Source organism: Micromonospora sp. NPDC051141 (assembly GCF_044455765.1).
Taxonomy (GTDB): Bacteria; Actinomycetota; Actinomycetes; order Mycobacteriales; family Micromonosporaceae; genus Micromonospora.
Map to the genome: position 1 here is coordinate 57,672 of NZ_JBITFD010000003.1, position 115,067 is coordinate 172,738.

Annotated in this window: 100 protein-coding genes and 3 pseudogenes (2 of these 103 cut by a window edge); 64 read left to right on the plus strand and 39 right to left on the minus strand. The window is 74.6% G+C overall.

Annotated elements, in window-relative coordinates; genetic code table 11:
* The 4 genes from ACIA6B_RS05615 to ACIA6B_RS05630 all read right to left on the minus strand — a co-directional run.
* Positions 1-65: the start of an NTP transferase domain-containing protein gene (locus tag ACIA6B_RS05615; protein ID WP_396771323.1), read on the minus strand. Its footprint begins 799 nt before the window's first position; 65 of the gene's 864 nt are visible here — the first part of the coding sequence; it begins with the start codon at positions 63-65; its stop codon lies beyond the left edge, outside the window.
* A complete protein-coding gene (locus tag ACIA6B_RS05620) occupies positions 62-601 on the minus strand; it encodes an NUDIX hydrolase (protein ID WP_107159938.1) in 540 nt (179 codons plus the stop codon). The genes ACIA6B_RS05615 and ACIA6B_RS05620 overlap by 4 nt, the downstream gene beginning before the upstream one ends.
* A 49-nt stretch (positions 602-650) precedes the next feature.
* The gene (locus tag ACIA6B_RS05625) at positions 651-2,438 is read right to left on the minus strand and encodes a RelA/SpoT family protein (RefSeq protein ID WP_396771325.1); all 1,788 of its coding nucleotides are present in this window, start codon (positions 2,436-2,438) and stop codon (positions 651-653) included.
* 126 nt (positions 2,439-2,564) lie between these two features.
* On the minus strand, positions 2,565-4,322 hold the full coding sequence (locus ACIA6B_RS05630; protein WP_396771327.1) for a DEDD exonuclease domain-containing protein: 1,758 nt from the start codon (positions 4,320-4,322) through the stop codon (positions 2,565-2,567).
* Positions 4,323-4,448: 126 nt separating this feature from the next.
* Here ACIA6B_RS05630 and ACIA6B_RS05635 point away from each other — a divergent pair, with 126 nt between their 5' ends.
* The 4 genes and pseudogenes from ACIA6B_RS05635 to ACIA6B_RS05650 all read left to right on the plus strand — a co-directional run bounded on the left by ACIA6B_RS05635 (position 4,449) and on the right by ACIA6B_RS05650 (position 8,760).
* On the plus strand, positions 4,449-5,846 hold the full coding sequence (locus ACIA6B_RS05635; protein ID WP_396771329.1) for an NYN domain-containing protein: 1,398 nt from the start codon (positions 4,449-4,451) through the stop codon (positions 5,844-5,846).
* A 161-nt stretch (positions 5,847-6,007) separates the two neighbouring features.
* A pseudogene (locus tag ACIA6B_RS05640) lies at positions 6,008-6,237 on the plus strand (hypothetical protein).
* A gap of 142 nt (positions 6,238-6,379) precedes the next feature.
* A complete protein-coding gene (locus ACIA6B_RS05645; RefSeq protein WP_396771330.1) occupies positions 6,380-7,639 on the plus strand; it encodes a M48 family metallopeptidase in 1,260 nt (419 codons plus the stop codon).
* The gene (locus ACIA6B_RS05650; protein WP_396771332.1) at positions 7,636-8,760 is read left to right on the plus strand and encodes a glycosyltransferase family 4 protein; all 1,125 of its coding nucleotides are present in this window, start codon (positions 7,636-7,638) and stop codon (positions 8,758-8,760) included. The genes ACIA6B_RS05645 and ACIA6B_RS05650 overlap by 4 nt, the downstream gene beginning before the upstream one ends.
* 175 nt (positions 8,761-8,935) lie before the next feature.
* Here the strand turns inward: ACIA6B_RS05650 and ACIA6B_RS05655 are convergent, their stop codons facing one another.
* Positions 8,936-11,059, minus strand: a complete 2,124-nt coding sequence (locus ACIA6B_RS05655) for an MMPL family transporter (RefSeq protein WP_396771334.1) — start codon at positions 11,057-11,059, stop codon at positions 8,936-8,938.
* Positions 11,060-11,201: 142 nt separating this feature from the next.
* Between ACIA6B_RS05655 and ACIA6B_RS05660 the strand changes: the two genes are divergently transcribed.
* Both ACIA6B_RS05660 and ACIA6B_RS05665 read left to right on the plus strand, forming a co-directional pair.
* Positions 11,202-12,515, plus strand: a complete 1,314-nt coding sequence (locus ACIA6B_RS05660) for a histidine kinase (protein WP_396771336.1) — start codon at positions 11,202-11,204, stop codon at positions 12,513-12,515.
* Entirely contained in the window at positions 12,467-13,135 is a 669-nt protein-coding gene (locus ACIA6B_RS05665) for a response regulator (protein WP_396771338.1), read from the plus strand. Before ACIA6B_RS05660 ends, ACIA6B_RS05665 begins: the two co-directional genes overlap by 49 nt.
* A gap of 53 nt (positions 13,136-13,188) precedes the next feature.
* Here ACIA6B_RS05665 and ACIA6B_RS05670 read toward each other — a convergent pair whose 3' ends face one another.
* The 5 genes from ACIA6B_RS05670 to ACIA6B_RS05690 form a co-directional block, all read right to left on the minus strand.
* Complete coding sequence (locus ACIA6B_RS05670) at positions 13,189-14,862, minus strand: putative bifunctional diguanylate cyclase/phosphodiesterase (protein ID WP_396772077.1); 1,674 nt, start codon at positions 14,860-14,862, stop codon at positions 13,189-13,191.
* Positions 14,863-14,959: 97 nt separating this feature from the next.
* Complete coding sequence (locus ACIA6B_RS05675; RefSeq protein WP_396771340.1) at positions 14,960-15,772, minus strand: SAM-dependent methyltransferase; 813 nt, start codon at positions 15,770-15,772, stop codon at positions 14,960-14,962.
* Between the two features lie 197 nt (positions 15,773-15,969).
* Positions 15,970-16,638, minus strand: a complete 669-nt coding sequence (locus ACIA6B_RS05680) for a response regulator transcription factor (protein WP_007072219.1) — start codon at positions 16,636-16,638, stop codon at positions 15,970-15,972.
* Between the two features lie 7 nt (positions 16,639-16,645).
* Positions 16,646-18,340 (minus strand): GAF domain-containing sensor histidine kinase, encoded by a 1,695-nt coding sequence (locus ACIA6B_RS05685; protein WP_396771342.1) that lies wholly within the window; start codon positions 18,338-18,340, stop codon positions 16,646-16,648.
* Positions 18,341-18,354: 14 nt separating this feature from the next.
* Positions 18,355-20,154, minus strand: coding sequence for an AMP-dependent synthetase/ligase (locus ACIA6B_RS05690; protein WP_396771344.1), 1,800 nt, complete (start codon positions 20,152-20,154; stop codon positions 18,355-18,357).
* A gap of 98 nt (positions 20,155-20,252) precedes the next feature.
* Between ACIA6B_RS05690 and ACIA6B_RS05695 the strand changes: the two genes are divergently transcribed.
* From ACIA6B_RS05695 to ACIA6B_RS05720, 6 genes are all read left to right on the plus strand, one after another.
* On the plus strand, positions 20,253-20,708 hold the full coding sequence (locus tag ACIA6B_RS05695; protein WP_107159917.1) for an SRPBCC family protein: 456 nt from the start codon (positions 20,253-20,255) through the stop codon (positions 20,706-20,708).
* Between the two features lie 41 nt (positions 20,709-20,749).
* Positions 20,750-21,457: a hypothetical protein gene (locus ACIA6B_RS05700; protein WP_396771347.1), complete on the plus strand. Its 708-nt coding sequence runs from the start codon at positions 20,750-20,752 to the stop codon at positions 21,455-21,457.
* A gap of 73 nt (positions 21,458-21,530) precedes the next feature.
* The gene (locus tag ACIA6B_RS05705; RefSeq protein ID WP_396771349.1) at positions 21,531-22,478 is read left to right on the plus strand and encodes an ROK family glucokinase; all 948 of its coding nucleotides are present in this window, start codon (positions 21,531-21,533) and stop codon (positions 22,476-22,478) included.
* Between the two features lies 1 nt (position 22,479).
* Positions 22,480-23,175 carry an endonuclease/exonuclease/phosphatase family protein gene (locus ACIA6B_RS05710; protein ID WP_396771351.1) on the plus strand — a complete coding sequence of 232 codons (696 nt, stop codon included), beginning with the start codon at positions 22,480-22,482 and terminating at the stop codon, positions 23,173-23,175.
* Between the two features lie 531 nt (positions 23,176-23,706).
* The gene (locus tag ACIA6B_RS05715; protein ID WP_396771353.1) at positions 23,707-25,113 is read left to right on the plus strand and encodes a flavin-containing monooxygenase; all 1,407 of its coding nucleotides are present in this window, start codon (positions 23,707-23,709) and stop codon (positions 25,111-25,113) included.
* On the plus strand, positions 25,110-25,934 hold the full coding sequence (locus ACIA6B_RS05720) for an alpha/beta hydrolase (protein ID WP_396771355.1): 825 nt from the start codon (positions 25,110-25,112) through the stop codon (positions 25,932-25,934). The genes ACIA6B_RS05715 and ACIA6B_RS05720 overlap by 4 nt, the downstream gene beginning before the upstream one ends.
* Before the next feature lie 15 nt (positions 25,935-25,949).
* Here the strand turns inward: ACIA6B_RS05720 and ACIA6B_RS05725 are convergent, their stop codons facing one another.
* Positions 25,950-27,368 (minus strand): trehalose-6-phosphate synthase, encoded by a 1,419-nt coding sequence (locus ACIA6B_RS05725; protein ID WP_396771357.1) that lies wholly within the window; start codon positions 27,366-27,368, stop codon positions 25,950-25,952.
* Between the two features lie 171 nt (positions 27,369-27,539).
* The gene (locus ACIA6B_RS05730) at positions 27,540-28,373 is read right to left on the minus strand and encodes a DUF308 domain-containing protein (RefSeq protein WP_357302973.1); all 834 of its coding nucleotides are present in this window, start codon (positions 28,371-28,373) and stop codon (positions 27,540-27,542) included.
* 151 nt (positions 28,374-28,524) lie between these two features.
* On the opposite strand from ACIA6B_RS05730, the gene ACIA6B_RS05735 reads away from it, so the two are divergent.
* Positions 28,525-29,217 (plus strand): lysophospholipid acyltransferase family protein, encoded by a 693-nt coding sequence (locus ACIA6B_RS05735; RefSeq protein ID WP_396771359.1) that lies wholly within the window; start codon positions 28,525-28,527, stop codon positions 29,215-29,217.
* A gap of 24 nt (positions 29,218-29,241) precedes the next feature.
* Here ACIA6B_RS05735 and ACIA6B_RS05740 read toward each other — a convergent pair whose 3' ends face one another.
* Positions 29,242-32,709 carry an ATP-binding protein gene (locus tag ACIA6B_RS05740; RefSeq protein ID WP_396772078.1) on the minus strand — a complete coding sequence of 1,156 codons (3,468 nt, stop codon included), beginning with the start codon at positions 32,707-32,709 and terminating at the stop codon, positions 29,242-29,244.
* Positions 32,710-32,920: 211 nt separating this feature from the next.
* Here ACIA6B_RS05740 and ACIA6B_RS05745 point away from each other — a divergent pair, with 211 nt between their 5' ends.
* Positions 32,921-33,094 (plus strand): hypothetical protein, encoded by a 174-nt coding sequence (locus ACIA6B_RS05745; RefSeq protein ID WP_281936683.1) that lies wholly within the window; start codon positions 32,921-32,923, stop codon positions 33,092-33,094.
* A gap of 102 nt (positions 33,095-33,196) precedes the next feature.
* Here the strand turns inward: ACIA6B_RS05745 and ACIA6B_RS05750 are convergent, their stop codons facing one another.
* Positions 33,197-33,889: a Crp/Fnr family transcriptional regulator gene (locus tag ACIA6B_RS05750; protein ID WP_091059444.1), complete on the minus strand. Its 693-nt coding sequence runs from the start codon at positions 33,887-33,889 to the stop codon at positions 33,197-33,199.
* A 248-nt stretch (positions 33,890-34,137) separates the two neighbouring features.
* Here ACIA6B_RS05750 and ACIA6B_RS05755 point away from each other — a divergent pair, with 248 nt between their 5' ends.
* The 7 genes from ACIA6B_RS05755 (at position 34,138) to ACIA6B_RS05785 (ending at position 39,475) form a co-directional block, all read left to right on the plus strand.
* Positions 34,138-34,635, plus strand: a complete 498-nt coding sequence (locus ACIA6B_RS05755) for a polyadenylate-specific 3'-exoribonuclease AS (RefSeq protein WP_396756190.1) — start codon at positions 34,138-34,140, stop codon at positions 34,633-34,635.
* Between the two features lie 259 nt (positions 34,636-34,894).
* Positions 34,895-35,398 carry a pyridoxamine 5'-phosphate oxidase family protein gene (locus ACIA6B_RS05760; RefSeq protein WP_396771362.1) on the plus strand — a complete coding sequence of 168 codons (504 nt, stop codon included), beginning with the start codon at positions 34,895-34,897 and terminating at the stop codon, positions 35,396-35,398.
* A gap of 179 nt (positions 35,399-35,577) precedes the next feature.
* Positions 35,578-36,606, plus strand: coding sequence for a 6-phosphofructokinase (locus ACIA6B_RS05765; RefSeq protein WP_107159890.1), 1,029 nt, complete (start codon positions 35,578-35,580; stop codon positions 36,604-36,606).
* An 85-nt stretch (positions 36,607-36,691) separates the two neighbouring features.
* A complete protein-coding gene (proC, locus tag ACIA6B_RS05770; RefSeq protein ID WP_396771364.1) occupies positions 36,692-37,504 on the plus strand; it encodes a pyrroline-5-carboxylate reductase in 813 nt (270 codons plus the stop codon).
* Positions 37,505-37,946: 442 nt separating this feature from the next.
* Positions 37,947-38,420, plus strand: coding sequence for a helix-turn-helix domain-containing protein (locus ACIA6B_RS05775; RefSeq protein ID WP_396771366.1), 474 nt, complete (start codon positions 37,947-37,949; stop codon positions 38,418-38,420).
* 9 nt (positions 38,421-38,429) lie between these two features.
* Positions 38,430-39,038 (plus strand): PIN domain-containing protein, encoded by a 609-nt coding sequence (locus tag ACIA6B_RS05780; protein ID WP_396771368.1) that lies wholly within the window; start codon positions 38,430-38,432, stop codon positions 39,036-39,038.
* Between the two features lie 86 nt (positions 39,039-39,124).
* The gene (locus tag ACIA6B_RS05785) at positions 39,125-39,475 is read left to right on the plus strand and encodes a DUF2203 domain-containing protein (protein WP_396771370.1); all 351 of its coding nucleotides are present in this window, start codon (positions 39,125-39,127) and stop codon (positions 39,473-39,475) included.
* A gap of 142 nt (positions 39,476-39,617) precedes the next feature.
* Here the strand turns inward: ACIA6B_RS05785 and ACIA6B_RS05790 are convergent, their stop codons facing one another.
* The gene (locus ACIA6B_RS05790) at positions 39,618-40,301 is read right to left on the minus strand and encodes an NADPH-dependent F420 reductase (RefSeq protein WP_396771372.1); all 684 of its coding nucleotides are present in this window, start codon (positions 40,299-40,301) and stop codon (positions 39,618-39,620) included.
* A gap of 214 nt (positions 40,302-40,515) precedes the next feature.
* Here ACIA6B_RS05790 and ACIA6B_RS05795 point away from each other — a divergent pair, with 214 nt between their 5' ends.
* A complete protein-coding gene (locus ACIA6B_RS05795) occupies positions 40,516-41,322 on the plus strand; it encodes an SGNH/GDSL hydrolase family protein (protein WP_396771374.1) in 807 nt (268 codons plus the stop codon).
* A 25-nt stretch (positions 41,323-41,347) separates the two neighbouring features.
* Here ACIA6B_RS05795 and ACIA6B_RS05800 read toward each other — a convergent pair whose 3' ends face one another.
* Entirely contained in the window at positions 41,348-41,836 is a 489-nt protein-coding gene (locus ACIA6B_RS05800; protein ID WP_396771376.1) for a glutathione peroxidase, read from the minus strand.
* A gap of 144 nt (positions 41,837-41,980) precedes the next feature.
* Between ACIA6B_RS05800 and ACIA6B_RS05805 the strand changes: the two genes are divergently transcribed.
* Positions 41,981-43,621: a glycosyl hydrolase family 18 protein gene (locus tag ACIA6B_RS05805; RefSeq protein ID WP_396771377.1), complete on the plus strand. Its 1,641-nt coding sequence runs from the start codon at positions 41,981-41,983 to the stop codon at positions 43,619-43,621.
* Positions 43,622-43,687: 66 nt separating this feature from the next.
* On the opposite strand, the gene ACIA6B_RS05810 is transcribed toward ACIA6B_RS05805, so the two are convergent.
* A complete protein-coding gene (locus tag ACIA6B_RS05810) occupies positions 43,688-44,665 on the minus strand; it encodes a helix-turn-helix domain-containing protein (RefSeq protein WP_396771379.1) in 978 nt (325 codons plus the stop codon).
* Between the two features lie 216 nt (positions 44,666-44,881).
* Between ACIA6B_RS05810 and ACIA6B_RS05815 the strand changes: the two genes are divergently transcribed.
* From ACIA6B_RS05815 to ACIA6B_RS05825, 3 genes are all read left to right on the plus strand, one after another.
* A complete protein-coding gene (locus ACIA6B_RS05815) occupies positions 44,882-45,376 on the plus strand; it encodes a hypothetical protein (RefSeq protein ID WP_396771381.1) in 495 nt (164 codons plus the stop codon).
* A gap of 91 nt (positions 45,377-45,467) precedes the next feature.
* Positions 45,468-46,874 carry a class II 3-deoxy-7-phosphoheptulonate synthase gene (locus ACIA6B_RS05820; protein ID WP_281936657.1) on the plus strand — a complete coding sequence of 469 codons (1,407 nt, stop codon included), beginning with the start codon at positions 45,468-45,470 and terminating at the stop codon, positions 46,872-46,874.
* Between the two features lie 59 nt (positions 46,875-46,933).
* Positions 46,934-47,953: a threonine aldolase family protein gene (locus ACIA6B_RS05825; RefSeq protein ID WP_396771383.1), complete on the plus strand. Its 1,020-nt coding sequence runs from the start codon at positions 46,934-46,936 to the stop codon at positions 47,951-47,953.
* 217 nt (positions 47,954-48,170) lie between these two features.
* On the opposite strand, the gene ACIA6B_RS05830 is transcribed toward ACIA6B_RS05825, so the two are convergent.
* A complete protein-coding gene (locus ACIA6B_RS05830) occupies positions 48,171-49,049 on the minus strand; it encodes a deoxyribonuclease IV (protein WP_396771385.1) in 879 nt (292 codons plus the stop codon).
* Positions 49,046-51,031, minus strand: a complete 1,986-nt coding sequence (gene pknB / locus ACIA6B_RS05835) for a Stk1 family PASTA domain-containing Ser/Thr kinase (protein WP_396771388.1) — start codon at positions 51,029-51,031, stop codon at positions 49,046-49,048. Before pknB ends, ACIA6B_RS05830 begins: the two co-directional genes overlap by 4 nt.
* A 143-nt stretch (positions 51,032-51,174) precedes the next feature.
* Between pknB and ACIA6B_RS05840 the strand changes: the two genes are divergently transcribed.
* Positions 51,175-51,555: an Rv2175c family DNA-binding protein gene (locus tag ACIA6B_RS05840; RefSeq protein WP_107159866.1), complete on the plus strand. Its 381-nt coding sequence runs from the start codon at positions 51,175-51,177 to the stop codon at positions 51,553-51,555.
* 175 nt (positions 51,556-51,730) lie between these two features.
* Here the strand turns inward: ACIA6B_RS05840 and ACIA6B_RS05845 are convergent, their stop codons facing one another.
* Positions 51,731-52,813, minus strand: a complete 1,083-nt coding sequence (locus ACIA6B_RS05845; protein ID WP_396771390.1) for a polyprenyl synthetase family protein — start codon at positions 52,811-52,813, stop codon at positions 51,731-51,733.
* A 9-nt stretch (positions 52,814-52,822) separates the two neighbouring features.
* Positions 52,823-53,662 (minus strand): helix-turn-helix domain-containing protein, encoded by an 840-nt coding sequence (locus ACIA6B_RS05850; protein WP_396771392.1) that lies wholly within the window; start codon positions 53,660-53,662, stop codon positions 52,823-52,825.
* A 222-nt stretch (positions 53,663-53,884) separates the two neighbouring features.
* On the opposite strand from ACIA6B_RS05850, the gene metF reads away from it, so the two are divergent.
* The gene (metF, locus tag ACIA6B_RS05855; protein WP_396771394.1) at positions 53,885-54,802 is read left to right on the plus strand and encodes a methylenetetrahydrofolate reductase [NAD(P)H]; all 918 of its coding nucleotides are present in this window, start codon (positions 53,885-53,887) and stop codon (positions 54,800-54,802) included.
* Between the two features lie 49 nt (positions 54,803-54,851).
* Positions 54,852-55,541 carry a CDP-alcohol phosphatidyltransferase family protein gene (locus tag ACIA6B_RS05860; RefSeq protein ID WP_396771396.1) on the plus strand — a complete coding sequence of 230 codons (690 nt, stop codon included), beginning with the start codon at positions 54,852-54,854 and terminating at the stop codon, positions 55,539-55,541.
* Between the two features lie 63 nt (positions 55,542-55,604).
* On the opposite strand, the gene ACIA6B_RS05865 is transcribed toward ACIA6B_RS05860, so the two are convergent.
* Genes ACIA6B_RS05865 through ACIA6B_RS05910 form a run of 10 tightly spaced genes read right to left on the minus strand, consistent with a single transcriptional unit; the run spans position 55,605 to position 64,519 of the window.
* Positions 55,605-57,092 (minus strand): phytoene desaturase family protein, encoded by a 1,488-nt coding sequence (locus tag ACIA6B_RS05865; RefSeq protein ID WP_396771398.1) that lies wholly within the window; start codon positions 57,090-57,092, stop codon positions 55,605-55,607.
* Between the two features lie 12 nt (positions 57,093-57,104).
* Complete coding sequence (locus ACIA6B_RS05870; protein ID WP_396771400.1) at positions 57,105-58,232, minus strand: glycosyltransferase; 1,128 nt, start codon at positions 58,230-58,232, stop codon at positions 57,105-57,107.
* On the minus strand, positions 58,229-59,035 hold the full coding sequence (locus ACIA6B_RS05875; RefSeq protein ID WP_396771402.1) for a carotenoid biosynthesis protein: 807 nt from the start codon (positions 59,033-59,035) through the stop codon (positions 58,229-58,231). The genes ACIA6B_RS05870 and ACIA6B_RS05875 overlap by 4 nt, the downstream gene beginning before the upstream one ends.
* Positions 59,032-59,592 carry an N-acetyltransferase gene (locus ACIA6B_RS05880; protein WP_281936637.1) on the minus strand — a complete coding sequence of 187 codons (561 nt, stop codon included), beginning with the start codon at positions 59,590-59,592 and terminating at the stop codon, positions 59,032-59,034. The genes ACIA6B_RS05875 and ACIA6B_RS05880 overlap by 4 nt, the downstream gene beginning before the upstream one ends.
* A complete protein-coding gene (locus tag ACIA6B_RS05885) occupies positions 59,589-60,320 on the minus strand; it encodes a monooxygenase (protein WP_396771404.1) in 732 nt (243 codons plus the stop codon). Before ACIA6B_RS05885 ends, ACIA6B_RS05880 begins: the two co-directional genes overlap by 4 nt.
* Positions 60,317-60,811, minus strand: coding sequence for a YbaK/EbsC family protein (locus ACIA6B_RS05890; protein WP_396771406.1), 495 nt, complete (start codon positions 60,809-60,811; stop codon positions 60,317-60,319). The genes ACIA6B_RS05885 and ACIA6B_RS05890 overlap by 4 nt, the downstream gene beginning before the upstream one ends.
* A gap of 49 nt (positions 60,812-60,860) precedes the next feature.
* On the minus strand, positions 60,861-61,790 hold the full coding sequence (locus tag ACIA6B_RS05895) for a TetR/AcrR family transcriptional regulator (RefSeq protein WP_396771408.1): 930 nt from the start codon (positions 61,788-61,790) through the stop codon (positions 60,861-60,863).
* 4 nt (positions 61,791-61,794) lie between these two features.
* Entirely contained in the window at positions 61,795-62,610 is an 816-nt protein-coding gene (locus ACIA6B_RS05900) for an FAD:protein FMN transferase (protein WP_396771410.1), read from the minus strand.
* Positions 62,607-63,101 carry an FMN-binding protein gene (locus ACIA6B_RS05905; RefSeq protein WP_396771411.1) on the minus strand — a complete coding sequence of 165 codons (495 nt, stop codon included), beginning with the start codon at positions 63,099-63,101 and terminating at the stop codon, positions 62,607-62,609. Before ACIA6B_RS05905 ends, ACIA6B_RS05900 begins: the two co-directional genes overlap by 4 nt.
* Positions 63,102-63,121: 20 nt before the next feature.
* A complete protein-coding gene (locus tag ACIA6B_RS05910) occupies positions 63,122-64,519 on the minus strand; it encodes a ferric reductase-like transmembrane domain-containing protein (RefSeq protein WP_396771413.1) in 1,398 nt (465 codons plus the stop codon).
* A 565-nt stretch (positions 64,520-65,084) separates the two neighbouring features.
* On the opposite strand from ACIA6B_RS05910, the pseudogene ACIA6B_RS05915 reads away from it, so the two are divergent.
* The 9 genes and pseudogenes from ACIA6B_RS05915 to ACIA6B_RS05955 all read left to right on the plus strand — a co-directional run.
* A pseudogene (locus tag ACIA6B_RS05915) lies at positions 65,085-65,495 on the plus strand (SAV_6107 family HEPN domain-containing protein); the annotation flags it as partial.
* Positions 65,496-65,792: 297 nt separating this feature from the next.
* Positions 65,793-66,530 carry a hypothetical protein gene (locus tag ACIA6B_RS05920; RefSeq protein ID WP_396771415.1) on the plus strand — a complete coding sequence of 246 codons (738 nt, stop codon included), beginning with the start codon at positions 65,793-65,795 and terminating at the stop codon, positions 66,528-66,530.
* Positions 66,527-68,284 carry a DNA polymerase Y family protein gene (locus ACIA6B_RS05925; RefSeq protein ID WP_396771417.1) on the plus strand — a complete coding sequence of 586 codons (1,758 nt, stop codon included), beginning with the start codon at positions 66,527-66,529 and terminating at the stop codon, positions 68,282-68,284. The genes ACIA6B_RS05920 and ACIA6B_RS05925 overlap by 4 nt, the downstream gene beginning before the upstream one ends.
* Positions 68,285-68,602: 318 nt before the next feature.
* Positions 68,603-71,998 carry an error-prone DNA polymerase gene (locus ACIA6B_RS05930; protein WP_396771419.1) on the plus strand — a complete coding sequence of 1,132 codons (3,396 nt, stop codon included), beginning with the start codon at positions 68,603-68,605 and terminating at the stop codon, positions 71,996-71,998.
* Positions 71,999-72,096: 98 nt separating this feature from the next.
* Positions 72,097-72,276, plus strand: coding sequence for a hypothetical protein (locus ACIA6B_RS05935; protein ID WP_107162619.1), 180 nt, complete (start codon positions 72,097-72,099; stop codon positions 72,274-72,276).
* Between the two features lie 17 nt (positions 72,277-72,293).
* Positions 72,294-73,025, plus strand: coding sequence for a methyltransferase domain-containing protein (locus ACIA6B_RS05940; protein WP_396771421.1), 732 nt, complete (start codon positions 72,294-72,296; stop codon positions 73,023-73,025).
* Positions 73,022-74,185, plus strand: a complete 1,164-nt coding sequence (locus tag ACIA6B_RS05945; RefSeq protein ID WP_396771423.1) for an alkaline phosphatase family protein — start codon at positions 73,022-73,024, stop codon at positions 74,183-74,185. Before ACIA6B_RS05940 ends, ACIA6B_RS05945 begins: the two co-directional genes overlap by 4 nt.
* 72 nt (positions 74,186-74,257) lie before the next feature.
* Positions 74,258-75,520: a DNA polymerase IV gene (locus ACIA6B_RS05950; protein WP_396771425.1), complete on the plus strand. Its 1,263-nt coding sequence runs from the start codon at positions 74,258-74,260 to the stop codon at positions 75,518-75,520.
* Between the two features lie 115 nt (positions 75,521-75,635).
* Positions 75,636-76,034 carry a DUF3040 domain-containing protein gene (locus ACIA6B_RS05955; RefSeq protein WP_107162615.1) on the plus strand — a complete coding sequence of 133 codons (399 nt, stop codon included), beginning with the start codon at positions 75,636-75,638 and terminating at the stop codon, positions 76,032-76,034.
* A gap of 188 nt (positions 76,035-76,222) precedes the next feature.
* Here ACIA6B_RS05955 and ACIA6B_RS05960 read toward each other — a convergent pair whose 3' ends face one another.
* Genes ACIA6B_RS05960 through ACIA6B_RS05970 form a run of 3 tightly spaced genes read right to left on the minus strand, consistent with a single transcriptional unit; the run spans position 76,223 to position 81,063 of the window.
* Positions 76,223-78,688, minus strand: a complete 2,466-nt coding sequence (locus ACIA6B_RS05960; protein WP_396771430.1) for a DUF3488 and DUF4129 domain-containing transglutaminase family protein — start codon at positions 78,686-78,688, stop codon at positions 76,223-76,225.
* A 16-nt stretch (positions 78,689-78,704) separates the two neighbouring features.
* Positions 78,705-80,003: a DUF58 domain-containing protein gene (locus ACIA6B_RS05965; protein ID WP_396771432.1), complete on the minus strand. Its 1,299-nt coding sequence runs from the start codon at positions 80,001-80,003 to the stop codon at positions 78,705-78,707.
* Between the two features lies 1 nt (position 80,004).
* Complete coding sequence (locus ACIA6B_RS05970; protein WP_396771434.1) at positions 80,005-81,063, minus strand: AAA family ATPase; 1,059 nt, start codon at positions 81,061-81,063, stop codon at positions 80,005-80,007.
* Between the two features lie 349 nt (positions 81,064-81,412).
* Between ACIA6B_RS05970 and leuS the strand changes: the two genes are divergently transcribed.
* Positions 81,413-84,253: a leucine--tRNA ligase gene (gene leuS, locus ACIA6B_RS05975; protein WP_396771436.1), complete on the plus strand. Its 2,841-nt coding sequence runs from the start codon at positions 81,413-81,415 to the stop codon at positions 84,251-84,253.
* Between the two features lie 205 nt (positions 84,254-84,458).
* Here the strand turns inward: leuS and ACIA6B_RS05980 are convergent, their stop codons facing one another.
* Genes ACIA6B_RS05980 through ACIA6B_RS05995 form a run of 4 tightly spaced genes read right to left on the minus strand, consistent with a single transcriptional unit; the run spans position 84,459 to position 87,894 of the window.
* A complete protein-coding gene (locus tag ACIA6B_RS05980; RefSeq protein WP_396771438.1) occupies positions 84,459-85,220 on the minus strand; it encodes a phosphotransferase in 762 nt (253 codons plus the stop codon).
* Position 85,221: 1 nt separating this feature from the next.
* The gene (locus ACIA6B_RS05985; RefSeq protein ID WP_396771440.1) at positions 85,222-85,938 is read right to left on the minus strand and encodes a TVP38/TMEM64 family protein; all 717 of its coding nucleotides are present in this window, start codon (positions 85,936-85,938) and stop codon (positions 85,222-85,224) included.
* Entirely contained in the window at positions 85,935-86,657 is a 723-nt protein-coding gene (locus tag ACIA6B_RS05990; RefSeq protein WP_396771442.1) for a type 1 glutamine amidotransferase, read from the minus strand. Before ACIA6B_RS05990 ends, ACIA6B_RS05985 begins: the two co-directional genes overlap by 4 nt.
* Positions 86,647-87,894 (minus strand): MurT ligase domain-containing protein, encoded by a 1,248-nt coding sequence (locus ACIA6B_RS05995; RefSeq protein ID WP_107162628.1) that lies wholly within the window; start codon positions 87,892-87,894, stop codon positions 86,647-86,649. Before ACIA6B_RS05995 ends, ACIA6B_RS05990 begins: the two co-directional genes overlap by 11 nt.
* Before the next feature lie 356 nt (positions 87,895-88,250).
* Here ACIA6B_RS05995 and mraZ point away from each other — a divergent pair, with 356 nt between their 5' ends.
* The 25 genes and pseudogenes from mraZ to ACIA6B_RS06120 all read left to right on the plus strand — a co-directional run bounded on the left by mraZ (position 88,251) and on the right by ACIA6B_RS06120 (position 114,778).
* Entirely contained in the window at positions 88,251-88,682 is a 432-nt protein-coding gene (gene mraZ / locus ACIA6B_RS06000) for a division/cell wall cluster transcriptional repressor MraZ (RefSeq protein WP_091060154.1), read from the plus strand.
* Positions 88,683-88,886: 204 nt separating this feature from the next.
* Positions 88,887-89,945 carry a 16S rRNA (cytosine(1402)-N(4))-methyltransferase RsmH gene (gene rsmH, locus ACIA6B_RS06005; RefSeq protein WP_396771444.1) on the plus strand — a complete coding sequence of 353 codons (1,059 nt, stop codon included), beginning with the start codon at positions 88,887-88,889 and terminating at the stop codon, positions 89,943-89,945.
* The gene (locus tag ACIA6B_RS06010; RefSeq protein WP_396771446.1) at positions 89,942-90,526 is read left to right on the plus strand and encodes a hypothetical protein; all 585 of its coding nucleotides are present in this window, start codon (positions 89,942-89,944) and stop codon (positions 90,524-90,526) included. Before rsmH ends, ACIA6B_RS06010 begins: the two co-directional genes overlap by 4 nt.
* Positions 90,527-90,529: 3 nt before the next feature.
* Positions 90,530-92,752 (plus strand): peptidoglycan D,D-transpeptidase FtsI family protein, encoded by a 2,223-nt coding sequence (locus ACIA6B_RS06015; RefSeq protein WP_396771448.1) that lies wholly within the window; start codon positions 90,530-90,532, stop codon positions 92,750-92,752.
* A gap of 52 nt (positions 92,753-92,804) precedes the next feature.
* Positions 92,805-94,367, plus strand: a complete 1,563-nt coding sequence (locus ACIA6B_RS06020; RefSeq protein WP_396771450.1) for a UDP-N-acetylmuramoyl-L-alanyl-D-glutamate--2,6-diaminopimelate ligase — start codon at positions 92,805-92,807, stop codon at positions 94,365-94,367.
* Entirely contained in the window at positions 94,364-95,773 is a 1,410-nt protein-coding gene (gene murF, locus ACIA6B_RS06025; RefSeq protein WP_396771452.1) for a UDP-N-acetylmuramoyl-tripeptide--D-alanyl-D-alanine ligase, read from the plus strand. Before ACIA6B_RS06020 ends, murF begins: the two co-directional genes overlap by 4 nt.
* Positions 95,770-96,897, plus strand: a complete 1,128-nt coding sequence (mraY, locus tag ACIA6B_RS06030) for a phospho-N-acetylmuramoyl-pentapeptide-transferase (protein ID WP_107157607.1) — start codon at positions 95,770-95,772, stop codon at positions 96,895-96,897. The genes murF and mraY overlap by 4 nt, the downstream gene beginning before the upstream one ends.
* 234 nt (positions 96,898-97,131) lie before the next feature.
* A complete protein-coding gene (locus tag ACIA6B_RS06035) occupies positions 97,132-98,547 on the plus strand; it encodes an FtsW/RodA/SpoVE family cell cycle protein (protein WP_396772079.1) in 1,416 nt (471 codons plus the stop codon).
* A complete protein-coding gene (gene murG / locus ACIA6B_RS06040; RefSeq protein ID WP_281936589.1) occupies positions 98,547-99,653 on the plus strand; it encodes an undecaprenyldiphospho-muramoylpentapeptide beta-N-acetylglucosaminyltransferase in 1,107 nt (368 codons plus the stop codon). The genes ACIA6B_RS06035 and murG overlap by 1 nt, the downstream gene beginning before the upstream one ends.
* 85 nt (positions 99,654-99,738) lie before the next feature.
* Positions 99,739-101,220, plus strand: a complete 1,482-nt coding sequence (gene murC, locus ACIA6B_RS06045) for a UDP-N-acetylmuramate--L-alanine ligase (RefSeq protein WP_396771455.1) — start codon at positions 99,739-99,741, stop codon at positions 101,218-101,220.
* A complete protein-coding gene (locus tag ACIA6B_RS06050) occupies positions 101,217-102,035 on the plus strand; it encodes a cell division protein FtsQ/DivIB (RefSeq protein WP_396771457.1) in 819 nt (272 codons plus the stop codon). Before murC ends, ACIA6B_RS06050 begins: the two co-directional genes overlap by 4 nt.
* Before the next feature lie 217 nt (positions 102,036-102,252).
* A complete protein-coding gene (ftsZ, locus tag ACIA6B_RS06055) occupies positions 102,253-103,368 on the plus strand; it encodes a cell division protein FtsZ (protein WP_107157603.1) in 1,116 nt (371 codons plus the stop codon).
* Positions 103,369-103,377: 9 nt separating this feature from the next.
* Positions 103,378-104,124 carry a YggS family pyridoxal phosphate-dependent enzyme gene (locus ACIA6B_RS06060; protein WP_396771459.1) on the plus strand — a complete coding sequence of 249 codons (747 nt, stop codon included), beginning with the start codon at positions 103,378-103,380 and terminating at the stop codon, positions 104,122-104,124.
* Positions 104,125-104,319: 195 nt separating this feature from the next.
* Entirely contained in the window at positions 104,320-105,030 is a 711-nt protein-coding gene (locus ACIA6B_RS06065) for a cell division protein SepF (RefSeq protein ID WP_396771462.1), read from the plus strand.
* Between the two features lie 28 nt (positions 105,031-105,058).
* Complete coding sequence (locus ACIA6B_RS06070; RefSeq protein ID WP_091059628.1) at positions 105,059-105,364, plus strand: YggT family protein; 306 nt, start codon at positions 105,059-105,061, stop codon at positions 105,362-105,364.
* A gap of 41 nt (positions 105,365-105,405) precedes the next feature.
* Positions 105,406-106,212: a DivIVA domain-containing protein gene (locus ACIA6B_RS06075; protein WP_107157600.1), complete on the plus strand. Its 807-nt coding sequence runs from the start codon at positions 105,406-105,408 to the stop codon at positions 106,210-106,212.
* 73 nt (positions 106,213-106,285) lie between these two features.
* Positions 106,286-106,678, plus strand: a pseudogene (locus tag ACIA6B_RS06080) (hypothetical protein); the annotation flags it as partial.
* A gap of 473 nt (positions 106,679-107,151) precedes the next feature.
* A complete protein-coding gene (locus ACIA6B_RS06085) occupies positions 107,152-107,460 on the plus strand; it encodes a DUF167 domain-containing protein (protein ID WP_281936580.1) in 309 nt (102 codons plus the stop codon).
* 22 nt (positions 107,461-107,482) lie between these two features.
* Positions 107,483-108,988, plus strand: a complete 1,506-nt coding sequence (locus tag ACIA6B_RS06090; protein ID WP_396771464.1) for a potassium/proton antiporter — start codon at positions 107,483-107,485, stop codon at positions 108,986-108,988.
* Positions 108,989-109,208: 220 nt separating this feature from the next.
* Positions 109,209-109,628 (plus strand): TraR/DksA C4-type zinc finger protein, encoded by a 420-nt coding sequence (locus ACIA6B_RS06095; protein WP_107157596.1) that lies wholly within the window; start codon positions 109,209-109,211, stop codon positions 109,626-109,628.
* A gap of 70 nt (positions 109,629-109,698) precedes the next feature.
* On the plus strand, positions 109,699-110,307 hold the full coding sequence (lspA, locus tag ACIA6B_RS06100) for a signal peptidase II (RefSeq protein WP_396771467.1): 609 nt from the start codon (positions 109,699-109,701) through the stop codon (positions 110,305-110,307).
* Positions 110,304-111,248 carry an RluA family pseudouridine synthase gene (locus tag ACIA6B_RS06105; protein WP_396771468.1) on the plus strand — a complete coding sequence of 315 codons (945 nt, stop codon included), beginning with the start codon at positions 110,304-110,306 and terminating at the stop codon, positions 111,246-111,248. The genes lspA and ACIA6B_RS06105 overlap by 4 nt, the downstream gene beginning before the upstream one ends.
* A gap of 2 nt (positions 111,249-111,250) precedes the next feature.
* A complete protein-coding gene (locus ACIA6B_RS06110) occupies positions 111,251-112,108 on the plus strand; it encodes a hypothetical protein (protein WP_396771470.1) in 858 nt (285 codons plus the stop codon).
* 141 nt (positions 112,109-112,249) lie between these two features.
* Positions 112,250-113,836, plus strand: coding sequence for a MinD/ParA family protein (locus ACIA6B_RS06115; RefSeq protein WP_396771472.1), 1,587 nt, complete (start codon positions 112,250-112,252; stop codon positions 113,834-113,836).
* 48 nt (positions 113,837-113,884) lie between these two features.
* Entirely contained in the window at positions 113,885-114,778 is an 894-nt protein-coding gene (locus ACIA6B_RS06120; RefSeq protein ID WP_396771474.1) for a DUF2567 domain-containing protein, read from the plus strand.
* Here ACIA6B_RS06120 and ACIA6B_RS06125 read toward each other — a convergent pair.
* A protein-coding gene (locus tag ACIA6B_RS06125; protein ID WP_396771476.1) for an LON peptidase substrate-binding domain-containing protein crosses the window boundary here: on the minus strand, positions 114,744-115,067 show its end. Its footprint extends 381 nt past the window's final position; the window shows 324 of its 705 coding nt (coding positions 382-705); its start codon lies off the right edge, out of view — the gene reads right to left on this strand; its stop codon occupies positions 114,744-114,746. The genes ACIA6B_RS06120 and ACIA6B_RS06125 overlap by 35 nt on opposite strands.

Genomic DNA, 115,067 nt, shown 5'->3' on the forward strand with positions numbered 1-115,067 from the left:
GTGCCGGCGCCGGCCGCCAGCACCACCGCGCACACCTCGACCCCGGCACGCGATTCGGGGCTCATGCGGCCGGGGGCACGGGCGGCGGGACCTCGCCGGCGCGTGGGCCGATGCCGTAGTGGGCCAGCAGGTTGGCGGTGGCACGGCTGAGCCGGGGCAGATCGTCGAGCGGGTGCCAGGCGGCCTCCAACACCTCGGCCCCGTCCACCTTCAGCGTGGTGCTCGACGCCGGCACCGTCACCTCGAAGACCACGTCCACCCAGCCCTTGGCGTGCACCACCGCGTTCGGCACCGCGGGCCGGAGCCGGTCGGGCGAGAGCCGGACGCCGGACTCCTCGTGCAGCTCCCGGGCGGCGCCGACCACCGGGGGCTCACCGCGTTGCAGCAGGCCGGCGGGAAGGCTCCAACTGTGGCCGGGGGGTTGGCGCAGCAGCAGGATCCGTCCCGCGCCGGTGGCCTCCGCGTCCCGGACCAGCGTGACCGCACCGACGATGTACTTCGGCACGGCCAGCCGGACCAGCCGCCGCCGCAGCGGGACCGGCAACCGGTAGAAGAGGCGGTAGCCGAAGGCCCGTCCGGTGGCACGCGCGCGGGGGATCATGCGTTCAGGCTAGTGGCCGCCGGGTCGGCCGGGGCGAAGGCCCTTCACCTTACTGCCGGTGGTCGACCAGGTCGATGAGCTGCTGGACCACCGTGTCCGGCTCGACCGAGCGGTCGAAGACCGCGACCAGCAGCGTCTCCAGGTCGGGATAGCCCAGTTCCTCGGAGAGCCGCAGCAGGGGCAGGTCGCTGGCCAGGCCCCGGTTGTGCTTGCGCAGCGCCAGGCCGATCGAGGCGCGGCCGAGCCGGACCTTGTCGGCGATCGAGATGCCCGGCTCGGTGTGCTCGGCGAACCACCTGTTGATCTGCATCTGGGCGTGCGGGGACTTGACGAAGCCCAGCCACTCCCGGCGCGGACCGCGGGGCGCGACGTCGGCCTCGAAGCCGCTCTCCGCGTCGCTCTCGGTGAAGATCTCCACCACGTCGCCCTCCTCCAGCTCGGAGGAGAGCGGGGCCAGCCGGCCGTTGATCCGGGCGGCGAGGCAGTGGTCACCGCGTTCGGTGCCCAGCTCGTACGCGAGGTCGACCGGGGTGGCCCCGGCCGGCAGCACCAACTGCCGACCGTCGGCGACCACCTGGATCTGCGCCTCCGACAGGTCACAGCGCAGTGACGCCATGAACTGGGTCGGATCGACCGTGTCCTGCTCCCAGTCGAGCACCCGGCGCAGCCAGGCCAGCTCGTCCGCCCGGTCGGCGGCCCGGCCCGCGGCGCGCGGGAAGCGGTAGTGGGCGGCCACGCCGTACTCCGCGGAGCGGTGCATCTCGGTGGTGCGGATCAGCACCTCGACCGTGCGGTCCTGCGGGCCGCAGACGCTGGTGTGCAGCGACCGGTAGAGGTTGTTCTTCGGTGAGGCGATGAAGTCCTTGAAGCGGCCCGGAACCGGTCGCCAGAGCCCGTGCACGGCGCCCAGCGCGGCGTAGCAGTCGGTCGCCGGGCCGTCCACCACGATGGCGATGCGGGGCAGGTCGTACGGGGCGGCGTGGCCGCCGGCGACGGTGTCCTTCCAGATCGAGTAGAGGTGTCGCGGGCGGGGGGAGACGTCGGCGTCCACCCGGCTGCGGCGCAGCGCCGCCCGGGTGCGGGCCACCACGTCGGCGAGGTAGGCGTCCCAGCCGGGCCGGTCGTGCACGAACCGGGCGATCCGCGCGTGCTCCTCGGGCCGCAGGTGCAACAGCACCACGTCGTCCAGTTCGCGTTTGAGCGTCTGGATGCCCAGCCGGTCGCAGAGCGGGACCAGCACGTCGAGGGTCTTGCGGGCGATCCGCTCCCGCGAGGCGGCGGAGCGGACGCCGAGCGTCCGCATGTTGTGCAGCCGGTCGGCCAGCTTGATGACAAGCACCCGGACGTCCTTGCCGGCCGCCACGATCATCTTGCGGACGGTCTCCGCCTCGGCGGCCTTGCCGTAGAACGCCTTGTCGAACTTGGTCACGCCGTCGACCAGGTGGGCCACCTCGCCGCCGAAGTCCTCCTGGAGCGCCTGGAGCGTGTAGCGGGTGTCCTCCACCGTGTCGTGCAGCAGCGCGGCGACCAGCGTGGTGGTGTCCATGCCGAGGTCGGCGCAGATCTGCGCCACCGCGAACGGGTGGGTGATGTAGGGCTCGCCGCTCTTGCGGAACTGGCCGCGGTGCATGTTCTCGGCGATCGTGTACGCCCGGCGCAGCACCGAGACGTCGGCGCTGGCGTGGATGCCACGATGGGCGCGGACCAGCGCGGTGACCGGATCGCCGTCGGCGGTGGGCCAGGTGAGCAGCGAACGCAGCCGGCGGGTGAGCGGTAGCTCGCCCTGGTTCGGAAGGGCGCCGCCCAGGGCGGCGCCGTGTCCGGCGTCGACGTCCACCTGGGACACCTCCTCACCCGGCCCGCGGTCACCGGGGCCGGTGACCGGGAGCAGACCCGCGAATCGGGCAGTGCTGCACTTCTTCAACAGCCTAAGGGAGTCGGCGTCGTCCGATCGGACACTTGGTCATGAGCGTTCGGTCGAGAGTTGGTGGGATCCGCCGTTCTCGGCCTTCGCCAGCAGGTCGCGGAAGCGTCCCGCGCCGGCCACCGGCGAGGCCCATCCGGCGGTGCTCTCGACCAGTCGCGTCTCCGGCCGTTCCAACCAGGACAGGATCCGCTCGGTCTCCTCGGCGGTGGCCGCCGGCACCGGACCGTGCCCGGGCAGCACCGTCTCGGCGGTGGCCCGGATCGCCGCGATCGTCGGTCGTGGGTGGACACCGGGTGGCGACACGCCGGCCCCGGCGAGCCGCCCGTGCCGGACCAGCGCCAGCTCCCAGCCGCCCCGGGCCGCGGGCCGGGCGGCGGCCAGCTCGGCGATGCCGGTCAACGCCGCCAGGCGCTGCATCCGGACCGCCGCGCGCAGCACCGCGACCAGTCGGCCCCGCGCCACCGCCGCCTCCTCGTAGCGCTGGGCGGCGGAGAGCACCTCGATCCGGGCGAGCAGGGCGTCGACCACCACGGCGGGATCGTCGCGGGTGGCGGTGCGGAACGGGGTGGCGGCGGCGTGTTCGTACTCCTCCGGGCTGATCCGGTGCTCGCAGGGCGCCGGGCAGCGACCCAGCTCGGCCAGCGCGCAGGCCGGCATGGTGGTGCGCCGGGAGAGCCGGTGCGTGCACTGACGCAGCGGCACCGCGTCGTGGAAGCCGGCGGCGGCCAGCTCCGCGGCCTGTTTGGACCGGAACGGGCCGAGGTAGGCGGTGTCGGTGGGGCCGAGGTCGCGGACCACGGACATCCGGGGGTACGCCTCGTCGGTGAGCTTCAGCCAGACCTGGCGCTCCGGGTATTTCGACCGGCGATTGTACGGCGGGGCGTGCGCGGCGATCAGCCGCAGCTCGCGGACCTCGGCCTCCAGCGAGTGGGCGCACTCGACCGCCTCCACCCGCTCGGCGGCGGCCAGCATCTCGGAGATCCGGGCCCGTTTCTCGCCGGCGGTGAAGTAGCTGCGCACCCGGGTGGCGATGTCGACGGACGTGCCGACGTAGAGCGGCCGGTCGTCGGCGGCCCGGAAGATGTAGACGCCGGGCACCTTCGGCAGCCCTTCGGCGAGGTGCCGCTTGCGGCGCTGGGTCGGGGTGACCGCTCGGGCGAACTCGATCGCCTCGCCGATCGTGTCGACCCGGTGCCCGCCCAGGCGGCCGATCAGCCCGTGCAGCACGTCGACGGTGGCCTTGGCGTCGTCGAGCGCCCGGTGGGTGGGCTGGGTGGCGGTGCGGAAGTAGCCGGCCAGCGTGCCCAGCTTGCGGTTGGGCACCTCGTCGCGGGTGAGCACCCGCCGGGCCAGCGCGGCGGTGTCCAGCACCCGCGGGTTGGGCCAGCGGTAGCCGTGCTTCGCGCAGGCGGCCTTGAGGAAGCCCACGTCGTAGGGGGCGTTGTGGGCGACCAGCACGGCGTCGGTGAGGAACTCCAGGAAGCTCGGCAGCACCTGCTCGATCGGCGGGGCGGGCACCAGCATCGCCTGGGTGATCCCGGTCAGCACGGTGATGAACGGCGGGATCGGCACGCCCGGGTTGACGAGCGTGGCGAGCACGCCCAGCTCCTCGCCGCCGCGGACCTTCACCGCGCCGATCTCGGTGATCCCGCCGCCGTCCGGCGCGCCGCCGGTGGTCTCCAGGTCGACCACCACGAAGGTGGTCGCGTAGAGCGGCAGCGCGGGGTCGACGCCGCTGCCCGCCGCGCGGTCCAGACCGGCCAGCGACTCCTGGACGTACTCCGTTCCCGTCACCAGCGGGACGGTAACGGCACGGTCCGACACTCGCGTCACTCCGGCCCCGGTGATACCACGGGGGTACGATGAGAGATCGGCTCACTCACCGGGCGGTGGGCCCGTTCGGGGTGGGAGACTTGCCACATGCCCCTCACCGAGCCGCACGACGACCGCTCCTCCGCGGAGGAGCCGGTGGTCGGCGCGCCCGAGCCCGGTGAGGACCCGTCGCCGCCCGAGCCCGAGCCCACGCTCCCCGAGCCGGTCCGCCAGCGGATCGTCACGCTGACCGCCGCGGTCCTGCCCGGCCTGCCGGCCGACGAGGTGCCGGTGCCGCTGCGCCGGGTCGCCAAGTTCGCCCCCAACCGCCGCGCCCGGCTCGGCGCTCCGGTGATCGCCGCCCAGCTCACCGCCGACCCGCTGTTCCGGCAGCGGGTCACCGCCCGGGTCCTGGCCGACGCCGGTGACCTCGGCGCGGCGGTGGTCGAGGGCACCGCGCCGGCCGCGGCCGACCCGGTCGAGGTGGCCGCGCTGGCCTACCTGGCCCGGCCCCGGGGCTGGCGGGAGCTGATCGAGGCCAGTGGGGAGGCGGTGCGCGCCGAGGCGGACAGCGCGGTCGTGGCCGAGCTGGTCCGGGAGGCCGAGCAGCGGGCCACCCGCGCCGAGCACGACCGGGCGGTGGCCCGGGTCGAGGCCGAGAAGCTCCGCGACGAGCTGGCCCGGGTCCGCGAGGAGCTGGGCCAGCTCCGCGAGGAGGCCCGGCAGTTGGCCCGTACCCTGCGGGAGACCCAGGCCCGGGAGCGCCGGGCCACCGAGCTGCTGGCCACCGAACGGGGCCGGGCGGCCCGCGCGGCGGCCGACGCGGACGCCGAGCTGCGCCGCGCCCGGGCCCGGCTGGCCGAGGCGGAGGCCGCCGCCGGGGTGGCCCGGGCCAGCGCCAAGGAGGCCCGCTCCGTCGACGACGCCCGGCTGTGGCTGCTGCTGGAGACGATCGGCCAGGCCGCGGTCGGGTTACGCCGGGAGCTGGCCCTCGACCCGGTGGACACGCTGCCGGCGGACTTCGTCGCCGACGCGTTCGCCGACCAGCCGGGCGCCGCCCAGGCCGGACCGGCGACCCGGGCCCGCGACACCGACGACCCGGCCCGGCTCGACCAGCTCCTCGCGCTGCCCCGGGCGCACCTGGTGGTGGACGGCTACAACGTCACCAAGCGCGGCTTCGGGGAGATGTCGCTGGAGCAGCAGCGCAAGCGACTGATCTCCGGGTTGGGCGGGATCGCGGCGCAGACCGGGGACGAGGTCACGGTGGTCTTCGACGGCGCCGAGCGGATCCACGGGCTGCCGCCGGCGCCGCGCGGCGTGCGGGTGCTCTTCTCCCGCAAGGGCGAGACCGCGGACGAGCTGATCCGGCGGCTGGTCCGCGCCGAGCCGGCCGGCCGGCCGGTGGTGGTCGTCTCGTCGGACCGCGAGGTCGCCGACGGGGTACGCCGGCACGGCGCGTACCCGCTGGGCGCCGACTCGCTGCTGCGCCGGCTCGCCCGCTCCTGACCCGCTCGCGCCGCTTCGGCGGACTGGTGACTGGATGATCGTTTTCGGGGTGGGTGCTGCCTCGTTGTCCGGTTCTGTCGTACCCGGCGCATAGCCTTGCGGTGACCGACGGTGGTGGTCCCTTCCCCGACCGCCACCGGCGACCGTGTCAGGAGGCGTTCATGCTCATCGACTGCGACGGCTGCGGCATCCGCGGCGCCGGCTGCGCCGGGTGCCTGGTGACCGCGCTGCTCGACCCCGAATCCCCGGCGGCCGACCTGGCCCGGCCGAGCACCGGGCGATCGAGGTGTTCGCCCGGGCCGGCTTCGACGTGGAGGTGCTGCCACCGGCGGCCACCCCCGCCTCCGCACCCGCACCCCGCCGCGCCACCCGCCGCCGCCGGGTGGCCTGACCCCGCCGGCCGTCGTCCACAGCCCACCCGGGCGGCGGCGTCCGGGCACCGGGCCGTCCCGCCGCACCCGGGCCATAGGATGGGCGGTCACGGCGGGAGGGAGCGGCATGACGCGGACGGGTGGCGACGGCGGGGTGGGGTGGTGAGCCCGCGCGCCTGGGCGCTGCTGACCCTGGCCGGGCTGGCGGTGGCGCTCGTCGTCACCGTGGCGCTGCTCGTGCCGTGGAGCCGGCCGCCGGCGCCCCGCGCCGACCAGCTCGCCGCGTTGCGGGCGCTCCCCGTCGATCAGGTGGCCCGAGGCCGGGCGTTCGGCGGCGCGTTGCGCCCGGCCGGCTGGTCGGCGCTCGTGGTCGGTCTGGTGGTGGCGCTGCTGCTCGGGCTCACCCCGCTGGGCGGGCGTCTGGTCGAGCTGGGCGGCCGGCCCTTCGGCGGGCACTGGGTGGCCCAGGCCGTGCTCGGCGGGTTGGGCGTCATGTTCCTCGCCGACCTGCTCACCCTGCCGTTCGCGGCCTGGCGGCGCACCGTGCTGGTCCGCTACGGGCTGAGCACCCAGGGCTGGGGCGGCTGGACGGTCGACCTGCTCAAGTCGTACGCGGTCAGCGCGGTCATCGGCGCGCTCGTCCTGCTCGCCTTCTACTCGGTGGTCCGGCTCGCTCCCCGCTGGTGGTGGGCGTACGGCGCGGCCGGCGCCGCCGCCCTGGTGGTGATCCTGTCGTTCGTGCTGCCGGTGCTCGTCGAACCGGTGTTCAACAGGTTCACCCCGATGGAGCCGGGCCCGCTGCGCACCGGGCTGACCACCATGGCCGCCCGGGACGGGGTGCCGGTCCGCGACGTGCTCGTCGCCGACGCGTCCCGGCGGACCCGGGCGGTGAACGCCTACGTCTCCGGGCTCGGGCCGACCCGGCGGGTGGTGGTCTACGACACGCTGCTGCGCGAGGCGGAACCGGCGGAGGTGACAAGCGTGGTCGCCCACGAGCTGGGGCACGCCAAGGACCGCGACGTCTGGACCGGCACGCTGATCGGCGCGCTCGGCGCCGCCGCCGCGGTGGTGGCGCTGTACCTGGTCGGCTCCTGGACCCCGCTGCTGCGGCTGGCCGGCGTCGACTCCATCGCCCAGCCGCGGGCGTTCCCGCTGCTCGTCGCGCTGGTCACGGTGGTCGGGCTGGTGGCCACCCCGGTGCAGGCGCTGGTCTCCCGACGGGTGGAGGCCCGGGCCGACGCGCACGCGCTGGCGCTCACCGGCGACCCGGCGACGTTCGAGGCGATGCAGCGCCGGCTGGCCGGGGTGAACCTGGCCGACCCCGACCCGCCGCGCTGGGAGTACCTGTGGTCGGCGTCCCACCCGTCCACCGTGGAGCGGATGGCCGCCGCCCGCGCCTACGCCAGGGAGCACGGCCGATGAGCCGCACCTTGCTGATCACCAACGACTTCCCGCCCCGCCCCGGCGGCATCCAGTCCTTCGTGCACAACCTCGCGGTGCGCCAGCCGCCCGGCTCGGTGGTGGTCTACGCGTCGAGCTGGCGGGGCGCGGAGAAGTTCGACGCCGACCAGCCGTTCGAGGTCGTCCGGGAACGGACCAAGGTGCTGCTGCCCACGCCGCTGATCGCCCGGCGGGCGGCCCGGCTGGCCCGGGCGTACGACTGCGACACGGTGTGGTTCGGCGCGGCGGCGCCGCTGGGGTTGCTCGCGTCGGGGCTGCGCCGCCGGGCCGGGATCCGCCGGGCGGTGGCGCTGACGCACGGGCACGAGGTCGGCTGGGCCGCGTTGCCCGGCGCCCGGTCCGCGCTGCGACGCATCGGCCGGGGCGTGGACGTGACCACCTACCTCGGCGAGTACACCCGGGTGCGGCTGGCCCGGGCGTTGGACGGGCTGACCGAGCTGCGCCGCCTCGCGCCCGGCGTCGACGTGGAGACCTACCATCCCGGCGTCGACGGCGAGCCGGTCCGGGCGCGGCTCGGCCTCGCCGACCGGCCGGTGGTGGTGTGCGTGTCGCGACTGGTGCCGCGCAAGGGGCAGGACGCGCTGATCCGGGCGTTGCCGGAGATCCGCCGCCGGGTGCCGGACGCCGCGCTGCTGGTGGTCGGCGGCGGGCCCTACCGGGCCACCCTGGAGAAGCTGGCCCGGCAGGCCGGGGTGGAGCGGGACGTGGTCTTCACCGGCTCGGTGCCCAGCGCCGAACTGCCCGCGCACTACGCCGCCGGCGACGTGTACGCGATGCCCTGCCGCACCCGCAACCGCGGCCTGGACGTGGAGGGCCTGGGCATCGTCTACCTGGAGGCGAGCGCGACCGGGCTGCCGGTGGTGGCGGGCGACTCCGGCGGCGCGCCGGACGCGGTCCGCGAGGGGGAGACCGGGTACGTGGTCCGGGGCCGGGACGTCGCCCAGCTCGCCGACCGGGTGGCGACCCTGCTCGCCGACCGCGACCTCGCCCGCCAGTTCGGCGCGGCCGGCCGGGCCTGGGTCGAGCGGGAGTGGCGCTGGGAGACCCAGGCCGAGCGGATGGCCACGCTGCTCGCCGGCTGACCGGCGCCCGAGCGGTTCACCGGCCACCGTCGTCCCGTCCCCGCCTCACCCGTGCGCCGCTTACCGCCCGGACACGTGGAGCGCGCCGCCCGCCCGCCCCCGAACCGCGCCCCCGCCCCGAGGGCGAGGTCGTGGCACTCCGGGCGGACGGCGCGGGCTCGTCGGCGGCGACGTGTCAGGCGGGGGCCGCCTCCCTCCTCGACGCGGTGGGCGGGGCTTCCTCCGGACGCTCGGCCGGGCGACGCGACAGCCGTCCCGGCCACCAGACACGCACGCCCAGGTCCAGGGTCAGCGCCGGGATCAGCAGGCTGCGAACCAGGAGCGTGTCGAGCAGGATCCCGACCGCCACGATCACCCCCATCTGCACCGACGGCACCAGCGGCAGCACCAGCAGGGCGCCGAAGGTGGCCGCCAGCACCACCCCGGCGCTGGTGATCACGCCGCCGGTGACGGTGAGCGCCCGCAGCGTCCCGGGCCGGTGCCCGATCGACGCGGTCTCCTCCCGGGCCCGGGTCATCAGGAAGATCGTGTAGTCCACGCCGAGGGCGACCAGGAACAGGAACGCCTGCAACGGCACGCCGACGAACAGCCGCGGGTAGCCCAACGCGTCGAGCAGCAGCCCGGCGGCGCCCATCGCCGCCGCGTACGACAGCACCACGCTCGCCATCAGCAGCAGCGGCGCGACGAGCGCGCGCAGCAGGAGCATCAGGATCACCAGGACCACGGCGAGCACCAGCGGGATGACCACCCGGTTGTCCCGGTCCACCGTGCGTCGCTCGTCGAGCAGCGTCGCGGTGCGCCCGCCGACGAGCGCCTGCGACCCGGGCACCGCGTGCACGGCGGTGCGCAGCCGGCCCACCGTGTCCCGGGCCGCGGCGCTGTCCGGGGCGGCGGCGAGCACCGCGGTGACGCGTACCCAACGACCGTCGGCGGACCGCTGCGGCCCGCCCACCTCCGCGACGCCCGGCACCGCGCGGGCCGCGCCGGTGACCAGGTCGGCGGCGCCGGCGGCGGCCAGCACCTCGACCGGCGCGACCGACCCGCCCGGATAGTGGGCGGCGACCAGCCGCTGACCGGCGACCGAGCCGACCTCGGTGGTGAACGACTCGTCGTCGGGCAGGCCCAGGGTGAGATTGCCGATCCCGAGGGTCAACGCGACCAGGGCGACGGCGGTGCCCACCCAGACCGGGCGCGGCCGGCGACCGACCAGGCCGGCGATCCGCTGCCACACCCCGTGGTCGGCGTCCAGGTCGCGCTCGTTCGCGCCGGGCGTGTGGCGCGGCACGAACGGCCAGAACAGCCACCGCCCGCACACCACGAGCACCGCCGGCAGCAGCGTGGTCATCGCCAGCAACGCGGCCACGATGCCGACCGCGCCGACCGGCCCCAGGCCGCGGGTGGCGGGCAGGTCCGCCGCGACGAGGCAGAGCAGCCCGAGCGCGACCGTCGCCGCGGAGGCGCAGACCGCGCCGTACGACCGGCGCAGCGCCACCGCCATCGCGGCGTGCCGGTCGGCGTGCCGGCGCAGTTCCTCGCGGTAGCGGGCGATGAGCAGCAGGGCGTAGTCCACCCCGACGCCGAAGACCAGCACGGTGAGGATGGTCTGGCTCTGGAAGTCCACCGCCAGGCCGGCGTGCCGGGCCAGCAGGTAGACGGTGGCGCCGGCCAGCTGGTTGGCGACGCCGACCGCGAGCAGCGGCACCAGCCACAGCACCGGGCTGCGGTAGGTGACGAGCAGGAGCAGGGCGACGGTGACGGCGGTGGCCAGCAGCAACGCGCCGTCCATCCCGTCGAACGCGTCCCAGACGTCGCTCTCGGCGACCGCGTCGCCGGTCAGCGCGGTCCGCAGGCCGGGCGTCGCGTCGGCGAGCCGGTCCTTCATGGCGCGTACCGCGTCGGCGCGTCGCTCCTCGTCGGGGGTGACCGGGAGCGAGAACAGCAGCGCCCGGCCGTCCGCGCTCGGCGTCGGCGCGGAGACCGCGCCGCCGTCGGCGTACCCGGCGAAGGCCGCCCGGTCGGCGTCGACCCGGGCCCGGTCGGCGGCGGTGAGGCCGGTGTCGCGGACGTACACGGCGACGGCCGACTGCCGGCGGGACTCGGGGAAGGCGGCCTCGGCCCGCTGCGCGGCGCGGCTGCTCTCGACGCCGGGCGGCAACGCGCCGAGCGTCGAGTTGTCCTGCGTCTCGCCCAGCTTCAACGCGAGCGGCCCGGCGACCGCGAGCAGCGCCAGCCAGAGGACGAGGACGGCGTACTTGCCGCGGCGGCCGGCGGGCAGCCGGGCCGTTCGGTGCGGGGACATCAGGGTTCCTCTCACTCGTCGCCCGGCGCGGACCGCGGGCCCTGACTCGATCCTTCGGGCCGCCGGCCCGCCGGTCAGGGGTGCCGCCCCGACTCCACGGGTGGTGCCAGCACCACCGGCGGACCGGCGGTGATACCGGAGAATGGAATTCGTGGACGCATCGGTACGGCTACTGCTCCGGACCCGGCTGCGGCCCGCCGCGGTGACCGCCGCCCAGGGGCTGCTGACCGCGCTGCTGTCGTTGACCACGCACGTGGCGCTGTTCGTGCTGTCGCTGGTCGCGCTGCTGCTGATCCCGGCGTTCGGCGTCGGCTTCGCCCTCTTCCCGGTGGTCACCGGCGCGGTCCGGATCTGCGCCGGGCTGCACCGCCGGCTGGCCCGGTGGAGCGGCGTCGAGATGCCCACGCCCTACCTGCCCGCGCCGGCCGGTGCCCAGTTCGGCACCTGGCGGCGGTTCCGGTGGATGGTGGGCGACCCGGCGACCTGGCGGGATCTGGCCTGGCTGCTGCCCGGCGCGGTCACCGGCGCGGTGTGCCTGGCCGCGTTCGTCCTCCCGCTGTACGGGCTGGAGGGGTTGATCGGCGTGCCGCTGGTGCTGCGTGCCGCCGGCGCCTGGTACGGCTACGGCCCGTTCTGGCCGCTCGACAACCTCGTCGAGGCGGTGCTCTGCGTCCCGTTGGGCGCGCTGCTGCTGGCCGCCGGGGTGGCCGCTGGGCGCTGGCTGGTCTGGCTGCACGTGACGTTCGCCGGGTTCTTCCTGACCCCGACCCGCGGCGCCGCGCTGGCGCTGCGGGTGCGTCAGCTCACCGTCACCCGGGCCGAGGCGGTGGACGCGCAGGCCGCCGAGCTGCGCCGGATCGAACGGGACCTGCACGACGGGGCGCAGGCTCGGCTGGTCGCGCTGAGCATGAGCATCGGGCTGGCCGAGCAACTGGTCCGTGACGACCCGGAGGCGGCCCGCCGGCTGCTCGCCGAGGCCCGGGAGACCAGCGGCCAGGCCCTGGCCGAGCTGCGCGGGCTGGTGCGCGGCATCCACCCGCCGGTGCTCGCCGAGCGCGGCCTGCCCGGCGCGGTACGGGCGCTGGCGCTGGCCGTGCCGCTGCCGGTGGAGGTCACCGTCGACCTGCCCGGCCGGGCCGCCGCCCCGGTCGAGTCGGCCGTCTACTTCGCGGTCGCCGAGGCGTTGGCCAACGTGGGCAAGCACAGCGGGGCGGCCCGGGCCTGGGTGGAGTTGCGGCACGCCGACGGGCGGCTGACCGCCGAGGTCGGTGACGACGGCCGGGGCGGGGCGGCGCCGGCGGCCGGCGGCGGTCTGGCCGGGACCGGACGCCGGCTGGCTGCGTTCGATGGGACGATGGCAGTGACCAGTCCGGCCGGTGGACCCACCGTCATCAGCATGGAGCTGCCGTGCGCGTTGTCATCGCCGAGGATCTCGCCCTCCTTCGAGAGGGGCTGACCAGGATCCTGGAGGCGTTCGGCTGCCAGGTGGTGGCGGCCGTCGACAACGGACCGTCAGTGCTGCCCGCGCTGGCCGCGCACCGGCCGGACGTCGCGGTGATCGACGTACGGCTGCCGCCGACGTTCAGTGACGAGGGGTTGCAGGCGGCCGTGCGGGCCCGCGCCGAGCTGCCCGGGCTGCCGGTGCTCGTGCTGTCCCAGCACGTTGAGCAGCTCTACGCTCGTGAGCTGCTCGCCGACCGGCGCGGCGGCGTCGGCTACCTGCTCAAGGACCGGGTGTCGCACGTGGACCAGTTCGTCGACGCGGTGCGCCGGGTCGCCGCCGGCGGCACCGTGATGGACCCGGAGGTGGTGGCCCAGTTGCTGGCCCGCCGCGATGGCGCCGGGCCGCTCGCCGAGCTGACCGCGCGGGAACGCGAGGTGCTCGGCCTGATGGCCGAGGGCCGGTCGAACGCCGCGGTGGCGGCCCGGCTGTTCGTCACCGAGAAGGCCGTCGACAAGCACATCAACAGCATCTTCAGCAAGCTGCGGATGCCGCCGTCCGGTGACGACAACCGGCGGGTGCTGGCCGTGCTGGCCTATCTGGACGGGGCGGACACCCGCCGCCAGGCAGGCTGACCGCGTGCGGCGACTGGGTGTAGTAGGGACCCAGACGCCCAAGGGGCCCCTCCTTATGCCGCGGGCGCGCGGGTGAGGTGTTGCAGCGCCGAGCCGGGGCGGCCGAAGTGCCAGCCCTGACCGGCGTCGCAGCCGATGGCGCGCAGCCGGTCCGCCTGGCCGGCCGTCTCCACCCCCTCGGCGGTGACCGTGAGGTCCAGGGCGTGCGCCAGCGAGACCAGCGAGGCGAGGATCCGCTCGTCGGTCCGGCCGCCCGGATCGTCGGCCGGCGCGCGCAGCCCGGTCACGAACTCGCCGGCCACCTTCAACTCGGTCACCGGCAGGTCCCGCAGGTACGCGAGATTGCAGTAGCCGGTGCCGAAGTCGTCGATGGCCACCCGGACGCCGAGATCGCCGAGCACCCGCAGGGCCCGGACCGGCTCGACCAGGGTGCTCATCATGGTGCTCTCGGTGACCTCCAGTTGCAGCCGTTCCGGGGGCAGGCCGGTGCGGCCGAGCACGCCCCGTACCTCGGGCACCAGGTCGGCCCGGTGCAACTGGCGTACGGCCAGGTTGACGCTGACGAACGGCGCGTCGCCACCCGCCGCCGACCAGGTGCCCGCCTCGCGGCACGCCTCGGCCAGCACCCAGCTCCCGAGCCGGACGATCAGGCCGGTCTCCTCGGCCAGCGGGATGAAGCTGTCCGGCCGGAGCACCCCCAGCTCCGGGTGGCGCCAGCGCACCAGCGCCTCCATGCCGAGCACCCGGCCGTCACGCAGCGACGTCAGCGGCTGGTAGTCGAGGTAGAACTCGCCCCGGTCCAGCGCGGCCGGGATCGCCGCGGAGAGCGCGTACCGGGCCAGCTCGCGGCGGTTGCGGTCGGCGTCGAACAACGACCAGCGGGCCCCGCCGGCGGCCTTGGCCCAGTGCAGCGTGCTGTCCGCGGCGCGCATCAGCTCCATCGGCGAGGTGCCGGCCACCGGCCGCTCCACGATGCCGATGCTCGCGGACACCGTCAGCTCGTGCCCGTCGACGAGCGCGGGCTCGCGTACCGCCTCCAGCGCCGCCTCGGCGACCTTGACCACGTCGTCGGTGCCGGCGGTGCGCTCCACCAGGATCACGAACTCGTCGCCGCCCAGACGGGCCACCAGGTGCTCGCCGAGCGTCCGGCGCAGCCGCTGCGCCACCGCCACCAGCAGCGAGTCGCCGACCTGGTGACCGAGGGAGTCGTTGACCACCTTGAACCGGTCCAGGTCGAGGAAGCAGACCCCGATCCGGTCCGCGCCCCGGCCGGGCGCGACGATCGCGGCGGTCAGCCGCTCGGTGAACAGGGTGCGGTTCGGCAGGTCGGTCAGCGGGTCGTGGGTGGCCTGGTGCCGGAAGCGGGCCTCGCTGTCCCGCAGCGCCCGTTCGGCCTGGGCGCGCGCCATCATGGCGGCCCGCCGGATGGACTCCTGCTCGTCAAGCGTGCGGTCGCGCAGCGCCCGCGCGTACCCGGTGGCGACGGTGGCGAGCAGCCGGGCCATCCGGTCCTCGACGTCGTCGACGTCCAGGTCGAGGTCGCGGACCAGCCGGAGCTGGATCACCTCGACGGTGCGGCCCAGCCCTTCGGCGGAGGCGATGTGCGACTGCACCAGCTCCGCGCCCACCTGCTGGCCGATCCGCAGGTCGAACGGGTCGGCGCGCATCGCCTGCGCGAGCCGCTCGGTGAGTCGTTGCAGCATCTCCTCCAGCTGCGCCTGGGTCATCGGCAGGTAGCTGGTCCCGGAGACCGCCTTGGCCCAGGCCCGGGCGAAGACGCCGGGGTGACAGCGAGCGGCGGTGGCGGTCACGGTGGCCACGTCGTCAGGCACCGAGCCGCCCGACCCCGCCCATGAAGACCGCCCGTTCGGCGTGTTCCGCCTGGTCGGGGGCGTCCGGTCGCCACTGCGGCACCCACACCACGCCCGGTTCGACCAGCTCGAACCCGGCGAACAGCGCGGTCAGCTCGGCCCGACCGCGGATGAAGAGCTGGCTGTCGGTGCGCCGGTAGACCCGTTCCGCCTCGGCCCGCTCGCCGGTGCCGTCCCGTCCGTCGTCGCTGGCCTGGGAGAGCACCAGGTGGCTGCCGGGCGCCAGCGCCGCGCGCAGCGTCCGCAGGATCTCCTCCGGGCGGTCGGAGTCCGGGATGAAGTGCAGCACCGCCACGACCATCACCGCGACCGGCTCGGTGAAGTCGATCAACCGGGTGACCTCCGGATGGCGCAGGATCGCCACCGGGTCGCGCAGGTCCTCCCGGACCACGGCGGCCCGCTCGTTGCCGGCCAGGATCTCCTGGCTGTGCGCGACCGCCACCGGGTCCACGTCGACGTAGACCACTCTTGAGTCGGGGTCGATGCCCTGGGCGATCTCGTGCACGTTGCCCACGGTCGGGATGCCGGAGCCGATGTCCAGGAACTGCCGCACCCCGGTCTCGGCCAGGTAGTGCACCGCCCGGCGCAGGAAGGCGCGGTTGGCCTGGGCCATCAGTGGGGCCTCCGGCACCGCCTCGACCATCGCCCGCGCGGCGGCCCGGTCGGCCGCGAAGTTGTGCGAACCGCCCAGGTAGTAGTCGTACATGCGGGCCACGCTCGGGCGCTCGATGTCGATGGTCTCGGGTGCCCAGTCCGGCCGCTGCATGTCCCTGCCCCTTGGGTGTCGGCGACGCGCGGCGTCACCGCCGCGCGGATCACCCGGGTATTCTGCCCGGCCGCTGTCGCGGTGCAAAGACCGCCGCCGTTCCGCGTCCGGCCGTTCACCGTACGCGGTCGACCCGCGCCCGGAATGCCGGAGAGGCCCGCGTCCGGCGTGCGGACGGGGCCTCTCCGGCGGTGCCGTCAGAACTTCGGCGCGTCGGGGGCCTCCAGCAGCCCCAGCCGCAGCGCGGTCATCAGCGCCTGGGCCCGGTTGGCCGCGCCCAGCTTCTCGTAGAGCTTGGAGATGTGGGTCTTGGCGGTCGACTCGCTGACGAAGAGCTGCTTGGCGATGCCGGCCACGCTCATGCCGTCGGCGAGCAGCCGCAGCACCTGCCCCTCGCGGGGGGAGAGCTGCGGGCCGGACGGGGCCAGCCGGCGCTTCATCGCCTCGGCCAGGTCGGCCGCGGTGAACGCGCTGGGGGAGGAGGCGGCGTGCCGGGCGGCGGCCACCACCTCGTCGGCCGGGGCGGTCTTCGGGACGAACGCGCTCGCCCCCGCCTCCAGCGCGCCGAAGAGCTGGTCGTCACCGGCGTACATGGTCAGTACGACGATGCCCATCGAGGCGCTGGACTTGCGCAGCGCGCGGGTGGCCTCCAGACCGCTGCCGTCGGGCAGTCGCAGGTCCATGATCACCACGTCGGGCTGGAGCGCGCCGGCCTGGCGCACGCCCTCCGCGGCCGTGGCGGCCTCACCCACGACCTCGAACTGCCGGTCCCGCTCGAAGGCGTGCCGCAGGCCCTTGCGGATCAGGTCGTGATCGTCGACAAGGAGGACCTTGGTCCGGGTGGCCGGTGTCGGGCTAGTGGTCATCCTCGGGTTACTCCCCTTCTGCTGCTGCGGCGCTGCCGCGCACCTTATCGCGCCGGGGCGACGAGCCGAGTACCACCGCCACGGTTGTGCCGCTGGGTTGCCGCGGCCTGATCTCCAACCGGCCTCGGATACGTTCCGCCCTCTCCGCCATGATCGCAAGACCATAGTGCCCCTCGGGGCGCTGGTCACCGATGCCGTGACCGTCATCCGACACTTCGATCCGGGCGTACGGGGGATCCACCTCACAGGTGACCCAGAGGTTCGACGCGCCGGCGTGCTTGCGCGCGTTGGTGACCGCCTCCTGGGCGATGCGCAGCAACTCGGCCTCGGTGGCGGCCGGCAGCCGCGCGGTGGACTCGTCCAGGGACAGGTTCACCCGCAGCCCGCCGGAGGCGCCGACGGTGCGGGCGTACTCGGCGATCGCCGCCGCCAGGCCACCGTGCCGGTCCACCTCGCTGCGCAGCTCGAACAGGCTCAACCGCAGCTCCTGGATCACCCGGGTGACCTCGTGCCGCAGCGTACGCAGCGCCTCGGCGGTCTCCTTCGGGTCCTCGTCGACGTACGCCAGCGCGTTGTCGATGCCGTACCCGACCATCACCAGCTCCTGGGCGACCCCGTCGTGGATCTCCCGGGCCAGCCGCTGCCGCTCCTCGTTGGTGGCCAGCGAGCGCACCTCGTCGAAGAGCAGCGCGGCCTCCAGCCGCAGCGCCGCCGGGCCGGTCAGCGCCGTCACCCGGGACACCACCGGCGGCGGGTACGCGGCGCCGCTGTCCGCCTCGATCACCACCAGGCCGACCGTGCGTACGCCGGCGACCAGCGGCACGATCAGCGCGGACACCTCACCGGAGTGTCGGGACCGGGCCTGCGAGCGGGCCGAGACGGTCGGCTGCTGGCTGGCCCAGGCGTCGGCGATGGCCGAGTCGGCGTCGAGCGTGGTCTCCCAGTCGACCCGGTCCGCGCCGATCTGGGCGAGCACCACCAGCCGGCCGCCGCCGCTGGCGGAGAGCACCGCCCCCCGGTCGGTCTTCGCCACCACCCGCAGCTCCTCCAGCAGGTGCTCGGAGATGCCGCCCGGGTCCAGGGTGGCGCCGGGGAGCTGCCGGGCCACCGTCCGGAGCTGGGTCAACAGCCGGGTGGCCTCGGCGTACGGCTGGGGTTTGCCCTCGCTGCGGACCCGCATCACCCGCTGGAGCGTGCCGGCGGTGTAGAGGCCGAGGCCGGCCAGGATCAGCCACTGCGCGCAGACCGCGAGGTAACCGAGCTGGCCGAGCTGCGGCTCGCCGCCGACCTCGATGAACGCGGCGCTGACCAGCAGCGTCGCCGCGGTGACCGCGAGCAGCGCGGCGCCCTCCCGGAATCGCCGACGCAGCGCGGTCACGGTGACCGGCACGGCCAGGTACGGCAGCACCGCCGACGCGCCCAGCCCGTCGGTGACGCCGGTGAGGTGGGCGCCGGCGGCGACCTGGCTGGCGGCCAGCCCGAGCACCACCACCTCGGCGAAGCGGCTGATCGGGGTGAGCAGCCGGTGCTGCGGGGCCAGGACGGCGGGTAGCCCGGCGACGCCGAGCAGGGCGATCCACCAGAGTTCGGTGGCGTCGCGGGTGGCGAACAGGGTCAGGGCGGCGACCAGCGCGAGGAGAACCGCGCGGGCGGCGACCGCGAGGAGCTGCGTCTGCGGCTGTCCGGATGTGGAGGCGGGCACCTGACGGATCGTAGTCAGCGCCGGTAGATCTCCGCGATCTCCGTGGCGTACGTCTTGTGGACGACCTGCCGCTTGACCTTCAGCGAGGGGGTCAGCTCGCCGGTCGCCTCGGTGAAGTCCCGGGGGAGGATCCGGAACACCTTGATCGCCTCGGCCTTGGACACGGACTGGTTGGCCTGGTCGACAGCGCCCTGCACCTCGGCCCGCAGCGCCTCGTCGTCGCGCAGCTCGGCGAGGCTCGTGGTCTCCGGGCGCCCGTGCCCGGCCAGCCACTTCGGCAGCGCCTCCTCGTCGATGGTGACGAGCGCCGCGATGAACGGCTGCCGGTCGCCGACCACCACGCACTGGCTGATCAGCGGGTGCGCCCGGACCTGGTCCTCCAGCACCGCCGGGGCGACGTTCTTGCCGCCGGCGGTCACGATGATCTCCTTCTTGCGGCCGGTGATGCTGAGATAGCCGTCCGCGTCGAGCTGGCCCAGGTCGCCGGTGCGGAACCAGCCGTCGGTGGTGAGCGCCTCGGCGGTGGCCGCCTCGTTGTGCCAGTACCCCTGGAAGACGATGTCGCCGGAGATCAGGATCTCGCCGTCGTCGTCGATCCGGACGGTGACGCCGGGCAGCGGCCGGCCGACCGTGCCGATCCGGGTGCCGGTGGGCAGGTTCGCGGCGGCGGCCGGCGACGTCTCGGTGAGGCCGTACCCCTCGCAGACGGTCACCCCGACGCCCCGGAAGAAGTGCCCGAGTCGGGCGCCGAGCGGCGCGCCGCCGGAGATCGCGTCGCGGCACCGGCCGCCCAGCGCCGCCCGCAGCTTGCCGTAGACCAGCCGGTCGAAGAGCGCGTGCTGGGCGCGCAGCGCCAGGCCCGGCCCGGCCGGCGTCTCCAGCGCCTCGCTCCAGGCGATGGCGACCTTCTCCGCGCGGTCGAAGATCTTGCCCTTGCCGTCCGCCTCGGCCTTCTGCCGCGCGCCGTTGTAGACCTTCTCGAAGACCCGGGGCACGGAGAGCACGAACGTCGGCTTGAACTCCTGGAGCGCGCCGACCAGGTCGCTGGTGTCCGCGCAGTGCGCCATGGTGGCCCGGGCCTGCACCACGCCGACCTGGATGAGCCGGGCGAACGCGTGTGCCAGCGGCAGGAAGAGCAGGGTGGAGGCGCCCTGGCGGAACAGGTTCGGCAGCACCGGCACCGCGTTGGCGATGTCGGCGTAGATGTTGCGGTGGGTCAGCACGCAGCCCTTCGGCCGGCCGGTGGTGCCGCTGGTGTAGATGATCGTGGCGAGGTCGTCGGCCTTGAGCGTCGAACGGCGCACCTCGACCTCGGCCGGGTCCACCGAGGCGCCGGCGGTGACCAGCTCGTGCACCGCGTCCAGCTCGATCTGCCAGACCTCGCGCAGGTCGGGCAGCCGGTCCCGGACACCGGCGACGAGCGTCGCGTGCGCGGTGCTCTCCACCGCCACGGCCACCGCGCCCGAGTCACCGAGGATCCAGGCGGCCTGCTCGGCGCTGGAGGTCTCGTAGATCGGCACGGTGACCGCGCCGGCCGCCCAGATGGCGTAGTCGAGCAGGGTCCACTCGTAGCGGGTGCGGCTCATCAGCCCGACCCGGTCGCCGGGGGACACGCCGGCCGCGATCAGGCCCCGGGCCACCGCGACCACCTCGTCGCGGAACTGCCGGCAGGTCACCTCGACCGGCCCCGCGTCGCCGGCCGGCCGGACGAACTGCACGGTGTCCGGGGCGACCTCGGCGTTTTCCCAGACCGGGTCGGTCAGGTTGGCCGCGTCGCCGACGGTGACGATCGGCGGGACGGAGAACTCGCGCACCTGCACTCCCTCGTGCTCGCACCGGCGCCGGGCCGGCCTGGTCGGCTCTGTCGAAACCTACCCGCCCGCCCCGGTGGGGAGCCGGGTAGCCTCCCCCCATGGCGGACTCCTCCACCCAGTCGATCATCGTCGGCGCGTCACCGGAGCAGGTGGCGGCCGTCATCTGTGACTTCCCCCGTTACCCGGAGTGGACCGAGTCGGTGCGCCGGGCCGAGGTGATCGAGGAGTACGAGGACGGCTACGCCAGCCAGGTCCGGTTCACGCTGGACGCGGGCGTGCTGGCCGACGAGTACGTGCTGGCGTACGAGTACGCCGAGGACATCTCCCGGATCGAGTGGCACCTGGTCGCGCCGTCGACGATGCAGCGGTCCCAGCGCGGGTCGTACGACCTGGTCGGCAACCCGGACGGGACGACCACGGTGACCTACACGCTGGAGGTGGAGCTGTCCGTGGCGATGCTCGGCATGTTCCGCCGCAAGGCCGAAAAAATGATCATGGATACGGCGTTGAAGCAGCTCAAGCGCCGGGTAGAAGCACCCGGTGCGGCCAACTGATCCGATCGCCGTCCCGGTCGTCACGCTGGAGGAGCCGAACCATGGGCACCACTGATCCGGGTTCGGCCCGGGAAGAGGCCGAGCGCCTCGTCGTCACGCTGCTGGCCACCGCGCGGATGGCCGCCGCCTCGTCCGGCGCTGGGGGCCGCGGCCCGCTCGGTGGGATCCTCTCGGGTGTCCTCGGTCACATCCCGACCGGCACCGGCGCCGGTTTCGCCACCGGCTCGACGGAATGCTGCGTCTGCCCGGTCTGCCGGGGGATCGCGGCGTTGCGGGACCCGAGTCCGGAATTCGCCGAGCGGCTCGCCACCGGCGCCGGTGACCTGGCGGCCGGTGTGGCCAGCCTGCTGCGGGCGTTCGCCCCGGCGGAACCGGCCGGTCCGGCGACACCGGCCGACCCGCCGGGACCGGCGACGCCGAGCCGCCCCGGCGGCCCCGCGCCGACCGGTTCGGGAGATCACGTGTGGCGCGAGGCGACCCGTACCGGGCATGATTCTCAGCCGGCACCCGAGCAGGACGTGTGGTCCGCCGCCACCCGGGGGGAGGGCGCGGCCGATCCGGGTGCCTCCGACGGCTCGGGGTCGCGGCGTGGCGGCAGGCACGCCGAGCCGGAGCCGTCGCAGCCGCCCGTCGACGCCGCCGGGCCGGCGGGGCCGGCGACGAGCCGGCCGCCGGCCGGCCGGCCCACGGTGCCCGCCTCGCGGGCGCCCGGCGAGGCGGGCGCGGACGCACCAGGCGACGGGGCCTGACCACCGGACATCCCGGATCGCACGGCCGGTTCGGCCGGCGCCCGGGGCAGCACAGCAGAGGGGAGTGGCAGCGGTGACGCTGACCATCGGAGTCGACGTCGGGGGCACGAAGGTGGCCGGCGGTGTCGTGGACGACACCGGCGCGGTACTCGTGCAGACGCGACGGGACACCCCCGCCGACGACGTGGCCAAGACCCGGGACGTCATCATCGAGGTGGTCACGGAGCTGACCGCCGGCCGGACCGTCGAGGCGGTCGGCATCGGCGCGGCCGGCTGGATCGACGCCACCCGCTCCACCGTGCTCTTCGCGCCCAACCTGGCCTGGCGGGACGAGCCGCTGCGCGAGTACGTCAGCAACGCCACCGGGCTGCCGGTGATCGTGGAGAACGACGGGAACGTGGCCGCCTGGGCGGAGTTCCGCTACGGCGCGGCCCGGGACGCCGACGACTCGATGGTCATGTTCACCATCGGCACCGGCGTCGGCGGCGGCATCGTGCTCGGCGGCGAGCTGGTCCGCGGCGCCAACGGCATCGCCGCCGAGCTGGGGCACATGCTCACCGTGCCGGACGGCCACCAGTGCGGCTGCGGCCGGCTCGGCTGCATCGAGCAGTACGCCAGCGGCAGCGCGCTGGTCCGCTTCGCCCGCGCCGCCGCCCGGCAGGAGCCGCACCGGGCCACCGCGTTGCTGAAGCTGGCCGACGGCGAGGCGGAGGCGATCACCGGTCCGATGGTGACCGCCGCGGCCAAGGACGGCGATCCGGTCTCCACCGAGGCGTTCGCCCAGGTCGGGCGCTGGCTCGGCACCAGCCTCGCGGACATGGCGCAGATCCTGGACCCGCAGGTGCTGGTGGTCGGCGGCGGCGTGATCGACGCCGGCGACCTGCTGCTCGGCCCGACCCGGCGGTCGTTCACCGACGCGCTGGCCCAGCGCAGCCGTCTGCCCGTCGCCGAGGTGCGCCCGGCCGAGCTGGGCAACACCGCCGGCGTGATCGGCGCCGCCGACCTGGCCCGGAGGATCTGACGTGTCGGGTGTGCCGTTGCGGGTGCTGTCGTACAACGTCCACAGCCAGCGGGACGACACCGCCGCGCTGGCCGAGGTGGTCCGGGACGCCGCGCCGGACGTGGTCATCGTCCAGGAGGGGCCGCGCCGGTTCCGGTGGCGGCAGAAGTGCGCCACGCTCGCCGACTCGTTCGGCCTGGTAGTCGCCGCCGGTGGCCTGCCGTCGCTGGGCAACCTGTTGCTGACCAGCCTCCGGGTACGGGTCACCGAGACCCGGTGCACGCGCTACCCGCTGACGCCGGGCCGGCACCTGCGCGGGGCCGCGTACGCGCGGTGCCGGGTGGGCGGCGTCGACTTCCTGCTGGCCGGCTCGCACCTGTCCACCGACCCGGCCGAGCGGCCGGCCCAGGCGGCGGCGTTCAAGCGGGAGCTGACCGCGTCCCCGCTGCCGGTGGTGGCCGGCGCCGACCTCAACGAGGGGCCGGACGGACCGGCCTGGCGGACCGTGGCCGAGGGGCTGACCGACACCGCGGTCGCCGCCGACCGGGCCGACCGCCACACGTTCTCCTGCGCCGATCCCCGGCGCCGCATCGACGCGCTCTTCGTCGACCCGCGGCTCACCGTGGTCGACTACGACGTGGTCGACACGCCGCGCACCCGCCGGGCCAGTGACCACTTCCCGGTCCTGGTCGACCTGCTGCTGCCCGCCGCCGACTGACCCGGGCACCCGCTCGCTCGGCGTCACGGCCCGGCCCTCGGCGTGGCCGTGGTGCCCGGCCTCGGCGTGGCCGGCTTCCAGCGTGGGCCGTGGTGGCCGGCTTCCGGCGTGGGCCGTGGTGGCCGCGTGGCCGTGTGGCCTGCTTCCGGCGTGGCCGTGGTGCCCGAGGTGTGACGGACCGTGAGGTGCCGACGGCGGCGGAACCACCCGGTCGGCCCCCTTTGCTCTGCAGCCTCATACGCATCGACTACCCGCGGTTACCAGAGCGGCGCGGCCTGGCTCGGTGGCCTTTCGAGGCCCGCGCAGCTCACCGCCGGTGCTGCGTCCGTGGCTGCAGAGCAAAGGGGCCGGACCGACCTGACCTGCCCGCCGGGCGGCGTTCACGCTGAGTGAAGAAGCGGCCGGTCACCCAGCGTCAGACGACCCGCCCGGCTGAGCCGCGCCGATGGCCGGGCGGCTGGACAACGGCGGGCATTCTCGGCAGGATTTCGCACCGACCCGGCACGCGTGCCGCACAAAGGAGATTTCCCGGTGTCCTCCTCCACCGATCTCGGCCGCCCCGAACCGGACCCCACGGCCGTCCCGAGCCGGGACGACCGCCCGGTCTCCGACCGGGGCGACACGGTCTGCGTCATCGGGGCCGGCGCCAGCGGGCTGACCGCCGTCAAGAACCTCCGCGAGGCCGGCTTCGGCGTGGACTGCTACGAGCGGGAGACCGGCGTCGGCGGGGCGTGGAACTGGCGGCACGACCGCAGCCCGGTCTACGGCAGCACACACCTCATCTCGTCCCGCCCGTTCACCCAGTTCCCGGACTTCCCGATGCCGGACGACTGGCCGGACTACCCGCACCACAGCCAGCTGCTGTCCTACTTCGAGCGCTACGCCGACCACTTCGACCTGCGCCAGCACGTCTGGTTCGGCACCGAGGTGGTCCGGGTCGAGCCGGTCGAGGGGGACCGGTGGGACGTGACCACCCGCAGCACCGGCGGCTACGGCCCGGAGCGCACCTCCCGCTACGCCGCCGTGGTGCTGGCCAACGGCCACAACTGGTCGCCCAAACTGCCCCGTTACGAGGGGCTGGCGGAGTTCCGCGGCGAGGTCATGCACGCCTCGTCCTATAAGGACCCGGCCCAGTTGCGCGGCAAGCGGGTGCTGGTGGTCGGCGCCGGCAACACCGGCTGTGACATCGCGGTCGAGGCGGCCCAGCAGGCGTCCCACTGCTGGCACTCCACCCGGCGCGGCTACTGGTACGCCCCCAAGTACGTCCTCGGCCGCCCGGCCGACCAGGTCAACGACACGTTGCTGGCGCTGCGGGTGCCGCTGCGGGTGCGGCAGTGGCTCTACCACTGGACGCTGCGGCTGACCGTCGGCGACCTGACCCGGTTCGGCCTGCCGAAGCCCGACCACCGGGTGTACGAGACGCACCCGATCGCCAACAGCCAACTCGTGTACTACGTCGGGCACGGCGAGATCACCCCGGTGCCGGACGTGGCCCGTTTCCACGACCGCACCGTCGAGCTGAGCGACGGCCGACGGATCGACCCGGAACTGGTCGTCTTCGCCACCGGTTACCTGCCGCGCTTCGAGTTCCTGCACGGTCGGGTGCTCGGCGACGAGGACGGCTCCGGCCGGCCCCGCCTGTGGCTGAACGCGTTCACCGCCGGTCATCCCACGCTGGCCGTGGTCGGCCTGGTGCAGCCCGACTCCGGCATCTTCACCATCTCGCACTGGCAGAGCGTGCTTTTCGCCCGGCTGCTCACGCTGCGCATCGCCCGGCCGGACCGGGTCGCCGCGTTCGACCGCCGGGTCCGCGCCGGCCTCGGCGAGCGGTACTCGGCCAAGGTCAAGGACAGCACCCGGCACTGGTTCGAGGTCGGGCACGCCGACTACCTGCGCGCGTTGCAGCGTGCCCTGCACGAGCTGGAGGAGAACAAATGACCAGCGAGCGGGTGCGGGTGGTCCGGGCCTGGGAGTGGGCCCGGCCGGAGCGGCCGGTACGCCGCGAGGTGCTGGCCGCGCTGCCCGAGCAGGAGGAGGCGAAGCCGCCGCTGCTGTTCGTGCCCGGCTTCGGCCACGGCGCGTGGGCGTTCGCCGAACACTGGCTGGGCCACGCCGCCGGTCGCGGCTTCCCGGCGTACGCGCTGAGCCTGCGCGGGCACGGCGGCAGCGAGCCGGCGCCGGACGCGACGCTGCGCGCGTACACCCATGACGTGACGCAGGTGGCGGCGAGCCTGCCGCGGCAGGCGGTGCTGGTGGGGCACGGTGCCAGCGCCCGGGTGGTGGCGCATGCGATGTCCCGCTACCCGGCGCGGGCCGCGGTGCTGGTGGCGCCGGTGCTCGGCGGCTGGGGGACGTTCGGCGCGGCGCTGCGCCGCAATCCGGCCGGCACGGTGCCGGCGGTCTTCGGCGCCGGGCTTCGGCTCAACCGGCGGCAACTGTTCAGCCGGGAGTTGCCCGACGTCGACGCGCGGCGGCACGTGGCCCGGCTCGGTCGGGCCGGCCGCCGCGCGCAGTGGCAACTGCTCACCGGTCGGCAGCCGGAGCCGGCGGTGGGCCGGCCGCCGGTGCTGGTGCTCGGCAGCCCCGACGACCGGGTGCTGCCGGCGACGGCGCTCACCCGGGCGGCCCGCCGGTACGCCTCGGCCCCGCTGCTCTTCCCCGGCATGGGTCACGACCTGATGCTCGACGCCCGCTGGCGGGAGCCGATCGACGCGATCCTGGACTGGCTGGACAAGGACCCGGCGCCCACCGCGGGCTGAGCGCCGGGCGCCGGGTCACCGCAGGGTGGCCCGGCGGCCGACCAGCGACCCGCTCTCCTCCAGCGCGCTCAGGTAGGACGCCGCCCAGGCGTGGATGTCGTTGTGCGCCAGGTGTTCCCGCATCGCGCGCATCCGGGTCGCGACGTCCTCCGGGCCGGCCCGCAGCGCGGCGAGCAGCCCCTGCTTGAGCCCGTCCAGGTCGTGCGGGTTGACCAGGTACGCCTGGTCCAGCTCGGCGGCCGCGCCGGCGAACTCGCTGAGCAGCAGCGCGCCGGTGCCGTCCACCCGGGCCGCCACGTACTCCTTCGCCACCAGGTTCATCCCGTCGCGCAGCGGCGTCACCGCCATCACGTCCGCGACCCGGTAGAGCGCCACCAGCTCGGCCCGGTCGAAGGGCTGGGTGAGGTAGTGGATCGCCGGCTCGCCGACCCGGCCGAACTCGCCGTTGATCCGCCCCACCTGGTGCTCCACCCGGTCACGCAGGATCTGGTACTGCGCGACCCGGTCCCGGCTGGGCACCGCCACCTGCACCAGCACGGTGTCCCGTACCTTGACGTCGCCGCTGGCCAGCAGCTCCCGATACGCCTTGAGGCGCTGTTCGATGCCCTTGGTGTAGTCCATCCGGTCGACGCTGAGGATCACCTGCTCGGGCTGGCCGAGATCCTGCCGGAGCCGACGGGCCCGCTCGGCCACCTCGGGTCGGGCGGCGAGCGCGGACATCTCGGCGGTGTCGATGGCGACCGGGAACGCGCCGATGCGCACCACCCGGTCGTCGACGCCGATCCGCCGGTCGCTCGCGGACAGGCCGAGCACCTTGGTGGCGAGCTGGGCGAAGTTGTGCGCGGCCTGGGCCCGCTGGAAGCCGATCAGGTCGGCGCCGAGCATCCCGCGCAGCAGCTCGGCCCGGCGGGGGAGCTGCATGAACAGCTCCGGCGGCGGGAACGGCACGTGCAGGAAGAAGCCGATCCGCAGGTCCGGGCGGAGCGCGCGGAGCATCCCGGGCACCAGTTGCAGGTGGTAGTCCTGCACCCAGACCAGCCCGCTCGGCTCGGCCACCTCGGCGGCGGCCTCGGCGAACCGCTGGTTGACCCGCTGGTACGCCTCCCACCAGCGGCGGTGGTACTCCGGTTGCTCGACCGCGTCGTGGTAGAGCGGCCAGAGGGTGGCGTTGGCGAAGCCCTCGTAGTGGTCGCGGAAGTCCTCGGCGTTCAGCGGGACGCTGCGCATCCGGACACCGTCCACGTCGGGCAGGTCGGGTGCCGGGCCGGTGCCGCCGGCCCAACCCACCCAGGTCGCGGGCGTGTGCCGGAGCAGGGGATGCAGGGCGCTCACCAGGCCGCCAGGGCTGCGGCGCCACTCGAAGGCGCCGTCCGGCGCCACACTGTCGTCGATGGGGAGGCGGTTGGCCACCACCACGAGGGGGCTCTGTCGCATCTCGGGCAATCCGCTCAGCAGGGGTACCAGCCACCGGAGAAGCGCAAACCGGACAGCCGGTGCGGGACGTGACGTTCAGCGGTATTCCTACTGACCGTAAGTTACACCCCTGTTACCGGATCGCCGCGGGGCGTACCGCGTCCCGCGATCCGGGCAACGGTTGCGGCGGGCTCAGACGACCGCGCCGTCGTCCGGGTCGTGGTCGTCCCGGTCGCCGGGGCGCAGCCGCCAGATCAGCATCACGAAACCGGCCAGGATCCCGGTGAAGCCGAGCACGGTCACCACCGACGGGTCGACAAGCGACATCACGGTCGGTGAGAGGAAGAACAGGAACCCGACCACGATGCAGAGCACGCCCAGCACCGCGTACTTCGAGAAGCGCGGCAACGGCGGCGGCGGGGGCGGGGTGTAGTGCTCCTCCTCCGCGTCCTCCGGCAGGTCGGCGCCGAACGTGTCCAGCCCGTCCAGCAGGGACGGCTCGTCGTGCCGACCGCGGCTCACCGAGACGCCGGACACGTCCGCGGCGAAGGGCAGGCGGCGCACGTCCGTGGCGGTCGGCCCGGCCGGCTCCTCGGCGCGGCCGGCGGCGGCGCCGCCCGGCGCGGCCGGGTCGTCGACGTCCTCGGCGGCCGGCCAGGGATGGCTGCCGGCGGCCGGCGCGGTGTGGAAACCCGCCACGATCTTGGCCCACTCGGCCTCGATGTCGGGCTCGTCGGCGCGGGACGGCTCGGCCCCCTCGTCGGCGAGCTGGGTGAGGTAGTCCCGGGCGGTGGTGAGGTGGGACCGGTCGACGTAGAGCCGGTCGACCGGTCGGGCCGGCACCGTGGTGGTGCGGGTCACCGGGTTGAGGTCGGCGGAGGGCTGGAGGTAGGCGGCGATGCCGCCGGCGGCCAGCACGTCGAGCAGGTGCTCACCGACGCGCGGATCCACGTCGCCCGCGACCGCGTACTCGGCCGCGTCGAGCCCGTTGTCCCGCCGCCCTCGACGGGCCCCGCCCCCTGACACCGGCCACCCCCTTCGCCACGGCCTGACGTCGTGCCCTGAATCCTGACACGTCGGAGGCCGGTTCCGGGAGTGCGTTGTGGCGCGGCGTACGTGGTTCGTACCCTCTTCCCGCACGATCCCGCGCGTCGCCACCTCTTCCGGAAGGACCCCGGTGCTGTACTGGCTGCTGAAGTACATCATCCTCGGCCCGTTGCTGCGGTTGGTCTTCCGCCCGCAGGTCGAGGGGCTGGAGCACGTGCCGGCCACCGGCCCGGTGATCCTGGCCAGCAATCACCTCTCGTTCTCCGACTCGATCTTCACGCCGTTGATCGTCAAGCGAAAAGTCACCTTCATCGCGAAAGCCGAATACTTCACCGGCAAGGGCCTCAAAGGGTGGCTGACCAAGATGTTCTTCGTCGGCTCCGGCACCATCCCGGTCGACCGCTCCGGCGGCCAGGCCGCCCGGGCGGCCCTCGACACCCAGCTCCGGGTGCTGCGCGCCGGGGGCATCGCCGGCATCTACCCGGAGGGCACCCGGTCCCCGGACGGCCGGCTCTACCGGGGCAAGACCGGGGTGGCCCGGCTCGCGCTGGCCAGCGGCGCCCCGGTGGTCCCGATGGCCATGCTCAACTCCGACGCCATCCAACCCACCGGCCAGATCGTGCCCAACCTGGGTCGGGTCCGGATCCGCTTCGGCCCGCCGCTGGACTTCTCCCGCTACGCCGGCCTGGCCGGCGACCGGTTCGTCGAGCGGGCGGTCACCGACGAGATCATGTACGAGCTGATGGAGCTGTCCGGCCGCGAGTACGTCGACACGTACGCGCAGAAGGCGAAGAACCCGCCGCGGCAGCCGGTCCCCGCCTGAGGCCGCCGGCCCCGGGCCTGACGCTCAGCCGGCCCCGGCGACCCGGAGCAGGCCGGTGGCGGCGTGCCGGTCCGCGAACGCGCGTACCCGGGCCAGCGTCGCCGCCGCGGCCGGCGGATCCGCCTCGGCCAGCGGCCCGACCGCCAGCGCGGAGGCGATCATCTGATCGGTGACATCGGTCATCGCCGCGTAGTCCGCCGCCGCGCTGGTGAACAGCCGGCCCGCCCCGGCGGCGTCCCCGTCGCGCCGGGCCAGCGCCGCGTCGGCGGACCGCCCGGCCGCTCGCGCCCAGCGGGTGGCGCGCGGGGCACGGGCCAGCAGGTCGCGCACCAGGACCGCCGCGTCGCCGCCGAGCAGGCCGGCGACGTGACCGACCGCCGGCACCCACTCGGCGAACGGGATCATCCGGGTCCGCCGCCAGTCCTCGTCCAGCTCGGCGAGCAGCGCCAGCGCCTCGTCCCGGCGACCCTGCACCGCCCGGCACAGCGCGGCGTGCGCCACGGTGGACCGCAGCACCCGGTGGAAGCCGCTGCGCCGGGCCGCGACCAGCGCCTGGTCCACCAGGTCCGGGGCGGTGTCGCCGGCGTCGGGGTCGTCGCCGAGCGCCCGGATCCAACCGGAGACCGCCACGATGTGCAGGTCCCACTCGTCGGTCGGCCGCCGCGTGGACCCCTCGGCCATCCGCAGCGCCGCGGTCCAGTCGCCGCGGTAGTACGACCGGGCCCACTGGTCGCTGAAGCTGACCGTCAGGCCGTGCTCGCCGGCGAGGTCGAGCGAGCGCTGCTCGTCGACCAGGCGGGAGGAGCCGGCCAGGTCCCCCTCCTCCTGCAACGCCCAGGCCAGGTTGTGCACCGCGCGACGGCGGCTGGTGAGCCGCTCCACCCGGCACTCCTCGGTGACCTCGGCCAGTTCGGCGTACGCCTCCTCGGCGCCGGCCTGGTAGCGGACGACCGCCAGCGTGATCCGGGCGTTCGCCCGTGCCTCCCGCAGCTCCAGCCGCTCGGCCAGCTCGGCGGCGCTGCGCGCGGCGGCGCAGGCCGGTTCCGTCTCCGCGTCGAGCATGTGCGCCCGGGCCAGCTCCAGCAGCGCGCCGACCTTGTCCTCGCTGTCCGGCAGCTCGGCGTGCAGCCGGATCGACCGGTCCAGGCAGCGCCGCATCTCCGACCGGTCGGCGCGGGCCCAGGCCGCGGTGGACAGCAGCCGCCACGCCTTCGCCGCGCCGCGCAGGTCCCCGGTGTCGGCCAGCCGCCCGGCCAGGCCGGTGAGGAGTTCCGCGCCGCCGTCGACCAGGAAGCCGTCACGGTCGGTGTAGAACGCCAGCTCGGCCTGGAACAGCTCCAGCGCCGGGTCCGGCCCGCACTCGACACTGAGCGCGCGGGCGACAAGCGTGGCCGCGGTCTCCAGCGCGTGCAGCTCGTACGCCCGGCGGGCGGCCCGGTGCAGCGCGGACCGGGTGGCGACGGCGTACGGCGCCTGGTCCAGCCCCACCGTCCGGGCGATCTCGTGCGCCGCCCACCGATGGTTGGCCAGCACCTCGGCCAGGTCGTGCTGCCGGCCGTCGGCGAGCTGTTCCAGCCAGTCGGCGGCGCGTTGGTGCCGGACGACCCGCTCCGCCCGGGGCAGTCGCTGGTAGCAGACGTCCCGGACCAGCACGTGCCGGAAGCGGTACTCCGACTGGTCGGGCATGGTCGAGACCGGCAGCTCGAAGACCAGGTCGCGGCGCTGGAGGCGGTGCAGCGCCCGCTCCACCCACTCCGTCGGCCGGCCCAGGGCCAGCGCCACCGGGGCCGCCCAGAACTGCACCCCGACCACCGAGGCGGCCTGGAGCACCGCGCGGTCCGCCGGGTCGAGCAGGTCCAGCCGGTTGGCGATGACCGCCTGGACGGTACGCGGCATCCCGGCGCCCGCGGCCGGATCGAGCCGGCCGACGCCGGCCGAGCGCTCGACCAGCCCGCCGTCGAGCAGCATCCGGGCGTACTCCTGGGCGTAGAGCGGGTTGCCGTCGGCGAACTCGATCAACGGCGCGCGGGCCTCGCTGGGCAGTGTGGCCTGGCCGAGCAGCAGCGAGTAGAGCGTGTCGATGTCCCCGTCGTGCATCGGCGGCACCGAGATGGACATCGCGCCGCTGATCGTCCCGGTCCAGGCCGGGTGCCGCTCGCGCAGCTCCGGCCGGGCGGTCGCGACGACCAGCAGCGGCACGTTGCGGGCCGCCGCGCCGAGCTGCTCGACGAAGGAGAGCATCGCCTCGTCCGCCCAGTGCATGTCCTCGAAGACGAGCACGGTGGGGCCGGTCGCGGCCAGCGCCAGCAGGAAGCGCCGCCACGCCGCCTCGGTCTCGGCCGAGGTCAGCCGCTCGCCGGAGACGCCGACGAGCGGGCCGAGCGCCTCGGCGAGCCGGACCGCGTGCGGGTCGGCGAGCCGGCCCAGTCGCTCGCGCAGGCGCTCCCGGGTGCCGGCCGGGTCGTCGGCGCCGGTCAGCCCGGCCCAGCTTCGGACGATGTCGGCGAGCGCGGCGTAGGTGACGTTCTCGCCGAACGGCGGGCACTGGCCGGTCAGCCAGGTGACCCGCGCGCCGGGCAGGTTCGCCGCGTGCCGGGCCAGCTCGCGCAGCAGCCGGCTCTTGCCCACCCCGGCCGGACCGAAGACGGTCAGCAGTTGGGAGGTGCGCTCGGTGACGGTACGGTGCAGCGCGCTGACCAGCAACCCCCGCTCGTGGTCCCGGTCGACCATCGGGGTCAGCTCGGCGCCCTGCCCGTCGCGCCGGGGCCGGGCCCGCACCGCCAGCCAGATCCGGCTCACCGCCGACCGGCCGCGCAACGTCACCGGGGGCTGGTCGGCGTACTCCATCTCGCGCCGGGTGGCGGACCAGGTGCTCTCGTCGACCACCACGCCGCCGGTCGGGGCCAGCGCCTGCAACCGGCTCGCGGTGTTGACCACGTCGCCGGTGACGAAGGCCTGCCCGCCGTCGCGCGCCGCGGCCAGGTCGACAAGGGCCTCGCCGGTGGCGATGCCGACCCGGAAACCGAGCGGCGGGTGCGGGCCGGCCGGCTGCCGGGCCAGGCTCCGTTGCAGCTCCAGACCGGCGCGTACGCAGCGCAGCGCGTCGTTGTCGGTGGCCACCGGCGCCCCGAACAGCGCCATCACCGCGTCGCCGATGTACTTCTCCACCACGCCGCCGTACTGGTGCACCAGCCGGCGCACCGTGGCGAAGTAGACCTGTTGCAGGCCGCGGGCCTGTTCCGGGTCGGCCCGCTCGGCGTAGGTGGTGAAGTCGACGATGTCGATGAAGAGCACGCTGACCTGCCGGCGGTCCTCCTGCACCGCGACCGCGTGGTCGCGCAGCGGCTGGCCGCAGCTGGTGCAGAAGTTGGTGCCGACGTCGTTGGCGTGCCCGCAGCCCGGACAGGCCGCCGCGAGCGGCCGGCCGCACCCGCCGCAGAAGCGGTCGTCCGGCCCGGCGGTCCGGGCGCAGTGTCCACAGGTGAGGTCGATGTCCGGCTCCGTACGCGTGAGGTCCCCATTGTCCCGCGCGGTAGGCCAGTCGGGTACCCGACGGGTCGGCGGGACGTCGCGGCTGTTCGGCCGGGTCTAGTCTCCCCTAGCAGGAAGTCCCGTCGACAGGGAGAGTGCCGTGCACGTCCGGCTTTCCGCCTCATGGACCGATCCACGGGGGACGGTGTGGGCCTCGGGCGACACGGTCGACGTGGACGCCGTCACACTCGCCGAACTGGAGGAAAAAGGCATGGTGGAGCAGCCCACGGGCACCGGATCGACCGAGACCACGACGACCACCACGACCACGCCGCCGAAGAAGACCGACCCGTCGAAGATCGGGCCCGGCCCGAGCGCGCCTCCGGCGGACACCAAGGACGACTGACGCGGCACGACGGTGCCATCGGGTGGGGTCCGGCGGGGTGACCGCCGGGCCCCGCCGTCGTCCGGCTGCCGGCCCGTCGTCCGACTGCCGGCCCTGGTCGGGCTAGCGGTCGCTCATGCCGGCGCGGCGGCGCAGCGCGGCCACGTCGGTGACCACGATGCGGCGCCCCTCGGTGCGCAGCCACCCGCGGCTGGCGAACGAGCCGATGGCCTGGTTGACGCTCTGCCGCGAGCCGCCGGCCATCTCGGCGAGCTGGCTCTGGTTCAGCTCGATCGTGATCATCGGGGCCTGGCTCTCGCCGGCCAGCCGGACCAGCGTCTTGGCCACCCGGCCGGGCAGGTCGAGGAAGACGTGGTCGGCGTTCTGCTCGGTGAGCCGGCGGATGAGCTGGCCGAGCGAGCGCATCACCGCGTCCAGGATGCGCGGGTTGGAGTGCACCAGCTCCATGAAGGCGGGCCGGGACAGCGCCAGCGCGGCGCAGTCCTCGATCGCCTCCGCCGAGGCCGACCGGGTCGAGGCGTCCAGCAGGGAGACCTCGCCGAGCACGTCCGGGGGTCGGATCACCGACAGGACGGCGCGCTCGCCGGTGGGCGCGGTGCGGAACACCGCCACCGCGCCGCGACGCAGCACGATCAGCGACTCGCCGGGGTCGTTCTCGACGAAGAGAAGCTGGCCCTTGCGGTACGTGCGCGGCACGGCCGCGGCGATGACCCGCTGCCGCACCTCCGGCTCCAGCCCGGCGAACATCTCCACGCCCGTGAGCGCGTCACCCGGCTCCGGCAGGCGAGACTCCACGGCTCAACCCCTCCCCGGTCAGAAGTCACCAGCTCGCACACCGGGTGAAGCGGTCAGTCCCGGTACGAGGCAGTTCAACCGGTTCGGCGCCCGACGGCGGTACACATCAGATCATGACGCGCCGGTAGCGTGCTGTACACCCCCGGAGACACTTCCGTGACCATGGCCAACCGGGTGGCCGGTCCGCGCCGACCTCGGTGGACGCCCCGGCGACGGCCCGGCGGAGCCGATGGGCGAGGATGGGACCGATGGTCTACCGCTACTTCTACGACTGCGAATTCATCGAGGACGGCCGCACCGTCGATCTGGTGTCGATCGGCGTCGTCGACGAGTACGGCCGCGAGTTCTACGCGGTCTCCACCGAGTTCGACGACTCCCGGGCGGTGCCCTGGGTGCGGCGCAACGTGCTGGACAAGCTCCCCTCGCCGGCCGACCGGGCCTGGCGTTCCCGGGAGCGGATCCGGGACGACCTGCACGAGTTCCTGCTGGCCCCGGTGCGGGACCGTCCGGGCGAGCAGTTGGAGCTGTGGGCCTGGTACGCCGCGTACGACCACGTGGTGCTGGCCCAGCTCTGGGGCGCCATGCCGGCGCTGCCCCGGGAGATCCCCCGGTTCACCAAGGAGCTGCGGCAGCTCTGGGACGACCGGGGCCGACCGCGGCTGCCGGAGGCCGAGTCCGGCCGGCACGACGCGCTCGTCGACGCCCGGCACAACCTGGCCCGGTGGCGGGCGATGACCACGCGCTGAGCGCATGCCCGGCTGGCACGGCATGAGCGAACGCACCGAGCAAAGCGAGGGCCGTGAGGGCATGCCCGGCCGGCTCGGCATGAGCGAGCGCACCGAGCGCAGCGAGGGCCGTGAGGGCATGCCCGGTTAGCTCGGCATGAGCGAACGCACCGAGCGCAGCGAGGGCCGTGAGGGCATGCCCGGTTAGCGCGGCAGGTTTGACCCGTTCTGCCCGGGGCACCGGAGGCGGCATCACGCCGATCCGAGACAGGAGTGCCCCATGAGCAACGAACCGACAAGCGCCGCGGACGCCCGGCGCAAGGTCACCGAGCTGATCCGGGACGCCCGGATCTGCCTGCTCACCACCAGCGCCGTCGACGGACGGCTGGTCAGCCGGCCGATGGGCCTCCAGGAGGCCGACTTCGACGGCGACCTGTGGTTCTTCGCGTACGCCGACTCGGCCAAGATCCGGCAGATCCGGGTGAACCCGCAGGTCAATGTCGGTTTCTCCGACCAGAAGCACAACGCCTGGGTGTCAGTGGCCGGCACCGCCACCGAGGAGTGGGACGCCGACCGCGCGAAGGACCTGTGGAACCCGCTGCTCAAGGCGTGGTTCCCGGACGGCCTCCAGACGCCGGGGATCACCCTGATCAAGGTGCACGCCGGCTCGGCGGAGTACTGGGACTCGCCCGGCAGCACGGTGGTCAACCTGCTCGGCTTCGCCAAGGCCGCGGTGACCGGGAAGCCGCCGAAGGCGGGGGAGAACCACGAGGTCGGCTACTGACCGGTAGCCGATCCGGCGGGCGGGACGGGCCGGGGCGCGGTGCCGGCGTACAGGTGCGCCGACTACAGTTCGCAGTGACGGCCCGCCCCGGGCCGGCAATGGCGCCGATGGTCTGATCCGACACATATCCTGGGGCTTAATCCGGGCTTCACCTGATGCTTCAGGAGGATGAGCAGATCATGCGTATCGGCGTGCTCACCGGCGGCGGCGACTGCCCTGGTCTCAACGCGGTGATTCGGGCGGTGGTCCGCAAGGGCGTCGCCACCTACGGTCACGAGTTCGTGGGCTTCCGGGACGGCTGGAAGGGCCCGCTCGAGGGGCTGACCAAGCCGCTGGGCATCGCGGAGGTGCGCGGCATCCTGCCGCGCGGCGGCACCATCCTCGGCTCGTCCCGCACCAACCCGTTCAAGATCGAGAACGGTGTGGAGCGGATCAAGGAGAACCTGGCCGCGCAGGGCGTGGACGCGCTGATCGCGATCGGCGGCGAGGACACCCTCGGCGTCGCCACCAAGCTCCACGAGCTGGGCGTCAACGTGGTCGGTGTGCCGAAGACGATCGACAACGACCTGGGCGCCACCGACTACACGTTCGGCTTCGACACCGCGGTCAACATCGCCATGGAGGCGATCGACCGGCTGCACACCACCGCCGAGAGCCACCACCGCACGCTCGTCGTCGAGGTGATGGGCCGGCACGCCGGCTGGATCGCCCTGCACGCCGGCCTCGCCGGTGGCGCCAACGTGATCCTGCTGCCGGAGCGGCAGTTCGACGTCGAGCAGGTCGCCGGGTACGTCGAGAAGCGCTTCCAGCACCAGTACGCCCCGATCGTCGTGGTCGCCGAGGGCGCCCAGCCGCTGGACGGCCAGATGGTGCTGCACAACCAGGAGCTCGACTCCTTCGGCCACGTCCGCCTCGGCGGCATCGGCCAGTGGCTCGCCGAGCAGTTGGAGGCGAAGACCGGCAAGGAGGCCCGCACCGTGGTGCTCGGCCACATCCAGCGCGGCGGCACCCCGACCGCGTTCGACCGGGTGCTCGCCACCCGGCTCGGCCTCCAGGCCATCGACGCGGTGCACGAGGGCGACTGGGGCAAGATGGTCGCGATGCAGAGCACCGACATCGTCCGCGTCCCGCTGGCCGAGGCCACCCGCGAGCTGAAGACCGTGCCGCTGGAGCGCTACGAAGAGGCCGAGGTCTTCTTCGGCAGCTGATCGTGCAAGGAGGGGCCCCCGCTTAACGCCTGGCGTAGAGCAGGGGCCCCGCTTAACAGTCGTCGGAGTCGGACGAGGAGGCGCGGTGGGCGGGAACACGGTCGCGGTGATCGGCGCGGGCAAGATCGGCGAGTTGATGCTCTCCGGGCTGCTGCGCTCCGGCTGGCCGGTGGACCGGCTGCTCGCCACCGCGCGCCGGCCGGCCCGCGCCCAGGAGCTGACCGAGCGCTACGGCGTACGGGTGGTGGACAACCCGACCGCCGTGGACGAGGCCGACGTGTTGGCCGTCTCGGTCAAGCCGCAGGACGCCGCCGCCCTGCTCGACGAGATCGGCCCGAAGGTCCCCGCCGGCAAGCTGGTCATCTCGCTCTGCGCCGGCCTGCCCACCGCCTTCTTCAACCGGCGGTTGCCCGAGGGCACCCCGGTGGTCCGGGTGATGACCAACACCCCGGCGCTCGTCGACCAGGCGATGAGCGCGATCTCGCCCGGCGCGCACGCCACCGCGGCGCACCTGGCGCTGGCCGAGGAGATGTTCTCCCCGCTCGGCGCCACCATCCGGGTGCCCGAGTCGCAGCAGGACGCGGTGACCGCGCTCTCCGGCTCCGGCCCCGCCTACTTCTACCTGCTCGTCGAGGCCATGATCGACGCCGGCATCCTGCTCGGCCTGCCGCGTCAGGTGGCGCACGAGCTGATCGTGCAGACCGCGATCGGCTCCGCGATGATGCTGCGCGACTCCGGCGAACACCCGGTGAAGCTGCGCGAGGCGGTCACCTCGCCGGCCGGCACCACCATCTCCGCGATCCGGGAGCTGGAGAACCACGGCGTACGCGCGGCCATGCTGGCGGCGCTGGAGGCGGCCCGTGACCGCGCCCGCGAACTCGCCGCCCAGGTCGACTGAGGCCGCCTGAGAGCCGCCTCCGACCTGTGATTCAGTCGATCAGCCGCCCATCGATGATGCTTTGAGAGCCGGGATGGCGTCGATCTTGCGGGCGCTGAGGTTCCCGGTAGATGCGGGCCCTTCACCTTACTGCCGGTGGTCGACCAGGTCGATCGCCGACCTCTACGACGCGATCAGCCTGGACAAGGTCCAGTGCGCACACGACTGGCTGACCCTCGTGCCGGCGTTCTCACACGATCCGATCGCCGAGCAGGGGAAGCGGGGGACGCGCTGACCGTGGCGCTGCATCATCATCGGCCCGGCCCGGAGGTCTGTCTGCGGGTCGCCGCCGGGGTGCCGGCCGAGCGCATTCACCTGCCGACCGAGTCCGTTGGCTGAGCCTATCGTTTTTTTCGTTTTGGCAGGTATCGTGGGGGCAGGATCGAGAACGTCGGAGGATCTTGTGACGGTGGTGCCGGCAGGCGGCTCGGCGCCGAACGGTGACGAGCTGGAGCGCTTTGCCTCGCGATCACTCCGGGGGCGGCGGCTGCAACTGATCGTCGACGGCGGAGAACCGATCGACGTGCCACCCGTGGTGGGCGAGGCCCTCGCCGAAGTCGTGTCGATCCTCGGTCGAGGGCGGCCGGTGCGGGTGATGGCGGAGAACGTCGAGCTGTCGACCGGGGAGGCCGCCGCGATTCTGGGCGTGACCCGCCCGACGGTGGTCAAGCTGATGAACGATGGCGTTCTGCCCTACACCCGTCCCAACTCCAGCCGCCGGGTCGCGTTGCACGACGTGCTGGCCTACAAGGAGCGCCGGTCGAGAGCGCGCCGTGAGGCTCTGGACGAGTTGACGGCGGACGCTATCGACATGGGCGTCTACGACGAGGCGATCAGGCGTGGCCGCCAGCCGTCGGACAACCAGCCGGACGAGTGACGATCACTGATGATCGTTGCCGTGCTGGACGCCTGCGTCCTTGTGCCCAGCGTCCTCGCCGACACCCTGCTGCGCTGCGCCGAGCAGGGCCTGTACCGCCCGTTGTGGACGCAGGAGATCCTTGACGAGGTTCGCCGGAACCTGCCGCCGTCGGTGCTCGGCGCCAAGGCCGAACGCAGGGTGGAAGTTATGCGAGAACACTTCCCGACCGCGATGGTCTCGGGCTACGAGCACCTCATCGCCGAGATGGTCAATGATCGCAAGGATCGCCACGTGCTCGCCGCTGCGGTGGCCGCGGATGCGGAGTTGATCGTCACCGCCAACCTTCGTGACTTCCCGGACCATGCACTCGCGCCGTACGCCATCGAGGTGCTACATCCGGACGACTTTCTCTGCATGCTGCTGGACGACGATCCGGAGCGGATCACGGACATCGTCGTACAGCAGGCGGAGGCCACTGGCAGAGGCGGCCGGCCGAAGCTCAGTGCGGACGACGTCTTGAGCGGTCTGGCCGGATGCCGGGCAATCCGGTTCGCGCACCGGGTCTCCCTCCGACTGGCCCCAGGTCGTTGGAACGTCCGCGGTTTGCCGCCGCACGATCATCATGCACGGCCCTGACGATTGGGGTTGGGCATTCTGCCCTGCTGGCGTCGGCCACGTCGACACGGCTACGAGGGGCGGAATGCGTGCCGCATACTGACCCGGTGTTCACTCTCGCCCAGGCGCGACACCTGGTGGCCACCCTGCGTCCCCGCGTCGACGAGCTGATCAGGTTGCGGGCCGACCTCGCCGAGCTGCGGGTCGACCTGGCCGACCACGGCGTCAGCACGCTCGGCGGGCTCGCCGAGGTGAAGGCCATCGAGGCCCGGCTGCACGCCGTGGTGGACGAGTTCCACCAGCACGACATCGAGGTCAAGGGCATCGCGCCGGTGCTGCTCGACTTCCCGGGTGAGCGCGACGGCCGCGCGGTGCTCTGGTGCTGGCTGGAGGGGGACACCGACGTCCGCTGGTACCACCGGGTGGAGTGCGGTTTCGCCGGCCGCCGCCCGGTCTGAACCGGTCACCGCTGGGTCGGTCTGAACCGGTCAACGGCGGGCCGGTCTGAGCCGGTCACCGGCGGGGTCGGTCTGAACCGGTCACCGGCGGGCCCGGCGCCGTCCGGTGGCCGGGTGTGACCGGCCGCCGGACGGATGTGCGTCAGCCGTCGGCGTAGCGGCGGGCGGCGGCGAGCGCGGCGCGCAACCGCTGCGCGCCGGCCGGCGCCGGCCGCTCCCAGTCGCCGTCGGTGGCGTAGAGACCGGCGTACGCGGTGGTGTCCCGCTGGAACCGCCAGCCCTCGGCGAGCGGCCCGACGTCGACGGCGTCGTAGCCCAGCGAGTCGAGGAACGCGGTGACGGTGGCCTTGGCGGCCTCGTCGTCGCCGGCGATCGGCAGGGCGGTCCGGTCGGCCGCGCCGGCCGGGCGGCCCAGCGCCCGCAGGTGCGCGAAGTAGATGTTGTTGAAGCCCTTGACCACGCGTGACTCCGGCAGGTGCCGCTGGAGCAGCTCGCTTGTGGTGGTCGACTCGTCGTTCAGCTCGGGGACGTTGCCGTCGCGCTCCGGGTAGTAGTTGTTCGTGTCGATCACGATCTTGCCGGCGAGCGGTGCGGCCGGCACCTGGCGGTAGGCCCGCAGCGGAATCGTGACGACCACCAGGTCGCCGGCGGTCGCCGCCTCCTCGGGGGTGGCCGCCCGGGCCCGGGGGCCCAGCTCGGTCACCAGGTCCCGGAGCGTCTCCGGGCCCCGCGAGTTGCTGAGCACCACCTGGTGGCCCGCGTCCACCGCGAGCCGGGCCACGGTGCCGCCGATGTTGCCGCTGCCGATCAGTCCCACAGTTGTCATGTCCGGTGCCAACCCGGTCGAGGCCCCCGCACATTCCCGACCGCGGAGGTAGGTTGTTCGCCCGGCGGAAACCTTCAGGTTGCTCTCTCGGGTCGGCAACGATTTGTAACGACAAGTCTCTATGGGCAGGGACAGCGAATCGATGATCTTCCCTGTCTAGTGATCTCATTGATATCAATCTCTCACCACCACTTCCCACCCCCAGGAGTGCGACGTGCGGAGATCCCGTCTTGCCACCCTCGCCCTGTCCCTGGCCGCCTCGATCGGGGTCTCGCTGTCCCTGGCCGCCGCGCCCGCCCAGGCGTCCCCGTCCGACCGGTACGTCGCGCTCGGCGACTCGTACGCCTCCGGCGTCGGCGCCGACAGCTACACCTCGGAGAGCGGCAACTGCCTACGCAGCACCAACGCCTACCCGGCGCTCTACAACGCCAACATCCGGCCGGCCTCGTACCGCTCGGTCGCCTGCTCCGGCGCCACCACGGCGGACGTGATCAACAGCCAGCTCTCCGCGCTCTCCTCGACCACCACGCTGGTCAGCGTGACGATCGGCGGCAACGACGTCGGCTTCGCCAACATCATGAGCACCTGCGTGCTCCAGGGTGAGACGCAGTGCGTGTCGGCCGTGAACGCGGCCATGAACGTGGCCCGCACCCAGATGCCCGGCCGGCTCGCCAACGTCTACAACGGCATCAAGAGCCGGGCCCCCTCGGCGCGCGTCGTGGTGGTCGGCTACCCGGTCTTCTACCAGCTCGGCACCGTCTGCGTCGGGCTCACCGCCACCTCCCGGGCGAAGATCAACGAGGGCATCAACCTGCTCGACGACATCACCCGTACGGCCGCCACCTCCGCCGGCTTCACGTTCGCCGACGTCCGGTCCATCTTCGTCGGGCACCAGCTGTGCAGCTACGGCACCAAGTGGCTGCACGCGTTGAACGTGCTGAACCTGACCATCTCGTACCACCCGACGGCCGCCGGGCAGTCCGGCGGCTACTACCCGGTCTTCCGGTCCGCGGCCGGCTGACCCGCGCACCGCGAGCGGCGTGCGCTCAGGCCGGCAGCACCTTCTCGATCGCGGCCCGCAGCTCGGGGTCGTCGGGCGTGACCTGGGGGGCGAACCGGGCGGCCACCGTGCCGTCCGGCGCGACCAGGAACTTCTCGAAGTTCCAGCGCACGTCGCCGGTGTGCCCCTCGGCGTCCGGCGTGCCCACCAGGTCGGCGTAGAGCGGGTGCCGGTCCGGCCCATTGACGTCGACCTTCTCCGTGAGCGGGAAGGTCACGCCGTAGTTCACCTGGCAGAACTCCTCGATCTCGGCCGCGCCGCCCGGCTCCTGGCCGGCGAACTGGTTGCACGGCACCCCGAGCACGGTGAGCCCGCGCTGCGCGTACGCGTCGGCGAGCGCCTGGAGGCCCGCGTACTGCGGGGTGAGGCCGCAGCGGGAGGCCACGTTGACCACCAGCAGGGCGCGACCGCGGTAGCGGTCGAGGTCGGCCGGGCCGCCGGTGAGGGCGTCGATCTGCACGTCGAAAACGGTCATGCGACGAGGCTACGGGCCGTCGTCGGCCTCGCCCCGCGCCACCCGTGAAATCGACGCATCTGCATCTTGACGAACTGATGACGGCGTGAGTAGCGTCTCAGCAATCAATTTGGAAAGTTTCCTAACTGTTTGGGGAGACGCCGTATGAAGAGATCGCTCCGCCGGGCCCTCTGGGCCACCGGCGCCGTGGTCGCGCTCGCGGTCGCCGCGGTGCCCATGACCACCGCGTCGGCTGCCGGCAGCGTCACCGCCACGTTCACCAAGGTGCAGGACTGGGGGACCGGTCACGAGGCGCGGGTGACCGTCACCAACGGCACCGGCGCCAGCGTGAACGGCTGGCGCATCGAGTTCGACCTGCCCTCCGGCACCTCGATCAGCAGCTCCTGGGACGCCGACGTGACCCGCACCGGCGACCACTACGTCGCGGTCAACAAGAGCTGGGCCGGGTCGCTCGCGCCCGGGGCCAGCTTCAACTGGGGCTACAACGGCACCGGGGCGTACAAGGGGCCGCTGAACTGCACCGTCAACGGCGGCTCCTGCGCCGGTGGCGGCACCCCGACGACCGCCCCGCCGACCACCACCGCACCGACCACCAAGCCGCCGACGACGACGGCGCCGCCCACCACGGCGCCGCCGACCACGCCGCCCCCCACCACCACGCCGCCGACCGGTGGCAAGAAGGTGGTCGGCTACTTCGCCGAGTGGGGCGTCTACGGCCGCAACTACCACGTCAAGAACATCCACACCAGCGGCTCCGCCGCCAAGCTGACCCACATCCTGTACGCCTTCGGCAACACCACCGGCGGACGGTGCAGCATCGGGGACAGCTACGCCGACTACGACAAGGCGTACACCGCGGCGGACAGCGTCGACGGCGTGGCCGACACCTGGGACCAGCCGCTGCGCGGCAGCTTCAACCAGCTCCGCAAGCTGAAGAAGATGTACCCGAACCTGAAGGTGCTCTGGTCCTTCGGCGGCTGGACCTGGTCGGCCGGCTTCACCCAGGCCGCGCAGAACCCGGCCGCGTTCGCCGACTCCTGCTACTCGCTGGTCAAGGACCCGCGCTGGGCGGACGTCTTCGACGGCATCGACGTCGACTGGGAGTACCCGAACGCCTGCGGCCTCCAGTGCGACGCCAGCGGCCCGAACGCGTTCAAGAACGTGGTCTCGGCGCTGCGGAGCAAGTTCGGCTCCAGCTTCCTGGTCACCGCGGCGATCACCGCCGACGGCAGCAACGGGGGCAAGATCGACGCGACCGACTACGCCGGCGCGGCGACCAACCTGAACTGGCTGATGCCGATGACGTACGACTACTTCGGCGCGTTCAACGCGCAGGGGCCGACCGCCCCGCACTCCCCGCTCTACTCCTACAGCGGCATCCCGCAGCAGGGCTTCTGGTCCGACGCGGCCATCCAGAAGCTCAAGTCCAAGGGCGTGCCGGCCAACAAGCTGCTGCTCGGCATCGGCTTCTACGGACGCGGCTGGACCGGCGTGACCCAGACCGCACCCGGCGGCACCGCCACCGGCGCGGCCCCGGGCACCTACGAGGCCGGCATCGAGGACTACAAGGTCCTCAAGAACACCTGCCCGGCCACGGCCACGGTCGGCGGCACGGCGTACGCCAAGTGCGGCAGCAACTGGTGGAGCTACGACACCCCGGCCACCATCGGCGGGAAGATGAGCTACGCCAACACTCAGGGCCTCGGTGGCGCGTTCTTCTGGGAGCTCTCCGGAGACACCAGCAACGGTGAGCTGATCGGCGCCATCAAGGGCGGTCTCGGCTGAGCCGAGGGCCGACGCACCACCCACCCGGCGGGGAGGGGCCGCACCAGCCCCTCCCCGCCCGCGTGGTCAACCCCGGGCGGCCCGTTGCCGGTGCTCGCCCGGGGACCACCCGTAGGCGCTCCGGAACGCGCGGCTGAAGTGCGCCGGGTGCGTGAACCCGCACCGGGCGCCGATCTGCGCGACGGTCAGCCGCCGCAGCGCCGGGTCGGCCAGGTCCCGGGCCGCCCGCTCCAGCCGGCCGGCGCGGATCAGGCCACCGACCGTCGTGCCGGTGCCCTCGAAGAGCCGGTGCAGCGACCGCACCGACAGGTGGTGCGCTGCCGCGACGGCGGCCGGGGAGAGCCCCGGATCGGTCAGGTGCCGCCGGACGAACGCCGCCACCCGCACCCGGAGCCCGGTCACCCGGGTGTCGACCGGCAGCTCCCGCGTGACGTCCAGCCGCCCGGCCAGGGCGCCGGCGATCAGGTCCAACGCGATCCGGTCGAGGTGCGGGGCGTCGGCCGTCGCGTACTGCTCCGGATGCGCCACGATCCGCCGCAGGAACGCGGCGAGCAGCGCGCCCATCCCGGTGCGCGCCGGGATCCCGACGGCGAACAGCTCCGCCAGCCGGCGCGGGGCCACCGGCAACGCCCGGTGCGGCACCAGGACGGTCAACGTCTCCACCGCCGCCGACGGCGTCGCGCCGTCCGCCCGTAACCGGGAGCCGTGTGGTCGGAGGGTGTCGACGAGGGTGAACGCCGACGGGTCGAGCGGCGCCTCGCGACGCTGCTGGGTCACCACCCCACGCCCGGACAACGGCAGGGCGAGGTGGTACAGCTCCGGATCGCCGCTGTCGATCATGCGCGCGGAGCGGATGAGCTCCAGGGGCGGGTAACGCCACACGCCGAGGCGGAGCGTGCCGAGATCGAGCACCCGGGCCGAGGCGGTGAAGTCGTCCGTGTACGCGCTCCGGATCGTGGCCGTCGTCGACTGCCGCGCGACGAGGTCCTGCCAGAAGTCGAACCGTTCGGCCGGGGGCAGCCACGCGGTGTCGACTGATGTCACGGTGAGGATGGTTCGTCACCTCCGGGAAGCGCGGTCCGGGGTCGCCGCGCCACCCGAGACTAGTGACCGTCCGGCCGGGTCGTGGCCGGCAGGCGCGCCGCCTGGCCGGACAGGGCGATCGAGGCGAGGATGGGGGAGGTCGGCGACCGGCGCGGGCCGGTGTGACACACTCGCCGACCAGGCACGTCAGGTGCCCCGGCGCCGATGGGAGGATCGATGGGTCAGCAGCACCGGAGGGTGGTGACCGCCGCCGTCGTGCTCGCGCTCCTGCCGGTCGCGCTGACCGCCTGCGGCGACGACAAGAGCGCCGGGGGCGCCGGGGGCTCCGGGTCCGCGACCCAGCAGGCGCCGGCGCAGGAGGCGGCCACCAAGAGCCGGGAGCGGGTGCAGGCGTACCTCGACGCGCTGGCCGCCCGCGACGTCGCCGCCGGCCGCAGTCAGCTCTGCGCCCCGCTTCAGGCCGCCTTCGACACGGCCGCCACCGGCCCCAACGGTGACTTCGCCGACCATTTCACGGTCCCGCAGGCCACCATCACCGACGTTCGGACCGGGCCGCGTGGCCAGGAGGTGAGCGCCTCGATCACGGTCGCCGCCGGATCCGAGACGGCCACCCGCGCGCTGCTGTTCACGGTCACCCGCACCGGCGCGGACTGGTGCATCGCCGGCGAGGCGCCGGGCGGCAACTCCGCCCAGCCGGCCGGCACGCCCTGACCCGAGGCGCCGGCCGGCGTGGATCTCCCACGCACCGGAACCGTCCCCCTCGGGGTGGAGCGTCCCGGGCGGTCGCCGTACGCTTCCCTTCATGCGCCATGAGTGGCATCAGCTGAGTCACCCCGCCGTGGGCAGCACTGGTCTGCAGACCAGCCGCCCGACCGCCGACTCCGCCGAGGACGTGGCCCTCGGCCTCGACCGCTGGCGGGAGTTGCCGCGTGCGCAGACCCCGCCGTGGAACGATCCCGCGCAGGTCGCCGAGGTCTGCACCGTGCTCGACACGGTGCCGTCCGTGGTCGCGCCCTACGAGGTCGACCAGCTGCGGCGGCGACTGGCCCTGGTCTGCGAGGGCAAGGCGTTCCTGCTCCAGGGCGGCGACTGCGCGGAGACGTTCGCCGACAACACCGAGAGTCACCTGCTGGCCAACGCCCGCACCCTGCTCCAGATGGCGATCGTGCTCACCTACGGCGCGTCGCTGCCGGTGATCAAGGTGGCCCGGGTCGCCGGGCAGTACACCAAGCCCCGGTCGCTGCCCACCGACGCGCGCGGCCTGCCCGCCTACCGCGGCGACATGATCAACTCGCTGGAGGCCACGCCGGAGGCGCGGGTCGCCGACCCGCAGCGCATGATCCGGGCGTACGCGAACTCGGCCGCCGCGATGAACATGATGCGCGCCTACCTGGCCGGAGGGCTGGCCGACCTGCACGCGGTGCACGACTGGAACAAGGACTTCGTCCGGCAGTCCCCGGCCGGTGAGCGCTACGAGGCGATCGCCCGGGAGATCGACCGCGCCATCGCCTTCATCCGGGCCTGCGGGATGACCGACGAGGAGGCCCTGCGCACGGTCACGCTCTACTGCTCCCACGAGGCGCTCGCGCTGGAGTACGACCGGGCTCTCACCCGGATCTCCGACCGCCGGGCGTACGGCCTGTCCGGGCACTTCCTCTGGATCGGCGAGCGGACCCGGCAGATCGACGGGGCGCACATCGACTTCATCTCCCGGATCGCCAACCCGATCGGCGTCAAGCTCGGCCCCACCACCACGCCGGACGAGGCGATCGAGCTGTGCGAGAAGCTCAACCCGGACAATGTCCCCGGCCGGCTCACGCTGATCAGCCGGATGGGCAACCACCGGGTCCGGGATGCCCTGCCACCGATCGTCGCCAAGGTCACCGCGACCGGCGCCAAGGTGGTCTGGCAGTGCGACCCGATGCACGGCAACACGCACGAGTCCTCCAACGGCTACAAGACCCGGCACTTCGACCGGATCGTCGACGAGGTGCTCGGCTACTTCGAGGTGCACCGCGGTCTGGAGACCCACCCGGGCGGCCTGCACGTCGAGCTGACCGGTGAGGACGTCACCGAGTGCCTGGGCGGCGCCCAGGGCATCGAGGACCTCGACCTGCCCGACCGGTACGAGACCGCCTGCGACCCGCGCCTGAACACCCAGCAGTCGCTGGAGTTGGCGTTCCTGGTGGCGGAGATGCTCCGTGGCTGACGCGAGGAGTGAGCTTGCGAGCCCCGCAGTCGGCAGCCGGAGGGAATACCGTGGATAGTGTGATCGATCTTCGGACGGACACCGTGACCCGGCCGACGCCGGCGATGCGGGAGGCGATGGCCAGCGCCGAGGTGGGCGACGACGTCTACGGCGAGGACCCGACCGTCACCGCGCTCGAGGCCGAGGTGGCCGCCCGGTTCGGGCACGAGGCGGCGCTGTTCGCCCCGAGCGGCTCGATGGCCAACCAGCTCGCGCTCCAGTTGCTCGTCCCTGCCGGTGACGAGCTGCTCTGCGACGCCGACGCGCACGTGGTCACGTACGAGGTCGGCGCCGCGGCGGCGTACTCCGGGATCTCCACCCGAACCTGGCCGGCGGTCGGCGCGGAGCTGGACCCCGACCTGGTCGTCGGGATGATCCGGCCGGACGGCTACTTCGCGGTGCCGACCCGGGCGATCGCGGTCGAGCAGACCCACAACCGGGGCGGCGGCGGGGTGATCCCGCTGTCGACGCTGCGCCGGATGCGCGAGGTCGCCGACGAGCACGGGGTGGCGCTGCACTGCGACGGCGCCCGGATCTGGCACGCGCACGTGGCCGACGGGGTGCCGCTGGCCGAGTACGGCGCGCTGTTCGACACGCTCTCGGTCTGCCTCTCCAAGGGCCTCGGTGCGCCGGTCGGCTCGCTGGTGGTGGGCAGCGCCGAGAAGATCGCCCGAGCCCGGTTCCTGCGCAAGCGGATGGGCGGCGGCATGCGGCAGGTCGGCGTCCTCGCCGCCGCCGGCCGGTACGCGCTGGCGCACCATGTCGAGCGGCTCGCCGACGATCACGCCAAGGCCGCCCGGCTGGCCGAGGCGGTCGCCCCGCACGGCGTGCTCGCGGCCGGCGTGCGGACCAACATCGTGCCGCTGGACCTCACCAAGCATCCGCTCGACGCGCACGCCCTCGCGGACGCGGCCCGGGCGGAGGGCCTGTTGATCTCGGTGCTCGGCCCGCGGACCGCCCGGCTGGTCACCCACCTGGACGTCACCGACACCCAGGTCGACCGCGCCGCCGAGATCCTGACCGCCGCCCTGCGCGCCTGACCGCCGCCAGGCGCGCCGTGCCTGACCGGCGCGCCGTGCCTGACCGGCGCTCCGCGCCTGGCCGGCGCGCCGTGCCTGACCGGCGCTCCGCGCCGCCCCGGTGATCAAGGAGTTCGGGTCGGTTCCGGCGCTGATCGGGACGCAAACTCCTTGATCAACGTTGCGGGGCGGCCGGGCGGCAGGCCCTGGGCGGTCGGCGGGTGTGCTCCGGTCCCGGTCAGGGGTGCAGGCGCCTGAGGGTGGCGATGTCGGCGGCGTGGCCGACGTGCTTCTCCGTGGGCGTCTCCACGAGCACCGGCACGCCGGCGGTCGCCGGATGGCGCATCAGTTCCGCGAACGCCGGCTCGCCGATGCTGCCCTTGCCGATGTTCTCGTGCCGGTCCCGGGTGGAGCCGCACAGGTCCTTCGAGTCGTTGGCGTGCACCAGCCGCAGCCGGTCGGCGCCCACGGTGGCGACCAGCGTGTCCAGCGTGGCGGTCATGCCGCCCTCGGCGGCCAGGTCGTGCCCGGCGGCCCAGGCGTGACAGGTGTCGAAGCAGACCCCGAGCATCGGATGCCGGTCCACCGCGTCCAGGTAGGGGCCGAGGTGCTCGACCCGGGAGGCCAGCGACCGGCCGCCCCCGGCGCTCGGCTCGACCAGCAGCATCGGCCCGCCGACAGCCGCGGTCTCGTCCAGCAGTGGGAGCAGCGACTCCCGGACCTGCCGCAGCGCCGCCTCCGCGTGCCCGGCGTCGACGGAGCTGCCCGCGTGGAACACCACGCCCTCGGCGCCGATGGCCCGGCCCCGGCGCAGCGCGTGGGCCAGCGTCTCGGCCGACCGGGTGACCGTCGCCGGAGTGGGGGAGCCGAGGTTGACCAGCAGCGAGGCGTGGATGAACACCGGCAGGCCACGCTCGCCGCAGCCGTCGCGGAACAACGCGTCCTGCGCCGGGTCGCCCGCCGGCAGCGCCCAGCCCCGCGAGTTGGAGACGTAGACCTGCACCACCTCGGACGCGGCTGCCTCGGCGTACGGCAGGGCCGCCCGCGCCAGCCCACCCGAGGTGGGCGTGTGCGAGCCCACCCGCCGACGCCCGCCGGTCGCCTCCGTCGGGCTCACAGGCAGGTCACCGTGACCGTGGTGCCCGGTGGCACCGGCGTGTTCTCGGCCGGGTTCTGCAGCCGGGCCACGCCGTTCGGGTTGAGCTGGATGTTGACCGGGAAGCCCTGGCTCTCCAGCGTCTGCTTGGCCTGCTGGCAGGGCATGTCGACGACGCGGGGGACGGCCACCTGGGGCGGACCCTTGCTGATCTCCAGCTTGACCTTCGCGCCCTTCTCCACGCCGGTGCCGTCGGCCGGGCTCTGGCCGAGGATCTCGTCCTTCGGCTTGTCGGAGTCCTTGTAGTTCTCCTCCGCCGTCAGCCCGAGCTTCCCGAGGATGCCCCGGGCCTCGTTGATGTTCTTGCCGACCAGGTTGGGCACGGTCACCGGGGCGCGGCCCTTGCTGAGGATCAGCGTCACCTTCGCCCCGGGCTTGACCACGGTGCCCACCTTGGGGTCGGTGGCCAGCACCACCCCGGCCGGCAACGCGTCGTCGTAGCGGGAGGCGCCCTTGGCCGGGACCAGCTTCGCGTCGGTCAGCTCGGTCTGGGCGAGTTCGAAGTCCTTGCCCACCACGTCCGGCACCGGCAGTCGCTCCGGACCGAGGGACAGCGTCAGCGTGATGGTGCCGCCCTTGACGATCCGGGCGGCCGAGCCCGGCGCCTGCCCGAGCACGGTGTCCTTGGGCACCTTCTCGTCGTAGCGGGCGTCGGCGTAGCGCAGCGTGAAGCCGCCGCGCTGGGCCTGCGCCTCCGCCTCGACCTTGGTCAGGCTCACCAGTTGCGGCGCGACCGTGTACCGGCCCACCCCGAACCACCAGCCGCCGACCGCGGCCACCAGGCCGAGCACCACGACCACCGCGGCGACCGCCAGCCGACCGCGCGGCGAGCCCATGATCCGGGTACGCAGGGCGGCCAGCCGGTCACCCGGCCCCGCCGGCTCGTCGGCACGCCGCCGGTGCGGCTGCTGTGCGCCGCCCCCCTCCGGCAGCCGGGCCCAGGCCGGTCGCTCGGCCGGGCGGACGGCGGCCACCACCTGGGTCGGCTGGCTCAACACGGCCGTGTCGTCGCTGAGCTGGCGCAGCACCGCGGTGTGCGCGTGCGGGTCGCCCAGCTCCTCGCGGGCGGACCGCACCTCGGTCAGCAGCGCCCCGGCGTCGGCCGGGCGGGCCGCCGGGTCCCGTCGGGTGGCTCGGGCGACGAGCGCGTCGAGGACCGGCGGCAGCGCCGGGACCAGGGTCGACGGCGCCGGCACGTCCCGGTCGACGTGCTGCCAGGCGACCTCCACCGGACGGTCGCCGTCGTAGGGCACCCGGCCGGTGAGCATCTCGAACAGCACGATGCCGGCCGAGTAGACGTCGGTGCGCGGATCGGCGTGCCCCTGGGTGACCAGCTCCGGCGCCACATAGGCCACGGTTGCCATGAGCTGGTTGCCGTTGTCCTCCTCGGCGCTGGCCTCGACGGCCCGCGCCAGCCCGAAGTCCGCCACCTTGACCACGCTGTCGACGAGGTTGCCGCCGGCGCCGGTGGGCGCCTCGGCGACCAGGACGTTCTCCGGCTTGACGTCGCGGTGCACGAGACCGGCCCGGTGCGCGGCGGCGATCGCGGCGAGCATCTGCTCGGCGATGGCGAGCGCCTCGTCCGGGCGGAGCCGCCGCCGCTCGGCGAGCACGTCGCGCAGCGTGCGGCCACGGACGTACTCCATGACCAGATACGGCAGGCCGGCGTGGATGCCCTGGTCGTAGACCGCGACCACGTTCGGGTGGGTGAGCCGGGCGATGGTCTTCGCCTCGTCGGTGAAGCGCTCGACGAAGCCGGCCATCCGGGCCCGCGCCTGTGGCGCCTGGGTGGGATGAATGATCTTGACCGCCACGGTGCGCTCCAGGCGCTCGTCGGTGGCGGTGTACACGGTCGCCATGCCGCCACGAGCCACGCGACCGCGAATGCGGTAGCGCCCGTCGATCAGCGAGCCCAGCAACGTGTCGGCGACCTGTGTGTCCATCGGCAGGCAGTCTATGTGTCGGGAGGGTGAAGGTTGAACAGGATGCTACCGCCGGGGTACGACCCGGGTGGACCGCCACACGCCACGGGCCGGTCCGGGGGTGCCGTGCGCCGGGTGCGCCGGGCGCGTGGCAGGGTGTTCTGGTGACCGATTCCGTACCCGCCGAGACCGGTGCCGACCTGCCCGGACCGACCGACCCGGCCGGCTGGCTGACGCTGCCGGACGTGGCCGAGCGCCTCGACCTGCCGATCAGCAAGGTGCACCAGATGATCCGGGACCGGGAACTGCTCGCGGTACGCCGCGACGGCGTCCGCCGGATCCCGGCCGACCTGGTGGCCAACCACATCGTGCTCAAGCACCTACCCGGCGTGCTCAACCTGCTCGCCGACGCCGGGTACGACGACGAGGAGGCGCTGCGCTGGCTCTACCGGGAGGACCCGTCCCTCCCCGGCACGCCCGCCGCCGCCCTCTCCGGCGACCTGGCCCGCGAGGTCAAGCGCCGAGCCCAGGCCGTCGCCTTCTAACCCCACCCCACGCCGCCCCAACCCACCCCACCCCACGTCCTCGTCCACCCGCCCCACCCCACCGGCCCCGCAGATTCACGGAAAGCGTGCTCATTTCGCGCTCGACAGCCACGCTTTCCGTGAATCTGCGCGGATCTTGGGTGGGGGTGAGGGTGAGGGTGGGGGCCGGGTGGGGTCAGTCGGCGCGGCGGGTGGCGGCGATGGCCAGGTCGACCAGGGCCTGACGGGCCTCGGTGTCCAGGTCGACGGCGGTCAGCGCGGCCAGCGCGCTCTCGGTCAGCGTGGCGATCCGGCGCTCGGTGCGCTCCAGCGCGCCGCTCGCGGTGATCAGCTCACGGAGCCGGGTCACCCCAGCGGCGTCCAGACCCGGCTCGCCGAGACCGGCCAGCAGCAGCTCCCGGCCGGCCGGGTCGAGCGTCTCCAGCGCGGCCGCCACCAGGTACGTCCGCTTGCCCTCGCGCAGGTCGTCGCCGGCCGGCTTGCCGGTGCGCTCCGGGTCGCCGAACACCCCCAGCACGTCGTCGCGGAGCTGGAACGCCTCACCCAGCGGCAACCCGTACGCCGAATAGGCCGCGTGCACCTCGGCCGGGGCGTTGGCCAGCGCGGCGCCCAGCAGCAGCGGACGCTCGACGGTGTACTTCGCCGACTTGTACCGGGCCACCTTGCCGGCCCGCTCCAGCGAGGTGTCGCCGGTGGCCTGGGTCAGCACGTCCAGGTACTGCCCGACGGTCACCTCGGTGCGCATCTCGTCGAAGACCGGCCGCGCCCGCGCCACCGTCGCCGGGGGCAGGCCGGCGGAGTGCAGCAACTCGTCGGACCAGACCAGGCAGAGGTCGCCCAGCAGGATCGCCGCGGCGTCGCCGAAGGAGTCGGCGTCGCCGCCCCAGCCCGCCGCGCGGTGCCGGGCGGCGAACCGCCGGTGCACCGCCGGCTCCCCCCGCCGGGTGTCCGACCGGTCCATCAGGTCGTCGTGGATCAGCGCACTGGCCTGGACGAACTCCAGCGCGGCCAGGGTGGCGACGACCTGGTCGGAGTCGACTCCACCGGCCCCCCGGAAGCCCCAGTAGCCGAACGCCGGGCGCAGCCGCTTCCCGCCACCCAGCACAAATGCCTCGATCGCCTCGGCGACCGGCAGCAGACCGTCGTCGACGGTGGTCAGCCAGGCGCGCTGGCCGGCGAGGAACTCGGTGAGCGCCTTGTCGATCCGCTGGCGCAGGCCGGCGCGGTCGACGGGGGAGACGGGAGCAGCGTGGGTCACGCCACGACGCTAGTCGGTTCCCGCCGGACCCGCCTCGTCGCCGCCCCGGCGCGCCGTCCGGCGTGGGACGGCCCGTGCCCGCCCCGTCCCGGGCCCGCCCGGCTGCGGGGGTCGGCCGGTACGGGCGGGTGGACGCGGGCGACCCCGGCGGGCGCCGGAGCGCCGACCCGGATGACCGGCGGCCCGGGTGCCGCCCCGGGCCCGCGCGGGCCGACCGGCGGCATCGGCGGCATCGGTCGCATCGGATGCACCGGTGGGCCCGGGTCCGGGCGGCGGACCGGCGGCCGGGTTACCGGCCCGGTCCGGGCCGGGGCGACCGGTCGCGTCGGTCGCACCGGCGGGTCCGGTGGCCGGCTCGGGCAGGTGACCGGTCGCGTCGGTCACACCGGCGGGTCTGGTGGCCGGCTCGGGCAGGTGACCGGTCGCATCGGTCACACCGGCGGGTCCGGTGGCCGGCTCGGGCAGGTGACCGGTCGCACCAGTCGCACCGGTGGAGCTGGTGGCCGGCTCGGGCAGGCGACCGGTCGCACCGGTCGCATCGGTGGAGCTGGTGGCCGGTTCGGGCCGGCCGCCGGCCGGTCCTCGGCGGAGCCGGCGGCTGCGGGCTGCGGCCTCGGTGATCAGCTCCCCCGGGACGCCGAGGACCCGGGCCAGCCAGACGGACCAGAAGTCGCCGGGAAGCCGGAGTTGGCGCTCCCACCGGGACACCTCGTGCCGGGTGAGCGTGGGCACGCCGGCGGCGGCGCACAGCTCGGCGGCGATCCGCTGCTGGCTCCAGCCGCGGGCGGCCCGTAACTCGGCCAGGAGCGGCCCGAGCTGGCGGGGGCCGGACGGCGGGGACGGGGACATCGGGACCTCCGGGGCGACGGCTCGGTGGCGACGCGGACGCCCGGCCGTGCCGCACCGGCGCGTCGCCGTCGGGCGACCCCCGCGCGGGCCCCCGGGCCGGCCACCCGCCGCCCCACCGCGCTGCCGTCGTTCCTACTCCGGGGGTGCGACGTTCCGGTACCGACCCGTTCGTGGACTGGGAAGGTTCTCGGCACATCGGTCCGGTCCGGCTACAGTCGGTCCGTGGCGCTCGGTCTACCCTCGGTCCTCCCCAACCCCCAGCCGGCCATCGGGGAGCTGATCCGTGACGGCCAACCGACCTTCTCGTTCGAGTTCTTCCCACCGAAGACCGACGCCGGGGAGAAGCTGCTCTGGCAGGCGATCCGCGAGCTGGAGTCGCTGCGTCCCTCGTTCGTCTCGATCACCTACGGCGCCGGCGGCTCGACCCGGGACACCACGGTCGCGGTGACCGAACGGATCGCCACCGAGACCACGCTGCTGCCGATGGCGCACCTCACCGCCGTCAACCACTCGACCGCCGAGCTGCGCCACGTGATCGGCCGGCTGGCCTCGGTCGGGGTGCGCAACGTGCTCGCCGTGCGGGGTGACCCGCCGGGTGACCCGGGTGGCGAGTGGATCGCGCACCCCGAGGGCGTCCGGTACGCCGAGGACCTGGTCCGCGTGGTCCGCGACAGCGGTGACTTCAGCGTCGGCGTGGCCGCCTTCCCGTACAAGCACCCGCGCTCGCCGGACGTGGACAGCGACACCGCGCACTTCGTCCGCAAGTGCCGGGCCGGCGCCGAGTTCGCCATCACCCAGATGTTCTTCGACGCCGACGACTACCTGCGGCTGCGCGACCGGGTCGCCGCCGCCGGCTGCGACACCCCGATCCTCGCCGGGGTGATGCCGGTGACCCAGATCGGCACCATCGCGCGTTCGGTGCAGCTCTCCGGCGCGCCGTTCCCGCGGGCGCTGGCCGAGCGCTTCGAGCGGGTGGCCGACGACCCCGAGGCGGTTCGCCGGCTCGGCGTCGAACAGGCCGGGGAGATGTGCGGGAAGCTCCTGGACGAGGGCGTGCCGGGGATCCACTTCATCACGCTCAACCGGTCCACCGCGACCCGCGAGGTGTGGCAGCGGCTGCGGGCCGACGCTCGGGTGTGACGACCACCCGCCACACACGACACCCGGGCCACCCTTCTACGGTTGATCCGTGGTGGGCACACAGCTGAACTGGGACCAGTACGCGACCGCGTGGGCGCGGCTGCACGGTGGGTTCGATCCCCGCAGCGCCGCGCCGGTGGTGCGCGCCTGGCTGCGCTTCGCCTATCACGTGGGCTTCGTGCTGGGCCGGCTGCGCGTCGGCCCGACCGCGGTGACCGTGTTCGGGGTGCTGCTCTGCTTCTGCGTACCCCTGTCGGTGGGGCGGGCCGGCGACGGGCCGTTCCTGGGCGCGTTGTTCGTGCTGCTGGCCGCCGTGGCGGACAGTGTCGACGGCGCGGTGGCGGTGGCCACCGGCCGCACCACCCGGCTGGGCTACGTCTACGACTCGGTCGCCGACCGGCTCGGCGAGGTGGCCTGGCTGGTCGCGTTCTGGCTGCTCGGTGCGCCCGGCGCGTTGGTCGCGGCGGCCGGCGGCCTGTCCTGGCTGCACGAGTACGTGCGGGCCCGGTCCGTCTCGGCCGGGATGCGGGAGATCGGCGCGGTCACCGTGGGGGAGCGGCCCACCCGGGTCTCGGTGGCCCTGGTCGGGCTGCTGGTCGCCGGGCTCACCGGGCTGATCGACGCCGACCTGACCGCCGGCACCATCACCATGGCCACCACGGTCTGGGTGCTGCTCGCCGGCTTCGGGCTCGGGCAGTTGCTCGCCGCGGTCCGCCGCGCCCTCGTCGACGCCGGCTGACCGCCCGCCGAGGTGTTGAGCGGGGGGCCCGCCCCTACCGAAAACGTTGAGCGGGCCCCCTCCTTACCACGCGGGGCCGATGGCGTCGGCGACTATCTCCGCGGAGAGGGTCACCATGGGGAGGCCGCCGCCGGGGTGGGTGGAGCCGCCGACCAGCCACAGGCCGGCCACCGGGCCCCGGTTGGCCGGGCGCAGCAGCCCGCCCGCGGTGCCGTAGATCGCCCCGCCCGGCGCGCCGGTGGCCGCGTCCAGGTCGGCCGGGGTGCGGATCTCCGAGAACACCAGCCGGTCCCGGACGTCCACGCCGCGCTCGGCCAGCACGTCCAGGATCCGGTCCGCGTACGCCTCGGCCAGCCCCGGCCGCCGCCAGTCCACCGCGTCCGGGGCGGTGCCGTGCCGGGGTGCGTTGACCAGCACGAACCACGCCTCGTGGCCGTCTGGTCGGACCGCCGGGTCGTCGGCGGCGGTGACGAACACGGTCGGGTCGGGCGCCGGGCGGGCCCGTACGCCGCGACCGGGAGCGCCGAACACGGCGTCGAACTCGGCGTCGTAGTCGCGCGGGAAGAAGACGTTGTGGTGGGCCAGCCCGGAGTCGCCGCGCACCCCGAGCAGCAGCACGAAACCGGCCAGGCTGCGGTCGGTGAGCGCGGCCAGCCGGCGCGGGTCGGGCAGCAGGTCCCGGTAGACGGTGAGCGCGTCGGTGTTGGCCACCACCACGTCGGCGGGGACCGGCGCGGCGGACCCGGCGACGCGTACCCCGTGCACCCGGCCGCCGGCCGCGTCGATGCCGGTGACCGCCGCGCCGGTGCGGATCCGCACGCCCAGGTCCAGGCAGCGCGACAGCAGCGCGTCGGCGAGCGTGCCCAGCCCGCCGCGCAGGTACCAGCCGCCGTACGCCAGCTCGGCGTAGGGCACGGCGACCAGCGCGGCCGGCGCGCGGCGCGGGTCGGCGCCGGTGTAGGTGGCGTACCGGTCCAGCAGCATCCGCAGCCGCCGGTCGGACAGGTGGCTGCGGCCCAGCCCGCGCAGCGTGCGGCCGGGACCGATGGCGGCGAGGTCACCCAGCCGCCAGGCCAGCGCGGCCAGGTCACGCGGCGAGTCCACGGTGCGGCGCAGGATGTCCCGGTGCGAGGCCGCCCAGACCCGCTCGGCCCGACGCCACAGCCGCCGCCAGTCGGCGGCGGACCGGTCGCCGAACACGGCGCCGATCCGCGCGGCGAACTCGTCCGGGTCGGCGCACGAGTCCAGTGCGGGACCGCCACCGGGGAAGACGTGCCGCACGATCGGGTCCAGCGGGACCAGGTCGAGGTACTCGTCGAGCTTCGCGCCGGTGGCCTCGAACAGGTCGGAGAAGACCTGCGGCAGGGTGACCAGGCTCGGCCCGGTGTCGAAGCGCCACGCCCCCTCCGGGGTGTGGTGCGTGTAGCGGCCGAGTTTGCCGCCGACCGTGCCGGCCCGTTCCAGGACGGTGACCTCGTGCCCGGTGACCGCGAGCCGGGCGGCGGTGGCGAGCCCGCCCACGCCGGCGCCGATGACCACGATGCGCGCCATGGGGTGCCCCTCCTAGGTGACCGGGCGACCCCGCCAGGTGAGCCGGCGTCGCTTCCGCAGATGGTACGACCGGACGGTCAGCCAACCCAGGACCACGACCGACACGGGGTGCGCCAGCGCGTCGGGCCAGGCCCGACCGCCGGTGGCCCGGGCGCTGACCACGCGTCCCGCGACGCCGGCCAGGTAGGCGCCGACCGCCACCCCGGCCACCGTCGGCGCGCCGGCCACCAGCGCGGCCACGGCCAGCAGCGGCGGCGCGGTGTAGAGCAGGAGCAGCAGGGCCAGCACGACGGCCGCGCCGGCCGGATGCCCGAACGAGGCCCAGAGCGACTTGGTGTAGCCGTCGCGTAGCTGCGGCCAGTCGTCGTACATCCGGCAGGAGGCGAGCCGGGAGCCGTCGGCCAGCGCGATCCGCCCGCCGGATCGTTTCACCGCCCGGGCCAGCTCGATGTCCTCCAGCACCTTGTCGGCCACCGCCGCGTGCCCGCCGGCCCGCAGGTAGCCGGCCCGGTCCACGACCAGGAACTGCCCGCCGGCGGCGGCCAGCGAGGGCCGCCGCGAGCGTTCCATCGCGCGCAGCGGCAGGAACGTCAGCCACAACCACTGCAACAGCGGCTGCACCAGTCGGTCGGCCGCCGTCCGCACCACGATCCGGGGGTACGGCGACAGCAGCGTCGCGCCGGCCGCGCGCAACTCGGTCACCGCCGCCGCGACCGCGTACGGGGTGAGCACCACGTCGGCGTCGACGAACGCCAGCACGGTCGGCTCCGGGTCGACGCGGCTGGCGAGCTGCCAGCAGGCGTGCGGCTTGCCCAGCCAGCCGGGCGGTGGCGCGACGCCGCTGCGCAGCGTGACCCGGGGATCGGCGCCGGCCACCGCGCGGACCACGTCGGCGGTGCCGTCGCCTGACCCGTCGTCGAGCACCACGATCCGCAGCCCGGGCACGCCGCGCTGGGCGAGCAGCGCGCGCAGGCACGGGGTGACCCGCTCGGCCTCGTCGCGCAGCGGCAGCAGCACCGCCACCGGCTCGGTCACCTCGGCCGGGCCGCCGGTCGGGCGGCGTAGCCAGGCGACGGCGTTGACGAGCGTGTGCCCGGTGAGCGCGGCGACCGCCACCACCAGCGCGAGCGCGGCGGTCATGCCGGCGCGTCGACCCGGGGCGCGGGATCCGGGGCGGCGGCGCGGTCGCGTCGGGCCCGCCACAGCACCACCGCCAGCGGCACCGCGGCCACCGCCATGCCGGCCGCGCCCCACAGCGCGGACGCGGGCAGCCGGAGGAAGACCGCGTGCGCCAGCACGCTGGAGGCGTACGTCCAGAGGTAGAGCGCGAACATCGGGCCGTCCCGGCCGTCCGCCCGGTCGACGGACGGCCCGGCCAGCGGGGGCAGCGCGGCGGCGAGCAGCACCGCGAAGCCCAGCCAGCCGAGATAGTTGCTGACCGGGATGCCGGGCAGGCCGGGCAGCGCCGGGGTGGCGTCGAGCCAGGTCCAGTAGCCCTCGGCCACCATCTGCGGGTCGAGGAACAGGTCCCACGCCGCGAGCCCCACCGCCGCGAGCGCGACCCGGGCGGCGCGGGAGCGGGTGAGCCGGACCGCGGTGAGCCACGCCGGCCAGGCCATCCAGGTCCAGGCCAGCGGGATGATCAGTGGCACGCCGGCCAGCTTCGGGCCCAGCTCGCCGGAGTAGTCGTAGCTGCCGAACGGGAACCCGGTGGCCACGCCGAGCGCCTCGACCGCGAACCCGCCGCCGGTGACGAGCGCGACAAGCGCGGCGGCGACCCGGGCGCCCCGGGTGAGCAGCGCGTGGCCGACGGAGAGCAGCCAGCCGAGCACCACGGTGGCCACGGTCAGCCCGGCGCGGGTCGTGCCGCCGGTGAGCGGGTAGCAGATCTGGGCGAGGACCAGCACGGCCAGCAGCGCCCAGGGCACCCGGGCGCGGCTCATGTCGTCCCCGGCTCGGGGGCGGGCAGCGGCAGGTCCCGGCCGAGCACGCCGAACGGCCGCTCGTCGCCGGGGAAGTGGAAGTGCCGCAGCACGTCGACGAAGCCGAACCGGCGGTAGAGCCGCCACGCCCGCGACGCCTGCTCGTCCGCCTCCGGGGTGGAGAGCAGCGTGGTGTCGCCCTCGGCCATGGTGAGCAGCGCGCGGAGCTGACGGGCGCCCACACCGTGCCCCTGCGCGGGCGGGCGGACGTGCAGCTCGACCACCTCGAACGGGCGGGCCAGCCAGCGTTGCCGGGCCTGCGCGTTCAACGCCCGGTACACCTGGTCGTGCCACCACTGGCCGGTGGCGCCGAGGTAGCCGTACCCGAAGCCGGCCAGGTGCCCCTCGGTGGTCAGGCTGGCGACGGCCCGGAACCCGGGCCGGCGGACGTGGGTGGCGATGTAGCCGCGCCGGGCCTCCAGCAGGTCGGCGCGGTAGCCCATCGCCTCGCCGTAGACGGCGACCACGTCGTCCAGTCGCCGGACCAGGTCGTTCGGCGTCCACCGCACCAGCCTCATGCGTTCCCTCTCGCGGAGTCGGGGTCGCCCTCGGCGGCGACCCAGCCGAGCACCGTACGGTCGCCGCGGACGTCGCCCACCGCGAACCGCGCGAACAGTTCCTCCGCGTACCAGCCCTCGGTGGGGGTACGGGTGATCGCGGCGCGGTGCTCGGGGGAACGGTACGCGAACGCGACGAGGTCCGCCGGATCACGCCACACGCTCACCGTGCCCTGCCAGCCCAGCGGCGCCTCGCCGACGCCGAACCGGGCGAGCAGCCCCGGCGCGGCGTGCAGCTCACCGGCGACCGGCGGGATGGCCCGCCAGAACGTGGCCGCCCGACGGGCCCGCAGTCGGGCCCGGGTCAGCGCCAGCACCGGCCCGGTGACCCGGCCGCCGGTCGGGGTGCCGAACGGCTCCCGGCCGGACCACCGGCCCCGACTGGTCAGCGGGCGCAGGTCCACCCGCACGGCGGCGTCGGCGATCCGGGCCCAGGAGCGGGCGACCGGGGAGGCGTCGAAGCGGTCCGCGTCGGCCGGGGAGTCCCAGACCACCAGCGCGGCCCACCGGGTCAGGTCGGCGTCGCCCGGCCCGAAGCCGGTGCCGGTCCCGGTGCCGAGCAGCTTGGCGAAGCGGACGCCGGACAGCCGGCGCAGCCGCGCCGGGTGGGTCGCCATCCGGGCCAGCGCCCCGGGCACGGCCCGCCGGGGGACGCGCCACACGTGCAGCGTGACCAGGTCGGGGTTCACGCCACCCCGGCCGGGTCGCCGCCGGTGATCCGCAGCAGTTCCGCGTACGTGGTGGGGAAGACCGCCTGTGGCACGCCGCCGGCCGCCCACAGCTCCGGGTACCCCTCGAGGGCGGTGTCGACAAGGGTGCGCAGCGGCCCGGGGTGGCCGATCGGGGCGACCCCGCCGATCACCTGCCCGGTGTGCCGCCTGACGAAGTCGGGGGTGGCCCGGCGCAGGTGGGTCACGCCCAGCGTGGCGGCCAGCTTGGCGGTGTCCACCCGGTGCGCGCCGGAGGTGAGCACCAGCAGCGGCTTGCCGTCCGCGTCGAAGACCAGCGAGTTGGCGATGGCGCCGACGTCGACGCCGAGCGCCGCCGCCGCCGCGGCGGCGGTGTGCACCGCCTCGGGCAGCAGCCGGACGGCGCTGGCCCGGCCGGACCCGTCCCGTGCTCCCGCGTCGTCGAGCGCCCGCTGCACCGCCCGCACGTTCGGATGTGGCTGTGACTGCATGCCCCGATTCTGCCCCCACCCGGTCCCCGGCCGGACCCGGGTGCGTTGATCATGAGGTTGGCGGTGTCGCCCCTCGGTGGGTCGGACCGTCGACCTCGGGATCGACCGGTGGGTGGCGGGTGGCGTGCGGGTGCGGGTTCGGGGTGCGGGTGTGGAGCAGGGCCTGGATGCCGTCGAGGATGCGGGCCAGGCCGAAGTCCAGGGTGGGGTCGGGGGTGGTGGGGGAGTCGCGGGCGGGGGCGGTGGACAGGGGGGCGGGGTCGGGTCGGGGGGCGGGGTCGGACAGGGCGGCGGCGAGGGCCGGGAAACGGTCCTCGCGGCCGTGCACCAGCGCGGCGAACGCCGCCTCCCGGCCGGACCCGGGCGGGAGGCCGGCCAGGTTGCGGGCGTGCCCGACCAGCAGCGTGGCCACGTCGAGCCGCTCGGACGCGGTGAGCCCGGTGCCGGCGAGCGCGGCGACGACGCGCTCCACCCAGGCCAGCTCGTTCGGGCCGGGCAGCCGCGCGCCGACGGCCGCCGCCTGCGCCCAGGGATGCCGGCGGAACCGCTCGACCAGCCGCCGGGTCCAGTCGTCGAGCTGCCCGCGCCAGCCCGCCCCGGCCGGCGCCGGCACACCGGGCGCGGCCCGGTCGGGGCGCGGGGCCGGCGTCGGCTCACCCCGCGTCCCCGCCGGTGCGTCGGGTGCGCCCGGGTCGACGGCCGGGGCCGGGGGTGGCTCGCCCAGCGCCGCGTCCAGCATCAGGGCGACCAGCTCGGCCCGGCCCGGCACGTAGCGGTAGAGCGCCATCTTGGTCACCGCCAGCGACTCGGCGACCCGCTGCATGGTCAGCCCGTCGAGCCCGTCCGCGTCGGCGACGGCGATGCCGGCGCGGGCCACGACGGCGGGGGAGAGCGTGGGACGCGGCCCGCGCCGGGGCCCGACGGGCGTGCCCCAGAGCAACTCGAACAGCCGCTTCTTGTCGACCCCACCGGTCCCCACGAGTTCATCCTCCCCGGCATCCGTCCGTCAGCGGAGAAGATACGGCCCGGGAGCCGGGCCAGCCCGGGGTGGCCCGGACCCGGCCGGCGGCGTCCACCAGCAGGGCCGCGTACCCGTCCAGGGTGGCCAGCCAGTCCAGCGCGTCCGCGCCGCGGGCGACGGCCGCGGTCGCGTACACGTCGGCCCAGAGCAGGTCGGGACCGACCACGGTGACCGACCGGACCGCCTCGGCGGGCCGCCCGGCGCGCGGGTCGGTGATGTGCGCGCCGCGCCGCGCGGTGCCGGAGGTGGCGACCGCGCCGGCGGCCCGCTCGACCACGTCGAGCACCAGGTCCGGCCGGTCGGGGTCCTCGATCCCGATCCGCCAGGCCGGCCGGCCCGGCCCGGCCCGCAGCAGCACGTCCCCGCCGGCGTTCAGGCACAGGTCGTGGTCGGCCAGGTCGGTCAGGTGCCGGGCGGCCCGTTCCACCGCCCAGCCCTTGACCAGGCCGGACGGGTCGTAGCCGGTGCCGCCCCGCGGCAGCGGCAGGCGGCGGGCGTCGAACCAGCCGCCGGTCCGCACGCGCGCCGTCTCGCAGAGCCCGGCCACCTCGCGCACCAGCGGGTCGGCGGTGGCCGCCGGACCGGGCGGCGCGCCGCGCAGGCGGCCCAGCACGCTGTCCGGCCGGTACGTGCTGAACACCGCGTCGACCGCGCGCAGCTCGGCGAAGAGCCGGGCCACCCGCTCCTCGACCGCCCCGGTACGCACCCGCGGGCCGCGCAGGTGCACGCTGACCGGCAGGCCCATCACCTGGGCCACCCAGGCCCGCCGGTCGCTCATCCGAGGTGCGCCGCGTCGATGGCGGACTGGAGCGACTCCCGGTAGCCGTCGCTGGTGACGGTGGCTCCGGAGACGCTGTCGATCCGGGCGCTCTGCGCCGCGAGCGCCTCCTGCCGCAGGATCGGCACCGCGTAGTCGTTGATCTCCTGGTCCCGCCGGTTGCCGTCGGGCACCTGCACGGCGGTGACGTCGGTGATCTTCCCGCCGGAGACGGTGATCCTCACCTGCACCGGTCCCCACCGGGTCTGCGCCACCGACCCGGTGGCCGTGCCGCTGTCGCCGCTGTCGCCGGTGCCGCCGTCGGTGGTGGCGCCGCCCGCGGACGGGTCGGCGCCGGCGCCGCCGTCCGTGCCGCTCCACGAGCCGCCGCTCGGATCGGTCCCGGCCGCGACCGCTCCGCTCTCCCCGGCGCCCATGGTGCTGGTCCGGTAGCTGAACAGCAGCACCACCGCGGCCACGGTGGACAGCAGCCAGATGGTGATCCGTCGCACGGATCCTCCCTTCGCGCCTGTCACCAGGCGAAACGTTCGTGATGGACGTGCGCGTCGGGCACTCCGGCCGCGCGGGTCGCGGCGCGGACGGCGTCGACCCAGCCGTCCGGGCCGCAGAGGAAGACGTCGTGTCCGGCCACGTCGGGGGAGAGCCGGCGCAACGCCTCGGCCTCGGCGAGCCCCTCGGCGTACGCCGGCAGCCAGGACGGCCGCGCCGCCCGGGGGCCGACCAGGTGGTGCACCACCAGCCCGCGCTCCGCGACGAGCCGGTCCAGCTCGGCGGAGAAGGCCAGGTCCTCCCCGGTACGCGTGCGGTAGGCGAGCACCGCCTGCCCCGGCGCGTACGGCAGCTCCCACAGCAACGCCAGCAGCGGCGTGAGGCCGACGCCGCAGGCCAACATGGTGATCCCGCCGCCCCGCCAGTGCTGCCCGGTGAGCCGCCCGTACGGCCCCTCGATCAGCACCCGGGTGCCGGGGCGCAGGGCGGCCACCCGGGCGCTGTCGTCGCCCAGGTCCTTGACCGTGATCCGCATCAGGCCGTCGCGCGGCGGCGCGGACAGCGAGTACGGGTGGGCCCGGGACCAGCCCGGCCCGTCCAGGAACCGCCAGAGCAGGAACTGCCCGGCCCGGACCGGCAGCCGGTGCAGGTCCCGCCCGCGCAGCCAGACCGAGGTGACCCCGGGCGCCTCGGGCACCACCGCGGCCACCTCGATCCGGTGCCGCAGCGAGCGCCAGGCCGGCAGGCCGAGCCGCCAGATCAGCACGCTGGCCAGCGCCAGCAGGTAGACCGTCCACCAGTAGGCGCGGGCGAGCGGCGAGGCGACGAAGTCGGCGCCGGTCCAGAGCTGGTGCGGCAGCGCCAGCGCGACGCCCAGGTAGGCGTAGAGGTGCAGCAGGTGCCAGGACTCGTAGCGCAGCCGCCGTCGGGCCGCGCGGACCGAGGTGACCACCACCAGCACCAGCAGCGCCAGCGCCGCGGTGGCCAACAGCATCCCCGGGTACGTGACGACCAGGTCCCAGGCTTCGGCGAGCACCCCCTGACGGGCGGCGCCGGCGTACCCGGGGACGGTCAGCAGCACGTGCGCCAGGAGCAGGTGGAACGAGGTGAAACCGGCGAGCCGGTGCCAACGGGCGATCCGGTCCTGGCCGAAGCGACGCTCCAGCAGGGGCACCCGGGCCATCAGCACCACCTGGATCAGCATCAGGTCGGCGCTGACCAGGCCGGTGAGCCGGCCGAGCGAGGTGAGTCCGGGGGCCGCGCCGGCCAGCAGCTCCTGTACGCCGCGGTCGGCGGTCCAGAGGGCGGTGACGACCAGCAGGCTGAGCGCCGCGAGGCCGCCGGCGACGTCGGCCCACCAGGCGGGGGCGGCCGGCGGGGTGCGGCGCACCGTGCGTCGGCCGGCCACGGTGGCGGTCACCGGAAGAGCTTTTCGGTACGGCTGACGTTCATGGGGGTAACCCTGGTCCGACGAGTTCCGGGCCGCCTTTGCCGCGGCTGTGCGCCGGCTGGGAATCCGGCCGCCCACCCGGCGTGTCCCGGGCACGTCACACGTTGCGTTTTCGTCGGTGGGGAGGTGTACTGTCAGGGTAGTTAGAACGAGTGTTCGATTGGATCGCGTTTGACGCGGGTCGCGGTTGACCCGCTCCGCACGCGCTCGGGTCGTCCACCCGTTCCCCAGCTCCGGAAGCGGTGTTTCGCGGCGCCGACTTCCGGACAAGGTGCGGCTCCGCGGGCCGCACCGGGCTTCGGACAGTCGCGAGTCCGAGCCCGTCAGGCAGGTCGTCGCCCGCCGCCCACGACCCCCGGGCGGCGGGCGACGGACCCGCCGGCACGCCGGCCGGGTGTGGGTGTGGGGAAGCGTCCACATCCGGCCGGCCGCCACCTGAGGTGCGTCTTCCTCCGCACCGACCGCTCCGGGCGACCGGGCGACGGTTCCCCCGTCGCGCGACCGCCCGCCCCGGCCACACGCGGAGGAGAGACCCATGCCGACCAGTCCGGCCCAGGCGCCCACGGTGCCCGCGCACGTGCTGCCGCACCGCACCCCCGCCCAGTTGCTCGCGGTGGCCCGCGAGGGGTTGGCCGAGGCCGCCCGCACCCGCCCCGACGGTCTCCGGTACGCCGCCGCCCATCTCGCGGCGCTGCGCGCCGCCGCCGCCGTGCTGGCCGCCCGGGCCCGGCCCGCGCCCACCCGGCGTAACCGGATCACCAGCGTCTGGGTGCTGCTCGCCACCGTCGCCCCCGAGTTGGACGAGTGGGCCGCCTACTTCGCCGCCGGCGCCGGCAAGCGAGCCGCCGCCGAGGCCGGCATCCCCCGGGTGGTCACCGCCCGGGAGGCCGACGACCTGCTCCGGGCCGCCGAACAGTTCGTGACCGTGGTGGAGACCGCGCTCGGCCGGCCGCACCAGCCGGCACTCGACGGCCTGCCCCGGCCCCTGCACCTCGGCGGCTCCGACACCGCGCCGCGCTCCGGGTCGGCTGCCGCGCCGCGAGCCGGGTCGGCTGCCGCGCCGCGAGCCGGGTCGGCTGCCGCGCCGCGAGCCGGGGCGGCAGCCGCCTGAAGTCGTGGCGTCCGGCCGCCATCGGCGGGACCCGGGGGGCCGGACGCCGCACCACACGGTCCAGCGCACCACATGATCCACAGCACCAACCACGGGCCGGCCCGTGGCGAAACACGACGGGGGGTTGGTCCGATGGCGGGCCGCATGGTGGTCGGCTCCGCCGCCCTGGCCGAACTGGTGCGTCCGGCGAGCGCGCCCGACGCGGCCGGTGGCCACCGGGTGCTCCCCGTCCGGGCCGAGCTGACCGGGCTGCTGCCCAACCGTGGGCTGCGCCGCGGCAGCACCGTTGCGGTCGGCGTCGGCCGACCCCGGCACAGCGGCGCCACCTCGCTGATCCTCGCGCTGCTCGCCGAGGCGTCCCGGGCCGGCTCGTGGTGCGCCGTGGTCGGCGTGCCCACGTTCGGGGCCGGCGCGGCGGCCGAGGCGGGGATCGCCCTGGACCGGCTCGCCCTGGTGCCCGATCCCGGGCCGGAGTGGCCCACCGTCGTCGCCGCGCTCATCGACGGGGTCGACGTGGTGGTCACCGCCGTGCCGGCCGCGGTCGCCGCCTCGGTCGCCACCCGGCTGGCCGCCCGGGCCCGGCAACGTGGCAGCGTGCTGGTCCCGTACGGCCGGTGGGACGGTGCGGACGTGACGCTCCAGGTGGTCCGGGGCGTCTGGCAGGGGCTCGGTCCGGGGCGCGGGCGGCTGCGCCGCCGCGAGGTGACCGTCTCGGCCCGTGGCCGGGGCGCCGCCGCCCGACCCAAGGAGATCAAGGTGTGGCTGCCCGGCGACGAGCTGACCCGGGTGATCCCCCGCTCGGCCGGGTCCGGCGCCCCCGCCGCCCCGGGCCGCCGGCTGCGCGTGGTCGCCCCGGTGGCCGGGCCGTGAGCGCTCCGGCGCGGGCGCTGCTGCTGTGGTGCCCGGACTGGCCCGTCCTCGCCGCCGAGATCGTCGACGGCGTGCCCGCCACCGACCCGGTCGTGGTGCTGCACGCCAACCGGGTGGTGGCCTGCTCCGAGCGGGCCCGGGCCGAGGGGATCCGGCGCGGGCTACGCCGGCGGGAGGCCCAGGGACGCTGCCCGCAGGTCACCGTGGTCGACCACGATCCCGGGCGGGACGCGCGGGCGTTCGAGCCGGTGGTGGCCGCCGTCGAGGAGGTGGTCGCCGGCGTCGAGGTGATCCGTCCCGGCGCCTGCGCGACCGCCGCCCGGGGGCCGAGCCGCTACCTCGGCGGTGAGGAGGCGGCGGCCGAACGGATCGTCGAGCACGTGGCCCAGAGCTGCGCGGTGGAGAGCCAGGTCGGCATCGCCGACGGGGTCTTCGCGGCCGGCCTGGCCGCCCGGGAGGGGCGGATCGTGCCCCCGGGCGGCACCGCGGCGTTCCTGGCCACCCGTCCGGTGGAGGCGCTCGGCCGGCCCGCCCTGGTCGACCTGCTGCGCCGCCTCGGCGTACGCACCCTCGGTGACTTCGCCGCGCTGCCCGCCGGGGACGTCCTGGCCCGGTTCGGCTTCGACGGGGCGCTGGCGCACCGGCTCGCCGCCGGGCGGGACGACCGACCGCTCGCGGTCCGGCAACCGCCCGCCGACCTGACCGTCACCGCCGAGCACGACGAGCCGATCGACCGGGTCGACGCCGCCGCGTTCGCCGCGCGGACGCTGGCCGAGCGACTGCACGAGCGGCTCGCCGCGTACGGGCTGGCCTGCACCCGGCTCGGGATCGAGGCGGTCACCGCGCACGGCCAGGAACTGCACCGGGTCTGGCGGCACGACGGTCTGCTGACCGCCGCGGCCATCGCCGACCGGGTCCGTTGGCAGCTCGACGGGTGGCTCTCCGGCAGCAACGGCCGGGGTGGGGCCCGTCCGGCCCGCCCGACCGCCGGCATCATCCGGCTGCGGCTGGTGCCGGACGGGGTGCTCGCCCAGGCCGGCCTGCAACCGGGGCTGTGGGGGGAGACCGGCGCGGAGCGGGAGCGGGCGCACCGCGCGTTGAACCGGGTGCAGGGCATCCTCGGTCCCGAGGCGGTGGTCACCGCCGTCCTGGGCGGGGGGCGCTCCCCGGCCGACCAGGTGCGTCTGGTCCCGTGGGGCGACGAGCGGGTGCCCGCCCGTCCCGGCCCGCCACCGCTGCCGGCCCTCCCGCCGCCGGGTGCCGCGCCATCCGTTCCGTCCACCGTGCCGGCTTCGGTCGTTGCGCCGGCTCCCCCCGTGCCGGAGCCGTCCTCCGTGTCCGCCCCCGCGCCGGTCGGGTCCGCTGGTTCGGGACGGGCGGCGGTGCGGGCCGGTCGTCGGACCGGCCGGGCCAGGGCGGTGTCCGAGCCGCCGTGGCCGGGGCGGATCCCCCCGCCGGCGCCGGCCGTGGTGCTGCCCACCCCGCTGGCGGCCGAGGTGCACGACGCGGCGGGGGAACCGGTCGTGGTGAGCGCCCGGCTGGCGGTCAGCGCGGCGCCGGCCCGGCTGACCGTGGGCACCGGCCGGCCGGCCGAGATCTCCGGGTGGGCCGGCCCGTGGCCGGTGGACGAGCGCTGGTGGGCGCCGGCCGAGGCGCGTCGCCGGGCCCGGTTCCAGGTCTGCCTGGTCGACGGCACGGCACTGCTGCTCGCCGTCGAGGGCGGGCAGTGGCTGGTGGAGGCGATCTATGACTGAGCGGCCCGCCCCGGCCCGGTGGCGTGCCGCCGTGCCGCGCCGACTTCCGCTCGCCGGAGGCTACGAACTTGATGGCGTAAACGGATCGCGGCACCCTGCTGCTGCCGTGCCTGCCGTGCCTGCCGTGCCTGCCGTGCCTGCCGTCGCTGTCGCCGTGACCCGTCCGTGCCATCAAGTTTGTAGGCAATCGTGGGTCGGCCTTCGGACGATGCGTCTGGTCGGCACGGGAGATCTTGGAAGCTTGTGGCCCTCCGGGGGGCCGGCTTCTTCCAAGATCTCGGCAGACCGCGGGCGGGGGAGCGGGCGGGGGAGCACGGGGTGAGCTTCCACAACCCGAAGATGCCCTGGACGACGCTGGAGCGGGTGCTCTCCGGGCGGGCGAACGGCGAGGGCGCCCGGGGTGAGCGGCACCTGCACGTGGTGGACCCGCAGGTGGTGGACCTGCAGGTGGTGGACCCGCTCGCGGTCGACGCCGACGGCGGTGACGCCCCGGCCTGGAGCCGCAGACGTGCGGAGTACCGGCCGCCGGAGCTGACCCGCCCGGACGGCACGGTGCCCTACGCGGAGCTGCACGCGCACTCCAACTTCAGTTTCCTCGACGGGGCCAGCCATCCCGAGGAGATGGCCGAGGAGGCGGCCCGGCTGGGGCTCACCGCGCTCGCCGTCACCGACCACGACGGCTTCTACGGCGTGGTGCGCTTCGCCGAGGCGGCCCGTGCGCTGCGGCTGCCGACGATCTTCGGGGCGGAGCTGTCGCTCGGGCTGCCCGGCCCGCAGAACGGCGAACCCGACCCGCTCGGCCGGCACCTGCTGGTGCTCGCGCACGGCCACGAGGGGTACGCGCGCCTCGCCGCCACCATCTCGCGGGCCCAGTTGCGCGGCGGGGAGAAGGGCCGCCCGGTCTACGGCGAGCTGGAGCAGATCGCCGCCGAGCTGAGGGACCACGTGCTGGTGCTCACCGGCTGCCGCAAGGGGCACGTGCCGGCCGCACTGCTCACCGACGGGGTCGACGCGGCGGCCCGGGAACTGGACCGGTTGACCGCGTTGTTCGGCGCGGAGACGGTGGCGGTGGAGCTGACCGACCACGGCCACCCGGTCGACGCCGACCGCAACGACGCGCTGGCCGCGCTGGCCGCCGCTGCCGGGCTGCCCACGGTGGCCACCAACAACGTGCACTACGCCACGCCGGGGCGACGTCGGCTGGCCACCACCCTGGCGGCGGTGCGGGCCCGGCGCAGCCTGGACGAGATCGACGGCTGGCTGCCCGCCGCGGCCACCGCCCACCTGCGCAGCGGCGCGGAGATGGCGGCGCGGTTCGCCGCGTACCCGGGGGCGGTGGCGCGGTCCGCCGAGTTCGGCGCGGAACTCGCGTTCGACCTGCACCTGGTCGCGCCGCACCTGCCGGCGTACCCGGTGCCGGCCGGGCACACGGAGATGAGCTGGCTGCGGCGGCTGACCATGGACGGCGCCCGGGAGCGCTACGGCCCGCCCGAGGCGCACCCGGAGGCGTACGCGCAGTTGGAGCACGAGCTGCGGATGATCGACGAGCTGGGCTTCCCCGGCTACTTCCTGGTGGTCTACGACATCGTCACGTTCTGCCGGCAGCAGGACATCTACTGCCAGGGGCGGGGCTCGGCGGCCAACTCGGCGGTCTGCTACGCGCTGCGCATCACCAACGTGGACGCGGTCCGGCACCGGCTGCTGTTCGAGCGGTTCCTCGCCCCGGAACGGGACGGCCCACCCGACATCGACGTGGACATCGAGTCCGACCGGCGGGAGGAGGTGATCCAGCACGTCTACGCCCGCTACGGCCGGGAGCACACCGCCCAGGTCGCCAACGTCATCTCGTACCGGCCCCGGTCGGCGGTGCGGGACGTGGCGAAGGCGTTCGGCTTCTCGCCCGGCCAGCAGGACGCCTGGAGCAAGCAGATCGACAGGTGGGGCTCGGTCGCCGCGGTCGACGTGGCGGACATCCCCGAGCAGGTGGTCGCGTACGCGAACGAGTTGCAGACATTCCCCCGGCACCTGGGCATCCACTCCGGCGGCATGGTGATCTGCGACCGGCCGGTGATCGAGGTGTGCCCGGTGGAGTGGGGCCGGATGCCCGGCCGCAGCGTGCTCCAGTGGGACAAGGACGACTGCGCCGCGGTCGGCCTGGTCAAGTTCGACCTGCTCGGCCTCGGCATGCTGTCCGCGCTGCACTACGGCTACGACATGATCGGGATGAGCCTGGACCTGGGCGGGATGACGCTCGACGACCCCGAGGTCTACGACATGCTCTGCCGGGCCGACTCGGTCGGCGTGTTCCAGGTGGAGAGCCGGGCCCAGATGGCCACGCTGCCCCGACTCAGGCCCCGCGAGTTCTACGACCTGGTGGTGGAGGTGGCGCTGATCCGGCCCGGCCCGATCCAGGGCGGCTCGGTGCACCCGTACATCAGGCGCAAGAACGGCCAGGAACCGGTCACCTACGCGCACCCGCTGATGCGCAACGCGCTGGAGAAGACGCTCGGCGTGCCGCTGTTCCAGGAGCAGCTCATGCAGCTCGCCATCGACCTGGCCGGCTTCGACGCGGCCGGCGCGGACCAGTTGCGCCGGGCCATGGGCGCAAAACGCTCGGTGGAGCGGATGGCCCGGATCGCCGACCGGCTCTACGCCGGGATGGCCGAGCGGGGCATCACCGGGGAGCTGGCCGACGACGTCTACCGCAAGCTCACCGCGTTCGCCAGCTACGGCTTCCCGGAGAGTCACGCGATGAGCTTCGCCTACCTGGTCTACGCCAGCTCGTGGCTGAAGCGCTACCACCCGGGCCCGTTCCTGGCCGCGCTGCTCAACGCACAGCCGATGGGCTTCTACTCGCCGCAGACGCTGGCCGACGACGCCCGCCGGCACGGGGTCCAGGTGCGCCGGCCGGACATCAACGCCAGCGGCGCCGGGGCGGTGCTGGAGTCGACGCCGGAGACCCGGTGGGGGAGCCTGCCGGGGGAGCCGCCGCACGCCTGGGGGCTGGGTGGGCCGGCGGTCCGGCTCGGGCTGGGCAGCGTCCGTACCCTCGGCGACGACGCGGCCGAGCGGATCGAGGCGGAGCGGGCCGCGCACGGGCCGTACCGGGACATGCCGGACCTGGCCCGGCGGACCGGTCTGACCGCCGCGCAGCTGGAGGCGCTGGCCACCGCGGACGCGTTCGCCGGCTTCGGGCTGACCCGGCGGCAGGCGCTCTGGGCCGCCGGCGCGGCGGCGCAGGACCGGCCCGGCCGGCTGCCCGGCACGGTGACCGGCGCGGACCCGCCCACGCTGCCCGGCATGGGGGCGGTGGACCGGCTGGTCGCCGACGTCTGGGCCACCGGCCTGTCCCCGGAGAGCCACCCGGCCCGGTTCATCCGGGGCCGGCTGGACGCGCTGGGCGCGGTGCCGATCGCCCGCCTCGGCCAGGTGCCGCCCGGGCAGCGGATCCGGGTCGGCGGGATCGTCACCCACCGGCAGCGGCCGGCGACCGCCGGCGGGGTCACGTTCCTCAACCTGGAGGACGAGACCGGCATGCTCAACGTCACGTGCTCACCGGGGCTGTGGCAGCGCTACCGTCGAATCGCCCGCACCAGCGGCGCGCTGGTGGTGCGGGGCCGGTTGCAGCGGCACGAGGGCGTCACGAACCTCACCGCGGACCGGCTGGACGCGATCGAGCCGCCCGTCACGCCGGCATCCCGGGATTTCCGTTGACCGTAGTGATCCACATTACGGTTTCCCGAGGCCGGACACGGGAGACTCCCGAACACGGGTGGGCAGAGCGGCCCACCCGGGTATGGGGGATGAACCAGATGACCTTTCACAGCACGTACCCCGGTGGCGTGGCCAACGTCCGACGGACCCGGCTCGGCGCCGGGTGGGCGCCCACCCACGAGATCGAGCCGCGCGAGCACCAGGTGACCGACGGCCCGGTGGCCAACGCCCAGCGCTCCCGCGCCGAGGAGGACCCGGCCGGCGGCGGCGAGTCCTGACCCCTAGGCTCGGCGGGGTGGAGCAGACCCGAACCCTCACCCCCCGCACCGCCGTGATCTGGTCGGTGCTCCGGGCCGAGCTGAGCCGGCGGGCCGACGAACGGCTCGCCGTGCTCGACGTCGGCGGCGGGACCGGCGGCTTCGCCGTCCCGCTCGCCGAGGCCGGCCACCGGGTCACCGTGGTCGACGCCAGCCCCGACGCGCTCGCCGCGCTGACCCGCCGGGCCGCCGAGGCCGGGGTCGCCGATCGGGTACGCGCGACGCAGGGCGACGCCGACGCGCTCGCCGGGCTGGTCGAACCGGCCTCGGTGGACCTGGTGCTCTGCCACTCCGTGCTGGAGGTGGTCGACGACCCGCAGCCGGTGACGGCGGCGCTTGTCGCCGCGTTGCGTCCCGGTGGCGCGGCCAGCGTGCTGGTCGCCGCGCGGGCCGCCGCGGTGCTCGGCCGGGCGATGAACGGGCAGCTCGACGCCGCCGCCGCGCTCGCCGCCGACCCGCACGGCACCGCCGGGGGCCGGGACACGCTGCGCCGCCGCTACGACGCCGACGGCGCGACCGCGCTGCTCACCGCCGCCGGGCTCGCCGTCGAGGAGATCCACGGCGTACGCGTGCTCGCCGACCTGTTGCCGGCCGCCGTGGCCGACGGTCAGCCGGCCGCCCTGGTGGAGTTGGAACGGGCCCTGGCCGGTCGGTCGCCGTACCGGGACCTGGCCGCCCAACTGCACCTGTTCGCCCGCCGCCCGGCATGACCGGCCCGGTCCCGGCCCCCCTGGACCGGGTCGCGCCCCGCTACGACGGCGGCAGCCTGGTCGACGTGCTGCCCAGCGCGTTGTCGCTGCTCGGCGTGCCCGGCGCGGTCGACCGGCTCGACCTGACGCCCCGGCTGGCCGGGGTCCGCCGGATCGCCGTGCTGCTCGTCGACGGCCTCGGCTGGCACCAGATCCCCACCGCCGCCCGGTACGCGCCGACGCTGACCGGGCTGGCCGCCACCACCGGCACGCCGCTCACCGTGGGTTTCCCCTCCACCACCCCGACCAGCCTGGTCGGCCTCGGCACCGGCGCCCCGTCGGGCGCGCACGGCGTGCTCGGCTTCACGGTCCGGGTGCCCGGCACCGACCGGGTGCTCACCCACGTCGACTGGGCCGGCGACCCCGACCCGTTCCGCTGGCAACCGGTCCCCACCTGGTACGAGCGGGCCCGCGCCGCCGGCGTGGCGGTGACCGTGGTGAGCCGTCCCGAGTTCGCCGGCAGCGGCCTGACGCTGGCCGCCAACCGGGGCGGCGACTACCGGGGCGCGGCCGGGATCGACGCGCTCGCCGCCCGGATGCTCACCGCGCTGGCCGCCGGCGTCGGGCCTACGCTGGTCTCCGGCTACCACCCCGACCTGGACCGGCACGGGCACCTCAGCGGCGTCGACTCCGGGCCCTGGCGGACGGCGGCCACCGAGGTGGACGCGCTGCTGGCCCGTCTGCTGGACGGGTTGCCGCCGGACGCCGCGCTGCTGGTCACCGCCGACCACGGCCAGCTCGACATTCCCGCCGGGCACCGGATCGACCTGGACGCCGATCCCCGGCTGCGGGCCGGGGTGCGGGTGGTGGCCGGCGAGCCCCGGGTCCGTTACCTGCACGTCGAGCCGGGCGCCGAGGCCGACGTGGTGGCCGCCTGGCGTGGGGTGCTGGGCGGGGCGGCCGACGTGCTGACCCGGGCGGAGGCGGTGGCCACCGGCTGGTTCGGGCCGGTGCCGGAGGCGCACCTGGCCCGGATCGGCGACGTGGTGGTGGTCTGCCGGGACACGTACGCGGTGGTCGCCACCCGGTCCGAGCCGCCGATGGTGTCGCGGCTGGTGGCGTACCACGGCGCGGACACCGCCGCGGAGATGACCGTCCCGCTGCTGGTGGTCCGGGGCTGACCGGTCCGGCCGGGCCCGGCCGGACGGGGCTGACCGGTCAGGTTGTCGGACCGGCGGGCTAGCCTGCGGGGCATGGGCCGCAGCCAGTCGTTGCCCCGGGGTGGCGGTGACCCGCGCTTCGGGCCGGACGCCGACGACACCGGCTGTTCCATCCTGCACGTCGACATGGACGCGTTCTTCGCCTCGGTGGAGGTGCGTCGCCGCCCCGAGCTGCGTGGCCGGCCGGTGGTGGTGGGCGGCGTCGGGCCACGCGGCGTGGTCAGCTCCGCCAGCTACGAGGCCCGGGAGTTCGGGGTCCGCAGCGCGATGCCCACCGCCCGGGCGCGGGCGCTCTGTCCGGGCGCGGTCTACCTGCCGCCCGACTTCACCGCCTACTCGGCCGCGTCCCGGGCGGTCATGCAGATCTTCCGGGACGTCACCCCGCTGGTCGAGCCGCTCTCCCTGGACGAGGCGTTCCTCGACGTGGCCGGTGCCCGCCGGCTGTTCGGGCGACCGGCGGCCATCGCCGCGCTGATCCGTCGCCGGGTGGCCGAGGAGCAGCGGCTGACCTGCTCGGTCGGGGTCGGGCCGACGAAGTTCGTGGCCAAGCTGGGCTCCACCCGGGCCAAGCCGGACGGCCTGCTCGTGGTGCCCGCCGACCGGGTGCTGGACTTCCTGCACCCGCTGCCGGTGTCGGCGCTGTGGGGGGTGGGGGAACGCTCGGCGGAGGCGTTGCGCCGGCTCGGCCTGCGGACGGTGCGCGACCTGGCGGAGGCGCCGGCCGGTCTGCTGCGCCGGGCGGTGGGCGAGGCGTCCGCGACGCACCTGCACGAGCTGGCCCGGGGGCGGGACCCGCGCGGGGTCTCCCCGGAGCAGGTGGAGAAGTCGATCGGGGCGGAGGTCACGTTCGACACCGACGTCACCGACCCGGTCGAGATCCGGCGCGCGCTGCTCGCCCTGGCCGAGAAGGCGGGCGCCCGGCTGCGGGCGGCCGGTCAGGTGGGTCGCACGGTGTCGCTGAAGGTCCGGTTCGCCGATTTCCGCACCATCAGTCGTTCCCGCACGCTCGGCGTGCCGACCGATACCGCACGGGAGATGTTCGACACGGCCTGGGCGCTCTGGCTCGCTCTCACCCCTGGCGAGGCGGTTCGTCTGGTCGGCGTACGGATGGAGGGGTTGGCCGCGGCGGGGGAGACCCCGCAGCAGCTCACCCTGGGTGCGCCGGAGCGGGGGTGGCGCGAGGCGGAAGCGGCGGCGGACGCGGCGGCTGCCCGTTTCGGGCGGTCCGTCATAGGTCCGGCCAGTCTTCTCGGCCGGCGCGATCCACGACAAGTCGAAAAACCGACCCGGCCGTAGGTCGTCCCGCTTTCCGACGCGCGAGCCCCCTCGTAGACTTGCGGGTAAGCAGCCGGTTGGCTGCCACGGTCTGTCGGCCCGACCGGGCCGACCAACGTGACCGGGGAGGAGTGCCGTGCCGCTCTCGGAGCACGAGCAGCGGCTGTTCGAGCAGATCGAGCGGTCGCTTGCCGAGGATCCCAAGTTCGCCTCGGCCGTGCGCGCCAGCGACCCGCGTTTCCACGCGCGGCGTCGCGTGCTCGTCGCTGCCGGCGTGGTCGTCGCTGGTCTGGCACTGTTGATCTACGGTGCCGTGATCAAGATTCCTGCGGTGGCCGTGGCGGGCTTCGTCGTCATGCTGGCCTCGTTGGGCTACGCGGTGCAGTCGCACCGCCGGTCCCAGTCGCCCGACCTGCACGTGGTGGGCGGCACAACGACAAGTCGGCGTCGTCCCCGTGGCCGCAGTGGCCGGCGGGGCTCCTTCCTCGATCGGATGGAGGACCGCTGGCGGCAGCGCCCGGAGGGCCACCGCTGACCACGCCCCGCCCCTGACCCGGGCGGGGCCGCGACGGGCGCTTGCCGGCGCGTGCCGGCAAGCGCATTCGCCGCGTCACCCCCACCCCCACCCCGCGCGTTGTCCCCCTGATTCACGGAAAGAGTGGTTATCCGGGCCCGGATAACCACTCTTTCCGTGAATCAGGCACTACGACGGCGGAGGGGAGGTCAGCGGGCGGGGCGGTTGGCGAGCAGGCGACGCGGGTTCCAGCGCAGCATCCGCTGCCGGGCCTGCCCGGTGACGGTGACCAGGCGGGCCGACCGCTCGGCCAGGGCGGTCTGCCACCGCGCCAGCACCGACGGCGGCAGCACCGCCGCCAGCAGTCGGGTCCGCCGGTCCGCCCGGGCGGCGAGCGCTCCCCGGACCGTCCGCAGGGCCGGCTGCAACTCGGCGTCGGTCAGCGGATCACGGGCGTACCGGGCCCGCTCCTCGGCCCGACCCAGCAGCCGTACCCCGGTCACCGCGCCGGCGTCCTCGACCAACGCCTCCCGGCTCAACCGCTCGGCGGTGGCCCGCGGCGTCTCCGTGCCGTCCACCGGCACGTGGAAGTCGACGAGCGTGTCGAGCAGTTCGTCCCAGGCGGCGTGCGCGTCGGCGCGGGCCGCCTCGGCGTCCACCCCGACCACCATCTCGGGGCCACCGCCCCGCTGCCCGGGCACGGCCACCGCGGTGGCCGCCGGCAGGGTCGCCCGGACCCGCCGCCGACGACGCAGCGCGGAGCGGCGCAGGGCCGGCACGGCCAGCAACGCCAGCAGCGCGAGCACCCCGGCCAGCCACCACGGCCAGACCCGGTCCTGCCGGGTCGGCCCGTTGTCGCCGACCGCCAGGCCCTGGTCGGCGTCCTTGTCCAGGCGGTCCGGTTCGTTCGGGCCGGCCGACGGGTCGGTCGCGTCGGGCGCGGCGCTGCTGCCCGGCACGGGGGCGACCTCCTCCGGGGCGTCGATGTCCGGGGCCCAGGCCGACCGCACCGAACCCGGGATGCTCGCCGCCGGGGTGGCGTCGAACGGCACCCAGCCGATCCCGCCGAAGTAGACCTCGGTCCAGGCGTGCAGGTTCTGGTTGGTCAGCACGTAGGAGCCGTCGCCGCCGTTGCTGCCGTTGGTGAACCCCACCGCCACCCGGGCCGGTACGCCGGCGGCCCGCACCAGCCAGGCCATGGCCGCCGCGTACTGCTGGCAGTAGCCGACCTTGGTGGCCAGGAAGTCGGTGATGTCGTCCCCGCTGCTGCCGGCGCGGGTGGAGAGCGCGTAGGTGAACCCGTTCTCCACCGAGAAGTAGTCGTAGACCGCCCGGACCTTGTCGTAGTCGGTCTGCCGGCCCTTCACCAGCCGTTCGACCAGCCGGTCGACGGCCGGGACCGACGGGGTGACGGTCTGCTGGCGCAGCACCGCGCTGTCCGACGGCAGGGACGGCGCGGCGCGCAGCGCCGCCGGGCTGAACGTCGACCGCACGTAGTCGAAGGAGTAGCGCTTGCCGCGGGCGTTGTCCCGGCTGGAGAAGACGATCTGCTGCTGCGGGTCGTAGCGCCAGTTGCCGGCCAGGTCGTCGGTCTTCACCGGCTCGGCGTAGACCGGCATCAGTGGCATGTTCAGGTTCTTCGTCACCTCGACGGTGGCGCGGTAGCGCTGCTGCTCGACCCCGCGGGGCGCGCGTTCGGCCGGGTCGGGCAGGCCGCGGGTGACCGACTGCCCGCTGGGCACGCGCGCCTGGAAGCCGCTCGGCCGCAGATCGTCCACCACACCGAGGCGCAGGTAGAACGGGTTCGGCTCGTTGGTGGTGACCTTGACGAGGTCGAACCGCTCGCTCTGGTTGAGCTGCCCGCTGAGCGCGGCGAACAGGTCGATCCGGCCCGTGCTGCCGCCCTGGCCGGGCCGCCCGTTGCCGTCGCCGGGGCCGGTGCCGAGGTTGTTCATCAGGCCGCCGGTCATCCCCGGCACCGCCAGCGGCAGCGCCACCGCCACCACCACCCCGACCACGGCCAGCCGCCGGCCGGCCGCGGCCAGCGGCGACGCCTCCCAGACGTCGACGTCGCGGCCCTCGCCGGTGAACCGGCGCCCGAACCGACGTACCCGGTCGACGTTGTCGGTGACCAGCAGCCACAGGTAGCCGGCGGCGCCCACCACGAACGGGGTGGCCGGGACGCTGTCCACGTAGACCGCCACCGGCACCGAGTAGATGGCCAGCATCGGCAGCCCGGCCAGCGCCGGCCGGCGCAGCCCGACCGCGAGCACGTCCACCACCACGGCCACCGCGCCGATGCCGAGCACGGCGAGGAAGAGCAGCGAGTCGACGTCGGGCACCTTGACGCCGTAGCCGCGCATGTCCTCAAGCGAGGTCTGGAGCAGGTCGCCGAAGTGGGCGAACGTGGCCGGGGTCGGCACGAACGCGAACGCCTCGGTGCCGCCCGGGAAGACCCACGTCAGGCCCAGGGTCAGGCCGGCCAGCATGGCCAGCAGTTGGCCCCAGAGCGGGGCCCGCCCCAGCCGGGCCAGCGCCGCCGCGCCGGCCACCACGGCGACCACGATGGCCGCCTGGACCAGCCACGTCCAGCGTTCGAAGATCGCCGACAGTGGGGCCGCCGCCAGCAGCGTCGCCGCCGCGGCGACGAAGCCGATGTTGCGGTGCGGGATCACCGAACCACCCTTCCGGTCATCGCATGCCTCCGGCGACGGTCTCGGCCAGCGCCGCCCGCAGGGCGAAGCCCTGGGAGCCGCGCCCGGCCTGCGGCCACAACGCCGGCAGTCGGTTGCCGTGCTCCACCCCGATCACCCGCCAGCCGCTCTGCAACAGGGCGAGCGCGGCGTTGCCGTGCGCCCGCTCCGCCTCGGCCCGTGCCTTCGGCGCCAGGTTCAGCCAGGTGTTGCTGTCGAGCAGGAACGCCACGCAGGTGGCGCCGTTGCCACGCAGCCCGGCCAGCAGTTCCGCCTCGGCGTCGCCGAGCGTGCCGAGCAGCGCGATGATCAGGCCGCCGTCGGCCCGCTGCCGGACCTGCTGCACCAGCGTGGTGATCTCGCCACGTCGGTCGAGGTGCACCTCGGCGAGGTGATCGAGGAGCACCCCCTCGCCGCCGGCCTCGGTGGCGCCCACGTCGGCGCCGTTGCCGGTGACCAGGCGCAGCTTGTAGCCGGCCTGGCGCAGGTGCACGGCGATGCTGGCGGCGGCCGAGACGGCCCACTCGAAGCTGGCCGTCGGGCCCTCGCCGCGATGCCCGGCGGCGCGGGTGTCCAGCACCACCGTCGCCCGGCTCTCCCAGGGCTGCTCCTCGCGGCGCACCATCAGTTCACCGGTGCGCGCGGTCGACTTCCAGTGCACCCGGCGCAGATCGTCGCCCATCCGGTACTCCCGGGTGGCGGCGTCGTCCTCGCCGTGCACCGCCACCGAGCGGGCCCGGCTGTCGCCGCTGCCGGCGTACTCGCCGGGCAGCCGCACCGCGGGCAGCGGGGTGACCTGGGGGATCACCGTGAGGTGGTCGGTGCTGGGGAACGAGCGGGTCAGCTCGCACAGCCCGAACGGGTCGGTCAGCCGGATCACCAGCGGGCCCACGTCGTAGCGGCCCCGCACGTCGGCCCGGACCGTGTACGCCACGGAACTGGCCTGGTGCGCGCCGAGCCGTTCCAGCACCACCCGGGGCCGGCTGCCCAGCGCGTAGGGGAGCCGGTCCTCCAGCAGCAGCGTGCCGGTGGGCAGTCGGGACAGGTTCTGCAACCGCAGCACCACCCGGGAGCTGGCGCCCACCGGCACCCGGTGCGGGTCGAGCGTGCGGTTGCAGGCCAGCTTGTAGCGGCTGCGGCCGACGTACGCGGCGGCCAGCAGCGGCAGGACGGCGAGCAGGACGGCCACCCGGAGCAGGTCCTTCTCACCGAGGATGGCGGCGGAGAGCGCGGCGGCGACCGCCGCCGCCAGGAAGGAGCGCCCGCGGGTGGTCAGCCCGCGCAGGCCGTCGCGCACGTCACGGCCTCCGCGGCTCGTACGGCCCCCGGCCGTTGCCGTTGCCGCCACCGGGCCGGGTGTCGTACGGGGAGCGCTGCCGGTCGTGCGGCAACGGCAGGCGGTGCACCAGCTCGGCGACGATCGCGTCGGTGGTGCGCCGGGCCAGTTGCGCGTCCGCGGTCGGGATGATCCGGTGGGCCAGTACCGGCACCGCGAGGGCCTGGAGGTCGTCCGGCAGCACGTAGTCGCGGCCCTCCAGCGCGGCCACCGCGCGGGCGGTGCGCAGCAGTTGCAGCGTGGCCCGCGGGGAGGCGCCGAGTCGCAGGTCGGGCGCCTCTCGGGTGGCGGTCACCAGAGCGATCGCGTACTGCTTGACGGCGTCGGCGACGTGCACCTGGCGGACGTGGCCGATCAGCCGCCGCACGGTGGCCGCGTCGGAGACCGGGCGCAGGCCGGACAGCGGGTCGGTGGCGCCGTGACCGTCCAGCATGGCCAGCTCGGCGTTCGGGTCCGGGTACCCCATCGCGATCCGGGCGGTGAACCGGTCCCGCTGCGCCTCGGGCAGCGGGTAGGTGCCCTCCATCTCGATCGGGTTCTGCGTCGCGATCACCATGAACGGCGTCTGGAGCTGGTAGGTCACCCCGTCGACCGTGACCTGCCGCTCCTCCATGCACTCGAGCAGGGCCGACTGGGTCTTCGGCGAGGCCCGGTTGATCTCGTCGCCGACCACCAGGTTGGCGAAGACCGCGCCGGGGCGGAACTCGAAGTCGTGGGTCTCCTGGTTGTAGACGCTGACGCCGGTGACGTCGCTGGGCAGGAGGTCGGGGGTGAACTGGATCCGGCGGACCGAGCAGTCGATGGAGCGGGCCATGGCCTTGGCCAGCTTGGTCTTGCCGACGCCGGGAACGTCCTCGATGAGCAGGTGGCCCTCGGCGAGCAGCACCGCCAGCGCGAGCCGGACGGTGGCCGTCTTGCCCTCGATGACCTGCTCGATGTTGGCCACGACGGCCTCACTGGCGGCACGGAACTCGTCGTGCGGCAGCAGACCGCCCACCTCGTCCCAGGTCTGTTGTGTCACGGGCCTCCTCCTCGTCGCCGGAACGGCAGCTCTGTATAGAGCACCTGGACCCGCCGTTGGGTTCGCGACGCCGAGCCTCGTCTGCCGCACGCATCTCACTGGCCTCTCAGGCTAACCATGTTTGCCGGGAACGCCGACTCCCGCAGGTGGTCGGTCGGTTACGCCCGGAATATTCGCCGGACGGGGGACCGGGGTACACTGCGACCCATGGCCGGAGTCTTCCTGCTTCTTACCGAGCCGTGCTGATGCGCTGAACGCGCGACAGCACGGCCGCCCCTCCTGCGCGAGGGGCTTTTTTGTGCCCGCAGCAGACCTCCACCACCCGATGAGACCGCGCCGAGGAGACGCCATGAGTGAGGCAGCCGCACCGGCCACCGACATTCCCCCGTTCCGGTACACCGCCGCCCTGGCCGAGGAGATCGAACACCGCTGGCAGGACACCTGGGAACGGGAGGGCACCTTCCACGCCCCGAATCCGACCGGCCCGCTGGCCGACCCGGAGCACCCCCGCGCCGGCGCCGAGAAGCTGTACGTGCTGGACATGTTCCCGTACCCGTCGGGCGCGGGCCTGCACGTCGGGCACCCGCTGGGCTACATCGGCACCGACTGCTACGCCCGCTACCAGCGGATGGCCGGCCACAACGTGCTGCACGCGATGGGCTTCGACGCGTTCGGCCTGCCGGCCGAGCAGTACGCGGTGCAGACCGGCACCCACCCGCGGACCACCACGGTGGCCAACATCGAGCGGTACAAGGCGCAGCTGCGCCGGCTGGGGCTGGGCCACGACGAGCGGCGCTCGGTCGCCACCATCGACACCGAGTTCTACCGCTGGACGCAGTGGATCTTCCTGCAGGTCTACAACTCCTGGTACGACGCGGACGCGCGCCGGGCCCGCCCGGTGGCCGAGCTGATCGCCGAGTTCGAGGGCGGCACCCGGCCCACCCCGGACGGCCGCCCCTGGGCGGAGCTGACCGTGGCCGAGCGCCGCCGCGTCGTCGACGACCACCGGCTGGCGTACGTCTCGGAGGCGCCGGTGAACTGGTGCCCCGGGCTGGGCACCGTGCTGGCCAACGAGGAGGTCACCGCCGACGGTCGCTCCGAGCGGGGCAACTTCCCGGTCTTCAAGCGCAACCTGAAGCAGTGGATGATGCGGATCACCGCGTACGGCGACCGGCTGCTGGACGACCTGGACACGCTGGACTGGCCCGAGCCGATCAAGCTGATGCAGCGCAACTGGATCGGCCGGTCCACCGGTGCGCACATCGACTTCCCGACCGCCGCCGCCGCGGTGCGGGTGTTCACGACCCGGCCGGACACCATCTTCGGCGCCACCTACCTGGTGCTGGCGCCCGAGCACGAGCTGGTCGACGTGCTGGTGCCGGCCGCCTGGCCGGCGGGGACCCGGGACGCCTGGACCGGCGGGCACGCCGGCCCGCGCGAGGCGGTCGAGGCGTACCGCAAGGCCGCCGCGGCCAAGACGGACATGGAGCGGCAGGCCGACAGCCGGGAGAAGACCGGCGTCTTCACCGGCGCCTACGCCGACCACCCGGTCACCGGCGCGCCGGTGCCGATCTTCATCGCCGACTACGTGCTGGCCGGTTACGGCACCGGCGCGATCATGGCGGTGCCCGCCGAGGACGAGCGGGACCACGCGTTCGCCGAGGTCTTCGAGCTGCCCGTGGTGCGTACGGTGCAGCCGCCGGAGGGGTTCGCCGGCGGGGCGTACACCGGGGACGGGCCGCGGATCAACAGCGCCGCGCCCGCGGCCGGCCTGGACCTGAACGGCCTGGGGCTGGCCGACGCGAAGGCCCGGGCCATCGGGTGGCTGGAGGCCAAGGGGCGCGGCGTCGGCGCGACCACCTGGCGGCTGCGGGACTGGCTGTTCTCCCGGCAGCGTTACTGGGGTGAGCCGTTCCCGATCGTGTACGACGAGACCGGGGCGCCGATCGCGCTGCCGGAGTCGATGCTGCCGGTCGAGCTGCCCGAGGTGGACGACTTCTCGCCGAAGACGTTCGACCCGGAGGACGCCGCCAGCAACCCGGAGACCCCGCTGTCGCGGCGGCGCGACTGGGTCGAGGTGGAGCTGGACCTGGGTGACGGGCCGAAGCGGTACACCCGGGAGACCAACGTGATGCCGCAGTGGGCCGGCTCCTGCTGGTACGAGCTGCGCTACGTGGACCCGACCGCCGCCGACCGGTTCGCGGAGCCGGAGAACGAGGCGTACTGGATGGGCCCGCGGCGGCCCGGCGACTGCGGGGGCACCGACCTGTACGTCGGCGGCGCCGAGCACGCCGTGCTGCACCTGCTGTACGCCCGCTTCTGGCACAAGGTGCTGTTCGACCTGGGGCACGTCTCCTCGTTCGAGCCGTACCGCCGGCTGTTCAACCAGGGCTACATCCAGGCGTACGCGTTCACCGACCCGCGCGGCGCGTACGTGCCGGCCGAGGAGGTCGTCGAGGTCGACGGCCGGTGGTTCCACGGCGAGACGGAGGTCCGGCGCGAGTACGGCAAGATGGGCAAGTCGCTGAAGAACGTGGTCACCCCGGACGAGATGTGCGCGGCGTACGGCGCCGACACGTTCCGGGTGTACGAGATGTCGATGGGCCCGCTGGAGGTGTCCCGTCCGTGGGAGACCCGGGCGGTGGTCGGCTCGTACCGGTTCCTGCAACGGGTCTGGCGCGCGGTGGTCGACGAGGGGACCGGCGCGTCACGGGTCACCGACGCGCCCGCCGACGAGGCGACCCGGCGGCTGCTGCACAAGGTGATCGACGGGGTCCGCGCCGACATGGACGCGATCCGGTTCAACACCGCGATCGCCAAGCTGATCGAGCTGACCAACGGCCTGACCAGACTGGCGGAGACGCCGCGCGAGGTGGCCGAGCCGCTGGTGCTGATGGTCGCCCCGTTCGCCCCGCACATCGCCGAGGAGCTGTGGCGCCGGCTGGGCCACGACACCTCGCTGACGTACGCGGACTTCCCGGTGGCCGACCCGGCCCTGCTGGTGGCCGAGTCGGTGACCTACCCGGTGCAGGTCAACGGCAAGGTCCGGGGCCGGGTCGAGGTGCCGGCCGACGCGCCCGAGGACGTGGTCCGCGCGACCGCGCTGGAGGCGGTCGCCGGCGTGCTGGCCGGCAAGGAGCCGCGCAAGGTGATCGTGGTGAAGGGCCGGATGGTCTCGGTCGTCGCCTGACCCGAGGTCGGGGGTCGTGGCCGGTCGCCGCCCGGGACCGGAGGTGACTCCGCGGGGCCTATGAACTTGATGGCGTGGATGACTCGCCGGCACCACACGCCGGGAGGCGTCGTGGCTGAGCCACCTACGCCATCAAGTTCGTAGGCACTTCCAAGCGCAGGCCGCACCCCGCGGGCCGGTGGCCCGCCGCGAGTACGGGCGGCGGTCAGGTGATGCCGAGCGCGGCGGAGACCGCCCGGCGGTGCCGGCGCAGCCAGTCGTGCCAGCCGCGGACCGTCTCGACCACGCCGGCGGCGCGCAACCGGCGCATGCCGGGCGCGTCCCGGTCGGCGCCGGCGTCGATCCCGCGCCAGGTGGCCTCGATCTGGCCGAGCATCACGCCCACCAGCCCGGCCCGGGGGAGCAGCCCGCCGGCCGGGCCCTCGTAGGCGTCGCAGAGCAGCCGGCAGCGACGGCCCAGCTCGGCCGGGTCGGCGTCGCCGCCGAGCGTGCCCCAGTGCCAGCCGGCGAACGCCACGTCGTCGATGCGCCGACCCGGACCGGCGAGGTCCCAGTCCAGCAGCGCCACCGGCACCGGACCGGCCGGTCCGGCCCGGTACACCGTGTTCTTCGGGGACAGGTCCCGGTGGCAGACCGTCTCCGCGCCACCGGCCAGCCCGGTGCCGGCGCAGGCGTCGTGCAGCGCCCGGATCAGCCCGGCCAGCCCGGTCAGCGCCGCGTCGGCGAAGAAGGCCGGCTCCTCCCGGTCGCGCCACGGGACCACGCCGTCGATGTGGGAGAGCACCTGCCGGCCCTGTTCGTCCACCCCGAGGTACGCGGGCGCGATCCCGGGCGCGGTCGACGCCAGGTGACCCAGCAGCGCGGCGACGAAGTCGGCGTTGGCGGGCCGGGTCCGGCGGACCGTGTCCCCGACCCGGACCACCTCGGCGATGAACCCGCCGGGCAGCGTCTCCTCGGTGCCGGCCACGTCAGCTCGGACCGAGTCGGCGTTGTCGCTCGGCCCGCCACCAGCGATGGATGATCAGCACGCTGGCGATCAGGCCGAGGCTGGCCGGCGCGGCGGCGTACCAGTTGATGGAACCGGGGCTGGTCACCGCCGCGCCGATCGCGGCGTAGCCGATGGCGGTCGGGGCGGAGGCGATGACGCTGCCGGCCAGGAACGGCAGCACCCGGGCCCCGGTGGTGCCGTAGCCGTAGCTGACCAACCCGAAGCCGGCGATCGGCAGCAGCCGGACGGTGATCACCCCGAACACGCTCTGCCGGGCGAACCAGCCGTCCAGCCGGGCCAGCCGGCCGCGGACCCGCTCGGCCACGAACTCCCGGCCCAGCAGCCGGCCGACCGCGAAGCCGAGCGCCGCCGCGAGCAGCGCCGCGCCGAGCGCGTACGCGGCGCCCTGCACCGGCCCGAAGATCGCGCCCGAGGCCAGCGTGACGAATGTCCGGGGCACCAGCGCGACCAGCAGCAGCGCGCCGCCGACCACGGCCGCGACCGGGGCGTACCCGCCGAGCGAGTCGGCGAGCCGGGGCAGGTCGGCCGCGTCCGGCCGGGGCACCAGCAGCAGTGTGACGCCGAACCCGGCGAGCAGCAGGAGCAGCAGCCCGAACCGGCGCGCCGACGGCTGCCCCAGCAGCCCGACGAGGCGGCGGGCCGCCGGTCGCCGCCCCGGCCGGGCGGCCCCGGTCATGCCCGGGCGGCGGCGGCCACCGCGGCGCGGCGCTCGGACCGGAGCCGGTCGGCCCAGGTGTCGTCGAGCGGGGGGAGCTGGTGGATGCCGGTCGCCCAGCGCAGCAGCAGGTCGGCCAGGTCCGGGTTGCGGGCCAGCGCCGGGCCGTGCGAATAGGTGCCGAGCAGCTTGCCCCGCCACGCGCCCTCGGTGGCGCCGTCGTTGCCGATCCCGGTGGTGACCCGGGCCAGCGGCGACACGCCCGGACCGAGGTGGGTGCGGCCACCGTGGTTCTCGAAGCCGGTTAGGTGCGGGATGCCCAGCCGGGGGTCGACCTCGCCGGCCAGCTCGCCGACCGCCCGGGTCGGACCCCGGTCGGAGGAGAGGTCGAGCAGCTCCAGCCCCTGGCAGCGGGTGCCCTTGGCGAAGAACGAGGTGCCGAGCAGTTGGTAGCCGGCGCAGACGCCGAACACCACCGAGCCCTGGGCCACCGCCCGGTGCAGGCCGCCGTCGGCGAGCAGGCGCTGGGCGCCCAACGCCTGCGGACCGTCCTCCCCGCCGCCGATCAGGTAGATGTCGGCGGTGGCGGGCAGCCGCTGGTCGGAGCGGACCTCCAGCACCTCGACCGGCATGCCGCGCAGCTGGGCCCGGCGGGCCAGGATCAGCGCGTTGCCCCGGTCGCCGTAGGTGGACAGCAGGTCGGGATAGACCCAGACGATGCGCAGGCTCTCAGTTGACACGGTCCAGCTCCGCTCGGATGTCCTGGAAGGCGGTGTAGTTGGCGATGACCTCCAGCCGGCCCGGCGGCACCGCGCGGACCGCCTCGTCGAACGTGCGCACGTGCCGGAACGGCACGCCGTTGACGTCGAGCCGGACCGCCAGGTCGTACGCCCGGTCGCCGGTGATCAGCACCTGCCGGCCGGCCAGCGGGGCGAAGTCGACGTCGAACAGCCACGAGGTGTCCAGCCCGTCGGGGTCGCGCGCGTTGATGGAGAGCAGGGTCGGCGCGACGTCGGCCATGTCGAACGCCTCCAGCCAGCTCGCCGGGTTCTTGGCCAGCAGCAGCCGGATGTTGCGCCCGTCCCGGTCGACCTGGGCGTAGCGGCCGGCCACCGAGGTGACCGAGCCGAGCCGGGAGACCGCGTCCACCGGGCGGACGCCGAACTCGGCGGCGACCGCCAGCGCGGTGGCCGCGTTGCCGAGGTTGACCTTGCCGGGGAGCTGGAGCTGGATCTTGTGCCAGGCGCCGGTGGGGTCGAGCACGCCGTCGTCCTCCACCGTCCACTGCGGCTCGGGGCGGCGCAGCGGGCAACCGGTGCACCACCACTGCCCGCCGGAGCGCTGGATGGTGGAGCCGCACTCGGGGCAGACCCACGAGTCGTCGTGCCAGCGCTGGCCGGCGCTGAACCAGGTGACGTGCGGCGGCACGTGGCCCTGGGCCGGGTCGGCCGGCGGGGTGGCGGCCCAGACCACCATCGGGTCGTCGGCGTTGGCCACCACCCGCACGTCGGGGTGCCGGACCAGGGCGGCACGCCAGAGCTGCGCCATCATGGCGACCTCCTTGGCGCGGTCGAGCTGGTCGCGGGAGAGGTTGAGCAGCGCCACCACGTGCGGCTCGGTCGCCTCCAGCACCTGGGCCAGGTAGTGCTCGTCCACCTCCAGCACCGCGTACGGCGTGCTGCCGGCCTTGGCCAGCGCCGAGGTGTGCCCGGTCGGCATGTTGGCGCCGAAGGCGTTGGAGGCGACCCGGCCGAGCACGCCGACCGCGGCGGTGGTGAGCCGGGTGGTGGTGGTCTTGCCGTTGGTGCCGGACACCAGGGCGATGGCCCGCCCGGCCGAGAGGTGGGCGAGCAGGTCCGGGTCGATCTTCAGGCCGATCCAGCCGCCGATCACCGAGCCGTCGCCACGGCCCGCGGCCCGCGACAGCGCCGCGGCGGTGCGCGACACGGAGCTGGCCACCTTTGCCCGCAAGGGCATCTTCGCGTCCGTCACCCGAGCGAGGTTACCGGACCACGCTCGTCACCAGATCGCCGCCGACGGCGAACCGTTCGGCCGGGGACGGACCGGCGGACGGCCGGAGCGCGCTCGGCCGGACGGGGACGGTCCGATGTCGGGTAACGGACCCCCGCCGGGGGCGGCCACCCCCTCCACTCGGCCCCACCCGCGTTGACGTGCGGTTTTGCGCGCGGAAACGCCGCGCCGACCAGGCGATTCTGGTTGCAGGTGGAGGGAAGTGGAGTAGAGTGGGGCGCGATGGTGAGGCCGGGAGGGCCACACCGGCCCGGGGGGTCAGCGGCGCCGCGAACGCCGCTCAGGGCGAGGGGGTTGGGCCGATGTTCCTCGGCACCCACACCCCGCGCCTGGACGACAAAGGCCGGTTGATCCTGCCGGCCAAGTTCCGGGACGAGCTGGCGGGGGGTGTCGTGATCACCAAAGGGCAGGAGCGCTGCCTCTACGTCTTCCCGATGCCCGAGTTCCAGCGGATCGCCGACCAGTTGCGCGCGCAGCCGATGACCAGCAAGGCGGCCCGGGCCTACAGCCGGGTCTTCTTCGCCAGCGCGCACGACGAGGTGCCGGACAAGCAGGGTCGGGTCACCATTCCCGGGCACCTGCGGTCGTACGCGGCCCTCGACCGGGAGCTGGTCGTGATCGGGGCGAGCACCCGGGTGGAGATCTGGGACAGGGCGGCCTGGGAGGCCTACCTCGCGGAGAGCGAAGACGACTTCGCCGACATCGAGGAGGGGGTGCTGCCCGGCGGTCTGTAGGGCGTGACGGCGCCCGACGTACTGCGAGATCTCCAGCCGCTTTCGAGTTCCTGGCACCCCTTCCCCGGTGCCAGGCGCACGATCCGAGACGGAGGGCCGCGGCCTCCGGCGGGCGGGAGCGGATGGGGATCTGGCGGTATGGCGAGGCGTCGTGGCGACGACGGACACGTGCACACAGACGGTTTTCGAACGGTGGGGGTCGACATGGGGGAGCTTCGCGGCACGCACGTGCCGGTGCTGCTCGAGCGATGTCTCGAGCTGCTGGCCCCCGCGCTGGACCGCCCCGGCCGGACCGTCCACGTCGACGCCACGCTCGGCCTGGCCGGGCACGCCGAGGCGGTGCTCACGGCACACCCGGACACGGTCCTGATCGGCCTGGACCGGGACACCGAGGCGCTCGCCCACGCACGGGTCCGCCTGGCCCGGTTCGCCGACCGGATCCACCTGGAGCACGCCGTCTACGACGAGCTGCCCGAGGTGCTCGACCGGCTCGGCTACCCGGCGGTCGACAGCGCGCTGTTCGATCTCGGCGTCTCGTCCCTGCAACTCGACGCGCCCGACCGCGGGTTCGCGTACGCGCAGGACGCGCCGCTGGACATGCGGATGGACCAGACCCGGGGGGTGACCGCCGAGGAGGTGGTCAACACCTACTCCCACCCGGATCTGGCCCGGCTGCTGCGGGTGTACGGCGAGGAGAAGTTCGCCGGGAAGGTCGCCTCGGCGATCATCCGGGAGCGGGAACGGTCCCGGATCACGTCGTCGGCGCGGTTGGCCGAGCTGGTGCGGGACGCGATCCCGGCCCCGGCCCGACGAACCGGCGGACACCCGGCAAAGAGAACGTTTCAGGCTTTACGGATCGAGGTAAACAGAGAACTGGCGGCGCTGGAGACGGCGCTGCCGGCCGCTCTGGACAAGCTCACCGTGGGCGGCCGCCTGGTGGTCCTGTCCTACCACTCGTTGGAGGACCGGCTCACCAAGCAGGCGCTCGCCGACCGGGTCCGCAGCAAGGGCCCGGTCGACCTCCCGGTCGAACTGCCCGGGTCGGGTCCGACGTTCCGGCTGCTGAGCCGGGGCGCGGAGCTGCCCGGGGAGGCCGAGGTGGCCGCGAACTCGCGGGCCGCCTCGGTGCGGCTGCGGGCCGCGGAACGGCTCGACCCGGAGGCGACCCGGCAGGGGCGTACCGACCGCGAACGGTACCGCCGCCGGGTGAAGGCGATGCACCAACCGGGGAACGGGACGGACGAGGAGGGGGAGGGGACATGAACGTCGAGAAGCGCGACGGCCGGGGGGCCGTCGGGCAGCGCGCACCGCGGTCGGGGGGCCGGACCACGGCGCGCACCATGCGAGACACCACGACGACCGCGGCCGACCGTCGGGAGGGGACCCGCGCCCGGGGGACGCGCGAGTACCCGACCGAGGGCAGCGCCGCGCTGCGGCCGGCCGAACGCACCCGGGTCGCCCCGCCGGCGGCGCCGCGGCTGCGGGTCGCCCCGCCGCCGCCGATCCGGGTGCCGCGAGCGCCCTTCGTCGGGCTGATCCTGGTGCTCGTGGTCGGCGGGGTGCTCGGCATCCTGGCGGTCAACACCAAGATCAACGAGAACGCCTTCCGGCTGGAGAAGCTCCAGCAGCAGCAGGCCAAGCTGGACGTGGACGAGCAGGAGCTGAAGAAGGAGATCGCCGAGCAGAAGGCGCCCGGCAACCTCACCGCCAACGCGCGCAAGCTGGGCCTGGTCGAGTCGACGGACCCGGCCTACATCCGGCTGCCGGACGGGCGGACGATCGGCGTGCCGCACCCCGCCGAGGGTGCGCCGACCGGCGTCGGCCAGCAGGGCAACGGAGGCTGAGCGGTGCCACCGAGATCGGACGAACCGCGCCGGGACCCCACGGGCTCCCGGCGCGGCTCGTCGCGTGGGGTTGAGCCGCGGGGGGCCGAGCCGCGTGAGCCGGGCGTCGGCGGGATCTCCGACGCGCGGGCGTACACCCCGCGCGGCCGGACCATCCGCGAGGGCGGCGCGGAACAGCGGCGTACCCCTCGCAGCACCCGGTCCGGTGACCCGTTCCGGCCGGCGTTGCAGGTGCTCGACGGCGGCCGGGCCGGGCGGGCCGGCCGCCGGGAGCCGGCCGCCTCCGGCGAGGGCGCCCGCGCCGGCCGCCGGGCGACGGCGGCCGGGGGGCGTGCCGGCGTGGTGCGGACCGTCTCGGCCCGCCCGGTCGGGGAGCCGTTCGACGACGAGGAGGACGCGCCGCCGCGCCGCCGGCCCGGCCCGCGCCGGCCGGCGGCCCGCCGGCCGGTCCGCAAGCCACGTCGCCCGCCCCGGCTGGGTGACCCGCGCCGGCGGCTGCGGCTCGCCACCGTGCTGGCGCTGACGCTGTTCGCCAGCATCGGCGTGCGGCTGGTCTACCTCCAGACCGTGGACACCCCGGCGTACGCCGACGGCGGCCTGCCCAAGCGGCTCGCCGTGGTCGAGTTGCCGGCCCCGCGCGGCGCCATCCTCGACCGCACCGGCGAGCCGCTGGCGCACAGCGTGGAGGCGCGCTACGTCTTCGCCGACCCGACCCGGGTCAAGGACCGGTTCGCCACCGCGCGGGCGTTGTCCCCGCTGCTCGGTGTGCCGGCCTCCGACCTGGCCGACCGGATGAAGCCGAGCAAGCTGCCCGGCACCGACACCGACCTCCAGTTCGTCTACCTGGCCCGGGGTGTCGAGATCGGCACCGCGAAGCAGATCATGGCGCTCGACCTGGCCGGCATCGACGTGCACCGCGACGAGCGGCGCGAGGTGCCCGGCGGCGACCTGGCGGCGAACCTGCTCGGCTTCGTCAGCCAGGACATGAACGGCCTGGAGGGTCTGGAGGCCAAGTACGACGACCTGCTGCGCGGCGAGGCCGGCAAGCGCACGTACGAGGTGGGGCAGGGCGACCTGGCCGCGCCCATCCCGGGCGGCTACAGCAGCACCACCCAGCCGAGGCCGGGCAGCTCGTTGCAGCTCACCCTGGACCGGGACCTCCAGTTCATGACGCAGCGGATCCTGGCCAAGCAGGTCGCCCAGGTCAAGGGCAGCGTCGCCGCCGCCGTGATCATGGACGTCCCGACCGGCGAGGTGCTGGCGCAGGCCAGCCAGCCCACGTACGACGCGGCCGATCCGACGAAGGTCAACTCGCCGGCCGACCGGGACGACGCGGCCACCAGTTTCGTGGTGGACCCGGGCTCGATCCACAAGGCGATCACCTACGGCGCCGCGCTCCAGGAGGGCGTGATCACGCCGAACACCGCGTTCCCGGTGGCGAACACGATCGTCCGGGGCGGCATCACGTTCCGCGACACCCACCCGGCCGACGGCCGCACCATGAGCGTCCCCGGCATGCTCGCGTTCTCGTCCAACGTGGGCACCATCGAGATCGCCGAGAAGCTCGGCCGGGACCGTTTGATCGACTACCAGAAGCGGTTCGGGCTGGGCCAGCCGACCGGTGAGGGCCTGCCGGGCGAGGCGCCGGGCCGGATCCTCCCGGCCGACCAGTGGAGCGGCTCGGCGTACGGGTCGGTGCCGATCGGGCACAGCGTGGACGCCACGCCGTTGCAGATGGCCGCCGCGTACAACGCGATCGCCAACAACGGGACGTACGTGCAGCCGCACCTGATCAAGGAGACCGTCGGACCGGACGGCACCCGGACGCCGGGCGCCGCGCCCGCCTCCCACTCGGTGCTCAGCCCGGCCAACGCCGCCGCGCTGCGGCGGATGCTGGAGGCGGTCACCACAGTCGACGGCCCGGACGGGCGGGCCACCGGTCTGGCCGCCGCCGTACCGGGCTACCGGGTGGCCGGCAAGACCGGCACCGGCCTGCGCTACGACAACGGCAAGCAGCAGCCCGGCGAGGTCGGCTCGTTCATCGGGATGGCCCCGGCGGAGAAGCCGCGCTACGTGGTGGCGGTCTTCGTCTGGAGCCCCGACGGCGGGGGCGGCGCGGTCGCCGCGCCGGCGTTCCGGGAGATGATGGGCTTCACGCTCCGGCACTACCGGGTGCCGCCGTCGCTGACCGACAAGTCGCCGAAGTTCGAGGTCTTTCCGCGCTGAGCGGGCCGGGCGCGACATCATCGGTGGGTGGCGACGAACCACCGGGGCGGCTGTGCGGTCGGAACCGGACGACCGGGTAGGGTCTGACGCCGTGCCCGGCAATCCACGTCCCGCCACCGTGCTCCCCGTCCGGCTCGGCGACCTCGCCGACCGACTGGCCGTTCCCACGCCGGAGGGGGCCGCCGAGCTGGCCGTCACCGGGGTGACCCACGCCAGCCACGAGGTCCGCCCCGGTGACCTGTACGCCGCCCTGCCCGGCTCCCGCCGGCACGGCGCGGAGTTCACCGCCGCCGCGGCCGCCGCCGGCGCGGTGGCCGTGCTGACCGATCCGGCCGGGGTGCCGCTGGCCGCCGACGCCGGCCTGCCGGTGCTGGTCGTCGACGACGCCCGCGGGGTGCTCGGCACGGTCGCCGCCACCGTCTACGGCGACCCGACCGCGGGACTGACCGTGATCGGCGTGACCGGCACCGCCGGCAAGACCTCCACCAGCTATCTGATCGAGTCCGGGCTGCGCGCCGCCGGGCACGTCACCGGCCTGATCGGCACCGTGGAGACCCGCCTCGGCGACCTGGTGGTGGACAGCGTCCGGACCACCCCGGAGGCCACCGACCTGCACGCCATGCTCGCCGTGGCGCGCGAGCGCGGCGTGGACGCCGTGGTGATGGAGGTGTCCAGCCACGCGCTCGTGATGGGCCGGGTCGGCGGCGTCCGGTTCGACGTCGGCGGCTACACCAACTTCGGCTCCGACCACCTCGACTTCCACGCCGACGAGGCGGACTACTTCGCCGCCAAGGCCCGGCTCTTCGACGGGCGCTGCCGGGTCGAGGTGCTCAACCACGACGACCCGGCGCTGCGCCCGCTGCACAAGCCCGGCACGGTGACCTACTCGGCGGCCGGCGACCGCGACGCGACCTGGTGGGCCGACCAGGTCTCCGGCGAGGGGTACGCGCAACACTTCACGCTGCACGGCCCGGACGCGGTGGCGCTGCCCACCGGCGTGGCACTGCCCGGCCGGCACAACGTGGCCAACGCGCTGCTGGCCGTCGCCACGCTGGTCGCGGCCGGCGTCGCCCCGGCCACCGCGGCGCGTGGCGTGGCCGCCTGCGGGGGCGTGCCCGGCCGGCTGGAACTGGTGAGCGGCGACGCCCCGGTGCGCGGCGTGGTCGACTACGCGCACAAGGCGAACGCGATCGAGGCGGTGCTGACGGCGCTGCGCGGGCTCACCGGCGGGCGGCTGGTCTGCGTGCTCGGCGCCGGCGGCGACCGGGACCGGGGCAAGCGGCCGGTGATGGGCGAGGTGGCCGCCCGGGGCGCCGACGTGGTGTTGGTGACCGACGACAACCCGCGGACCGAGGACCCGGCCACCATCCGGGCCGAGGTGCTGGCCGGCGCGTACGCGGCGGCCACCCCGGCCCGCGTCATCGAGGTGCCCGGCCGGCGGGCGGCGATCGAGGAGGCGGTCCGGGTGGCCGAACCGGGTGACGTGGTGGCGGTGCTGGGCAAGGGGCAGGAACGCGGCCAGGAGATCGGCGGCGAGGTGCTGCCGTTCGACGACCGGGTGGAGTTGGCGGCGGCGCTGCGGGCCCGCTTCGGGGACCTGGTGGGTGGCCGATGATCCCGTTGACGCTGGCCGAGGTGGCCGCCGCGGTCGGTGGCCGGCTGGCCGGGGCCGACCCGGACGCCCGGGTCACCGGCACGGTGGAGTTCGACTCCCGCAAGGTGACCTCGGGGGGGCTCTTCGTGGCGTTCCCCGGCGAGCGGGTGGACGGCCACGACTACGCGGCCGGGGCGGTGGACGCCGGCGCGGTCGCCGTGCTCGGCTCCCGCGAGCTGCCGGGCGTGCCGATGGTGCTTGTCGACGACCCGCTCGACGCGCTGGGCCGGCTGGCCCGCGCGGTGGTCGACCGGCTGCCCGCACTGACCGTGATCGGGTTGACCGGCTCGTCCGGCAAGACCACCACCAAGGACCTGATCGCCCAGCTCGCGGTCCGGCTCGGCCCGACCGTGGCGCCGCCCGGCTCGTTCAACAACGAGCTGGGGCACCCGTACACCGCGTTGCAGGCCACGCCGGAGACCCGCTACCTGGTGATGGAGAAGGGCGCCCGCGGCGTCGGGCACGTCCGCTACCTGTGCGACGTGGTGCCACCGCGGATCTCGGTGGTGCTCAACGTCGGGGTGGCGCACCTGGGTGAGTTCGGCTCGGTCGACGCCATCGCGCTGGCCAAGGGGGAGTTGGTCGAGGCGCTGCCCGCCGACGGGCTGGCGGTGTTGAACGCCGACGACCCGCGGGTCGACGCGATGGCCACCCGGACCGCGGCCCGGGTGGTCCGGTACGGCGAGTCGGCGCACGCCGACGTGCGCGCCGTGGACGTGACGCTGGACGGGCGGGGCCGGCCGTCGTACACGCTGGTGACGCCGGAGGGGACCGCCCCGGTGCGGCTCGGACTGACCGGCCGGCACCAGGTGTCCAACTCGCTCGCCGCCGCGGCGGTCGCCCGCGAGCTGGGCCTGCCCCTTACCGAGCTGGCGGCGGCGCTGGGCGAGCTGGGCCTGGTCTCCACGCGCCGGATGGACGTGTTCGAACGCCCCGACGGCGTGGTCGTGATCGACGACTCGTACAACGCCAACCCGGCGTCCACCGGCGTGGCGCTGCGCGCGTTGGCCAGCATGCGCGGCGAGGGGCGTACGGTCGCGGTGCTCGGCTACATGGCCGAGCTGGGCGACTTCGAACGGGAGGGACACCAGCAGGTCGGCCGGCTCGCGGCCGAGCTGGGAATCGACCGGCTGCTCGTGGTGGGCGAGCCGGCGGCGCCGATCCACGAGGGCGCGACAGCGGTAGGCAACTGGGGAGGAGAGTCGGTGCTGCTCACCGATCAGGCGGCGGCCGTCGAGGTGCTGCGGAGCGAGCTGCGTCCGTCGGACGTGGTGCTGGTGAAGGGCTCCCGGTACCGGACCTGGGACGTGGCCGACGCGTTGCGCGCGGACGCCCGGGAGAAGGCGACGGAGGGCGGCGCCGCATGAGGGCGGTCATCGTCGCCATCGGCGTCGCGTTCCTGATCTCGCTGTTCTGCACCCCGATCGCGATCAAGGTGTTCGCCCGGCTGAAGGCCGGCCAGCCGATCCGGTCGAACCTCGGGCTCGCCAGCAACGAGGGCAAGAAGGGTACGCCGACGATGGGCGGCGTGGTCTTCATCCTGGCCACCGTCATCGCGTACGTCGCCGGGCACCTGGCCCTGACCACGCTGCCGGACGCGCAGATCGCGCAGGTCGAGCCGACCATCACGGCGCTGGTGCTGCTGGGGCTGATGGTGTTCTCCGGCGCGGTCGGCTTCGTCGACGACTTCCTGAAGGTCCGCAAGCGGCACAGCGGCGGCCTGAACAAGCGCGGCAAGCTGGCCGGGCAGATCCTGGTCGGCGCGGTCTTCGGCGTGGTGGCGCTCTACTTCCCGTCGAGCATGACCGACGTCAGCGGCAACGCGACGAACACCGCGACGGTGGGCAGCACCACGCTGAGCTTCATCCGGGACATCCCGGCGCTGGAGATCGGCAAGATCGGCGCGGTCATCGTGATCATCATGGTGGTGATGGCGGCGACCAACGGCGTCAACCTCACCGACGGCCTGGACGGCCTGGCCACCGGCGCCTCGGTGATGGTGCTCGCCGCGTACGCGCTCATCGCGTTCTGGCAGTACCGGCACTGGTGCGCGGACCCGAACTACACCGAGGCGTACTGCTACACGGTGCGCGACCCGCTGGAGATCGCGCTGATCGCCGGCGCGGCGGCCGGCGCCTGCGTCGGCTTCCTCTGGTGGAACACCTCGCCGGCCCGGATCTTCATGGGCGACACCGGCGCGCTGGGGCTGGGCGGCCTGATCGCCGGCATGGCGATGTCCACCCGGACGATCCTGCTGCTGCCGATCCTGGGCGGCCTGTTCGTGATCATCACGATGTCCGTGGTCATCCAGATCATCTCGTTCCGGACCACCGGCAAGCGGGTGTTCCGGATGTCGCCGCTCCAGCACCACTTCGAGCTGGCCGGCTGGAGCGAGGTCAACATCGTGGTCCGGTTCTGGATCATCGCCGGCATCGGTGTGGCCATCGCGCTGGGCCTGTTCTACAGCGAGTTCCTCGCCGCGGTGAGCTAGGTGTAAGGAAGGGCCCCTCTCTAACAGACGTCTGTTAAAAAGGGGCCCCTCCTTCAGATCCGACACGCCGACCGTGGGGTTGCGCCACGGGCGGGCGGGTCGAGCCGCCATGATGAGCGGGTGGGGGAGGGACGAGACATCCAGGTCAGCACCGAACCGCCGGCCCGCCGCGCGCCCGCGGCCACGCCGCCGGGCGATCCGCCGGCCGGCGCGCGCTGGGACCCGGCGGGCGGCCTGGCCGCGCTGCGCGGCCTGCTGGCCCGGCCGCTGGCCTCCTACTACCTGCTGCTCTCCAGCGCCGGCCTGCTGCTGCTGATCGGCCTCACCATGGTCTTCTCCGCGACCAGCGTGCGGGACTACGCCGAGGGCGGTGACGCCGCCGCCTCGCTGACCAAGCAGACCGTGTTCGCGGTGATCGGCGTCGGCGCGTTCTGGGCCTGCCAGCGGCTGCCCGCGCGCACGTTCCGGGCGGTGAGCCGCCCCGCGCTCGGCGTGGCGGTGGCGCTGCTGCTCCTGCTGAACCTGCTGGTCGCGCTGGAGTCACTGTTCGGGGTGGCGTCCATCGGGCCGTTGAAGGGCGAACTCCTCTCGCTCTCCCTCGGCCCGATCTCGCTCCAGCCGGCCGAGGTGGCCAAGTTCGCGCTGGTGCTGTGGGCGGCGCACGTGCTGGCTCGCAAGGGGGCCGCGCTGGGCTGGTGGCGGGAGCTGGCCACGCCGCTGTTCCCGGTGGTCGGCCTGATCTTCGTGCTGGTCGGCTACAACGACCTGGGCAGCATGCTGTGCCTGCTGGCGCTCGTGGTGGGCCTGCTCTGGGCGGCCGGCGTCCGGACCCGGGTCTTCGCCGCGCTCTCCGCGATCGGCCTGGCCGGCATCGGCCTGCTGGTCGCCGCCGCCTCGCTCGGCGCCGGCTCCGGTTCCCGGGACGCCGACAACTACCGGCTGGGCCGGCTCACCATGTGGCTCGACCCGCCCGATCCGCAGACCTGCATCGAGCTGAAGCTGGAGAACTGCTACCAGCCCATCATGGCCCGGTACGCGATCGGCAACGGCGGCTGGTTCGGCGTCGGCCTGGGCCAGAGCGTCTTCAAGTGGGACTGGCTGCCCGAGGCGCACAACGACTTCATCTTCGCCATCGTCGCCGAGGAGTTGGGCGTGGTGGGCTGCACCGTGATCCTGGTGCTCTTCGCCGTGCTGGCGTACACCGGCATGCGCATCGCCCGCCGGGTGGAGGACCCGTTCCGCCGGCTCGCCGCAGCCGGCGTGACCGCCTGGCTGGTCGGTCAGGCCGTCATCAACATCGGCGGCGTCACCGGGCTGCTGCCGCTGACCGGCGTGCCGCTGCCGTTCATCTCCGACGGCGGCAGCGCGCTGGTGGTGACGCTGGCCGCGATCGGCATGCTGGCCTCCTTCGCCCGCGCCGAGCCGGACGCGGCCCGGGCCCTGAACGCCCGTCCGCCGGCCCGCTGGGTCCGACTAGTGTGGGCCCCGTTGCCGCCGCTTCCCGGCCGGCGTCGCCGACCGGCGCCGCCCCCGGCGGACCGAGGGCCCGTGCCCCGGTCCCGACAGCGTCGGCAGGACGATCAGGCCGCGACCCGCGGCGCCCGGCCCGACCGGGCGCGCGCCGGCGCGGCGAACGAGAGGAGACGCTGATGGGTCCGCTGCGTTCGGTGGTGCTCTGCGGAGGGGGCACGGGTGGGCACATCTACCCGCTGCTCGCCTTCGCCGACTGCCTGCGCCGACACGACCCGAGCGTCCGGATCACCTGCCTGGGCACCCCGAAGGGGCTGGAGAACGAGCTGATCCCGCCGGCCGGTTACGACCTGCGGCAGATCCCGGCCTACCAGCTGCCCCGCTCGGTCAACATGAGCCTGGTGCGCACCCCGGACCGGATGTGGAAGGCGGCCCGCGCCGCGGGCAAGGTGATCGACGAGGTGCGGGCCGACGCGGTGGTCGGCTTCGGCGGGTACGTCTCGGTCCCCGGTTACCTGGCCGCGTGGCGGCGCGACCTGCCGATCGTCATCCACGAGGTGAACGTGCCGCCGGGCGTGGCGAACCGGATGGGCATGAAGTTCACCAAGCACGTCGCGGTGGGCTTCCCGCACCAGCCGGCCCAGTCCGAGGCGCTGCGCGACGCGCGGGTGGTCGGGGTGCCGCTGCGCCGCGGCATCGCCGGGCTGGACCGGGCGGCGCTGCGGGACGCCGCCCGCGCGCACTTCGGGCTCCGTCCCGACCTGCCGGTGCTCTTCGTGGCCGGCGGGTCGCAGGGCGCCCGCTCGATCAACCTGGCCGTCTCCGGCGCGGCGAAGGAGCTGGCCCGCAACGGCGTGCAGGTGCTGCACGTGATCGGCGCCCGCAACGAGCCGGTCTCCGTCCCCAGCGACCTGCCGGTGCCGTACGTGACGCTGCCGTACCTGTCCGAGATGGAGCTGGGCTACGCGGCGGCCGACCTGATGCTGGGCCGGGGCGGCGCGATGACCTGCGCCGAGGTGGCCGCGATCGGCCTGCCCACGGTCTACGTGCCCTATCCGCACAGCAACCAGGAGCAGAAGCGCAACGCGCTGCCCGTGGTGGAGGCCGGCGGTGGGCTGCTCGTCGACGACGCCGAGGTGACCCCGGCCTGGGTGGAGCGCACGGTGATCCCGCTGATCCGGGACCCGCGACGGCTCCACGCGATGAGCCACGCCGCGGCCGGCTACGGTCGCCGCGACGGCGACGTGGCGCTGCTGAACTTCGTCTACGAGGCGGTGAGCCGGTGAGCGCGAGGAGTGAGCTTGCGAGCCCCGCAGTCGCGAACAACGGTGGCTCCGTAATGGGCGTCGCCGCGACGGGAAGGTACCTCTCATGAACACCGCGCAGTTCACGCCCGCCGGCACGATGACCGCGGAGGACCTGGGCCGGATCCACCTGATCGGGGTGGGCGGGGTCGGGATGGCCGGGCTGGCCCGGCTCTTCCTCACCCGTGGCCTGCCGGTCTCCGGCAGCGAGTTGCGGGAGTGGCCGTCGCTGGCCGGCCTGCGCGCGCTGGGCGGGACGATCCACTCCACCCACGAGGCGGCCAACCTGGACGGGGTGGACACCGTCGTCTACTCCTCGGCCATCCCGCAGGACCACCTGGAACTGGTCGAGGCACGTCGGCGGGGCCTGCGGGTGCTGCACCGCTCCGAGGCGCTGGCGGCGGCGATGACCGGTCGGCGCACGGTGGCGGTGGCCGGCACGCACGGCAAGACGTCCACCACGTCGATGGTGACCATGGTGCTCCAGCAGGCCGGCGCCGATCCGTCCTTCGTCATCGGCGGGGAGATCTCCGAGGTCGGCTCCGGCGCGCACCACGGCACCGGCGAGCACTTCGTGGTCGAGGCGGACGAGAGCGACCGCTCCTTCCTCATCTACCGCCCGTACGTGTCGATCATCACGAACGTCGAGGCGGACCACCTCAACACGTACGGCGACCTGGCCACGCTGGAGGCGGCGTTCGCCGAGTTCGCCCGGCTCACCGACCCGGACGGCTTCGTCGTCACCTGCGCCGACGACGCCGGTGGCCGGCGGCTGGCCGAGACGCTCCGGGCGGAGGGCCGTCGGGTGTGGACGTACGGCGAGTCCGCCGACGCCGACCTGCGGATGAGCGACGTGGTCTCCTCGGCCCAGGGCGTGCGCTACCTGGCCGAGGTCGAGGGCCGGTCGCTGGGCGAGATCCGGCTGCCGATGCCGGGCCGGCACATGGCGCTCAACAGCGCCGCCGCGGTGCTTGCCGCGTACCTGCTGGAGCTGCCGGTGGCGGCGGCGGAGGCCGCGCTCGGCGCGTTCCCCGGCGTGCGGCGGCGGTTCGAGCGCAAGGGCGTGGCGGACGGCGTGCTGGTCTACGACGAGTACGCCTACCACCCCACCTCGATGACGCTGGCGTTGCAGACGCTGCGCGAGGTGGCCGGCGACGGCCGGCTGATCGTGGTCTTCCAGCCCTACCGGCTGTACCGCACCCGCGACCTCCAGGCGGAGATCGCCGCCGCGCTCGGCATCGCCGACGAGTTGGTGCTGCTGGAGGTATTCGGTCCCGGCGAGCCGCGCCAGCCCGGTGAGGGGTCGGTCGCGCTGATCGAGGCGGTGCCGCTGCCGGCGGACCGGAAGGTCTTCGTCGAGGCGTGGGACGACGTGCCGGCCGAGGTGGCCCGCCGGGCCCGGACCGGCGACGTGGTGGTGACCATGGGCGCGCCGCCGATCTCGCTGATGGGTGACCAGTTGCTGGACGCCCTGCTGGCCCGCACCGGCGGCGCCACCGCGCTCCGCGCCGGCGTCGGTCCGGACGGCGCGGCGGCCACCGCCGGATGAGCCCCGGCCCGGCCCGGGGCCGCACACCCGGCCAGGACGGTGGCGCGGGTCGGCGCAGCCCGGTCCGGCGCTGGCAACTGGTCCGGGCCGGGGCGGACGCCGTGCCGCCGTCCACCCGCCGGTTCATGGCCCGGGCCCGGCAGCGGCGGATGCGCGCCGCGTTGCCGTGGGCGTTGGCCGCGGCGGTGACCGCGTTGGCCGCGCTCGTCGCCTGGACGGTGCTCGGCACCGGGCTGTTCGGCGTCCGTGAGGTGCGGGTGGTCGGCGCGCGGCTGGTCACACCGGTGGAGATCCGGGACGCTGCGGCGGTTCCGGACGACGCGCCGTTGGCCCGGGTGGACCTGGCCGCGACGGCCCGCCGGGTGGGCACGTTGCCGCCGGTGGCCCGGGCGACGGTGGAGCGGGACTGGCCGGCGACGCTGGTGATCCGGGTCGAGGAGCGGGTGCCGGTGGCCGCGGTGCCGCAGGGCGGGCGATTCGTCGTGGTGGACGCCGCCGGCGTGGTCTTTCAGCGCCTGGACCAGGCCCCGGCCGGGTTGCCGCTGGTCCGGGTGGCCCGGCCGGGTCCGGATGATCCGGGCACCCGGGCCGGGTTGGCGGTGCTCGCCGCGCTCGGGGAGAAGCTGCGCGCGGAGCTGGTCACGGTGGACGTGGCCGGGCTGGCCCGGATCACGTTGCTGCTGCGCGGCGACCGGCAGGTCTTCTGGGGGGACGCCGCGCGCAGCGCGGACAAGTCGGCGGTGGCGACCGCGTTGTTGCCGCGCCGCGCGGACCGGATCGACGTCAGCGCGCCGGACGTGGTCACGTTCCAGTGACCGGTCACTCAGCGAACGGGCACTGTGTGACCGGTCGCTCGGTCGGCGACACGCCGGAAAGGGTCCTTGGCTCCTGGCGCGGCGGCGCATACGTTGCCCCGAAGAGATCAGTGGTTGACATAACTCTAAGCCTCTAGTAGAGGGTGAGGGTTCTCCTCTGGTCCGGCCAAGCCGTGTGGGGTCGGCCCATGCCAATCTCGAAGGGAAAGGACCGGAGATGACACCTCCGCACAACTACCTGGCGGTCATCAAGGTCGTCGGCATCGGGGGCGGCGGCGTGAACGCCGTCAACCGGATGATCGAGGTTGGGCTCAAGGGCGTCGAGTTCATCGCGATCAACACCGACGCGCAGGCGCTGCTGATGAGCGACGCCGACGTCAAGCTCGACGTCGGCCGGGAACTGACCCGGGGGCTGGGCGCCGGCGCCAACCCGGACGTCGGCAAGAACGCCGCCGAGGACCACCGCGACGAGATCGAAGAGGTGCTCAAGGGCGCCGACATGGTGTTCGTCACCTGCGGCGAGGGTGGCGGCACCGGCACCGGCGGCGCGCCGGTGGTGGCGAACATCGCCCGCAAGCTCGGCGCGCTCACCATCGGTGTGGTCACCCGGCCGTTCTCGTTCGAGGGCAAGCGCCGCCAGGTGCAGGCCGAGGCGGGCATCGAGGAGCTGCGCAACCAGTGCGACACGCTCATCGTGATCCCGAACGACCGGCTGCTCGCGCTCGGCGACCGCAACATCTCCATGATGGACGCGTTCCGCACCGCGGACCAGGTCCTCCTCTCCGGTGTCCAGGGCATCACCGACCTGATCACCACGCCGGGCCTGATCAACCTCGACTTCGCCGACGTGAAGAGCGTGATGAGCGGCGCGGGCAGCGCGCTCATGGGCATCGGCAGCGCGCGGGGCGAGAACCGCGCGGTCGAGGCGGCCGAGGCGGCCATCTCCAGCCCGCTGCTGGAGCAGAGCATGGACGGCGCGCGAGGCGTGCTGCTCTCCATCGCCGGCGGCTCGGACCTCGGCCTGTTCGAGATCAACGACGCGGCGCAGCTGGTCACCGACGCGGCCCACCCGGACGCCAACATCATCTTCGGCGCGGTGATCGACGACGCGCTCGGCGACGAGGTGCGGGTGACCGTGATCGCGGCCGGCTTCGACGGTGGCACCCCGGCCTACAAGGCGGTCGACCCGCCGCGCAAGAGCAACCAGAACCCGCCCACCCAGCCGAACGCGCCGGCGAACCCGCCGGCCACCATGCCGGCGCCGCAGCAGCCGTCCCGCCGGGTGCTCTTCGACGACGTCGACGTGCCCGACTTCCTCAAGAACGGGTCCTGAGCCCCGCCGATGACGGATTCATCCACCGCGGTGCGACCCGAGCGTCGCGCCGAACTCGCGGCCGGGCTGGCCCGGGTCCGGGCCCGGATCGCCGACGCCTGCGTGGCGGCCGGCCGCCACGCCGACGAGGTCACCCTGGTCGCGGTCACCAAGACGTACCCGGCCGCCGACGTGGTCGCGCTGGCCGGGCTCGGCGTGACGGACGTGGGCGAGAACCGGGACCAGGAGGCGGCCGGCAAGGCGGCGGCGGTGGCCGGCGCCGGGGCGGAGCCGCGCTGGCACTTCATCGGGCAGTTGCAGCGCAACAAGGCCCGTTCGGTGGTCCGGTACGCCGACGTGGTCCAGTCGGTGGACAGCGTACGGCTGGCGGCTGCCCTGGACGCCGCCGCGACCGGTGCCCGGGACCGCCCGCTGGACGTGTTGGTGCAGGTCAGCGTGGACGGTGACCCGGCCCGGGGCGGCGCGCTGCCGGGCGCGGCCGACCCGGAGCGGGGCCTCGACCCGGTGGCCGCCGCGGTGGCCGGGGCGGGCGGGCTGCGGCTGGCCGGCCTGATGGCGGTGGCCCCGCTGGGCTGGGAGCCGGACCGCGCGTTCGCCCGGCTGGCCGAGGTGGCGGCGCGGCTGCGCGCCGACCATCCGGGCGCGACGGTGCTGTCGGCGGGGATGAGCGGCGACCTGGAGAGCGCGATCGGTCACGGCGCGACACATGTCCGCGTCGGCAGCGCGTTGCTCGGAATGCGCCCCACGCTGGGGTAGCCTGGCCCGGACGGAAGCAAATTACATCAGTGTTGTTCAGGACGGCGTCTCCCGAAGCCCGGGGGCCGTGGCGGGCGGGCCGCGAACCGCACGTCAGGGGATTGCCGGTCCGGTCCGGTGGGCATGATCGTCCACTCGTGATCAAGCGACACGGCACGGGGGCGCGTGCCGCATGGCGGACGGAAGGGCGCGGGGATGGGTGCACTGCGCAAGGCGGGGGTCTGGCTCGGTCTCGTCGAGGAGGACGACGAGCGGGCGTACGAGGACGGTGGCTACGACAAGGGTGGCTACCGGGACTCGTCGCGCTACCGGTCGAGCCGGTACGCCGAGGAGTTCGCCGACGAGGACGACGAGGAGTCGGAGGAGCCGCCGGCGCCCCGGACCCGGGCCGGTGAGCGGGGCCGGTTGGCCGAGCGCGCCACCAGCCGCGCGGTCGACGCCGACCGCTCCGAGGTCGAGCGCCCGGAGCGTCCGGAGCGGGCCGAGCGGTCCAGCAGCGTCCGCTCCATCACCCGGTCCTCCGCCGGCGAGGGTTCCGGTGCGTTGTCGTACCACACCCGGGACAACCTGGCCCTGGCGCCGCAGGCCCCGCCGCGCGAGCGGACCGTGGTCCCGGAGGACGAGCAGCGCTACCAGATCACCACGCTGCACCCGACGACCTACCGCGAGGCGCGGACCATCGGCGAGCACTTCCGGGACGGCGTTCCCGTGATCATCAATCTCACCGAGATGGACGAGGCGGACGCCCGCCGACTGGTCGACTTCGCCGCCGGGCTCGCGTTCGGCCTGCGCGGTACGATCGAGCGCGTGACCAACCGGGTGTTCCTGCTCTCACCGGCCAATGTCCAGGTCACCGCGGAGGACAAGGCCAAGATCGCTGAGGGTGGCTTTTTCAGCCTGAGCTAGCCCGCACGACCGAGGGACGTCGCCTGCTGTGTTGTCGATCCTGTTCCAGGTGCTCTACCTGCTGCTGTATTTCTTCCTGCTTGTCCTGTTGGCTCGATTTGTCCTCGGGGCCGTGCTCGCCTACGGTCGTCGCTGGCAACCCGGGCGGGGGGCATCGGCGGGACTGGAAGTCGTGTGGAGCGTCACTGATCCGCCCCTGCGAGCGTTGAGGCGTGTGATCCCACCACTGCGAATTGGTACCGTGAGCATCGACCTGGCCTCCCTTGTGCTCCTGGTTATCCTGTTCGTGCTGATGGAGTTCGTGTTACAGCGCCTGATCGTGGCGTTCGCCTGACCAGAGCGCTTTCGCGGCCGCAACTGACCCGAGGAGTTTCGATGCCGCTGACCCCGGCCGACGTCCACAACGTCGCCTTCAAAAAGCCGCCGATCGGCAAGCGGGGGTACGACGAGGAGGAGGTCGACGCCTTCCTGGACGAGGTCGAGCGTGAGCTGGCCCGTCTGATCGAGGAGAACAACGAGCTGCGCGCCCAGGTGGAGCGCGGCGGTCGGGGTGGCGCACCCGCCGGCCCCGGCGGCGACGCCCGGCTCGCGGCGGAGCTCAACGACGTCAAGGCCCAGCTCGACCGCGTGCAGCGCGACAAGGCGGCTGCCGAGCAGGCGGCCCGCGCGATGCAGGCCGAGCTGGAGCAGGTCCGCACCCAGGGCAGCCCGGTGGGCGTGACCGGCGACGGCGAGCAGCAGGCGCTGCGGGTGCTGATGATGGCCCAGCGCACCGCCGACGACCACGTCTCCGACGCCCGGCGCGAGGCCGACAGCCTGCTCTCCGAGGCCCGGTCCAAGGCCGAGGAGGTCACCCGCGAGGCGCGGGCCAAGGCCGACGCCCTGGAGCGGGACGCCCGCCAGCGGCACCAGGAGGCCATGGGCGGCCTGGACGCCAAGCGCACCGCGCTGTCGAAGCACATCGAGGAGCTCAAGCAGTTCGAGCGGGAGTACCGCACGCGCCTCAAGGCGTACCTGGAGAGCCAGCTGCGGGACCTCGACGGTCGTGGCCAGGGCATCGAGGTCGAGATGAACCGCGAGGGCACCCGTGCCGTCGGCGGCAGCAACGGCCTCGCCACCGCCGGCCTCGCCGGCTCCTTCGGCGGGGGCCGCGGCGCCGGCTCGCTCGAGTCCGGCCGCTGATCCCACGTCGGTGGCCGTCCCCGCGGCGGCCACCGACGGCACCAGTCCGACACGACGCGGCCGGGGGTGAGCCGTGATAGCCGCCAGCGTCCTGCTCATCCTCGTCGCGGTCGTGCTGCTGGTGGTCGGGCTGGCCGGTGGGTCCAGCTCGCTGCTGATCGTCTCGATCGCGGCCAGCCTGCTGTCCGCCGTCGCCTTCGTCGTGTTCGCCCGCCAGGCGGCTGCGGCCCGGGCCGCGGCGGGCCGGGAGGCCGGCCCGCGTTCCCGGACCGTTCCCGCCGGCCCGTCCCCGGACGAGCCGGTGAGCCCGGTCCCGCATCACACGTCCACGGTCGGTGCCGGTGGACCCGGGTGGCGGCAACCGCCCGGGCCGCCGGTAGCCGAGCCGTACGCGCCGCCCGCCCGCGCCTACGCGCCGCCGGACGGGCCGTCGAGCGGGGTCTACCCGCCGCCGGACGAGTCGTCAGGCGGGGCCTACCCGCCGGACGAGTCGGACGCCCGCGGGTTCTCACCGTCGGACGTCCCGTCGGCCGGCGACTATTCCTCGCCGATGGGGTCGGATGTCCCGTCGACCGGCGTCCACTCGTCGCCGACCGGGCCGGATGCCGCGCCATTCGGGGCCTACTCGCCTGTCGACTCGGAGGCCGAGCCGCCGTCGGCCGAGCCGACGCCCACCTCGCCCGCGCCGGGTGGGCCGCTCGCCGGTGACCCGTCGGCCGAGTTCCTCTCCGCCGGGGAGGTCGCCCGGCTGGTGCGACTGCCCGACGAGGTCCGGGTGGTCGACGGCCATCCCCGCTTCCACCTGGCCGACTGCCCCCACCTGGTGGGCCGGCCGGCCGAGTCGTTGCCGGTCGCCGAGGCGGTCGGGCTCGGCTTCACGCCGTGCGCGTACTGCGCCGCCGCCACCACGCTGCTCACCGACGCCCGGCCACGCTGACCATGACGACCGCGGACACCCCGCTCACCGTAGCGGTGCGCGTGAAGCCCGGCGCGGCCCGGGCCCGGGTGGGCGGCCGGTTCGACGGGCCGTACGGCCCGGCCCTGGTCGTCGCCGTGCACGCGCCGGCGGTGGACGGCCGGGCCACCGAGGCGGCCCGACGCGCCCTGGCCGACGCGCTCGGTGTCCGGCCGGCGGTGGTGTCGCTGCGGTCCGGCGCGGCCAGCCGGGACAAGCTCTTCCTGGTCGAGCGCCCGGCCGACCGCCTGCCCGAGGTGCTGCGTCGGCTGCGCGACGGCAGCGCGGAATGAGGGTCCGGCGGGCCGGTACGCGATGACGCCGGGGCTGAACCTCGCGCTGCTGGTGGGCGCCGCCGTGCTGCTGGTCGCGGTGGGCGCGGTGCGCTTCTCCACCCGGCTCGGCGTGCCCAGCCTCCTGGTCTACCTGGCGCTCGGCGTGCTCATCGGCGAGGCCGGCCTGGGCATCCGCTTCGACGACGTCGAGCTGACCCGGGTGCTGGGCTTCTGCGCGCTGATCGTGATCATCGCGGAGGGTGGCCTGAGCGCCCGGTGGAGCACGCTGCGGCCGGTGCTCGGCCTGGCGGCCGTGCTCTCCACGGTCGGCGTGGTGGTCAGCATCGTGGTCGTCGGCGTGGTGGTGCACCTGCTGCTCGGCCTGGACTGGCGGCTGGCCCTGCTCTACGGCGCGGTGCTCTCCTCCACCGACGCCGCGGCGGTCTTCGCCACGCTGCGCCGGCTGCGCCTGCCGCCCCGGCTGGTGGCCACGCTGGAGGCCGAGTCCGGGATGAACGACGCGCCGGTGGTGCTGCTGGTGCTGCTGCTGTCCCGGGCCGGCGTGGAGTCGGCCCACCCTTGGTGGTACGAGGCGCTGCTGCTCGGGTACGAGTTGGGCGCCGGCGCGGCGGTCGGCGTGGGCGCGGGCCTGGCCGGGCGGTACGCGCTGCGTCGCGCCGCGCTGCCCTCGGCCGGCCTCTACCCGATCGCGGTGGTGGGTTTCACCGTGCTGGCGTACGCGGCCGGTTCGGTGCTGCACGCCTCGGGCTTCCTCGCCGTCTACGTGGCCGGGGTGCTGCTCGGCAATTCGAACCTGCCGCACCGGCAGGCCATCCTCGGGTTCGCCGACGGGCTGGCCTGGCTGGCCCAGATCGGCCTGTTCGTGCTGCTCGGGCTGCTGGTCTCGCCGACCCGGCTGGACGCGGCGGTGCTGCCGGCCGTGATCACCGGACTGGCCCTGCTGTTGTTCGCCCGGCCGCTGTCGGTGGCGGTCTCCGCGCTGCCGTTCCGGGTCTCCCGGCGCGAGCAGCTCTTCCTCTCCTGGGCCGGGCTGCGCGGCGCGGTGCCGATCGTGCTGGCCACCATCCCGCTCTCGCTGCGGGTGCCGGGCGCGGACCGGCTCTTCGACGCGGTCTTCGTGTTGGTGGTGATCTTCACGTTGCTCCAGGCCGGCACGCTCGCTCCGGCCGCCCGCCGGTTGGGCGTGACCGCGCCGGCGGAGGCGAGCGAGATCCTGCTGGAGACCGCGCCGCTGGAGCGGATGCGGGCCGACCTGCTCCAGTTGGAGGTGCCGCCCGGCTCCCGGCTGGGCGGGGTGCACGTGGACGAGCTGCGGCTGCCGGTGGGCGCGGCGGTCACGCTGGTGCTGCGGGACGGGGTCGGGTTCGTGCCCGGCCCGGACACCCGGCTGAAGGTGGGCGACAGCCTGCTCATCGTGGCCACCGCGGGGGTGCGGGACGCCGCCGAGCGGCGGCTGCGGGCGGTCAGTCGTCGCGGTCGCCTGGCCCGGTGGTTCGGGGAGTACGGCGAGGACCGGACCGGCTGATCTGCTAGCGTTCTTTTTGCCCCGATAGTTGGCACTTCGGGGCGGAAACTCGGAGCGACGGTGCGGCACGTTGTCGGACGCCTGTACGTTCCGTATTCTTGCCAACCTCCGGAGTGCACGGCGGGTCGCCGTGTGCCCCGTTCCGTTCGCGGGGGACGCGCCGGTGCCCCCTGCCCACGTACCGCTGACCGCCGCGCCTCTGCGGCTGAGGGAGCTGACGATGGCGAAGCCAGCCGACACCAGGACCGCCGGTCGCAAGCCGGTGGCGAAGGCCACCCGCAGCGCGGCGGAGACCGAGAAGATCCGGGCCGCGCTGGCGGCGCGGCGGGACGAGCTCAACGCCGAGTACGATCAGACGCTGAGCGAGATCACCGAGCTGCAGCGCGACCGGCTGACCGACTCGGCCGGGGACGACCAGGCCGACACCGGCACCAAGACGTTCGAGCGTGAGCAGGAGATCTCTCTCGCCAACAGCATCAAGGAGCGGATCACGCAGGTCGAGCGCGCGCTGGAGCGGCTCGACGAGGGTGGCTACGGCTGGTGCGAGCGGTGCGGCAACCCGATCCCGGTGGAGCGGCTCGCCGCGTTCCCGTCGGCCACCCTCTGCGTGAGTTGCAAGCAGCTGGCGGAGCGGCGCTGACGTCGTCCGCTCCCCGGCGGCCGAACCGCAGACGGTGACCGCCACCGTCGCGAACGTCGATGGGGAGCAGATGACCGCAGCACCGCCCGCCGGGCCCGGCACCACCGAGTCGGAGGCCGGCGCCGCGCCCCGCCGCACGGCGGTCGGCCTGCTGCTCGGCGTCGCCCTCTTCTCGCTTCTTGCGGACCTGGGCACGAAGCAGCTCGCGCTCAGCGAGCTGCCCGGCCGGGAGGAGCCGCTGTCGGTGCTCGGCGGCGCCGTCTACTTCACCCTCACCCGCAACAGCGGGGCCGCGTGGAGCATCGGCGCGGACCACACCTGGATCTTCCCGCTGATCACGTTTGCGGTGATCGGGTGGATCGGCTGGATGGCGCTGCGGCTGCGCTCACTGCCGTGGGCGGTGTCGCTGGGCCTGGTGCTGGGCGGGGCGCTGGGCAACCTCACCGACCGGATCTTCCGCGCGCCGGGGCACTTCGTCGGCCACGTGGTCGACATGATCAGCCTGTTCGGCCCGTACGGCGAGCACTACCCGGTGTTCAACCTGGCCGACAGCTCGCTGGTCTGCGGCGTGGTGCTGGCGGTCTTCCTGGAGCTGACCGGCCGGCAGCGCGACGGCTCCCGGGCCGGCGCGAAACCCACCACCGACGACACCCGGGCCGACGAGAAGGAGCGCGCGTGACCGCCGCGTACGCCACCGGTGGCGACCACCGCTCCCTGCCGGTCCCGGACGGGCTCGACGGCATGCGGCTGGACCAGGCCGTCTCCCGGCTGTTCGGGTTGTCCCGCACCGCCGCGGCGGCGCTCGTGGACGCCGGGGACGCGCTCGTCGACGGCGTGGCCCGGGCCAACTCGCACAAGGTGAAGGCCGGCGCCTGGCTGGACGTCACGCTGCCCGCGCCGGCCGCCCCGCCGACCGTGGTGCCGCAGGCGGTGCCCGGCCTGACCGTGGTCTACGCCGACGACGACATCGTGGTGGTCGACAAGCCGGTCGGGGTGGCCGCGCACCCGAGCCCCGGCTGGACCGGCCCGACCGTGATCGGCGGGCTGGCCGGCATCGGCCACCGCATCTCCACCAGCGGCGCCGCCGAACGGCAGGGCGTGGTGCACCGGCTCGACGTGGGCACCACCGGGATCATGGCGGTGGCCAAGAGCGAGCTGGCCTACACCGCGTTGAAGCGCGCCTTCAAGGAGCGCGAGGTGGAGAAGCGCTACCACGCCGTGGTGCAGGGCCACCCGGACCCGCTGCGCGGCACCATCGACGCGCCGATCGACAGGCACCCGCACCACGACTACCGGTGGGCGGTGGTCTCCGGCGGCAAGCCGAGCATCACGCACTACGACACGCTGGAGGCGTTCCCCTCGGCCAGCCTGCTCGACGTGCGGCTGGAGACCGGGCGTACGCACCAGATCCGGGTGCACTTCTCCACCCTGCGGCACCCCTGCGTGGGCGACCTGACCTACGGCGCGGACCCGACCCTGTCGGCCCGGCTCAAGCTGTCCCGGCAGTGGCTGCACGCCCGCTCGCTGAGTTTCCGGCACCCGCGCACCGGCGACGAGGTCACGTTCGTCAGCGACTACCCGGACGACCTGGCCCGGGCGCTGGAGATCCTGCGCGACTGACCGTGGACGACGAGGACAGCGCGCCGCCGCGCCGCGTGCGTGCCGCGGCGCTCACCTGGCTCGCGCTCGGCTGCGCGCTGCTGGTGCTGGTGGTGGCCGTCGCGCAGCGGCGGGACCGGCCGGTCGGGGACCGCACGGTCGGCGAGGTGACCCGCGTCGGGGTGGCCGCCGGCGGTTCCGTTCCGGCGTACCAGCGGGCCGCCGGCGCGGAGCTGGCCCGGCTCGACGCGCCGGACGGCTGGGCGCTCGTCACGTTCGCCGCCTACCTGACCCCGGCCCGGGTGGCGACCGCGTTGGCCGGGACGCCGGTCTCGGCGGTGATCGCGCGCGTGCCGCTGCCCGGCCGGCAGACCGAGATCGTCCGGATCGCCGCGCTGCGGCTGCCCGACGACGTGGTCGGCGGGATGGCCGGGGTCGCCGCACGCAAGGACCGGGAGGCCGCCGACTACCGGGCCCGCGCCGCCGCCCCGGCGGCCACCGCCGATCCCGGGCTGCGTCGGGAGTACGACACCGGCGCGGCGGTCGCGGCCCGGGAGGCGGCCGGCTACCGGGCCGGCTGCGCCTGTGTCTACGCCGCGGTGGTCCGGGCCGCGCCGGACGCGCTGCGGGCGCTCGCCGACCGTCCCGGCGTACGGGTGGTGGATCCGGCGCCGGAGGTGACCCGGTTGGACCGGACCGTGTTCACCCCGCCGCTGCCCGAGCAGCGGGACGTGGCCCGGCCACCGGCCGACACCGGCCCGACCGTGGATGGCGGAATGGGCGATTCGTCGGAAGCCGCACCGACAGTGAGCGGACCTTCACCGGCCGGTCGGTCGCCGGTCCCCGGCTCCGCTCCGGCCAATCCCACTCCCACCTCCTGAGACGCCCGGATGCGCGCCGGTCCGCCGGGTGCCACGGTGAGCAGAGCCACCGGGCGATGTGCGGCGCGGGGAGTGGTCCGAATAGGGTTTCGTTCGTAGCCTGTCAGGCGTCAGATCGATGGGCTGGGGGAGGGCGAATCCTTGGACGGCAGCGAGACCGGCTGGGGTCGGCAGGGTGAGCCGGCACCGCGGTGGCGGGCGCTGCTCGACCGGGCCCGGCTCGGCGGTCGCGGCGCGGAGCACGCCGACGCCGACCGGCACGCCGAGGAATCCGTGCCGCCGGCCCCCGAAGCGCTGCCGCGCCGTGGCGCGGGCACCGGCTGGACCGGCCGCGCCGCCGCCGTCGGTCGCGCCGCCGACGGGTCGTACGCCGCCGAGCCCGGCTACCGGGCCGAGGCCACGTTCCGGGTGGACCCGGCCTTCCGCGCCGACCCGCGCCTGGACGGCGAGCCGGCGTACCGGGCGGAGCCGGCGTACCGCACCGATCCGGAGCCGGTGGCCGAGTCGTCCTGGCGGGCCGAGCCGTCCTACGCCCCGGAGCCACGCGAGCCGTCCTGGCGTGTCGGCCCGTCCTATCCCACGGAGTCCCCGGTCGAGCCGCGTGCGGAGCCGTCCTGGCGGCCGGAGCCGGCGTACCCGGCGGAGCCGCCGGCCGAGCCGTCCTGGCGGGCCGAGCCGGAGCCGCGCGGGCGGGCCGAGGCGCCTGCCGAGTCGCGATACTCCCTGCTCGACGGCGGCTACCGCCCCGCACCGCCGCCCGCGGAGTCCCGTTATGCGTTGCTGGACCGCGGCCGGTACCGGCCCGACATCCCGCCGACGCCGGAACCACCCGCCGTGCCCACCCCCCGCCGGCCGGTCGAGGCCCGGCCGGGCCGGATCGAGGCGGCCCCGGCGCGGTGGCGCGCCCCGGCGCCGGACGCCGAGCTGGAGCGGGCCACCGGCGTGCTCCGCCGCGAGCTGGGCACCCCCCGGGTGCTCGCGTTCGCCAACCCCAAGGGCGGGGTGCACAAGACCACCGCCACCGTGCTCGCCGCCGCGACGGTGGGCAGCGTGCGCGGGCGCGGTGTGCTCGCCTGGGACGACAACGAGCTGCGGGGCACGCTGGGCCTGCGCGCCGGCAGCGCCCGGCACGCCCGCACCATTCGCCACCTGGTCCACGACCTCGCGCAGATCGAGATCCTCGACGGCGACACCCTGCTGTCCCACCTCGACGACTACCTGCGGCACGCCGCCGACGGCTCGTACGACGTGCTGGCCGGCGAGGAGAGCCCGCGCTTCGCCCAGCGACTCGACCAGTTCACCGTCAAGCGGGTGCTGGAGCTGCTGCGCCGCACCCACGAGGTGGTCTGCGTGGACACCGGCAACAACGTGGAGAGCCCGAACTGGCGCACCGTCATGCAGGCCGCCGACCAGCTCGTGGTGACCACCGTGCCGCGTGAGGACGCCGCCTTCAGCGCGGACTGGATGCTCGACCTGCTGCACGAGGTGGGCATGGGTGAGCTGGCCGACAACGCGGTCACGTTGATCTCCTGCCCGACGCCGGGGCGCACCTCGCTCCAGGACGACCTGGAACGGCACTTCGCCACCCGTACCCGGGCGGTCACCGTGGTGCCCTACGACCCGGCGCTGGAGACCGGCTCCTCGATCGAGTACCACCAGCTCCAGGCCGAGACCCGGCACGCCTGGCTGAAGGCGGCGGCGGTGATGGTGGAGCCGTTCGCGCGCTGAGCGCCGACCACCGCCCCACGCCGTGCCCGGGCCTGAGAGGATCACCGGGTGAGCCCGGACACCCCTGATCCCGAGCGGACCGCCGACCGTCCCGGCGCCGCGGAGCAGCCGCCCGCGGAGCAGCCGCCCGCCGAGCAGCCGTCCGGCTGGCCCGGTGGCCTTCCGGTGCCCGCCGGCACCCCGGTCACCGCGCCCGGCGCGGCCCCGCTCGCCGGCCATCCGGACGTCGTCCAGGAGCTGCCCGGCGCGCGCCGCGACGGCGGCCGGCCGGTGGCGATCGTCCTCGGCGTGGCGGCGCTGCTCACCGCGCTCGGGGCGCCGCTGGGTCTGCTGTGGGCGTGGGCCGCGCCGGGCACGCCGGTGCGGCAGACGCCGGACGGCGCGGTGTACGCGGTCCCGCAGCCGGAGCAACCGATCGCGGCCGACGGCTGGTTCAGCCTCCTCGCGCTCGGCTTCGGGGTCCTCTCCGCCATCGCGCTGTGGGTGCTGCTGCGCCGCCGGCGCGGTCCGGTCGGCCTGCTCGCGGCGACGCTGGGCGGCCTCGGCGCGGCGGTGGTGGCGTGGCAGGTGGGCCGGAGGATCGGGCTCGGCACCTTCCAGCGGCTGCTGGACACCGCACCGCCGGGGACCGACTTCACCAAGCCGGCCGACCTGCGCGCCGGCGGGGTCGACTGGTTCGGTCCGCTGCCCCTGCCGCACGGCAACCTGCTGCTCGCGGCGTTCGGCGCGGCTGTCACGTACACGTTGCTGGCCGGCTGGTCGCGATGGCCGTCGCTGCGCCCCGAACCGGAGCCCGGTGCGTGGCCGCCCCCGCCCGGCCCGGACGGCGGGTGGCCGGCGGCGCCGGAGGGCGCTGGTCACGGGCCGGCCGGCCCGGGGGACGACGGCCGGGCGGACCCACCGGGGTTCAGTTCGGCGCCGGAAGACCCGCCAGCTCGCTGAGCGGCACCGGCACCGCCCGGACCTGGCGCAGCAGCGCCGACTCGCGGTTGAGCAGGCGCAGCTCGGCGCGGAGCCGGCCGGCTGTGTCGTCGATGGCGAGCAGTCGCTGCCGGTCGGCGACGGTCAGCGCGGCGGTCGCCGCGACCAGGTGCGACAGCACGGTCGGGTCCTCCGGGAGCTGCTCGGAGATCTCCTCCTGGTCCGGCCGGATCAGGCCGAGATAGTTCCGGAACACCGAGATCACCCGGGCCGCCAGCACGTCGGCCACCTCGTCCGGGCCGGCCGGCTC

Bases quoted from the DNA above. Each gene is read 5' to 3' on its own strand.
- ACIA6B_RS05755 (WP_396756190.1), top strand. From the start codon at position 34,138: ATGGTCTACCGCTACTTCTACGACTGCGAATTCATCGAGGACGGCCGC.
- ACIA6B_RS05650 (WP_396771332.1), top strand. From the start codon at position 7,636: ATGAGCCGCACCTTGCTGATCACCAACGACTTCCCGCCCCGCCCCGGC.
- ACIA6B_RS06065 (WP_396771462.1), top strand. From the start codon at position 104,320: ATGGGTGCACTGCGCAAGGCGGGGGTCTGGCTCGGTCTCGTCGAGGAG.
- ACIA6B_RS05670 (WP_396772077.1), bottom strand. From the start codon at position 14,862: ATGACCCAGGCGCAGCTGGAGGAGATGCTGCAACGACTCACCGAGCGG.
- ACIA6B_RS05695 (WP_107159917.1), top strand. From the start codon at position 20,253: ATGGCGGACTCCTCCACCCAGTCGATCATCGTCGGCGCGTCACCGGAG.
- ACIA6B_RS06075 (WP_107157600.1), top strand. From the start codon at position 105,406: ATGCCGCTGACCCCGGCCGACGTCCACAACGTCGCCTTCAAAAAGCCG.
- murG (WP_281936589.1), top strand. From the start codon at position 98,547: ATGGGTCCGCTGCGTTCGGTGGTGCTCTGCGGAGGGGGCACGGGTGGG.
- ACIA6B_RS05790 (WP_396771372.1), bottom strand. From the start codon at position 40,301: ATGACAACTGTGGGACTGATCGGCAGCGGCAACATCGGCGGCACCGTG.
- ACIA6B_RS05800 (WP_396771376.1), bottom strand. From the start codon at position 41,836: ATGACCGTTTTCGACGTGCAGATCGACGCCCTCACCGGCGGCCCGGCC.
- ACIA6B_RS05850 (WP_396771392.1), bottom strand. From the start codon at position 53,662: ATGTCCCCGTCCCCGCCGTCCGGCCCCCGCCAGCTCGGGCCGCTCCTG.
- ACIA6B_RS05720 (WP_396771355.1), top strand. From the start codon at position 25,110: ATGACCAGCGAGCGGGTGCGGGTGGTCCGGGCCTGGGAGTGGGCCCGG.
- ACIA6B_RS05765 (WP_107159890.1), top strand. From the start codon at position 35,578: ATGCGTATCGGCGTGCTCACCGGCGGCGGCGACTGCCCTGGTCTCAAC.
- ACIA6B_RS05820 (WP_281936657.1), top strand. From the start codon at position 45,468: ATGCGCCATGAGTGGCATCAGCTGAGTCACCCCGCCGTGGGCAGCACT.
- ACIA6B_RS05620 (WP_107159938.1), bottom strand. From the start codon at position 601: ATGATCCCCCGCGCGCGTGCCACCGGACGGGCCTTCGGCTACCGCCTC.
- ACIA6B_RS05995 (WP_107162628.1), bottom strand. From the start codon at position 87,894: ATGCCCTTGCGGGCAAAGGTGGCCAGCTCCGTGTCGCGCACCGCCGCG.
- lspA (WP_396771467.1), top strand. From the start codon at position 109,699: ATGACCGCAGCACCGCCCGCCGGGCCCGGCACCACCGAGTCGGAGGCC.
- ACIA6B_RS05875 (WP_396771402.1), bottom strand. From the start codon at position 59,035: ATGAGCCGCGCCCGGGTGCCCTGGGCGCTGCTGGCCGTGCTGGTCCTC.
- ACIA6B_RS05945 (WP_396771423.1), top strand. From the start codon at position 73,022: ATGACCGGCCCGGTCCCGGCCCCCCTGGACCGGGTCGCGCCCCGCTAC.
- ACIA6B_RS05985 (WP_396771440.1), bottom strand. From the start codon at position 85,938: ATGACCGGGGCCGCCCGGCCGGGGCGGCGACCGGCGGCCCGCCGCCTC.
- pknB (WP_396771388.1), bottom strand. From the start codon at position 51,031: ATGGACACACAGGTCGCCGACACGTTGCTGGGCTCGCTGATCGACGGG.
- ACIA6B_RS05660 (WP_396771336.1), top strand. From the start codon at position 11,202: ATGGAATTCGTGGACGCATCGGTACGGCTACTGCTCCGGACCCGGCTG.
- ACIA6B_RS05780 (WP_396771368.1), top strand. From the start codon at position 38,430: ATGATCGTTGCCGTGCTGGACGCCTGCGTCCTTGTGCCCAGCGTCCTC.
- ACIA6B_RS06085 (WP_281936580.1), top strand. From the start codon at position 107,152: ATGACGACCGCGGACACCCCGCTCACCGTAGCGGTGCGCGTGAAGCCC.
- mraY (WP_107157607.1), top strand. From the start codon at position 95,770: ATGAGGGCGGTCATCGTCGCCATCGGCGTCGCGTTCCTGATCTCGCTG.
- ACIA6B_RS05890 (WP_396771406.1), bottom strand. From the start codon at position 60,811: ATGCAGTCACAGCCACATCCGAACGTGCGGGCGGTGCAGCGGGCGCTC.
- ACIA6B_RS05950 (WP_396771425.1), top strand. From the start codon at position 74,258: ATGGGCCGCAGCCAGTCGTTGCCCCGGGGTGGCGGTGACCCGCGCTTC.
- murC (WP_396771455.1), top strand. From the start codon at position 99,739: ATGAACACCGCGCAGTTCACGCCCGCCGGCACGATGACCGCGGAGGAC.
- ACIA6B_RS06095 (WP_107157596.1), top strand. From the start codon at position 109,209: ATGGCGAAGCCAGCCGACACCAGGACCGCCGGTCGCAAGCCGGTGGCG.
- ACIA6B_RS06060 (WP_396771459.1), top strand. From the start codon at position 103,378: ATGACGGATTCATCCACCGCGGTGCGACCCGAGCGTCGCGCCGAACTC.
- ACIA6B_RS05920 (WP_396771415.1), top strand. From the start codon at position 65,793: ATGGCGGGCCGCATGGTGGTCGGCTCCGCCGCCCTGGCCGAACTGGTG.
- ACIA6B_RS05805 (WP_396771377.1), top strand. From the start codon at position 41,981: ATGAAGAGATCGCTCCGCCGGGCCCTCTGGGCCACCGGCGCCGTGGTC.
- ftsZ (WP_107157603.1), top strand. From the start codon at position 102,253: ATGACACCTCCGCACAACTACCTGGCGGTCATCAAGGTCGTCGGCATC.
- ACIA6B_RS05815 (WP_396771381.1), top strand. From the start codon at position 44,882: ATGGGTCAGCAGCACCGGAGGGTGGTGACCGCCGCCGTCGTGCTCGCG.
- ACIA6B_RS05655 (WP_396771334.1), bottom strand. From the start codon at position 11,059: ATGTCCCCGCACCGAACGGCCCGGCTGCCCGCCGGCCGCCGCGGCAAG.
- ACIA6B_RS05760 (WP_396771362.1), top strand. From the start codon at position 34,895: ATGAGCAACGAACCGACAAGCGCCGCGGACGCCCGGCGCAAGGTCACC.
- ACIA6B_RS05725 (WP_396771357.1), bottom strand. From the start codon at position 27,368: ATGCGACAGAGCCCCCTCGTGGTGGTGGCCAACCGCCTCCCCATCGAC.
- ACIA6B_RS06090 (WP_396771464.1), top strand. From the start codon at position 107,483: ATGACGCCGGGGCTGAACCTCGCGCTGCTGGTGGGCGCCGCCGTGCTG.
- ACIA6B_RS06010 (WP_396771446.1), top strand. From the start codon at position 89,942: ATGAACGTCGAGAAGCGCGACGGCCGGGGGGCCGTCGGGCAGCGCGCA.
- ACIA6B_RS05865 (WP_396771398.1), bottom strand. From the start codon at position 57,092: ATGGCGCGCATCGTGGTCATCGGCGCCGGCGTGGGCGGGCTCGCCACC.
- rsmH (WP_396771444.1), top strand. From the start codon at position 88,887: ATGGGGGAGCTTCGCGGCACGCACGTGCCGGTGCTGCTCGAGCGATGT.
- ACIA6B_RS05675 (WP_396771340.1), bottom strand. From the start codon at position 15,772: ATGCAGCGGCCGGACTGGGCACCCGAGACCATCGACATCGAGCGCCCG.
- murF (WP_396771452.1), top strand. From the start codon at position 94,364: ATGATCCCGTTGACGCTGGCCGAGGTGGCCGCCGCGGTCGGTGGCCGG.
- leuS (WP_396771436.1), top strand. From the start codon at position 81,413: ATGAGTGAGGCAGCCGCACCGGCCACCGACATTCCCCCGTTCCGGTAC.
- ACIA6B_RS05635 (WP_396771329.1), top strand. From the start codon at position 4,449: ATGCCCCTCACCGAGCCGCACGACGACCGCTCCTCCGCGGAGGAGCCG.
- ACIA6B_RS05870 (WP_396771400.1), bottom strand. From the start codon at position 58,232: ATGACCGCCGCGCTCGCGCTGGTGGTGGCGGTCGCCGCGCTCACCGGG.
- ACIA6B_RS05700 (WP_396771347.1), top strand. From the start codon at position 20,750: ATGGGCACCACTGATCCGGGTTCGGCCCGGGAAGAGGCCGAGCGCCTC.
- mraZ (WP_091060154.1), top strand. From the start codon at position 88,251: ATGTTCCTCGGCACCCACACCCCGCGCCTGGACGACAAAGGCCGGTTG.
- ACIA6B_RS05900 (WP_396771410.1), bottom strand. From the start codon at position 62,610: ATGAGCGACCGGCGGGCCTGGGTGGCCCAGGTGATGGGCCTGCCGGTC.
- ACIA6B_RS05880 (WP_281936637.1), bottom strand. From the start codon at position 59,592: ATGAGGCTGGTGCGGTGGACGCCGAACGACCTGGTCCGGCGACTGGAC.
- ACIA6B_RS05935 (WP_107162619.1), top strand. From the start codon at position 72,097: ATGACCTTTCACAGCACGTACCCCGGTGGCGTGGCCAACGTCCGACGG.
- ACIA6B_RS05680 (WP_007072219.1), bottom strand. From the start codon at position 16,638: ATGACCACTAGCCCGACACCGGCCACCCGGACCAAGGTCCTCCTTGTC.
- ACIA6B_RS06050 (WP_396771457.1), top strand. From the start codon at position 101,217: ATGAGCCCCGGCCCGGCCCGGGGCCGCACACCCGGCCAGGACGGTGGC.